This window comes from Lysinibacillus sp. KCTC 33748 (assembly GCF_002237755.1).
In the GTDB taxonomy this organism is placed as follows: Bacteria; Bacillota; Bacilli; order Bacillales_A; family Planococcaceae; genus Lysinibacillus.
In genome coordinates this window covers 57,672-141,155 of sequence record NZ_MWSJ01000009.1, presented here as the reverse complement: position 1 = coordinate 141,155, position 83,484 = coordinate 57,672, and the positions used below count along the sequence as shown (strand labels likewise).

Below are 83,484 nucleotides of genomic sequence, written 5' to 3'. Positions count from 1 at the left end.
AAGAGCTGCCCGACCTATTCTTCACCTCTACTATATAAAAAAATAGTAGTACGAACCAATGCCTTGGTCTGCACTACTAATCTTAGTATGTTTTTCTTATTGTACTACTGAAGTAGGTTGGTTAATCGTAGTAAAATTAATTGTAAGATTTAAATTTCGCTAAATTTGGAGGTTTTATGAAAAACAAGAATTTGATTTGTCGTACCTCAGGTGTATACTCTGATGAATTAACAAGAGGTAAATTATACAAAGTGATTGATATGAAACAGGATAAAGAAATGGTTCGTATTAAATGTGACAATGGACGACTAAGATGGTTTTCATTATTCCACTTTAATGTGAATAGTGAGGATCTCGTAGATTTAATAAGCTGGACGTTTGATGACGAAGTATCAAATGACCCTAATGAGACAAATTGGATAGAAGTAAGTTTGAAAATGAGTGACGGGAGTGAGAGATGGTGTATTCTTTATACTCCAGAACGGTTAAAAAACTGTTTACAACAATCAAACATTTATCCAAAAGGACTCCATATAAAGCATATGATAGTTGTCAAAAGTTATAATGTGGAGGATATACAGAGTGTTTTGGATTATCTTAATCAGGAAGACGAGTTGATTGGTGCAACATTACCACTTAATAGAAGTTCTTCTTGAACATAGAGCAGTCGCTGGAAAAGATATTGAAATAAGAAAAATATGTATGTGAAGGTGATATTAAGGACCAGATAAAAAGGCGGTTCCTAGGTGTGACTGTTGTACTAATTATTTTTGCTAGTGACAAGCTCCCACCTGAGATTATAGACCTTTTAATTCACTTGAATTTGACCCTCGTAAAGAGGGAGAGGTTTATGAATCCTACAAAATTTACGAGATGAAAAATCCAACTATATAATGACTAACAAAAATTGCAACATAAATTAAAGTAATATAAGGTTGATAATCAATATAAAATTCTTTATGTGTTAACCTAAATTTATGGGGAATTAAAACCCAACTAATATAGTCAATTATTATTGAAAGTGTTGTCCATTGGATAACGGTATAAAGCATAAATTCTTTTACATGATCCGTATCAATTCCTTTACTATATAACCAAAGGAAAATTGGAAATATTAAAACATTGTAAAGAACCTGATAGGGTCTAGACTTAACATAAACGGGTGATTTTAAAAAAGTTGTACCTGCCTGTTTCGCATATTTTGAACACCAAAAAATTTATTGGTGATTAACATATGTATAAAAACTACTAAAGTTGCGACTGAATAAGCAAGCAACATCCATAAAAAAGACATACCTAAATTATTAAACAAATAACTTCACCTAACTTTCATAATATAACAATTTATACCAATTCATTGCATTATCCTATAAAATCAAGTGAATGTAAATAAAATATTCCGAAAAATATATCTATAACTTCGATGGCTTAGCAGAGTGGTGCAAACTTTATTAAGTGTAAAACAAACAAAAGCTGAACTAATATCAAAAATTAGTTCAGCTTAAAAATTGCATATTATTATGTTGTACATTAAATATAGGATCCATAAAAATTAACTGCATTTCTTTAACTCTTGATCTTAATAATAACCAGTATCTTGAGTGTTTTTGTGCATAGGTTACAGTATTCCACTAAAAAGATAGAGAGCGGTTGCCCAAATAAAAATCGCTGAGCATTTATTGAAAATATTCATAAGCTTCCCAGAGCTATCAAGTCTTTTCAACGATGCTCCGGCAATGATAAGACCTAAAAACCATAACCAAGAAATCAAAACACAAGCTGCCGTGAACAATATTTGCTCTGTGCCGCTATATTTTAAAGCACTTGTACCAATAACACCTATTGTATCTAAAATGGCATGTGGATTTAAGAGCGAAACAGATAGTGCGAATAAAATTTGCTTTTTTATAGGTAGTGCTTCATTGTTATCGGCAGTTGCTGGATTCGAACGCCAAATTGTATAGCCCATATAAAGTAAAAAAAGTATACCAACAGTCATTAAGGCGATCCGTAACCATTCAAATTGCAATACGATTAATGATAAACCAAATACTGCAAGTAGGATTAGAAGTGTATCACAAATTGCGGCTGTTATACTGGCTGGTAAGGCCCGAACTAAACGAGGCTGTGTTGCACCTTGAGAAAAGACAAAGACATTTTGTACGCCTAAAGGCAAAATAAGTCCAAACGCTAAAATCATTCCATGAAGAAATGCTTCCAATAACATTCCCTCCTTTCACTAACTATTCTAGATGTGTTATAACTAAAAGAAAACGACCAATTGGATGGTTTTTTATCCACCCAATTTCGAGGGGTGATACGAATGAACTGGCAGCCAAATAGACGGGGTGAAATGACATTACAGCAACAAATTGTGACATGGGTTATTGAGCATATCGAACGGGGCGATTGGGTGGCAGGGACAAAGCTACCAACACAAAGACAGCTAGCGATACAGTTTGGGGTAAACCGGAGTACTGTTCAGCAGGCGTTAGAGGAATTAAAAGCAGCAGGAATATTGGAATCGAAAGTAGGCTCAGGTATATTTGTAGCTCATAATTCTTGGCATTCCTTAATTACACAATCACAGCCAAATTGGCAATCCTTTATTGACACAAGCTTACATAAGCCAAATTATCATACCATTCAATTAATCAATGAATACGAGCAGCGCGATGATGTCATTCGATTAGGTACTGGGGAGCTAGCACCAAGTTTATTACCGACAGCTGAAATTGAAGCGTCATTGAAAGAGCTCTCTTTGCAACCGAAAGCTTTAGGTTATTCATCACCACAAGGTAGCGATGAACTTCGAGAAGCGATTTGCGAATACGTGATAAAAAGGGGCATTCATGCAAACCCCAGAAATGTGTGCATTGTCTCCGGTGCACTACAGGCTTTACAGCTCATTGCAGTTGGACTACTAGAACAGGGGTCTATCGTATTTCAAGAACAAACATCTTATTTAAATTCAGTGCATCCATTCCAGTCTGTAGGTATGCAAATGTTGGCTATCCATCGAGATGAACAGCTTGTACAAACTTTAGCTCAACGAAAAAGAAAAAGGCAGGCTGTATTTTATGCTGTTCCTACATTAAACAATCCGACTGGAGGGGTGTGGACTACGCATGAAAAAAAGCAGCTTTATGAAGCATGTCAACAATCTCGAATTCCTATTATTGAGGATGACGTCTATCACGAATTGCTCTTTGAAGCGGCAACGCCCCCAATTAAATCTATGGATGATAACGGGCAAGTCCTTTACATTGGAAGTGTTTCGAAAACATTAAGCCCTGGACTTAGAATTGGTTGGTTAATTGGTCCAACAACTGTTATAGAGCGGTTAGCGGATATAAAAATGCAAACGGATTACGGTTCAAGCGCCATCTCGCAGGAAATTGTGCTGCATTGGCTACAGTCCGGAAAGTATGAAAAGCATATCGTCGACTTACGCCAAAAATTACAGCAAAGAGCAGATTATGTAGAGACTATTTTACAAGAAAAATTTTATGATATTGCAGAGTGGAATAAGCCAAAAGGTGGCTTTTATATTTGGCTAAAGTTTCATGAGCCCATTGTTGATAAAGAGTTGTTTACCAAGCTATTGCAGCGCGAAGTACTCATTAATCCCGGTTATATTTACGATCCGCAAGATGCTCAACATATTCGATTATCATATGCTTATGCGACAGAGGAAGAGTTGGAAAAAGGATTAAATATCCTATTTGAGATTACAAAAAAGTAGAAATGTATAAACTTAAAGAAATCACCCATTGTATACAGGATTACATACAATGGGTGATTTCTTTTAAGTATCGGTATGTTTGATTTGTTTCAGCAAATTATGTCGACGATATATAAAAATAAGAAAAATATATGTATTTAATGTAGAATTTACCATACTTGTGTACTAAAATAGTCTTGCAAGACTAAATATAAAATAAGGAGAAACGCTTTGAGGAATCTAACTAAAATTATTTTTTTACTTATTTTTTTTCTAGTGGCTACTGTCACATTCAATAGTCTGTCCACCGATGCGACTAATGAAAAAGTCTCTAAAATACATAGAGTATCAAATCCAGAATTTTGTAAGAACAAAAATTTCCCATATGAACTGTCTAACGGATTGACAATTGGAGTGAAAAAAACTTATGCGTTCCAGTAATCTTAAAAGGAAAGAATGAAGTATATTCTTTCGGTGGCCCATTTATGGAAGGAGAAATGCAGTTCACTGTCACTGGAAATAAAGATACATTTATGTATTATAAAGATTCTGGGCGTGGTGGTGACAGTCTTGAATTAGTGGGCGTTCGCCCAAATGGAGAAATTTTCTTAGAGAAAGAGATTGATAATGGTGTAGGTATCAACGCCGAATTCCTTTCGCCTAGTATTATTGAAATAGGTATTGAGAGGTATAATGAAGACTACGTAGCTATGGGCGATAGATTTACTGGCTTATTCGATACAAAATACTATCAACTTACTAAAGATGGAGAGATGATAGAGATAGATTATATCGATCAGGAATTTGCCAACCTAGCGAAGAAGGGGCAATTAAAATGGGTGCCAGGGAATATAGGCATGAACTATAAATCTTTAAAAGCCAATAATAAAGGTACGCTTGAGTATGGCGAAATTCCTTTCTATATGACACTTAAGGCATCATACGCTTTCCCTCCTAAAAATAAGCTTGAAGGAACGGAAGCAGTTAATGCTATAGGCAAAAATACAATGATAACGGGCTCGAAAAAAGAGCTAACTGAAAAACTACAGAAATATTTCGGTAAGCCTGTAGCAGAAAAGATAAATGGTAATAGCTATGTATATGCTTACAAAGCTGGTCAATATTATGTAGTAATAGATGGAGACGGCATTAACAAAGAAGCTTATCTTTATATCGGTACAAAGAATGGTATAAATATTTTATTTTGGCCTTTTGATGGAGGCATTAAATAATCTGCATTTCATAATAAATAATGTACTTTAAGAACACATCTTATTGTGTTCTTTTTTTATTTTCGAAAAACATTATTGAGGTGAACAATCAAATGTTGGAATATTTGCTGGCGTCTAAACATCCGCCGCGGCCGCTTCTCTTTACACAAAAGCCATTTGTTGGCCTAATGCTGGACGGGATTAAAATATATAGTCATAAGTTAATTCACATTAAAAGCGAAAATGAAGAATTAATGATTTTAAACAAAGAATTAATAATATTTATTTTTTTAATTAAAAAGTTTAATTTTAATCACTTGCATTTTTAATTCCTTGTTGTATAATCAAATCAACTAGAAGGAAGGGATTTCACTATGGCTTATCAAGTTATCACAAATTGTCCTGTTTGCAGTAAGACATTGAAAATTACTAAGTTGCAGTGCTCTCATTGTCACACAACGATTGAAAATGAGTTTGAATTATCTAAGTTGGCATCTTTATCAAAGGATCAGCTTCATTTTGTAGAAGTATTTTTAACTTGCAGAGGGAATATCAAAGAAGTGGAAAAGGAACTGGGGATTTCGTATCCAACGGTTCGAGGCAAGCTAACAGACATTATCTCATCTCTTGGATATGAGCAAAAGAAGAAAAATGAAGTAGACGAGAGAAAAGTTGTCACTATGCTGGAAAATGGCGAGATTACACCAGAAGAAGCTATTAAGCTTTTAAAAGAAGAATAGGGAGGAATTTATCATGAAAGAGGAAATTGCAAGAGTATTAACAATGGTTCAAGAAGGAAAGATTGATGCAGAACAAGGATCAGAACTGATTCAAGTATTAAAGGAAAAAGAAGAAACAAGTAATGATAAGCCGACTAAATATTTAGATAAAACTTTAAAAGTCCGTGTTGTATCAGCCGAAAATGATAACGTCATGGTTAATTTACCTATAAAACTTGTCAAGGTAGTATTACTGGCTGGACACAGTATCGCAGCGAGTGTTCCTCAAGCGGAAAAATACGTTAAAGATATTGATATAAACCTTATTATTGAAGCAATTGAAAACGAATTAGATGGCCAAATTGTTGATATTAAATCGGCAAACGGGGATACCGTTTCGGTCATCATTGAGTAGTGATTTGCTTATGATGCATGTAAAAGTGAAAACAAAAGGCTTTCGGCTTAATATCCCAATGCCATATGCTATGTTAAACATTGTTATTTCAATTTTGTCCTCGAAACTTTTGCAACGAAATTTAAACAAATGGACAAAAGAGCCTTTCGAAAGAAAAAAAATAGACTTTACTTTTCCAATAATAGATAAAAACACGCTAAAGCCGATCGTCAAGGAACTGAAAAATTATAAGGGAATCGTGATAGTGGATGTCAAAGCTAAGGACGGCACAGAGGTTAAAGTTAGACTATAATTGATGATTACTAGCATTTTTAAGAAAAAGCCTAATTTCTTGATTGAAAAAAACTATTATAGCTCAAGTACGTAACCCCGTTCTTTAATCTAGGACGGGGTTAAATATGTACTAGAATCGCAAAACCTTTTGATAAAAGAATAATTCTAGTAAAGAATCATACATATTTAAATAATGATTATTTATGAAGAGGTGAACCATTGGAGAACATACCAGAGGGCTATTCTTATGTTCCACAGCCTATTCGGAAAGATGGTGCAGGTGGGGTGGATAAAGGGCCGAGAGATGTTATGAGGGATTTGGAAAATCCTGATTTGCTTGTCCCTCCTAAAACAGACGCTGGGCTTGTACCAAATTTAAAATTCTCTTTTTCTGATACGCATATGGTTTTAAAGCATGGTGGTTGGTCTCGAGAAATTACTGTTCGTGATCTCCCAATTGCTACGACATTGGCAGGTGTTAATATGAGTCTGACACCTGGCGGGGTTCGTGAGTTGCATTGGCATCAACAGGCGGAATGGTCGTATATGCTTCTTGGTCATGCACGCATTACTGCGGTCGATCAAAATGGACGTAATTTTATTGCCGATGTAGGACCGGGGGACTTATGGTATTTCCCACCAGGTATTCCTCATTCCATACAGGGTCTTGAAGATGGCTGTGAATTTTTACTAGTATTTGACGATGGGCATTTCTCAGATCTTAGTACATTTTCAATTTCTGATTGGTTTGCTCATACGCCTAAAGATGTGCTGTCCTCTAATTTTGGTGTTCCAAAGAGCGCTTTTCAACATATCCCGAAAGAACAGGTCTATATTTATCAAGATAAAGTTCCAGGATCACTAGACACACAAAAAGTACAATCGCCATATGGTACAGTCCCTCAAACTTTCAAGCATCGTCTGCTTGCTCAAACGCCTATTAAAACTCCTGGAGGTAGTGTCAGAATTGTAGACTCCACTAATTTTCCTATTTCTAAAAATATCGCAGCAGCCCTTGTCGAGATTAAGCCCGGTGCAATGAGAGAGTTGCATTGGCACCCGAATAATGATGAATGGCAATATTATTTACAAGGAAAAGGGCGCATGACAGTGTTTGCAGCAAATGGTGTGGCTAGAACATTTGATTATCGTGCAGGTGATGTTGGATATGTGCCGTTTGCAAATGGTCACTATCTTGAGAATACCGGTACGGAGACGTTATGGTTCCTTGAAATGTTTAAAAGTGATAGATTTCAGGATGTTTCGTTAAATCAATGGATGGCTCTTACTCCATCTGAGCTAGTACAAAGTAATTTAAATATTGGTCCTGAACTTCTACATGTATTAAGGAAGGAAAAGTGGCCAGTCGTGAAATATCCTGGGTTTTCATATTATCCAAAGTAAGCATATAGAAAAGCAGGTGAGATTTTTTCTCACCTGCTTATTTTAATATTGATATTTATTTCTAGTAGTAAGCAGTATACCGATTGCTGGAACCGTACAAATAAGCATTGCTGCAAATGATAGTCCAGGAGAAATTTCGTATAAATATCCGCCTAAAAATGTAAGGATAGCTGTACTTAATCCCATTGCTAATGCAGAGTAGATGCCTTGTGCATTTGGAATTTGCTCCTTTGGCAATGTTTTTGTTAAATAGCTGATAAAAGCGTAATGCGCAAGAGCAAAAGATAATGCATGTAATGTTTGAGAAGCGATAAATACCCAAACATTCGGGAATAAGTAAATAAGTAACCAACGTAAAGATGAACCACTTGCTGCTAAAAGTAATAAAGAAGATGATCGCCATTTTTTAAATAGTGTATCAGCCTTCATAAAGTATAAGATTTCGCACATAACGGCGATGTTTATAATCATCCCCATGTAGAATGGGTCGACATGTAAATCCCCTAAATATATATAGCCGTAGCTGTAATAAGAAGCGTGTGCGCCTTGCAACAGAATAACGACTAATAAAACAATAGGGAAGCCTTTAATAGTCCATAATGTTTTCATCGACAACGATTTTGCACGTTGTTCTTTCGTCGGTACAATGAGTAGCTCTTGTGGTGTAGCCATTTGCTGCATCAACAGCATACCGATCAGGCCGACCACCATACTCCAAAAGATAATGTCATTGCCAAATGCACCTGTCAGCATGCTAATGATTAATACTGCAATGACAAAGCCAAGGGAACCATAGGAGCGGCTTTTACCATAGTGGACATTTCCATTCTGTACGAGTGTTGCCGCACTACTTTCAACGGCAGGAAGCAGTGCTGGATAGAAAACACTAAATATAAGGGTAACGATAAGAAGCGAGATAAAGCTCGTGCTTGGTATGTAAAGTAAAGTTGTGAGTAGGGCACCTATTGCTAGAATACTAGTGAGTCGTTTATTATTCACATATTTTGCAAGCATCGGGAAGAAAAATAAATTTGAGATTGCTCGTGCTAAAAGCCCACAGCCCATTACGACGCTAGCCTGTGAAACTGTAAGATGTTTGGCATCAACAAGCCAACCAGTCCAGTAAGGTAAGAAAATACCCCATGTAAAGAAAAATGCAAAGAAATTTTGAGAAAGCCATCGTTGATTGTTCATAAAATTACGTACCTCCATTAACTATGTTGAATAATAGCACGTTCATCGATACAATAATGTGAGATATCTCACATTTTTTCGAAGGAGAGAGTAAAAATGCATATACTGACAGCTGAGGAACGTTCATACTATCTCGATAAATATCCAATAGATGATTTTTTTTCTTTTGAAATTGATCCATTTTTAGAAATATGTAAGTTTGATAAGGGTGAATGGATTTTTCAAGAAGGGTCATTTCCAAATACGCTATACTACATGATCGAGGGAAAGGCGAAGCTATACATGACACACAAAAATGGCAAAGTCTCGCTTATCGATTACTTGAAGGCACCACTTTTTATGGGGGAAATTGAGTTACTTAATGAGGCAAGATATACGAAGGGGATTCAGACAGTAACCGAGACGATTTGTTTTTCGATTAAACAGTCCTGTAAAGAAAAATTACTCACGGATGTACTATTTTTACGTAAACTTTGTGTGTTTTTAGGGGAAAAGGCGTTCAAAATGACGTCAAAATATACACAAAATCAAGCATTTCCACTTGAAAATCGACTTGCTGCATTTATTCAATTTTCGTCAGATCAAGGAGTCTATAAAGAAAAGCATACTGAAATCTGTGAATATTTAGGGGTTTCCTATCGACATTTATTATATGTACTTGCACAATTTTGCGAAGAAAAAATTTTAGAGAAGAAAAAGAATGGCTATTACATTATTAATGAAGAGCGTCTTTCCGAATTGGCTCAGGAAATACAGTGAGGAGTGCTATTACTTATTGTATTCACTTTTTTTAACTAACCAGCGTGCTATCTCCTTCCCGCTATGGTAAAAGTAAGCCTCATTGACTCTTTGGTTTTGTAGGGAGATATCTAGGGTTTCTTCCGTAACGCCAAAAGGTATAACCCCTAAACATTGGTGTGTGAGGTGTGGGATCTTTTTGTGCTTTACCTCAGTTTCAATGTGAGCTTTAGCAGATTTTTGTGCATTTCGGAATGGACGAGTAAGTAATTCTCCTTGTTCCAATGTTGTGCTTGGCGAATAACAATTACCTTTCATTCAACATGCCCCCTTTGTCGTTAGTTTTATTGTACAAGACATGCGGTGGAAAAAGTCTTCATTTACAAGGCTTTAACTAAAACTTAAAGGTTAGTTAATCAATTATGCCTCGGCATAATTGCGTCCGGAATCGGCTTTGTGCTTGCACAAAGAACTCCTTTCCGATTTCCGTGACATCCGCCGGAGGCATTAACTTCTTTCAGCGGATGTTTGTATATCCGCTGAAAGAAGTTAAATATGTAACCGTATTCATGCCATTTACGAATAGAAATCATAGAAAACTTGTATGATTTTAAGAGAAAAACTCGTACTCAAACTATTGTGAATTTTCCTAACACAACGTATTATTGTAAGTAGAGTTAACGTGAAGGACTTCACATAGTCACGTAATCGTGAGGAGGAATTTTTAATGAGTGCAATTCGAGTAGGTATTGTAGGTTATGGAAATTTAGGACGTGGTGTAGAGTATGCTATTTCACAAAATCCAGATATGGAGTTAGTAGCGGTATTCACACGTCGCGATCCATCAACTGTAAACATTGCGAGTAATGCTAACGTATATTTAGTAGATGATGCTGAAAAATTCCAAAATGACATTGATGTAATGATTTTATGTGGTGGCTCAGCAACAGATTTACCTGAGCAAGGACCACACTTTGCACAATGGTTTAATACAATTGATAGCTTTGATACTCATGCGAAAATTCCTGAGTTTTTCGAGGCTGTAGACGCAGCGGCACAAGAGTCTGGTAAAGTATCCGTCATTTCAGTTGGCTGGGATCCAGGTTTATTCTCATTAAATCGTATACTAGGGGAGACAGTTCTACCAGTAGGCACAACTTATACATTCTGGGGAGACGGTTTAAGTCAAGGTCACTCAGATGCTGTGCGTCGTATTGAAGGTGTTAAAAATGCGGTACAATACACATTACCAATTCAAGAGGCAGTAGACCGTGTTCGTAACGGTGAAAATCCTGAGCTGACAACGCGTGAAAAGCATGCACGTGAATGTTGGGTAGTTCTTGAAGAAGGTGCAGATGGGGCGAAAGTTGAGCAAGAAATCGTGACGATGCCGAACTATTTTGATGAGTATGACACAATTGTAAACTTTATTTCTGAAGAGGAATTTAAAGCAAACCACACAGGCATGCCACACGGTGGATTCGTTATTCGTAGTGGAGAAAGCGGAGCTAACGAAAAACAAATTCTTGAATTCTCATTAAAACTTGAAAGTAATCCAAACTTCACATCTAGTGTTTTAGTAGCATTTGCTCGTGCAGCACATCGTCTAAACCAAGCTGGAGACAAAGGTGCTAAAACAGTATTCGATATCCCATTCGGTCTGTTATCACCAAAATCAGCTGCTGAATTACGTAAGGAACTTTTATAATTTTAACCTATTAAACTACCCGATTATCATTTAGTTGATAATCGGGTTTTTCGAATTTAGCAATTCATTTTGTTAAATCACTATATAGCTAAACTATAAATGAAAGCACCATCAAAAGCTGGGGATGACGAAATTAACGACTACACAAATGCTAACTTTCCGTAAAGGGAGCATATCGAAATAAAATCATTGGACTTTATTAATTGTATTTATTGTAAAATAAATACTTTTTGTGCTTATAATAAAATTAGGTTATTAAAATCTACTTAAGTAGTTTTACATTGTAACGTTGCTGCTTTGTAAAAAAGGATAGATTGGGGGAGTTTCAAATAGAAAAAGTGAATTTTTTTAATAGTGAACTATTTCATAAAAATGCTGAGAAATCATTTTTGATTCACGCAAATAAAATACAAGAATTGCTACCAGAGGCTGATATTCAACATGTTGGTAGTTCAGCAATTCCTAATAGCATTACTAAAGGTGATTTAGATATCCAAGTACGTGTTAATGCTGAACAATTTTCGAATGCCATAGAACTACTATCAAATTTATATGAAAGAAATGATGAAAGTGTTAAAACAGCTACATTTAGGGCATTTAAAGATGATACAACTAATCCTCCTTTAGGGGTTCAATTAACTGTAATTGATTCTGAGTTTGATTTCTTTTGGAAATTTAGAGACGTTTTATTGGCAAATAATGAATATCGCGATGCATATGATAAATTGAAGAAAGAGTACGAAGCTAAATCAATGGATGCCTATAGGGAAGCTAAAGATATCTTTTTCCAAAGATTAATGGAAACTCCTGAGTTTAAGAGATACGATAAATAATTTTGATTATTCATCGGATAGTAAGGAAACTTGAAAAAAGTTGGTAACGGTAAAATCAATTTGATAAACTTGAAGTACCAAGCGAAAACTCCACCCGTGGTTTGTCTCAGCAACAATTGCGATACGTGAGTTTTCGCTTTTATTTGATATATAAATGTAAAGATTTCATAAGATCAGCCCCGCGATATTATGATGAACTCATAAAAGATTTTAACTCTGAAGACTTGTAACCTTACATAACCAGTTGAATGGGGAGGTTATCACTAAATGACGACAGACATTATTATTCAATCAAAATGTATTTCACCGAGTCCGTCTAATCATTGTATTAGTAGAGCTACATTAATGAGAACATTAAATAAGAGTCTAGACCATAGTTGCACGCTTATTCATAGTGGTGCTGGGTATGGCAAAACAACAATCCTTACACAATTTCTACATGCACAATCAAGCAAATTTTCCTGGTATAGTGTGTCGGAGGAAGATGATAATATATTGCCGTTTTTAAGGCATTTATTTTTTAGTATCACACGAATTGTTCCGGGCTTCGGCCAAGAATTCGATGCTTGGAATCAATTATCCCGTTTTCCAAAAATTGAAGAACTTAATCGTTGGTTTAAGCTGTTTGTCAATAGTTTATGTGAAATCGAAGAAGCAATATTAATTGTCATCGATGACTACCATCTCGTTGACCATGAATTTCATATAAATTATGTGATGGAAAAAATAATTGAGTTTTCACCACCGAATGTTCACTTTATCATTGCCTCTAGAACGATGCCGAATTGGGATATTACGAGGAGATTAAAACTACAAAAGAAATTACTTGTAATTGCAGAAAAAGAATTAGCATTTTCCTCAGAGGAGATCGCTGTTTTTTTCGAGGATTATGCAGAGGTGCATTTAACAGAGGTTGAAATAGCGAAGGTTGTGGAAATTACAGAGGGCTGGGCAATTAGTATTTCTTTATTAGCCGAGCAATGGAACGATGAGACATTAGCTCATTGGCTAAATATTTCTACAAATGATCTTTTCACCTATTTATCGGAGGAAGTTTATCTTAAGATGTCTGCATTTGAGCAAGAGGTATTATTAAAGCTGGCGATTTTCCCCACTTTCTCAGAGGAGTTAATATCGCAATTTTATAGTACGGAAATTGCACAAGTGTTAAAACTGTTTGTCCAGCGACATTTATTTATTCAACCTATCACGAAGGATGGTTTGTATCGTTTTCATGCCTTGTTTAGTCGATTTTTAGAGGCAAAGTGGCCACAACAAAATGCTTCACAGTATATTACATTGCATAAACAAGCAGCATTGTATTATGTAATGCAAAACAATATTCAAGCCGTTCTTCATCACGCATTTAAAACGAATGATCAGGATTTTTGTGGAGAGCTATTACAAAATCATGCTGAAAGTCTAGTCCGTGCTGGGCAATTTGAGTGGTTATTAGAAAAGATAAACAGATTTACAGCTAATGAAAAGTCCGAATATTATAAATTGTATTATTTTGAAGGTGAGTGCCACCGCTATCGTGCTTACTATGAAAAAGCAAAGCAGTCGTATGAAAATTGTGCAAACATCGCAAAAAGTAAAAACGATTATCTGTTTATGACAAAAGCGCAGGCAGGTTTAGCACATATTTATCTCGATACAATTCAGCCAGCATTGGCAGAGCCACATTTAAAGAAGGCTTTAGAGTTAGCGAATCATACGCCGTTAAACAAAGAGGAACTTCTCGAATTACAACGTCAGTATGCAGAAAATCTTGTGAATCTAGGGAAGGCGAAAGGCGCACAAGTATTTACCGATGAGGTTGCTTTAACGGAGGACGTGCTACAAAGAGCAAATGTCGATGTTCGAATATTGTTAAGAACAGGACAGCTATTAGAAGCGAAGGAATTACTGACGAAGAGATTGGAATTACCACCACAGCTTGTCGCGACACATAGAGAGAGTGAGCTACTAGCATCATTTGTCTATGCGCTTTTAGGGCTGGGGAAGGATGCATGGTATGCCGCTCAACATGGAATTCGTAGGGGACTACGTGAAAAATCGATTTTTATAGAGGCTGTTGGCTATATTCGCAAAGCACATGCTTACCTATTAGTGGATTTTCCTGATTATCAAGGAGCCTGCCAAGCTTATGAGAAAGCTCTTACATTAATGAATACTATTAATATTTCTCGCGTAAAAGCCGAACCTTACATGGGACTAGCAATTGTCAAACATGCGCAAGGAGATATTATCTCAGCTAAAAAATATATAGCACTCGGCTTACAGGAAACAGAGCAAGTACAAGACGCGTGGATGACCGCTCTAATATTAATTGCTGAAGTGAAAATCATTCTTTCTCAACATGAATATGAACGAGCCGGACAATTATTAATGAAGGCACAGCGATTATTTCACAATTGTGGTGATCAAAATGGTGTAATGCATGTACTATTCTTTCAATCTGTCATTGCTTTCAAAGAAAATAAACCGCAACCATTCAATCATTATTTTCAGCAGTTTGCCCAGTTATGCATCGCAAATGGCTATGACTACTTTTTACAAAGAAAAACCATTCTCGGTCCAGCGAATGGGATGATCTTTTATGAGCTTTTACAATTTAGTAGAAAGTCCGAAGGGGAAAATGCCGCTATTTTAACGATGCGTAGCTATTTTCAGGTTGAGAACAATATCATCTATCCTGATGAGGAAATGCAGGTGAATTTTTTAGGAAGTTTAAATTTAACAAGAAATCATCGAAAGCTTGAGGATAAAGAATGGCAGCGCGATAAATCGAAGGAGCTTTTTGTCTATTTATATTGTCATCGCAATCGTTTTACGCCAAAGGAAGAGATTGCACAGGCGTTATGGCCAGAGCGAAATGTTGATTCACTCGATCGAGGTTTTAAAGTTGTTTTGAATACGTTATTAAAGGTTCTTGAGCCTAATAGAAATGCGCGTCAAGATAGCTTTTTCATTCAGCGTAAAAATAATATGTATCAATTGCAGCATACTCAATTTCTGCAAATTGATGTCGAGCGCTTTCTCTATTTTTATGAATTAGGGATGGAGGAGTTCGATCCACAATTGTCAAACGAATGGTTGTATCTAGCTGAAACAAGCTATACGGATACACTTTATGCTGAAAAAAAGCAGTTAGATTGGCTTATACAGGATCGAGAAAAACTTCAATCTTTGTATATTGAAGTACTGGAAAGGTTAGCACAAAATGCGACGAGGCAGCAAAACTATAAGCAAGCTATTTTTTATGCAGAAAGAATGATTCGTGAGGATGCATTATGGGAAGAAGGCTATCGCTTGTTAATGTATAGTTACTATCAATTACAAAACCGCTCCCTTGCATTAAAATGGTATGAAAAATGTGTGCAGCAATTAAAAAGGGAACTAAATACAACACCGATGGAATCGACGATGGTTGTTTATGATTTGATAATCGGCTAGTGTATATGATGTAATTGGTTATTTTTGGGGCATCTATGACATGGAGGTGATTTCCGTTTCGACTGGGCGCTTTGCTAGGGTGTCCGAGGAGTTTCCCAGTCGGAACGAAAATCAACTAGCTCCTACAAGGAAAAAACATAACAACTTTTGATGAGCATTTATATGCATTAATCAATAATTTTTATAATAATTGGAGGTACTACTATGTCATTTTGTAAGGTAAGTAAAGCGAATATTTACTATGAAGTGATTGGAACCGGAACACCAATCGTAATGCTTCATGGCTATTCGCCAGATCATAGATTAATGAAAGGCTGTATGGAGCCTGTTTTTGCCGAAAGGGAAGGCTGGAAACGAATTTATATTGACCTTCCAGGAATGGGCAAGACGACAGACTATGAAAAGATCAATGACTCAGATGAAATGCTAGAGGCCGTTGTAGAACTAATACACGCATTACTACCAAACGAACGGTATTTATTGGTAGGAGAATCTTATGGTGGATATTTAGTGAGAGGAATAATGAGGGAGTATCAAGACCAAATTTTAGGGGCTGCTTTTATTTGTCCGTTGATTATTCCTGATAAAGAAGGTCGAACAGTCCCAGAACAAAGTATTGTCTCGGCAGATAAAGAATTTTTATCGACAATAACGAAAGAGGAACTAGAGGATTTTAGTTCACATCTTGTTGTTTTAAATGAATACAATTGTCATCGCTATACAAATGAAGTGTTAGCAGGCCAAAGAAACGCAGATGTGGAATTTTTAGAAAAAATCCAAAAAGGCTATCGTTTTTCATTTCCTGTAGATGAAATTTCATTTGATAAACCGTGCTTATTTTTGTTGGGCAAACAGGATTCCATGGTTGGCTATAAGAACGCTTTTGCGATTTTAGATAAATTCCCAAGAGCAACTTTCACAATTTTAGATAAGGCTGGGCATAATTTGCAAATTGAACAAGCGGATTTGTTTAATAGCCTTATGTATGAATGGTTAGATAGGGTAGAGGTAATTAACGATTGAATAACATTTTGTGAGTAGGAGACAGAATGAAATCTTTAAAATCTATTGATTAATTCACTTACTCAATATTTTCAAAGGGTTCTTTCTGTCCATTTTTTCACTTCTTTTCCATATAGGTGAATTTCCCATCGAACGAATTATATTTGCGTAATGAATATAGAAGAAGCATTAGCATTAAAGTAATCGAATTTAGTAGAAGGGATAGTTGCAAATGGATATTAGGAAAATGCGATATTTCATAATGGTGGCAGAAGAATTGAATTTTAGTCGTGCGGCAGAACGTCTTAGGATGGCGCAACCTCCTTTAAGCCAAGAAATTCGTAAATTAGAAGAAGAATTGGGAGTTCAACTTTTTCATCGAACGAAAAGAATGGTTGAGCTTACGGATGCTGGGAAGATATTTTTAGAAGGATCTCAACAAACACTGCTTCAGTTAGAAAGAACTATAAAAGAAACACAACTCGCAGCTGAAGGGAAAATAGGGAGCTTAATTATTGGTTTTGTCGATTCCACAGAAATTGTTATAGAAGTTCTTAATAAATATCGAGAACGCTTTCCTAAAATCCATCTTATATTACGTGAAATGACAACAGAGCAGCAATTAAAAGCACTTTATGAGAAACAAATTCATATTGGATTTATTCGTTCTAAACAGAACAACGGAATACTCTCTTCTGAAGTTTGTTCAGAAGAATCTTTAAGATTGGTTTTACATCAAGATCATCCTTTCGCCTCATTGCCCGAAATACCACTCCGATTGTTGATGGATGAACCATTTATTTTGTTTCCACGTCATATGGGTCCAAGTTTTTATGATTTAATTATTAGCTACTTTTGGGATCATGGTGTAAGCTTAAATGTTGTTCAAGAAGCAATTCAAATGCAAACGATTGTTAATTTAGTGGCAACCGGAATGGGAGTTTCTGTCGTTCCATCGTCGGTGGAAAGTTATAAACATCCTGGGGTTATCTATAAAAAAATCCAAGAGACTACACCAAAGGTAAATTTGTATGTTGGTTGGAGAGAAGATGAAAAATCTGCAGTAGTAAATCATTTCTTAACAGTTGTAAGAGAGATGTATTCGATTTTGCAATTTAATCACCAAAAATAAAAGCCCATCCTAAAGGGGATGGGTAATAAAATATTATTAACCTGTTTTACTCGGATCGTACTCAACGAAACCTTCTAATACTTTGTCAATCTGATTCATAATTTCAATGTCTAGTTTGACACCAGAAGCGAGCGCGTTCTCTCTGACCTGTTCTGGGCTCGAGGCACCGATAATCGCTGAGGAAACGTTCTGGTTTTGTAGTACCCAAGCTACTGCAAGTTGAGCGAGGGTAAGATCAATCTCTTGTGCGATGGGTTTAAGCTTCTGAATAGCAGTGAGTACATTGTCGTTCATCCAACGTTGTGCAAGCTTATTAAAGAATGGTTTGCCAGCCGAAGAATTAGCACGCGACTGGGCTGGTACTGGTTTTTGGGGTAGATATTTTCCAGTGAGAACACCTTGTGCTAAAGGCGACCATACTACTTGCCCAAGTCCTTCACGTTGACAGGTTGGTATAATATCGCTTTCGATAACTCTCCACAACATTGAATACTGGGGTTGGCTTGCAATGAACGGAATATTCAATTCCCGTGCAAGTGCTGCACCACGGGTGATTTGTTCTGCTGTCCACTCACTTACACCGATATAAAGCACTTTACCTTGTCTTACAAGATCCGCGAAAGCTAACATCGTTTCTTCAAGAGGAGTAGTTGGATCAAATCTGTGTGCATAATAGACATCTATATAGTCAGTTTGTAATCGACGCAAAGATGCATTACAATTTTCTAGAATATGTTTTCGTGATAAACCTTTATCGTTTTGCCCATTCCCAGTCGGATGGGACACCTTTGTACATAGTTCAATGCTCTCCCGGCGTATACCTTGTAAAGACCTGCCGAGTACTTCTTCAGCTTTAGTTTCTGAATAAACATCAGCAGTATCGAATGTAGTTATACCGACATCTAGTGCTGCTTTAACACACTCTTTTGCAGTATCCTCATCTACTTTACCCCCATGATTTATCCAGTTTCCGTATGCTATCTTGCTTATTGTTAATCCGCTATTGCCAAGTTTACTAAACTCCATTCTAGTCCCTCCTTTTGAAAGTGCTATCTTCATTATAAAAACCAGATTTCAATATGGGTAATATATTATTACTTATGAATTAATATGAAATTTATATAATAAAACTGCTTTGCTGTTGTTGCAGAAAAAGTGGCACATCACACTTTTGAAGTTAGATATCGATATTTTTCAAAAGTTGGGTGATAAATTGATAAAGTTGGTCGATAAACAATCAAAAATTCTTGATAAACAATCAAAAATTCTCGATAAATCTCAAAATTGTTTCGATAAACCCCTCATCCCCGAAAAAACCACACTATCTTGTAACTAATTTGTAACTGGAGTTTTATATAGTGTTTACACAGCAACGAAAGCGCTTTCTTTTTAGTTCATTATGAAAGGGGATATGGGATGAAAAAGCATTGGTTATTTGTGCTTTTATTGATGTTGACGATGTTGATGGTGGCTTGTAATTCGGATGAGACGAAGGATAGTTCAACTGACGATAAGGCTGCAGAGGATGACACAAAAGGAACTACGGAGGAAGGGGGCACTATTAAAATCGGCGTGCTTGCGTCATTAACGGGTGCTCTTGAATCGTATGGGAAACAAACAAAGAATGGCTTTGATTTAGGAATTGAATATGCGACTGGCGGCACGATGGAGGTTAATGGTAAGAAAATAGAAATTGTTTATGAAGATACAGAAACAAAGCCTGAGGTTGCAGTTCAAAAAGCGACGAAGCTATTAGAAGATGACAAGGTTGATTTTTTAGTAGGTTCTTCTAGCTCAGGTGATACGCTTGCCGTTTTACCACTCGCGGAAGAGTACGAAAAGATTATGGTGGTGGAGCCAGCGGTAGCGGATAGTATTACGGGCTCAGAATTTAATAAATATATTTTCCGTACAGGCCGAAATTCCTCTCAGGATGCTTATGCTGCAGCGGCAGCGATTGCGGGAAAAGGTGTTAAGATTGCAACGTTTGCGCCGGATTATTCTTTTGGCTTGGATGGGGTTAAAGCCTTTAAGACGGCTGCGGAAAAGCTAGGTGCAGAAATTGTTTTAGAGGAATATGCGGATCCGGCAGCTACTGATTTTACGTCCAATTTGCAAAAAGTAATTGATGCAAAACCAGATTATTTATTTGTTGTATGGGCTGGTGCAAACTCGCCGTGGAATCAAATTGCCGATTTAAAAATTCAAGAAAAAGGCATTAAAATTTCTACGGGTGCACCAGATATTATTGCATTGAAATTTATGAATCCATTAATTGGTATGGAAGGGTTCTCTGTTTATTATCACACGTTACCACAAAATGATGTAAATAAATGGTTAGTTGAGGAACATAAAAAACGCTTCAATGACGTTCCAGATTTATTTACGCCAGGAGGCATGTCTGCAGCCATCTCGATTGTAGATGCTTTGAAAAAATCAGAGGGTGATACAGATGCGGAAAAACTGATTGGCATTATGGAAGGGATGTCATTTGAAACACCAAAGGGTACGATGACTTTCCGGAAAGAAGATCATCAAGCATTACAGTCGATGTATTCGATCCGTTTAGAAAAGCAGGATGGTGTAGATTATCCGGTACCAGTGCTAGTTCGTGAGCTTAGCCCTGAAGAAACAGCCCCTCCGGTTATGAATTAATGAAATTGGAGACAGAAAGCGTTATTATTCTGTCTCTCTTCACCCACTTTCATATGAGAATGGGTGAAGAGAGTTAGAAGTACTAGAAAGGAGAATACGATGGAACCCATTTTGCGAACAGAAAACTTAACCATTCGTTTTGGCGGACACATAGCTGTCGACCATGTGAATTTTAATATGCCGGAAAAGCATTTGAAGTCAATTATTGGACCAAATGGAGCTGGAAAAACAACCTTCTTTAATTTAATAAGTGGAGAGTTAAAGCCGACTGCCGGGGATGTCTATTTTAAGGGGCAATCACTTGCGCAAAAATCAGCAATTGAAAGAACACGCATGGGCCTAGGGCGATCTTTTCAAATTACGAATGTTTTCCCGAACCTGACAGTATTAGAAAATGTCCGTCTGGCTGTGCAATCCAAGGAGAAAGTTCGTTTCCAACTATTTCGCCATTATAAAAGCTATAAGGCGATTACTGAAAAAGCGGAAGAGCTATTAGCACTTGTTTTACTTGACAATAAAAGAGATGCCCTCACGACAATGCTATCTCATGGGGAAAAGAGAAAGCTTGAGATTGCGATGCTGTTAGCACTTGATACAGAAATTCTTTTACTAGATGAACCAACGGCAGGCATGTCTTTAGAGGAGGTGCCGACGATTTTAGAAGTGATTCGCATGATTAAAAATCAAGGTGATAAAACCATTCTCCTCATTGAGCACAAGATGGATATGATTCTAGATTTGTCGGATTCGATTATGGTGCTATTTAATGGCCAGCTTCTTGCAGATGGAACACCAGAGGACATTATGAAAAACGAAACCGTACAAAACGCATATTTAGGAGGTCTGTACGATGAACACGTTACTGAAATTAAATGATGTCCACACATATATCGGGCAATATCATATTTTGCAGGGGGTCAATTTTGAGGCAATGGAAGGGCAAGTAAGTGTACTGCTCGGTAGAAATGGAGCAGGCAAAACGACCACTTTAAAAACGATTATGGGGTTAACACCTGCCTCAAAGGGAGAGGTAGAATTTAACTCAATTTCTATTAAGAAAAGCCCGACTTATAAAGTAGCGAAGTTAGGAATAGGCTATGTTCCTGAAAACCAAGGAATCTTTGCAGATTTAACCGTAGAGGAAAATATGAAAGTAGCCATGCGTAAAGAAGATACAGCTACTTTAGAGCGGCAAAATTATGTACTGGAGCTGTTTCCAGACTTAAAGAAATTTTGGAAGAAGGCTGGTGGGCATCTTTCAGGTGGTCAAAAACAAATGCTGTCTATGGCACGGGCATTTATCAATGATAGTAAGTTGATATTGATTGATGAGCCTTCGAAAGGATTAGCGCCCATTGTAGTAGAGAAAGTAATGGAGGCCATTGTTGAAATGAAAAAGCAAACGTCCATCGTACTTGTCGAGCAAAACTTTATGATGGCGAGCCGAATTGGCGATACGTATACATTGATTGATGATGGTAGAACCGTTCACTCAGGGAAAATGCAAGATCTTATCCATCATGAAGAATTAAAACGAAAATATCTTGGAATCGGATAAGGGGGTGTACTTTATTGGAGCTACTTGTCAATTTAGTCATTAATGGCCTTGCAACTGGCATGTTAATCTTTTTGCTGGCGGCTGGTCTGACGTTAATTTTTGGATTAATGGACGTTTTGAACTTTGCACATGGGGGTTTATTTGTTTGGGGGGCTTATGCGGGGATCTTTACGTATATGTTCACAGAGAGCTTTCTTATTGGAATTGTAGGTGCCATCGTAACGGGAGCTTTATTAGGACTCATTACTGAAAAATTAATAATAACACCTGTGTACGGCAATCATATTCAGCAAATTTTAATTACATTAGGGCTAATGCTCGTGCTGCAGGAGATGATTAAAGTTGTTTTTGGTCCAAATGGTGTGGCCGTGAAAACGCCGAGTTACTTAGCAGGCAGCTGGGAAATTGGAGACGTAATTATTATTAAATATCGATTATTTATTATTGTTGTCGGTTTTATCATTTTCGGTATTTTCCAATACATGCTAAAAAAGACGAAGGTCGGCCTCGTCGTTCGAGCTGGTGTACAGGATAAAGAGATGGCACAGGCGCTTGGTATTCATATTAAGCGAGTGTTTTTATATGTGTTTATGGTTGGTGCAGCACTTGCAGCTCTTAGTGGTATGTTAATGGCTCCGTATTCAGGCGTCATCTATGCAGAAATGGGCATGGAGTATGCGATATTAGGTTTTATCGTTGTCGTAATCGGAGGAATGGGCAGTTTTTCAGGCTCGCTATTAGCAGCTATATTAGTAGGTTTAGCAGGCAGCTTTATGGCTTATTATGTGCCAGTGTTATCGCTTGCGGTCAATATGATTTTAATGGCTATTGTATTAATTTTCCGTCCACAAGGCTTATTTGCTATGAGAAAGGAGAGATCAACATGAAAATGAAGCTTCCATTGCAGCATCTATGTTTTTTCCTCATGTTAGCTATTTTAGTGCTTCTCCCTTTCGTCAATGACTCAAGGACGCTCATGATTTTATTAACGCAAATCTTTATTTTCGGTATTTTAGCGATGAGCTATGACATTCTCCTTGGCTATACAGGAATTGTGTCATTCGGGCATGCAATGTTTTTTGGTTTAGGTGCATACACAACCGCTGTCATGCTGAAACAGATGGAGCCAACACTCTCAACATTTTTCTTATCGATTGTAGTCGGCATGTTACTAGCAGGCTTCATTAGCTTTTTAGTAGGATTACTGACACTTCGATTAAAAAGTCATTTCTTTGCGATGCTGACATTAGCTTTTTCAGGACTATTTTTAGTTGTGGCAGAAAAATGGCGTTCTGTTACATACGGAAATGATGGCTTTACGTTTAGAGCACCTGAAATATTTAGAGATCGAATGACGTTTTATTTCTTCGTGCTCGCATGCTTAGTCGTTATTTTTATTGCGCTATATCGCTTTGTGAACTCGCCAACTGGTCGAATTTTAATTGCTGTTCGGGAAAATGAACAACGAACAAAATCACTAGGCTACAACACTTTGTACTATAAAGTGATTGCTTCAATTGTCGCAGGTACTGTTGCGAGCTTAGCAGGCTCCTTATATGCTATCTCCCTCCGTTTTGTCAATACGAGTGTGATGACAATGGACATAACGTTAGATGCATTATTAATGACGATTATTGGCGGTGTTGGCACATTAGTTGGACCATTATTAGGATCGGCTGTTATCGAATATGCACAGCATGCGCTTTCAGGGTTAGCTCGTGATTATCCAATATTTGAACGTTGGATTATCTTCTTTGGGATCCTTTATATTTTAGCAGTTATCTTTTTCCCAAAAGGAATTATTGGATCCTTGCGCATGATGTTTTGGAAATGGCGATTAAAGCGAAAAGGAATAAATCAATCATCGGTTACCCTGTCGCAGGAAAAGGAGCGATTTGAATGACTGTAGGCATTGTAAGTACAGGAATCTATATTCCGCAGACGAAAATGACGTCAAAAGAAATTGCGACGCTGTCCAATATACCAGAGGATGTTATTCGACAAAAATTGGGTATTTATGAAAAGCCTATTCCTGGTGAGCACGATCATACGGTTCAAATGGGAATATGGGCCGCGCAGGACGCTATACGCAAGGCTAATATCGACCCGAAGGACATTGATGTTGTGATGTATATGGGAGAGGAGCATAAAGAGTATCCTTTGTGGACTGCCTCGATAAAAATGCAGGAGGAGCTAGGGGCAGTAAATGCTTGGGCATTTGATGTGCAATTAAGATGTGGCACAACTATTATGGCACTAAAGTTAGCGAAAAGCTTAATGGCGTCGGATGATTCCATTCATACCGTACTCCTAGCTGGTGGCTATCGAAACGTTGATTTTATCGACTACAGCAATCCTCGTACACGCTTTATGTACAATTTAGCAGCTGGTGGAGGCGCAATTCTTTTACAGAAAAACTATGACAAAAATCAATTATTAGAGGCGGATATTATGACGGACGGCTCTTTCTCAGAGGATGTAGTCGTGCCTGTCGGTGGTACAAAAAAGCCTTTGACGCCTTCTGATTTAGAAAATAAATTGTATCAGCTCGAAGTGATTGACCCAATTGGAATGAAGGAACGTTTAGAGCAAAAATCTTTAAGCAATTTTTTGAAGGTAATTCGAACATCTTTAGCGAAAAGTGGATTCAATGAGGGCGATGTTGGTTATTTAGCGATGCTTCACATGAAAAGATCTGCTCATAATTATATTTTATGTGAACTCGGCTTAGAGCAAGAGCAATCCATATACTTGCAAGAGTATGGTCATATCGGACAGATTGATCAAATATTATCATTGCAGCTAGCGTTAGAAGAAGGCCGTATTCATGATGGCGACATCGTCACACTTGTTAGTGCTGGGATTGGCTACGTATGGGGAGCGATTACGATTCGATGGGGATAAGGGGGAAATGCAATGTTAAAAACTATTGAGCTATCAAATGGAGAAACGATTGCGTATCGCAAACGTCAAGGGGGAGAACGTGTTTTATTATTGATTCACGGTAATATGACATCATCCAAACATTGGGACGTTCTAATTGACGCGTTGGATGAAAAATATACAATTTATGCGCTGGATTTACGGGGCTTTGGTAGTTCATCTTATCATAAACCAATTTCCGCGATTAAAGATTTTAGTGATGATGTGAAGCTTTTTGTGGATGCGATTCAATTGCAGCAGTTTGACATGATTGGTTGGTCAACGGGCGGAGCTGTTTGTATGCAGTTTGTCGCACAGTATCCAGGCTATTGTCAGCAGCTTATTTTACTAGCCTCGGCATCTACGAGAGGCTATCCATTTTACACAGATTTAGGTACTGGTAATCAAGCTGCATTAAAAAGAGCTTTTACCTATGAGGAAGTACTCGTCGACACATCTAAAACAAAATTAGTACAAGGCTTCTATGATTCGAAAAATGTGCATGGCTTACAGTCGGTCTGGAACGCACTTATTTACACACATAAACAGCCTAGCCCAGAACACTATCAGACATATGTGGAGGATATGCTGACACAACGAAATTTAGCGGAAGTTTATCATGCCTTAAATGTCTTCAATATAAGTGCTGTTGATCATGATGTCGCAAAAGGCACACATGAAGTACTACAAATTACGATTCCAGTTTTAGTGTTAAGAGGGGATCGTGATTATGTAATAACAGAAGGAATGAATGATGAAATAATGCTCGATTTAGGTGAAAATGCACAATTCGTTAGTTTAAAAAACTGCGGTCATTCCCCATTAATAGATGATTTACCACAGCTGACATCTGAAATTGAAGCGTTTTTAGAAATAGGAGGAAAAAAGTATGCGTTTAAACAATAAAGTTGCCATAATTACGGGAGCCGCGAATGGAATTGGCTATGCTGCTGCTGAACGGTTTATTGAAGAGGGTGCATTCGTTGTCATTGCAGATTTTAATGAGGATGCAGGTGTTTCAGCTGCCAAACATTTAGGGGATCAAGCATTATTTGTGCAAGTAGACGTTGCAGATAGAGAGAGCGTCAAAAACTTAGTAGCAACAGTTATAGAGCAAACGGGCCGGGTCGATATTTTAGTGAACAACGCGGGTATTACACGTGATGCGATGCTAACAAAAATGACGGAAGATCAGTTTCATCAAGTGCTAGATGTGAATTTGACTGGAGTGTTCAATTGTACGCAAGAGGTCATTCCACATATGATTGCTGCCGGAGGGGGCAAAATTATTAATACATCCTCTGTTAGCGGTGTTTATGGCAATGTCGGTCAAACGAATTACGCTGCCACAAAGGCTGCTATTGTCGGCATGACGAAAACTTGGGCGAAGGAATTAGGGCGCAAGGGGATCAACGTTAATGCGGTGGCTCCTGGCTTTACAGAAACTGATATGGTGAAAAAAATGCCAGAAAATGTGCTAGCACAAATGCGTTCTGTCGTGCCATTGCAAAGATTAGGAACACCTAGAGATATTGCCAATGCCTATTTATTTTTAGCATCTGATGAGGCTTCCTATGTCCACGGTCACACACTTCATGTGGATGGAGCAATTATGATGTGATAAGGAGGCTTTCCAAATGTTTGTAGAGCAATCCTGGATTTTAAAACGTACATCGTTAACACCTAAACTTATCGCATTGGTAAACCTCGAAACACAGGAGCAGTGGACTTATCAGCAATTAACAGAGGAAATCACAAAATGGTGTCATTTTTTTGAGCGCCAAAACTTGCGGGCCGGAAGTCGTGTTGCCGTATTTGCGAAAAACCATATCCAGCTTTTTGCTGTCTTATTCGCCTGTGGATTAAGAGGCCTAATCTACGTACCATTGAATTGGCGATTGAGTGCAAAGGAATTACATGATATTTTGACGGATGCTACGCCTTCTTTACTACTTTACGATGAAGAAATGAATTGCCCAGTATCTTTAGAAAATATGCATTCTCTGCGTTTAGCGAGTGAAGCGGCTACTCTCAGCATTCGAGAGGTAGACCTGAATGACCCTTGGCTTATGATTTACACTGGGGGCACAACTGGCAAGGCAAAAGGTGTTGTCCTATCGTTTAATTCTGTGAATTGGAATGCAATTAATACAATTATTAGCTGGGGTTTAAATGATCGTGATTGTACGTTAAATTATATGCCGTTGTTTCATACAGGCGGTTTAAATGCCTTATGTATACCGCTTTTAATGGCTGGCGGTACAGTGGTGATTGGTGATAAATTTGAGGCAGAAAACGCTCTTCAGGCGATTAATCAGTATAAGACTACGATTTCACTTTTTGTGCCAACAATGTACCAAGCGATGATTGCAACGGACTACTTTAAGGAGAATTGCTTCCCGTCAATGAACGTATTTTTATCAGGAGGCGCACCATGTCCGTATCCAATCTATGATGCATTTATTAAAAAGGGGCTATTTTTTAAAGAGGGCTATGGCTTAACAGAAGCGGGGCCTAATAATTTTTATATTTCTCGAGAGGCAGCCTGTTTGAAAAAAGGGGCCGTCGGGAAGAGTATGCAATTCAATGAAGCAAAAATTATCAATAGTGCCGGAGAAAGCTGTGCGCCCAACGAAGTGGGAGAGCTATTCGTCAGAGGTAAGCATATGTTTCTTTTTTACTGGAATAATCAGCAGGAGACTGAAAAAATCATGCATGAAGGTTGGTTGAAAACTGGTGATTTAGCCATGATGGATGAGGATGGTGACTTTTATATTGTCGGTCGCAGTAAAGAGATGATAATTTCTGGCGGGGAAAATGTGTATCCACAAGAAGTCGAGCAATGTATTTTGCGCCATCAACTAGTGCAAGAGGTAGCGGTCATTGGAATAGCTGATGAGTATTGGGGAGAAATCGTAGTGGCCTTTATCGTTTGTCAGAATCAGGATGAAACTATATTAGAGGAAATCAAAGAAATTTGTAACAAGCATTTAGGTCGCTATAAAATCCCTAAAAAGATAATCGTCATTGATGAATTGCCAAAAACAAGTGTCGGAAAAATTGATAAAAAAGCATTACAAATGTATGCGAAGGCTGCGAAATAACGAAAAACGCTTGGAAATTCAGGCGTTTTTTTGCTTTTATTGTATCCTTAATTCTCAATTCGGAGTAGTCCCTTAAAGATTGGGATAAACGGATAGAAGAAGCGATTCAATTGGGCAAGATTGTTGAGAATCCACTGTGTAATTATGATAGAATATTGCGAGTGAAATCAGATTTTTAACGATTTTCAGTAACGAAGCGAGGGCAGTCCTACTATGGAAAACGTAACAAGTGTAGAAAAATTAGAATCAATAAAATCTTTACAATCGACAATCAGCAAACTCGAAAATGCCTTGTCTCAGATGACCGAGAAAGGTGCAAATACTACTTTAGTAAAGAAACGACTCAAAGCTGTTTGCATTGGATTAGCGATGCTAGAAAATGTTTGGAATCAAAGTCCCCATTATTATACCCAGGAAGATTTAGCCGTAGCGCGCAATGTTCTCGTTGGTTTATTACCATCAATTGAGAGTGTATATATGAAGTCAAAGGTTGGTAGTCCCCAAAGAACGCTTTTAGAAAGAAGGATTAAAGCGTTGGAACTAGCTGTTCAAGCGATTGATGCACTTTTAACAAACTAACAACTTTACTATTTTTAATATAAATGAGCTGTTAGTGAGCCGTGACTGTGAAAAAATAAGCCAATTTTCTTATAGATTGTTGCCATCCAAAAATTTTTTAACCAACAGATATGTATAATAATTTTAGAAACTTTCTTAATTTTGTGACGTTATAATGATAACCATGAAAAATTAAGGGGGGACAATATGCAAAAAATTAATTCCGCTATTTTAAGTTCAGTCATTATTTTAATAGGTATTATCATTTTGTTATTATGTGTGTTGGTTTTACCGAGGGTAGCGCAGGAAACCGTACTAATACACCCAGAAGTTGCATATCTAAGATATCCGATTTTATTTGGAATGTATGCGACAGCGCTGCCGTTTTTTTATGCAATTTACGAAACAGTGAAAATGATTCTAGTCATTGAGTGTAAATCTATCTTTTCAATTCGCATTGTTAAAGGGTTAAATCATATAAAATATTGTGCATTTGTCATTATTGTTTTGTATGTCTTAGGTATCTTTGTACTTGGTAATGCAAATGCGTTACCACCAGTAATAGCGGTAATGGGATTTGGTATACTTATCGTGACAATAATGGTGGCGGCAGGAGCAGCCTTTATAAAAAATATACTTATAAAAAATCAAATGAAATTATCTAATTAATCCACTCCGAGAACTTAATGTAGTGGTCATTTTCTTGCCCTTTAGTTTTTCAAATAGCTATTATAAAAAATGCACTAGAAACGAGGGTGTAGAATTATATCGTAAGTAAATATGATTCTTTAGTAAAATTTTATTTTCTTCTTCATTTAACGGGGCGTTTATTAAAGATCAAAGAGTTGCATATGCAGCTCTTTTTGCTTTATTGAACTAACTGTACAGATTCCAGGTATATGTACCAGAGTTTACTGCTAAAGGTTCTGACGGACCGACTAAAAATAGTAATAGACAGTTTAAGTCTTTCTGTAGGCGTAAATGATTTCCCTTACATTAAAGAAGGTACTTACCAGTGTAATGTGTTATTAGTAACAATCTTTGAGAAAATAGCCAAAAATAAAGAAGGCTTGCCATCTTTAATAATTCCATACAATAATTGACAATCCACTTTTAGTTAAGTAAACTAAACTTAACTAAAAGTAAATTGGGGCTGATAAATCTTGGACGATTATTTAATAATGATAGACCAAATCAATCAAAAGTTTGAGCAGTTCAAGTTGTTAGTTTTACAAGAATCCAAAGAGGTTGAGGAATTAGAGAACTTTCACTTAACTCCACAACAAGAAATTATTATGTTTTATATCATTCGCAATGAGCCTGTAATTGCGAATGATATTGCAAATCATTTTGGTATTTCAAAAAGTGCGGTTAGCCAAGTAATTTCAAAGCTCGAAGAAATGAAAATGATCTATCGTCAAGAGAATGCAATAAACCGTAGAGAGACCTTTATTTATCTTGGGGATAGAGGACAAGAGTTTTATCAACTTCTAAATAAAATTGACGCCATGCTTGTAGAAAAATATTATTCGAAAGTTAGCTTAACAGAGTTAAAAAATGTTCTTGATACATTAAATAAAATTGTCGGAACTAATGAAAACAAAGGGAGTTAAGATAATGGAGAAAAATTTGAAACAACTAACAAATCGTATACATTATTTACCGCATAATTCTGAAACTGATCGACCAATACTGTCTGCCATTTGTGGGGATCACCAAACCTTAATTGTTGATGCAGGAAATTCTGATAAACATACTAAGTTATTTCTTGATGAACTAAATCAAAGTCAAATTGCTAATTATCATTCTGTAGTATTAACGCATTGGCATTGGGATCATAGCTTTGGAACAAATCAGATGAATCTATTAACCATAGCACATGAAAACACAAAGATGCACCTTGAAAAAATGATGGAATATGATTGGTCAGATGAAGCTTTAGATAAACGTGTCGAAATAGGCCTAGAGAATCAGTTTTGTTCCGACATGATTAAAAAAGAATTTGGAGTAGACAGAAATATTACCATCAAATTACCTAATATTACTTTTAAAGATAATTATGAGATTGAATTAGGTGGTATTCGGTGTGTAGTCAAATATGTGGGTGGAGATCATTCCGATGACTCATCAATTATTTATGCAGAGGAAGAAAAGGTACTTTTCTTAGGGGACTGCTTGTATCCAAGTATTTACTCACAACAACCACAATATAAAATTGAAAATGTTAGACATCTCTTAGAAAACATTGAAATGTTTGATGCCGAAATTTATGTGCTTTCGCATGAGCCCCCATTATCTAAAGAGGATTTTATGGGGTATATAATGTTGTTGAAGTTAATTTGTGATTTAACAGAAAAACATCAAAGAAACCATTCGAATTTAGTTAACGAACTATCTACTCAACTAAATCGTAAATTAAGTCAGTTAGAAGAAGAAATAGTATATTGTTTTATTAACGGATTATCAGTTGATTAAAATAAAGTTGTAAGTGGTATGTAGTTCTATTTTTAGAACCGAAAAACGCTTGGAGATCCAGGCGTTTTTCAATTCTATAAATGAAATGTTTCCTTTATGCACATAGCAACTTCTTCAGCACTCAAGTTTGTGTTGTTGATCTTGAGATAATTTGGATATTTTAATTCGCCCTCTAAGGAATTTAGTCTGTATTTTTCCATCGAGCTTTTCAAATCTTTTTCGGACCATTCAATATCTCTCTTTGAAGGTTTATGCTCAAGTCGATTACCGCTTTTATTTCTTTCCAATCTTTCTACTACATCAGCTTCAAGCTCTACAAAATAAACAGTACCCCCTCTTGATTCAAAAAGCTTTGCAAGATCGTCGACATAATCCCAATCCTCCTGCATATCAAAAGCCCAGACATAAGTAAAAATTAAGCCATACAAATTACTTTTGGATACCTCTTCAAATATTTCCTGACGAAACAAATTAACCAATCTTTTTCCTTCTGTTGTACCATAACCAAAAAAATGACTAACCAAATCAATCGTCATATGGTTATGAAAAAGTTTCAAATCCGTTATTTTAGCTAATTCCTGTCCAACAGTCATTTTTCCTACTGCTTGAGGACCAAATATTAAAACAAGTTTCATAAACTCCCTCCCTTTTAAAAAATATATTAGCATAAATTTCAAATTACACCATAAAAACGAAGGATATTAGTTCACCAGCGAGAGATGGTGGTGACATTATGTTAAAGCATATGTTATGCGGATAAGTTTATCGGAGTGGAGACTGGCGACTCCTCGGACGCCCCCAGGAAGCTTTGCTCTGCGCGAAAGCGAAGCGTCAGCGGCAAAATGTTTTATCTGCGCGAAAGCGAAGCGTCAGCGGCAAAATGTTTTATCTGCGCGAAAGCGAAGCGTCAGCGGCAAAGTGGCAAAGTGCCCAGTCGGAACGGAAATTAACCACACGTTGTGAATTCATTGTATTTCCCTTAGCTACTGCACACCAACAACTCATTTATATTAATATTGTTAATTTATTGATAATGTATTGAAACTATTGATAGAATCATGTTTAATAAAAATGGTTCACATTTTATACATAATATTCCTAATTAATATGAGAAAGGAGAGACGAATTATTTGCGCGCTTTTAAAATTAGTACGAAATTTAATTTGCTTTTAGTGGGCGTTATTCTGTTTTTAAGCATTATGATTGGATTTGTATCCCATATACAAGTGAAGGAAATTATGCTTAATAATTTTGAGCAGAGTGTAACCCATATTTCAAAGGTCGGCTATGCGCTTCTAGAAGAACGATTTAAGGGCGATTGGGCTATAAAAGATGGGGAACTTTACAAAGGGGATTCAAAAATAGTTGATCAGGAAGCCTTTGTTGATGAGGTTGGCGAAAGCATCGATGGTGGTGTAACCATTTTCCAGGGCTCCAAAGGACTTATTACTAATCTAAAGCTAAATGGCGAACGTTTAGTTGGCAAAGATGCTGATCCAAAAGTCGTTGAAAATGTTATGACTAAAGGGGAAACCTTTATTGGTGAGGCAGATGTAGTAGGAACGAAATATTTAACACTCTATGCACCTATTAAAGATGCAAATGGAGACATCATTGGGATGTGGTTTGTCGGTGAAACAATCGATGAAGTGAATGCTATTATTTTTGCATTTATCGGCAAGCTTCTCATTGTATTGTTCATCGGAGCTGTCATTGCTATATTAGGTAGCTTCCTGTTTACGAGAGCATTTGTGAAGCCGCTTCGTGAAATGAATGCTCAACTTCGAGATATTGCGGATGGAGAGGGAGATTTAACAAAACAGCTACAAATTAATTCCAAGGATGAAGCAGGTGAGCTTGCACAATCGTTTAATAAAATGCTGACAAGCTTAAAGGTAGTTATGCAACAAATAGCACAATCCTCTAAACAAGTTGATGTATCGTCTGATGGCTTAACATCTAAATCACAGCAAACCGCTGACATGACGAGACAACTAACTTCAACACTACAAGATTTAGCCGATGGTTCAAGAACTACATTACATAGCACAAGTGATAGCTTAACGGCCATGCAGGAAATGGCGATTGGCATCCAACAAGTTGCTGAAACTGCTTCAACGGTTTCAGATGCTGCTGATTTAATGAGTGACGAGGCTGCTCAAGGAAATGATTCTTTGAATCGTGTATTGAATCAAATGACAATTATTAACAAATCATCCGACCATGTAGAGGCGCAGGTCCGAATTTTAGGTGATCAGTCGCAACAAATTGGCAATATCGTTGATGTGATTACAAGCATCGCTGATCAAACGAATTTGCTTGCCTTAAACGCAGCCATCGAAGCGGCTCGTGCCGGGGAGCAAGGAAAAGGATTTGCTGTCGTTGCAGATGAAGTTCGTAAATTGGCAGAACAATCAAAGAAATCTGCTGATCAAATAGCATCGCTTATTCATTCAATTCAAAGTGATACGACCAATGTTATTACGGCTATTTCTAGTAACTCGAAGGAAGCTGCCGCAGGTATGGATGTTGTCGATGATACAAAACTGGCCTTCCACAAGATCATGCAGTCGATTAAGGGAGTAAGTACACAGTTGCATGACATCTCCGCTGTAACGGAACAAATGTCTGCAAGTGTTGAAGAAGTTACTGCCTCAACAGAAGCAATGGCACGCATTGCAACCAAGGCAACTGAAAGTACGGAACACGTTACGATAACAGCAGAGGAGCAACTAGCCTTCATAGATAATATGGCTTCTTCAGCAAAAGAAATGGCACAGCAGGCAGACGAGCTTCAAAGCTTAATAAAGAAATTCCAATATTAAAGAGTTGATAAACGCTAATCCTAGCAATTTGAAGTACACAAATGGGAACAGTTTTTCTCAAATTTTATTAAAAGGATAGAAGAGCTTAAATAAATTGGCTCTATCTATCCTCTTTTTTATCACAGATGGCACTATATACTACAACAATTTGTTCGTTCATCAATCTAATATTGCGGTAATTCATATCAATTATTAAAAGTACATTCAAGCCTATTTCTTAAACGCCTATGTAAAAAAGATATAGCCTGTTTTCTAAAAGATTCTTGCTATTCAATTAACGATGAAGGATATATTAGTTGAAAAATTGTGAGTATTCAAAATTTAGTGGATGATATATGTTAAAATAGTTATTTAATACATAAATATTTCTATAGGAGTATGTATATGAAAATAGTAGAAAAGTATGGAAAAGTTATAATAGACAACTTTGAATTTTATGGTCAAATTGAAAAAGATAAATATTGTTCTAAATGCAAGTTTAATCTAGTATATTACGATGATTTTGATGCTTATTTTTGCCCTAAATGTAATAGTTGGACTGAATCAAAATGTAGTGATCCTAATTGCAAATATTGCCATAACCGACCAGAAAAACCTTTAACTTCTTTCAGCATTGATGAAAACTAAAACCATGAAAGGAGAGCTAGATAGTGGAAATAAGAATAGCCAAAATCGACGACTTATCGCAATTGTTGTATATATTAAATGAGGTTACATTAAATTTACAACAAAAACGAATACACCAATGGGAATACCCTTGGGATCATAATAAAATTATAAACCAATTAAAAAATAACTTTTTGTACGTTTTAATAGTAGAAGAAGAAATAATAGGAACGTTTTGTATATATGATATAGAAAATATAAATGAATTTTCCCTTGATGATAAAAGTAAGTATCTATCTCAAATTGCCATTTTACCCAAGTTCCAAGGAAAAAACATTGGTTCTGCAATAACAGAATTTGCTTGTTCTTTAGCAAAAGGATTAGATAAAACCTTGTATCTAGATTGTTGGGCTGGAAATGAAAAGTTAAAACAGTTTTATTCAAGAAATGGTTTAGAATATATGGGTGATTTTCCTGAAGAAGACTATTTCGTTAGTATCTTTAAATACAGCTAAACATATTTGCTTCAATTGGAAATCATACAAACACATGTATAGGAGTATGAATTAAAGTATTTTCCTTCACAATCTGGGGCTTATTAATAAAGAAATTCCAATAGTAAAGATGGTGAAAAACGCTTGGTTATCCAGGCGTTTTTTCAATTTTGAAAGGAGGATTATTTACTTTATAAGGAGGGGGAAATGACTGAAAACACATTGCAAAACAAAGCGATTAAAGAAGTTTGGGAGCTAATGCTAGTAGGTTTTCGAGTTTTATGTCCGGATGATCAATATATAATCGAAATACCTAAAACATCTTTGCCGTTAAATAAACGAATTAGCGAAATAAAACATGTCAAAAATCCTTTACAGCAAGTTGGGGCTTTTGTTGTGGAACATGAATTTGGTGAAGAAGATGGATACTGGGTTTGTGTTGAAGTGAAAGAGTTCGAAGATATTCCACATGATATGGTCACTCTAACAATCACACCTCAAAGATATGCAACTTTAACAATCTTAAAATAATGGATGCCTATACGAATCTACATTTGTAAATTGAAGAAAATAAATATGAAAGACTTAAAAATAAATGGCACTTAGAAATATTTCACAGCATGAAAAATAGTGGGAATTTAGATATAGAGCTATTAGATACGATTGAGTAAAGTCTGTTAATGAGAGTCTAAACGTCAAACATAATATTAAGGGGGAATTTCTGTTTATCGTTTTTGAAACTAAATTGTAGTGCTGATATTTATTTTTCTCACAAAGGTTCCCATAATACGAACATATCAGTAAAATAGAGTAGGTTAGGGGGACGGTATTTTGAAAGATCAACGTTTTAAAATTGCGCATCGAGAGGCGCTTATCGGTATTGGACTTGTTATCGTTAACTTTGCGATATGGTTCGGCTTTGCCTATGGACTAGGCTCTGGTGATCCAACAAGCTATACGTATGTTTTCGGTTTCCCTGCATGGTTTTTCTATAGCTGTATAGCAGGGACAGGTTTTATGATTATTTTAATCTGGCTCGTCATGAAACTCTTTTTCAAAGAGGTACCATTTGACGATGAGGAGGTGGATCAATAATGCACTGGCAAGTTATTGTTCCACTGCTATTATTTTTAGTCATCATCTTTGGTATTGGTATCTGGTCAAATAAGCATATACGCTCATCCAATTCATTTTTACAGGAATACTTCCTCGGTGGTCGTGAAATGGGAGGCTTCATCCTTGCGATGACAATGATTGCTACGTACGGTAGTGCAAGTAGCTTTATTGGTGGTCCAGGTGTTGCTTATACGAAAGGGCTTGGTTGGGTATTATTGGCGATGGCTCAGCTTCCGGCGGGTTATTTTGTTTTAATGATTTTAGGGAAGAAATTTGCTATTATCGCAAGACGTTATCAAGCGATCACGTTAATAGACTTTTTACGAGAGCGCTATAAAAGCCATGCCATAGTTATTTTATCAGCTATTAGTATCATCATCTTTTTATTTTCTGCCATGATGGCACAATGGGTAGGTGGTGCTCGATTAATTGAATCATTAACGGGCTTAAACTACACAACGGCACTGTTTATTTTTGCGATTTCCGTGTTAGTTTATGTGATCATTGGGGGCTTCCGTGCTGTTGCATTGACGGATACGGTGCAAGGCTCGATTATGGTGATCGGAACAGTTATTTTATTAATTGGGACAATTATCGCTGGCGGAGGAATTGATAATATTATGGCTTCGCTTGTCGCTGAGAATCCGAATCTCGTATCTCCATTTGGAGCTGAAGGTGAATTAACGCCATTATACGTTTCTACATTTTGGATTTTGATCGGTGTTGGAGTAGTGGGGCTTCCACAAATCGCTGTTCGTGCGATGAGCTATAAAGATTCAAGAAGTATGCATTTAGCCATTATCATTGGCACTATTGCCATTGGGACAATTATGTTTGGGATGCATCTAATTGGTGTTTTAGCACGACCAGTGATGCCAGGTATTGAGATTGGTGATAAAGTTATGCCACTGCTAACATTAAAGGTTTTACCGCCATTTTTAGCTGGTGTTGTCTTAGCAGCACCAATGGCAGCAACGATGTCTACAGTTAATGCGCTCCTAATGCTTGTTAGCTCAACAGTAGTGAAAGATATTTATTTAAATTATATAAAGCCAACTGCGAATGATACGGAAATTAAACGTGCAAGCTTTATTGTTACAGCAGTGATTGGTTTAGTCGTTATCGTTTTTGCACTAAATCCACCAGATCTATTAGTATGGCTTAATTTATTTGCTTTCGGCGGACTAGAGGCAGTCTTTATTTGGACAGTCGTTTTAGGACTATATTGGAAAAAGGCGAACAAATACGGTGCGATAGCGTCAATGATTTCAGGGATGACCTTATATATTATCATTGATCGTTTTTACCCTTCTGTCTTTGGCATGCATACTGTGACAATTCCAATCGTCGCTTCCTTATTCATTTTTGTTATTGTTAGCTTATTAACGAGTCATAAATTTAAAGACGAAAAGTTGTTTATCTGACTTATAAAACGCCGTAGAGATTGAATATCTACGGCGTTTTATATTGTATTCAAAGAGTGATAGATAAAACGTCGAGAGTCGTGGATAGAAACCTTGAAATGATGGATAGAACGTTCAAAGTCGTGGATAGAAACCTTGAAATGATGGATAGAATGTTTAAAGTCGTGGATAGAAACACTGAATTGTTGGATAGAACGTTCAAAGTCGTGGATAGAAACCTTGAAATGATGGATAGAATGTTTAAAGTCGTGGATAGAAACACTGAATTGTTGGATAGAACGTTCGAAGTCGTGGATAGAAACCTTGAAATGATGGATAGTACTGGAATCGACGGAAAGGGTCAATGGAACGACGGATAGTACCTTCGAAACGACGGAAAGAGTCTCCGAATCGACGGAAAGAACCCCTGATACAACGAAAAACCTCTCTCGAATTAAAAAATAGAACACCCAAAGTTCATAAACAAACAAAAACGCCGTAGAAATAGCGTATCTACGGCGTTTTTTTAATGAATTATGTAATCATAAGCATTTTTAGTGAGCAATGTAATCGTTACGATAATAAACAATACGCGAACAAAGCCGCTACCTTTTTTTATCGCCATACGGGAACCTACAAATGCACCGGCAATTTGAGCTACACCCATCAGTAAACCGTAGACATAATGAATTTGACCTAAGTAGGCGAACATTAAAAGGCCTGCAAAATTACTTGCTAAGTTTAAAAATTTGGCATTTCCTGCTGCCTTTAAAAAATCGAAGCCGATTAATAAAAAGCTAAAAATTAAAAATGAGCCGGTTCCTGGACCAAGGAATCCATCATAAAAACCAATGCAAAATAACAATAGCATGAATAAAACTAAGTGCGTAGACTTTAAATTTTTGACTGCAGCTACTGAACCCCAGTCTTTTTTGAAGATTGTATAGACTGCAACAGCTGCAAGCATTACTAGCATAAGTGGTTTTAGTAATTCGGGGTTTATTAAATGTACTGTCCATGCACCAAAGAGTGATCCAATAAAGGCTAGGGGAAAGTATTTGATAACCGAACGAATTTCTAGCTGACCGGAACGATAAAAGGAAATGGTTGATGTTAAAGACCCCATTGTACCAGCAAGCTTATTAGTTGCTACAGCTGCTGCTGGATTTAAACCGGCAAACATGAGGGCGGGTAATGCAATTAAGCCACCACCACCAACGACGGCATCCACAAAGGCGGCTAAAAATCCAAAAGATATTAATAATATGACTACATTTAAATCTACTTCAAATAGCATGTATACACCTCTTTAGATAGTTACTACTGAAATAGTAACTAAATTTCACGTGTCTGTAAAGACTAATTTTTTCGTTGGCTAATCTTCATAGCCTTCAACTATAATAGAGGAAATGGAGGGATTCGATGGAATTATTAATCGCCCAATTAAAAGAACTGGGATTCACAGAATATGAAGCAAAGGCCTATACGGCACTCGTACAAAATAGTCATGTTAGTGCCTATCAAGTAAGTAAGAACTCCGGTATCCCACGTGCAAGAATATATGACATACTTAATGTGCTTGTTGAAAAAGGGTTAGTACTGAAAGAAGAAACGGCAGATCAAACGACATACTCTTCCATTCCTGTTGCTGTGTTTTTACAACAAATTGAGCAACGCTGGCAATCGAATTTCACGTCGATTAGTGATCAATTAGAAAAATTAGAGGTAAAAGAGCAGGAAGCGGAGCATAAGGTTGTGACGCTAAAAGGAAAAGAGGCAATCGTCAATTATTGTCAGTCGTTATTACAAAAAGCGGAGAAAAAAGTACTATTATCAATGTGGGAAGATATGTATGAAAAATTGCGAGAAGATATACACGAGGTCGCTCAGCGTATTTCGGTTCATGGAATTACTTTGTATGTGGATGAAAATATTGCATCGATTGACCAGCACCGCATTACTCAATATACGAGGAATGCTTCCACGCCCCATTGGTTTATTCTGTCTATAGATGGTCAAGAGATGATTTATGGACACTCACCGTCCAATCAAGAAACGGCTTTTATAACAAATGACCCTGTGCATATTTATTTATTAGAGGATTATATTTGGCATGACGTGCTTGTCAATCGATTGTTAACGCGCGATGATGATATGGAGCTCGAGGAATGGATTACTAAAGAACGCAAAGCCTTTTTCGTAGAGTGAAGATAATAAAAGAATCTACAAGCACAGATGGCTTGTAGATTCTTATTTTTTGTAATATAAGATCTTTTATCTTAATAAAAAACTTTATCAACATTGTATTTAGCGCGGAATGTATTAACCGCGTATGTTTCGTAAATTTCACGTTCCATTGGATCATCTACTTCGTACACTTCAATTTTGAAAACTTCATCACGATGATTTTTCATCGGTGACACATTGTCTTCAAAATGCTTTTTAATACGTTGACGAATTTTACGTGCTTTACCGACAAATAATAGTTCATTCTGTTCATTGTAGAATAAGAAAATGCCGCCATTTTCACGAGTGATTTTATGGAAATCAATAAAACCGAAATACGGTGTGATTGGAACATCACCTGGTTTTAAATCTTGCTCTCGTTGGCGAATTACTAAATCTGGTTTTGGAAATTCAATTTTAATCAAACTATTCACGTTCCTCTCTGTTACTAAAGGTATATGTTAACATAATTACAGCTTGTTTACCATAAAATATATGGACTTAGCTTCAATATTAGTTTTAAACAAATTACATAATGACATGCATGGTTAATAACAAAATATTCTATGTATTGTTGATATTCTTAAATGTTCATGTTACAATTCTTTTTAATTAAATAATCTTATCAAGAGAAGGCTTGAAAAAACTTAGGAAAAGTCAGTAATACCAAGGGTTCAAGGCACTTGTTAAGATGTGGAGTAAAATACAGTTTGTTTGTTATCAATAGTACACTTCTTATTGTCTATTAATTTAGATAAAAAGGAGTGTATTTTTTTATGCTTTTAAAGTTTGCGTTTGATGATTTTATATCGGATAGACGATTTAATAACACAACTGAGTCAAATATCAGAAGTTATAAATACATGATTAAGCCTTTCATTGACTATTGCATTGAAGAAGGAGCAGTTAATGTTGAGGATGTGAGACGAAGTCATCTTAAAAAATATTTAATGATGGCACAGCAAAAAAACAGGAAACCAAATACAATCAACACAATTATTTTACGTGCTAAAGCTTTTTTAAATTATTGCGTTGAAGAGGGGTATGTTGATGAAAACATTGGGAAGAAGATAAAAACTCAAAAAGTAGATGTGAAGATTGATACTTTTACAGACCAACAAATTAACCAAATGTTAGCGTTCTATCGGACACAGAAAAAGAGGCATCAATCATATAGCAGTTACCGTAACTATTTGATTATTTTGGTACTTCTAGGGACAGGCATTCGTAGGAAGGAACTATTAATGTTGAAGTGGGATGATGTAGATTTTAAAAATCAAACGTTACAAGTACATGGTAAGAGTAGAAAATATGAAACGGTATTTTTAACAGATAAATTAACGAGAGAGCTACTAGCATTCAAGACATTTTCATCAAATTTCTTAAAAAATGAAAGTGAGTATTTGTTTGTTACTAATAAAAATGAACCATTCACAATTAATACGATTGACTACGTGTTTCGTGAATTAAAAGAGAAAATGAATTTTAAAGATGTGCGAGTTAGCCCACATACGTTTAGGCACACTTTTTGCAGGAATCTTGTCCAATCAAATGTAAACAGTTTTACGATAATGAAGTTAATGCGACATGAAAATATAACAACGACTCAACGTTATGTAAATTTATGGGGTAGTCACTTAAAACAGGAGAATGACAAGCACAATCCATTAAACAATTTCGAGTTTTAAGCAATAAAAAAGAGAGTCAGCTACGGCAAATAGCTAACTCCCAACTCATTTAGCCACACACAAATACAACTAAATATGAGCATTTATAGCCTTCATTTTACCTGAAAAAAAGATAAAATGCAAAGGTCTAGTTTCCTATTGTCTTTTTTAGATAATAGTAGCTCTTTGGTGGTTGCCCAATAACACCAATCGAAACTAAACTGGAAAGGTTATGAATTAGCCGCCGCAATAATTAAGTCTAGGATACCACTAGGAGCTTCCTTGTTGGCTTTGGTATCTGAATGGTGTTAGCGACCAATAACGGCTAGGAGTGGAAGGTCTGAATGGCTACGGTCATGCAGAATACATAGTACATTGTAATTGTTGTTGAGTTTCTCATAATAGTAGAATAAGCATTTACGATACAAGCAGAAGGCATGTAGACGGATTACAAAACGTTTCGGGGCAGAAGTAGAAACTATATGTATTGTTCGAAAGAACGCATTAACAGGGGCATACAATACGGATACCTCAAATGAAGGATTCATGAAAATGTAATGACTGTCTATGTTTTAGATTCTATTAATTTAGTTTCTGAAACGTAGGCAGTCATTTTTGCACCAAGCCATTTTCCTCAATTCTGGCTTCATGTTGGGGGATAGTATTCTTAATGTCTACTATAAATATTGGAATCTATGTATTGAATATTTTTTTTAAGATTATCACCAATATTTATCTTATATTTAATTTCGGTCATTTTTATATATGTTGTAAATATATTATTTAATTCATATAGACTGTTGGTTCCATTTTCCTTAAGGCTATCAAGGTTTGCTATTTCATTGTAAAACTTTTCGTCAGATATATTTAAAGTTTTGTCTGCACCTAAGTATTGTGCTACAGAGAGTAAGATCAGTACACCACTTATCAAGATTTGAAATGCATGTAATATAGCGAGCAGGATATTAGGGAAAACTCCATAGGAAATATTAAAAACTCCTAGTGTAGAACTCATAAGTAGAGTTTCAAAAAGTGTTGGTGCATCTTCTTTTTTGATTATACAATTATCAGAAATTGTACATGTTACAAAATCAGTAGTAAGTGATAATGATGTTATAACTTGAAAATAAACGAAATAAGCAATTGCAAAAATAAAAATCATTTCAATTAAACTATGGATTGCTAGAGATAAACGACCACTCTGTCTAATAAGAGAAGATGTAAAACCATTAATATATTCTTCATCTTTTCCTAGATAAAATTGTTTTGAATTGACCTGTACAACGTCATAATAAAATGCCACTACAATCTCCGTTCCTCTAGATAGTATTCGATAAATAATTATTGCTAGAATCCAATAGGTTGCTATATCAAAAATAAAATAAGTAACTACAAATAAAATGGTAGTAAGAATAATATTAAGCCAATTAGAGAATTCTATAAAAGCTTTTTTTTCGATTCTTATTAAGCTCCAATGATAACTTGATAGTCTATGTTCCCTATCTAAATATATATCTGTATCACTGGTATTAAATTCGATAGATTTTATGTCGTTAACAATAAGATTTTTACAGTATTGTGCCATAGCTAAATCAGGAGATATGAATATTTTTAAGATATCCCTTTTATTGAAATTATCGAATACAGTTTTGAAAATTGCTTCAGTAGATAATGATGTTTCATCACGTGATCTCAAAATCCTATAATAAGCTAAAAAATGCACTCCTAAACTCATTAAGAAAGTAAAGATAAAACCAACTAATAGATACGGTATAAAAGAAATATCACCTAAATTTTCATAAACATATTCAGAAGAAGCCAATTTTTTATAATCAAATTCGGAAGAAGCCAATTTAGAGTAGCTAGAATTGCTAAAACCGTCCTTGATGCGTAAGAAATTAAAAATAAATGCAAATATAGGAATAGCAACGATGAGGAAGTTCTTCCAAGTATTAATTTTAGTATCGCCTTCTAATAAAAAATGTCGCTGTAAATGTAAATAAGTGTATGGGAACTGAACTTTTTCTAAACCCAAACAATATGCCCCCTTCAACCAGAAAGTAGTAATATAAAATTTAGTACATTAAACAATTAGGAGATGTACGGATTGTATAATAACATAGTTTTTAAAGAGATAAAGTAAATATTAAAATAATATCTGAAAAACCCAATAAGTTCGAAGCAGGTTAATTGAAGAAGGAATTTTGAACTCGACCTTACAAGTGCAAGCAATCAGTCTATTTTATAAATAATATTGAATTTTTTACTAATGTAGTATAATTTTATATTATTGATGTATAGAAAGAGGTAGAACAACAAAATGGGATTTAAAGCCGAAGTGTTACGTGTTTTAATTGCATCGCCTTCTGATGTATCACAAGAAAGAGATGAAATTGAACAAGCTATTTTTAAATGGAACACAGTTTATTCAGAAAATATGCAAGTGGTATTACTTCCTGCAAGGTGGGAAAATGTAGCTCCTACTTATAGAGGAGAAGACCCACAACAAATATTAAATGAAAAGTTAGTAAGTAAGTGTGACCTTTTGATTGGTGTGTTTTGGAAAAAACTAGGGTCAGCAACTGCTAGTCATCCATCTGGTACTCTTGAAGAAATTGATTTATTTATCCAGCAAGAGAAGGAGATTATGCTTTATTTTGTTGATAAGCACATCACAATGGATGAAGACTTTTCTGAAATCCAGAGAGTACAAGCCTACAAAAAGGAATATCAAGCTAAAGGGCTATACTATAAATACGACATAACAAAAATTGTTGAACACTTATACACGAAAGTGACAGATTACAAAAGAAAATCTAGTGATGTCACTAATATTTCTCAAGAAAGCTCAGTTTCATTTGGTCCACTGTCTACAGGAGATATAAAAAATGAGGAGCTGTTATCTATAGAAAGTATGATACTTTCTGGTGTTTTAACAGACAGCGAATTATTGCTGATAAAATTTATAATGGATACAGAAGAACGTTATTTGGGTAGTAGGTTGAAATCGGAACATACTTTAGCTCAAATAAAGGAATGGCAAATAAAGGGATACGTAAAAGAAGTTTTGTCCGATAATTATGATAAGGCACTAATGAATTTAGTAGAAAGAGGTTTATTAGGAGTAGCTGAATATACAAGTGAGGGGAATCCAAAAACATACATGTTACCTCTATCAAAATTGGATCAGTTACGCATGTTATCAGATGATGTAAAAGGAATAATTACACAAGTAGAACTAGACTATGTTGAGCTTCCTTTTTAGTTAGACAATATTTTGAATAAGGATGCATTGTTTGCACCTTTTATATTTCTCTTTATGAAATTTGAAGTGAGATTTTGAGTAACGGAGTTTAAAGCATGCGAAAGAATGTACTTATGGTATCGAAGTGCTTTAGTAGAAGAAGATAGTAAACTAGAAGCAACAATTTATATGAATACATCTTTAAAAAAGGTTCGGATTTAATTATCCGAGCCTTTTTCTCTTACCAATATATCTGATATTTCACAATCCAATACCTCGCATAACTTATCTAATGTATCAGCAGAGTATCGTGTTGCTGTATTCGTAGCAATTCTTCTGAGCGTTTCGAACGATATCCCAGTTAATCTTTCCAACTCACGAATAGAGAGACCTTGTGAATCCAATATGTATTTTAAATTTGATTTAACAACCATTTATTAACACCTCCACAGGGAAGTATACCATACAACACAAAACGCATACAAAGTGTTGACTAATAAAATGAGTCTATGCTATTTTGATTATAGACTTATTTAATAAGTCATAATGTACATAGAGGTGAATAGAATGAAAGCGAACTTAAACAATCTAAATGAATTACAAAATGTGGTAGCATCTTATTTTATTAACAAATTGAAATTAACATTAGACGAAACATTGTTCATGTCAATACGTAACTTGGTTTCTGAGAAGGGCAACATATTCGTGAAGCACTCTAGACTAGGAGAAATAGTAAAACTACCACAAGACATTCAAATAGCTGTGGAGAACCTTGTGACGCTTAATAGTTTAGGGTTTATCGAAAAAAGAGTTTGCATATCAGATTTATTCGTAGATGCACAAGCATTATAGCAGTGATTCCTCTTGTGTCTATGCAAAAGGTTGCTCATAGGGACAGTATTAACAATCTTACTAATACAACACAAATGTAAAAGGTTACGTATACGGACAGTTATAAAATAACCTAAAACATAAAAAATAAAATATAAAAATAGTAATAATATAGTACTAGTAATTTAGGTAGTATTATAATTGTCCGTATACGTAACCTTTTAGAATTTTTAATGTGATACGCTAACATTTCGACAGAAGGGAAGGTAGACACAAAGCTGAAATTATAGACGATGGAAATGGTTGCATAGTGGAAGGTTAGTAGGAGAGGACTTTAAATATTAAAAAATGAACATAAAATGTCGAACGCTAAACACTTAACCCCTTGTATATCAAGCAATAGACTCACAAAATACGTCACTATATGGATAGGGAAAAGTTTAATAGAACTGAAACTCATAACACAATATGAAACGAAGCAGGATTACGTTACTTTTTCCTCTATCATATCTTTGGTGAGGAAGACCGTAAAACAGCGGTGTACATCATTGGATAGTGTTCCTAAGTTAATTTCACACTCATTATTCGCAAGGCTAGTTCTTCCTCCTCCTAGTCTTGCAACTTCTCTTTTATTTTTAACTTAATAAATTAATAAGAGCATTTAGATGAACTGAGGTTCTTTTTGGTGTGGTGTGTTTTAGGAGGAATCAATTCAATTAAGAAAAGGATAATGCGACTATGTTGACAGAAAGATACGCAGTACGTAACAAATATATGGCGAATGCTCTAGGGTTTATTACAAACCAAAAATACAGCGTTGAGAAAGATGTGAACAATCCCAATAAAACAGTGTTCGTATTCAAATGCACAGTAGAACTTATGAACGCAGTAACAGAATTAACTCAACTAAAGAAAAAGTATTCTAACTAACTCAAGGGGAACTCAATTATGACAGAAAACACTCAATTCAATTCAAGCAACTACGACCAATTGTTAGAACAACTTAAACACGCTGAACAAGAAAGCCCAGTATGCGTTTCTAATGAATATTTTGAGATGTTGCCAACTATTTATAAGACACATGAAAAAGAGATTAAGACTTGGAAGACTGTTTCTACAGCTTACTCTTATATCTACTTCATGACCTACTTGTATAGGTGGTGCAAATATTCACACTACGCTCCAAGCGTTAAAGATGTAAAAAGAATTCTAGGTTCAGCTAGTAATAAAACTGTTGATATTTTTATAAAGAAAAATGGCTTATTTGACCAGTATCACTTGACTGAGACTATCGGATTATTCGAATTGCCAGTAGCATTTGAAACTGATGAAGATACAGACTTACCATTATTTACGAATGTACTAGAGCTACATGCAGACCTAAAAGAACACGTACATATGTATTATCGTGAACCAATGGGATTGACAAATAGATACACTTCTAAAAAACCTGTATTAGCATTTCACAGTAATACACTAGAAGAAGATAATCAAGGAACATTCTATAAAGGCACAAACTTTACAAACATACCTTTTGAGGTGTTTGCTTTTTGTATGAATCATGCTTGTCTAGGTGATAAAGCATTCTATGTTTATTCATTCCTAAAAAGTCAATACGATTACTTTGAAGATAAAAACGAAGAGTATCGTGTTGGACATAGAACAGTAGCGAGCAAGTTGAATATACCACGTAGTTCGGTATATGGCATCATGCGTTCACTACATGATTACGGACTAATAAGAATGGAAAGAAATCAAGACTACTTTGTATTAGGCGATGACATAGCAGACCGTATAGCACCTACTATAACTATAGTAAGTGAAATCCAAGAGTTTGGTAAGGAAACTAAGAAAGAGTACGACTTGATGCCAACTAAATCAAAAGAAGATTATATTTTAGAAAAAAAACTAGAAGCCATTGGGGAGCTAAATGAGTATAGCCAATTAGTGGTTGAGGTAAAAGGTGTTAAAAATACTGCACTAGATGAAATACAACAAATGAAAATGAATGAAGTAGCAGAAACGCTAGTTAAATCAGCAACAGACCCACGGAAAAAACGTGCAGAAATCAATTTAGGTGAACTACCATTCTGATAATAAATTAGGAGAATACTGATTATAAAAGTAAAAGTATTGAGTAATAGAAGAAAACTAAGAGGTAAGGAATATAGGGGTAGTACGAAACGAACTTTCTGGAAGTGAACTAGAATTTTTGGTTCTTCTCAACAAACAATATTGCTTGCTGTAAAAGTAAACATAAAACCAACTATAAACTTATTTGGAAATATGCTCAGAAAACTATTTATCCAAATTTCTATATTCAATATAGCACACAGACTATTAAAAAACAACATATAAAATCAACTAAAAAAGGGGGAACAGCTACTATGAAAGCAAACTTAAACAAATCAACAGAAGGTGCATTCATCCAATCAGTAGAAGCGTCAATCATTTGGGAGCATATGAACAGAGGAGCTTCATTAACACCAAAGTATGACGGCTTCATTCCGTATTCATTAGAACTTATTAAGCTACGAGAACTGGGGATAAATGAATTTGCAAACCGTAAAAATGATAAAGTTGATATTCAAGAGTTAGATAGGCGGACAATGAAGACAATCCGTAAATTCCATACAGACGATATTATCAATGTTAAGTTTAAAAGCAAAGTAAGTAACGTTAAGACGGTCTTAAAGAAAGTTGAAGATTCTCAAGCTCGTACACTAGAGTCATTTACAAATGAACATGGTGAGAAACCAGACTTTGAAGAACGATTAGCAGTACTGAATGAAAAACTTGATACACGCAATGAAGAAATCGCTCAATTAATCGAAGCTAATAAAGATGCTTGGGAAACTACTTTATCACTACAAGAATTACGTAATGAATTATACGTCAATGGTTTTACATTAACTAACTACAAAGGTGAAAAAGTTAATTACGTTGTATATAAACGTTCTTCTGCTAAGTCTCGTATAGGCTCATGCTTATTCATTCGTGAAGATATAGCAAAAGAAATAACTAATTGGTCAAGAATGGGTATCAACTTTGAAAACGGTGAAGAAATTGACATAGCTTCATTGTCTGCTTATGAGTCACTAGTTACATCTTCACTTAAAGGCACAATCAAGATTAACCCTAAACACATTCTATTGATTGATGATGTTGATTCAGTATTTAACATGTCTGCAATTGAAATTGTTAAAGACGCTGTAGACGGTAGAGTCAAACTTAAATCTCAAGCAAATGAGAACGCAACAATCTCTAACAGTTTGTTTGATGGTTCTGGACTATTAGACTCTCAATATTTCAATGGTCAAGGAATGATGCTATTGCGTCAACACTTCTTTAAATCATGTGTGTTCAATACAAATGTAGTTGATTTCATGAGAGACCAATTCGGCTCAGAGTATGAGACTGCTACTATTAAAGATATGCTAGGTAACAAAGTTAAAGTTAAAGATATACATATGATTATCACACCTTCAAGCTTAAAAGTGTTTAAGTTCAGCAGATTCGTAGGCACTGATAAAGATATGTACAACCATTGGAAGAAAATAATTAAAGCAGAAAAGAATACCTTCGGTGTATGTAAGTCTGAATCCTCAACTAAGCTAGGAAATGATAAAAATGGAATGCCACTTCAACAAATGTCATATCAAATGGTTAATTCATTAGACTTAGATATTAAGGGGGTTCAAGAATTATCAAAATTCGAAGTTGACTATATTAACACAATCAAAAATGATGATGAAGCATTTGCACAACATCTATTAGATACTGCAACAATGACAAACAGCAATGAGATGTTAGCAAACTTATTCTATTATAACAATGATATTGCTAAGACTGAGCTATTTAATACATTCAAAAGAAAGACTATTAATAAATACGTAGCACATATGAAACAAGGTAAAATACGTATCACTGGTGACTACGCTGTACTAATTGGTAATCCGATAGAATTCTTATTCTCTGCAATAGGAAAGTTTGACGTAAACGACAAGAATACACACCACATGAACGGCAATCAAATTTATAATAAGAACTTTAAAAATGGTGAAGAAGTTGTATGCTTCCGTAATCCTCACACATCTGCTAATAACCTACTATATGCAATCAACACTAAAAAACCTCTTATTGACAAATACTTTAATTTCACAAAAAACATTGTCGCTGTAAATGCCATTGAATTTCCTGTTCAAGATATCTTGTCTGGTTGTGACTATGATTCAGATACAATGTTAATCACGAATAATAAAACAATTGTAGAAGTTGCTCGTAATAATGACGCTAAAGTTTGTTTGAATGGTGTTTCAGCTACTTCTAACCGCTATGTATTAGATAGCCTAAATCGTGCTAAAGTTGACAAAACAATCGCTTCGGAGCTTATCGGAATGGTTGTGAACGTAGGACAAACCGCTCAATCGGTTATGTATGATGCAAAGCTTAACGGTCATACAGCGTTATACAAAGAGATGAAAGAAGTCGTTGAAATCATATCAGTATTATCTACAATCGCTATTGATGGCGCTAAAAAAGCCTATGACATTGATGCGGAGAAAGAGCTTGTTCGACTATCTTTGCTAGTTAAATCTCGAATGAAACAAGATGATGAGGGTAAGAATCTTTTCCCTAGCTTCATGAACAACGGAAGGAATCACAAACGTAAATACACTAGCTATAAAACTGCAATGGATTATGTAGTTGACATCTATGACGTTCGTAATCGTGAAACAGCAGAAGAACTAACTACTAAAATCAGACGGGCTAAAGAACTAAAATCATCTGATGTAATTAATATGTTCGAATTAGTAATGCCTTTTGATATTGAAACAGGTGAGATTTTCCACGTTCGCAATGCTAACAATAAACAAGAAAATGAAATTATCTCATTGGTTGACACTTACACAGATAAAATGAAACACTATAGAACTTCTCTATTAAAAGCTAATTCAGAAGATAGGGGAATAATCGCTAAGAAAATTGTGCTTAGTGGGAACATAATTAAAAGCTCTATGAAGAAACGCACAATCAAAACTACTACGATTTTTTCTATTATGTATCATCTATTTGAATCAAATACTATTGAAGACAATCAAATTCAAATTATGAATGCTGTATATCAATCTGAGCCGAAAAAGTTTTTATCAGTTTTTGAGCAAAAATAGTAGAACATTGGCTTAATTGATTAGTCGGAAATGCTTAATATCTAAGGAGATAACGAACAATAATATGTCACTACAAGGATAGAGACATTCAGGTCTTTTCCTTTTTGGCATATTATATTCCTCCTATGTTCTTGTTTTTTGATTTGGACAGCACCTAGACACTGGGACTGTTCTTTTAAGCAACTAAGGAAGTAGTAACACCAAGAATAAAACATGAATGGAGATTATATGAAAACATATAAAGAAAGATGCCAGCTATTGATGGAAATGAGACTAAAGAAGATTAAAGCGAAGGACTTAGCAGAATTACTAGGTTGCTCGAAAAGTTGGATTAGTCAGTATTTCAATAACAAAGTAGACATACCGAAAGAATCAGAGGATAAAATTGTAGCGTATGTTGAATCAAAATAACTAACAAGGGAATTGGCAAGGAGATAATTTTATCGAAGCGACATACCAAATGTTTGAGTTGGTAATGGGTAATGACGATCTTGATGAAATTAGGTTGATTGTCTGTTATTTGAGAAGAGAATAACATGACTGATTATTTATACGTTAATGACATTTTCTCCATATTCACTTACAATTGTAGGTAGATAGGAAGTGTTATGTATGTCAAGTGAAAAAAAACCATTTAAAGAGTGGATTAAGGAAAATGAAAATAAATGGATTATTGGAGGAATAATTACTATATGTTTTGCCATATTAATCCCGATAGCAATTTTCTTTTTTTCAAAATCTAGTTTATCATTTGATTCGTTTGCTAAATTAGGAACTGTCGGAGATTTTTTAGGTGGTTCAACAGTTGGATTTTTATCGTTAGCCAGTATTTTGTTTTTAATCTCTACTATTGTAATGCAGAGAAAGGAACTAGGATTGCAACGAGAAGAACTGCAAATGACAAGAGAAGAACTAGCTAAAGCAAATGAACAATATAGAATAACTAATGATACAATGCTAAAACAACAATTTGAGACGACATTTTTTAATATGATTAATATGCATAATAATTTAGTAAAAGGTTTAACTTTATATGGTACGACTGTAAATGATAAAGATGTGTTTATAAATATTTATGAAGCTATCGAAAATTACTACAAAAAAGAATCTTTAATATCGTGTTTAAAAAAGATGCTATTTAGAGAACAAGATTCCTTAGCTGAACTAGGATCAGATTTTATTAATTTTTATAATAAAGTTAATTATGGTACCTCTGAAATAGATTCAGAGTATGATGTTCAAACTTTTGTGCGTCTTGCAAAAAAGCACCTCAATGGTTCAAGAAATGATGAAATTATGAGGGAAAAAGGAGATATGGCAGTTTTCTATGTTTTTAAATTTAATTATGAAGAATTAGAAAATTATTTGATCAGATTCAATAATGATAATTTTATTAATAGAATACAGAAGCAATTTCTTAATGATGAAGAATATAAAGTTAATGCTATCTATATAGTAGATTATAATTTCAAATTTCCTTTCCATCATTATTTTGAAAGTATTATATCTGTAATAGATTTTCTAGAAGGTAGTAATATAAATGGGGATGAAAAAGATAATTATTTTAGAATCTTTTTTTCGAATTTAACTACATATGAAAAAACAATAATTAATCTTTATACTAAATATAAAGTGGTCGAAGATTTCGAGGTTTATTTTAATAAGTACAATCGATATTTTGAGAAAGATAAAAAGTTTTACAATTCAACACTATACCCTGATTTATAAAGCGTTCTTAATTGAATGCTTTTTTATTTTAAAAACAAATAAAGGTGGATGGAATGTGGTAAGAGAACATACAGTAGAAGCTAAACGATTCTACAATAGTGCAAAGTGGAAGAGAGTACGAAAGAATTATATTGAAAGTCCAGAGATTGCAGGATTGTGTGAACATTGTTTAAAGCAGGGATTATATGAACGAGGATATATCTTAGACCATATTATCGAGATTAATATTGACAATATCAACGACACTAATATCACATTGAATCCTGATAACTTCCAGTTCCTTTGCTTGTCCCATCATAATCGTAAAACGTTTAGCAAGACAGATAAGAGTAGCACACAAGAAGGATATGGCTTTAACTTTAAAGGTGAGTATGTTCCTTTGAGTGAGATAGACTAAATAATAATAGTAGTAACTAAGTTGAATTAGTTTTAAGTTTTATATTGTTTAAAAGTTTGATGAAGGTAGGTGACTGTATGTATGGTTGCCTATCTTTTCTTTTGAATAAAATTAAGATTTAAAATTAGAAAGTAAAATGAATTGTTTATTAATGATTAATATAAATAATTTCAAATTAAAAATAGAATTATAAGAATAAAATTGGAGAATAAATTTGGGAAGAATAAATCCCCCCTTCAAAAAGTTTTTTAGAAGTTGTCTAGAGACCGATGAGAGTCTTCTTTGTGCAACACATGTCCATTTTTTAGACCCCCTCCCCATCATTTTAGACAAGAATAGTCGAATGCAAGCCATATCAAACGAAAGGAGACAGTAGCATTGGCAGTTAAGAAAAAAAAGACGAAAACAGAACGTATTACAGCAGAGAAGAATCGACTTAAGCGTATTTTAAAAGCGGCAGAAGTAGATGATAACAAACTAGAGGCAGTTGAAGGCTTAGTTGAACGTGCATCATTTCTCAAAATACAATGTGAAGAGTTTGAGCGTGACTTACTTGAAAATGGTTATGTAGAAATGTTTACACAAAATCCAGATGGCTCAGGAGCTTATGAGAGAGAGCGTCCAACAGCGAAGTTTTACGCTACAACTGTTAAAGATTACAAAACAACTATGAAACAGATTATTGAAGTATTAGGCACTAAAGCCAATGTTATTAAAGATGATGGCTTCGATGAATGGAATCGAGGAAACTAATCTATGGCTAAGAAAAAGAATGAACCTATCAAAATCAGGTATCCACTAAGTTACAATCCAGTAATAGAATACTATGAAAAGATTGAATCAGGCGAAATACTAGTAAGTGATAAGGTTAAAAAAGTATATAAAGAATTAGTACGTAAAATAAATGACCCTAAAAGTCGTTATGAATATGATGCAAAGAAAGCTAACAAAGCTATCGAGTTTGTAGAAAACTTCTGTAAACACTCAAAAGGTGAGTGGTCAGGTAAGCCAGTAATTCTTGAGTTATGGCAAAAAGCATTATTAGGCGCTACATTCGGAATGGTTGATAAAGAGACAGGCTACAGAATGATTAAAGAGCTTGTATTAATCATCCCACGTAAAGCAGGTAAATCTACTTTAGGTTCAGGAATAGCAAACTATCTATTGATTGCTGATAATGAAGGTGGTTCTGAGGTTTACGCAGTATCGACTAAGAAAGATGCCGCCAAAATCGTTTGGGGCGAATCTGTAAAGATGATTAAGAAGTCTCCTGTACTTTTAAGACGCTTAGAGTGTCGTATTAGTGAAGTTCGCTACCCAATGGGGGAAGGTGTTTATAAACCTCTATCCTCTGATTCTAACTCACTTGATGGTTTAAACGCTCATGGTTCATTCATGGATGAAATTCACGCTTGGAAGGATAAAAACCTTTACGATGTAATTGTTGATTCTATGTCTACACGTAAACAACCTTTAAACTTTATCATGACAACGGCAGGATATGTCCGTAATGGTATTTATGATTTAAAGTACGCTGAGTGTGAAGATATAATCAATGGTTATTCAGATGGTTCTTATACAGATGAATCCGTATTACCAATCATTTATGAATTAGATGGCTCAGAAGAGATTCACGATGAGGAAATGTGGTACAAAGCAAATCCAACATTAGGGACTGTTAAGAGTTTAGATTACATTAGAAAGCGCTACAACAAAGCAATCAACAATCCTGTTAATATGCCAAACTTATTGACTAAGGATTTCAATATCCGACACAGTGGAAATGTTGCATGGTTAACTTATGACCAAGTAAACAATGAAGCTACGTTTGATATTGAACAGCTTAAACCTAAATATGGAATTGGCGGTGTCGATATGTCTCGTACAACAGATTTAACGGCGGCTTGTTTCTTATTTATGATGCCTGACGATGATACGATTTATGTTGAACATATGTATTGGCTTCCAGAGGATGGGTTAGACGAGCGTATTAAAGAAGATAACATGCCTTATGATATGTTTGTACAACAAGGTCATATGCGATTATGTGAGGGTAATATTATCAACCCTACAGACGTTCTGGATTGGTTTAAAGAGGTTCAAGAAGAGTACAAGTGTCATATGTATTACATTGGATATGACCGTTACGAGTCTTCACAGTGGATTGTAGACATGGAACAAGAGTTTGGACGCTCAACAATGATTCCAATTGCTCAAGGAGCGCAAACGTTGAGCATTCCTATGTATAATCTAGGAGCTTTGCTAAAGAAGAAGAGGGTTAACTACAACAACAACCCTATCACTAAATGGTGCTTACATAATACACACGCTAAAGTCGATGACAACGATAATATTAAACCAATCAAAGGTGAAAACAAATCGAAACGTATTGACGGAACAGCGTCTTTGTTAGATGCATTCACAGTATTAGAGAATAATAGGAATGAATATTCAAATCGTATTAGATAACTTAGAAAGTAGGTGAGAATTTGAATTTACTTGGCTTCGGTAAAAGTAAACAAAGTGACATAACGACAAAAAGTCAGAAGGTTAAAATGCTAACTTCTGATGAAAACGACTCTTATTTTAATTGGGACGGTAATATCTATGAAAATGATATCATTCGCTCAGTAATCAGAGCGAAAGCAAAAGCAGTAGCAAAAACTACAGCAGAACATGTTCGTAAATCAGGAGATAGCACAGCAATCAATCCAGATTTCTACATGAAGATGCTTCTAAAACGTCCTAACCCTATCATGGGAATGCAACAGCTATTAGAAAAGACTGTCACACAATTAGAACTAAATAATAACGCTTATATCTTTATCAATCGTGATGATAACGGCTATCCTATTGGATTGTATCCTATCGTTGCTACTAATGTACAAGTCTTAGCAAGTAGTAACGATACGTTTCTACGATTCACAATCAAAAAGAACGGTCAGATTGCTACTTTTAATTATAAGGATGTTATTCATTTGCGTCAAGATTTTAACGACAGCGATATGTTCGGTTCATCTAATGTTGAGGCATTAGCTTCATTAATGCAAGTTGTAAACTCAGTCGATAAAGGAATCATCAAAGCAATCAAAAATTCAAATGTAGTTCAATGGTTGCTAAAGTATCAAGCAAACTTAACAGAAGATGACGTAAAGAAACAAACGAAACGTTTTACAGATTCATTCCTAGATATTGATAGTGAATACGGTGGGGCAGCAGGTATTGACAATAAAGTGGATGCAGAACGAGTAGAGCCTAAATCATATATGCCTGATAAAGAACTCCAAAAGGAAAATGCAAAGCGTATCTATAATTACTTTGGTACTAATGAGAAGATTGTCAGCGCTTCTTTTGATGAAAATGAATGGAATGCTTTCTATGAATCTTCAATTGAGCCTATCTTAATTCAACTATCAGAAGAATTCACTTATAAGCTATTTACACGCAAAGAAATAAGCTATGGAAACGAGATTCGATTCATTTCTAAGAATCTAATGTTTGCAAGTATGACTAGTAAAATCGCATTAGGTGCATTAGCAGATAGAGCTATTCTAAATCCTAATGAGATTCGAGACATTTTAGGCTATGCTCCACACGACAATGGAGATGAGTTCCTACTTCGGAAAGACACAGGAAAAACTACAGATAGAATAAGTTAAAACTCAGAAAGGGGTGAGAATTAATTTTGAAGACGATTAATATTAACGGAATAATTATTTTAAATGACAAAAAAGAAGCCTATGATTTTTATGAAATTGAGTCAACATGTCCTAATGATGTATTAAAACATCTAAACGGAGAAGATGTAAAGGTAATCATAAACAGTCAAGGTGGTTCGATTTTTGCGGGCGCTGAGATTTACACAGCTCTTAGAACATATCAAGGCAAGGTTACTATTGAGATTCACTCATTTGCAGGTTCTAGCGCCTCTATTGTTGCTATGGCAGGTGATGAAGTATATATGTCTCCTATTGCTCAAATGATGATTCACAATGTATCAGTTACTAAAAGTGGAGACTCTCGAGACATGGAGCAAGCAATTGACATCCTTAAAAGTTCAACAGATGCATTAGCAAACGCCTATGTCCTTAAGACAGGTATTAACAAAGAAGAAATTCTAGCAATGATGGACAAAGAAACATGGTTAAACGCAGAGAGAGCTGTTGAATTAGGATTCGCTGATTCTATTATGTTCCAGAAGAGCGCACACAAGCAAAATGCAGTCAACCCTATGTCACTGGTAGCTTCATATAATGCGGAAATGTTACCTCAACAAGCTATTAACAAATTTAATGACATGAAGAACGAAAAGAAATTCAATACGGAAAAAGTCAAACATATGACTCAAATAAATTTACTTAAACTAAAGGAGATTCACTAACAGATGAAAAAAGAAACGTATTTAGAACAACGCAATGCATTAGTAACAGAGGCAGAGGATTTAATTAACAAAGGTAACTTCGAAGACTCTACAGTTAAACAAAATGAAATCAAAGCATTAGATACAAAGTTTGAGAGTGTTACTCGTGAACTTGCAAACTTAAATTCTTTAAAGAACAAGGAACAGTAGAACTAGAGAATAAATCTGTCTCAGCGTCAGGATTATCAAATGTACAAACAATTGAGCAGAACGGAGAACTACAAAACATGAGTAAACAAGAATTACTAGTAAATGCTTTTGCTAAATCAGTAATGGGAACAAAAATGTCAGTAGTAGAGTTGTCTAATGTCACTTATGCAGAAGACAACGGTGTTGTCATCCCTGAGACTACAATGAACGAAATCATCGGTCTTATCGGTGAGCAATATCCATTCTTCGGTGATGCTAAGAAACTTAACATTCGTGGGATCATTCATTTACCAAAACACAAGGCTATCAAATCTGGTGATGCTAAAGGTTACAAAGAGAAAGCAAACACAGTAGGAGAAGAAAATGAAATGGCTCATGTAACTCTTAAAGGAATCGAAGTTTCTAAACTTATCGAAGTATCATTCAAAATCGAAGCAATGTCTATTCCTGCATTCATGGAATACCTTAAAGGCGAATTAGTTGACCGTATTGGTGCTTTCGTTGGTCAATCTGTATTTATCGGCGATGCTTCTACAGATGAAGAATTAGAAGGTGTTGTAAAAGTATTAGAAACAGCAGGTCAAGCAGTTAGATATCAGGCAAGCGGAGATATTTCTTATGAAACATTAACAGGGGCAATGGCTAGACTTGCTTCGCAGTTCCAACAAGGTGCAAGTTTCTATGCTAATAACGCAACAATTTGGAATAAGCTTGCGAACGTTCTAGACAAAAAGGGACGTCCCATCTTTATTTCAGATGAAACAGCTGGAGGCGTAGGACGTGTATTTAGTTTACCTGTAAAAACTGATGGCGGTTGTCCAGATGGTGTTATTGTTATCGGTAAACCATCTGTTGGTTACGCTGTAAACACACAAAAGACTATCTCTGTAGAAACAGACAAAAATCTTAAAGCTCGTACAACTGAGTTCTTAGGACACACTATCCTAGATGGTAAAGTTACACGAGAAGATGCATTTGTTGCTATCGTTCCAGAGGCTTAATAATAAAACAAAAAGGAGATGCAATAATTGAAACATTTAGTAACTAAATTCTTCAAAGACAAGGTGACTGGGAACATGATGATTCCTAGTCATTATTTTGTTTGTGAAGATTATGAGCGTATTCAATATTTAGCTTCTCTAGGTTTAATTATTCCTCATTCTAATATAGAGCAATTGAATAAAAAAACTAAAGAAGAAGCAGAAGAAGAAACAAAAGAAGAAGTAAAAAAAACTTCTCAACGTAATACACGAGCTAAGAAAACGAGTGATGCTTAATGCTTGAAAAAGTTAAATTCGCATTACGAATTCAAAATACAATGTTCGATGGTGAAGTTCAAGACATCATTGATGCATGTTTATTGGATTTAGAACTATCTGGTGTAAACATAACAAGTAAAACAGAAGACGATAGGCTAATTACTCGCTCAATTGTTTTATATGCTAAATCTGAATTTGGTTTAGCTAACACAGATAGCGAGAAGTACAAACTATCATATGAAGCACTCAAAAGACATCTGACATTAAGTGAGGAATACACAAAATGATGTATAACGAAGTTATCAAACTAGTTGGCTACACAATTGAAAAAGATGAAATGTTGCAAGAAATCAAGACTGAATATAAACGTGAATTATTCTGTGAAAGAAAAAGTGTAGGACGATATGAGTTTTTTATCGCAGGACAGCAAGGAACAAAACCTGAATATGTATTCGTGGTTCGTTTAGCTGATTATGAAAATGAAGATACATTAATCTACAAAGGTAATAAATATTCAATCTATCGCTCCTATGATAAAGGTGAATTCATTGAATTATATACACAGCGTAAAGTAGGTAAGATTGTATGACGAGTATAGATAACTTTGCTAAAGAACTTGTAAAAGAGTTACAGAGATTTTCAAACTATGTAGCAGAAGAAGTGGAAGCAAGTGCTAAGAAAGTATCTAAGCAAGCTGTACAACAACTTAAAGCTAGTTCTCCAACAGGAGACTATGCAGGCAGTGGTAGTTATGCTAAAGGTTGGCGAGTTAAAAAGGTGGGCAACAACTATACAATTCACAACGCTACAAATTATCAACTTACGCATTTATTAGAGAATGGTCACGTAAATAGAGACGGCTTAAGAACCCCTGCACACCCTCATATTGAAAAGATTGAGAAGCAAGCAATAAGAGACTTTGAAAGGGAATTAAATAGCCTATGATTACGCTTAAAGAATTACCTAAGCTATTACAACAAGTTGGTGTTCCAGTAGCCTACAGTCATTTCATCCACAATGAAAATTCTCCTGCTCCTCAACCCCCATTTATGGTTTATCTCGAAGAAACTTCAGGTAATTTCGGTGCTGATAATAGAGTTTGGAAAAAGGTTTTAACTTATCGTATTGAAGTTTACACAGATAAAAAGGATTTAAAACTTGAACAAAAGATAGAAGATTTATTAGATGCTAATAGCGTCTTTTATGATACAGATGAACTGTTTATTACGGCTCAAGACTTGTATCAAAAATTCTATACAATACAAATATTAAAATGAAACGGAGTTTATTTAATCTATGGGTAAAAATACAGTAGTATTCGGTTTAACAAACGTTCACTACGCTACTTACGAACGTGAAACAAATGGTTCTTACAAATATAATACACCAGTGCGAGTTGAAGGTGCGGTTTCATTAGCACTTAACCCAGTTGGTGACGAAGGAAAATTCTATGCTGATAACGGTGTCCACTTCTCTCGTTTTGCTAACAACGGCTACGAAGGTGCATTAAATATTGCAATGATTACAGACAAGCTACGTACAGAAGTATTAGGTGAGAAAATGGTAAACGGTGGTTTCTTAGAAACTTCTGACGCTCGCCCTAAAGATGTAGCTCTAATGTTTGAAGTAGACGGTGACGAACAAGCAACACGCTTTGTATATTACAACTGTTCTATCGCTCGTCCTTCTCAAACAGCTAACACAGTTGCAGAATCGATCGAAATCGAAGGTCAAGAGCTATCATTTACAGCAAAACCACGACTTAACGACAAAGCTATTCGTTGGAACACAGGTGAAGCTACACCAGAAGAAATGTACAATGACTTCTTCAAGGCAGTTGTAGAGCCAGTAGACGTACCAGTGCAACCTTAATAGACAACAGAAAGAGGAATAAATCCCGATGGCAGAAAAAGTTATTACAATTAATGATAAAGAAGTAGTGTTCAAGATTACAGGACAAACACCTTTAATGTATCGTTCAATGTTCGCAGGTGCAGATTTCTTAAAGGATTTCATGAACTTAGAAAAGTCTCAATCAGCAGGCATAGCGTTCGAGTCAATCGAGTTCTATCAAATGGTTTACTGTTTAGCAAAGAAAGGCAATCCAGAAATCCCAGATATGGACGCTTGGTTGGATTCATTCGATGAAGGTTTTCCAATCATGGATATCTTCCCTGAAATCTTGCCACTAATTCAAGCAAACTTCTCAGTTGCTCCTAAAAAAAAGCCAACACGAAGCAAGAAGTAAATGAAGACCCTTCTACAGCTATCTATCTATTAATGGCTAAAGAATCTAAGTTGTCTTTTGGTGAAATGGATTTAATGTCTATAGGTATGGTATTAGAACATATAGAGTTGTATTTTGAAATGAAACATCCAAAAGATGATAATGGTAAAGGTACAGTAAGAAAAGCAACTCAAGCAGATATAAACGCATTGAAAATATAAAACTACTGGGGAATTGCCAATATTGGTAGTTCCCTTTTTTTATTACATAGAAGATTCATTTGTGATTTTCTATGATTCAAATTATAGAAAGGAGCAAATATATTTAATGGCAGGTAAAGGAATCAAGGGTATTACTTTTGATATTGGTGGTGACACTAGGGGACTAGATAAAGCTCTACAGAATGTCGAGAAAGAAGCTGTAAAGACCCAGAAAGAATTAAAAGAAGTTGAGAAAGCCTCCAAAATTGACCCTTCTTCTACCGAACTATACGCACAGAAACAGCAACTACTACAAAAGCAAGTGTCCAATACAGCAGATAAATTAGATGTATTGAAAAAGGCTCAATCACAAGTAGAAGAACAATTTAAGAATGGCAAGATTGGCGAAGAACAATACAGAGCATTTCAACGTGAATTAGTTATGACCGAACAAGGATTAAAATCCTATCAAGGTCAAATAGATAAGACTCGTGCAGAACATCATGCATTAGCTGAATCAACAAAGAATATGAAGACGTTCTTTGAAGCTACTGGAACTTCTGTAAATACTTTCTCAGACGTTTTAGGAACTAAGTTGACAAATGCTATTAAAGAAGGTAAGGCAAGCTCACAGCAACTAGAACAAGCCTTAGAGAAGATGGGTAAAACTGCTTTAGGTTCTAGTGCTGACTTTGAGAAGATGAAACATGCTCTTGCTAATGTTGACCAGAAAGGGCTTAAACAAGTCCAAAAGGAATTAGCACAAGTTTCTAAAGAAGCTAAAGAAGCAGGAGATGAAGTAAACGGATTCGGTAATAAATTATCAGCAGTTGCAGGCGGATTGGTTGCAGGTGGTGGATTAGCGGCTATAATCGGTGAAGCATTAGACGTGTCTTCTCTTAATACTGACATAGAACTTTCTATGGGTATTAAAGGTGGAGATGTTGAAGTTGTACGTAGCTCAATCAATAGTGTAGTTGCCGCAATAGGTGACGAAGAAGCCGCATACGAAGGTGTTAGACGACAATTCACACTTAATAAGAATGCATCTGTTGAAACCAATCAGGAGATTATCAAAGGTGCTTCTATGATTTCTAGAGCGTACAAAGAAGTTGACTTTAAGGAGCTAATTCAGGAATCACATGAAATTGGTAAAGAGCTTGGTATTACTCAACAAGAAGCATTGGGTTTAACTAATCAACTACTATCAGTTGGATTCCCCTCAGAGCAATTAGATATTATCTCTGAGTACGGCTCACAACTTAAAATGGCAGGATTCTCAGCAGAAGAAGTTCAAGCTATTATGGCGGCAGGTGTAGAAACAGGAACATGGAACATTGATATCCTCATGGATGGATTGAAGGAAGGTCGTATTGTTGCGGCTGAATTTGGTCAAGGTGTAGACAAAGCCATGAAGGAATCTCTTGAGGGTACTAATATTTCAGCAGAAGCATTAGAGAAGTGGGGTCAAGCAGTAGCCAAAGGTGGAGACGATGGGGCGAAAGCATTGGTCGAAATGAATGCCGCCTTAATGGGGATAGAAGACGAAACTAAACGCAATGAAATTGGTGTTAAACTCTACGGCACACTTTGGGAAGAGCAAGGCAAGAAGATTTCAGACTCATTACAAAACATGGGCAAACACATGAAAACTACTGGTGAAATGACTGGTAAGTTGAAGGACGACACATCAACGCTTGAAGCAGACCCTGCTTATAGATTAGCAGAAGCTATGAATGATGTAAAAGAGTCTATGGCTCCTGTGTTGGCAGATATCGCAGAAGTAGTAGCCTCTATTGCTGACTGGGTAGCAGAGAATCCTAAATTGGCAGGAACATTAGTTGCAGTTGTTGTGGCAGTCGGTACATTGCTTGGTGCATTTGCGGCTTTCATGCCTGCTATTGGCTCATTAGTTGGGATGTTAGGTGGAGCAAGTGCTACAGCAGGTATATTAGGAACTACATTCACAGTATTAACGGGACCCATTGGTTTAACAATAGCCGCCATTGCCGCAGTAGGTATTGGCTTATTTGCATTGAATAAGCATATGCAACAATCATCATTTGAAGTAGAAGATTGGTCTAATAATGTAAGTGAAGGTACTGCAAAAGCAGTTGGTGCTTATATGGACTTAGATAAGAAAGCAACAGATGCATTCCTACAGTTAAAATGGTCTGGTGAAACTATCACTGGTGAAATGGCTACTAGTTTGATTGAAACTAATAATCAAATGACAGAAGCAATCTTAACTAATATGAGAGAGAAACATAAAACTCAATTAGAAGAACAGACTACTTACTTCGAAGAGTCTAAAGCTCTTTCAGCAACTCGTGAAGCTGAAATATTAGAAGCAACTAAGCAGAAGCAAATAGAAGAACAAACAGCTATTACAGAAGGTCAAGCTAAGATTAATCAAATCTATCAAACTGCATCTAACGAAAAGCGTGGTATTAATCAACAAGAAGCCGCAGAGATAGAAAAGATTCAATTAGGCATGAAAGAAAAGGCTGTACAATATTTGTCTGAGTCAGAGCGTGACCAGAAGGTTATCTTAGAAACTCTCAAACGTGATTCATCACAAATTACTGCACAACAAGCCGCAGACGTAGTTAAGAACTCTAATAAGCAGAAGGATGAAACTATCAAAGACGCAGAAGAGACTTATAAGAAACGTGTTGCCGCTATTACTAAAATGCGAGACGAAGACAAGTCTATTTCAGCACAAGAAGCAGACGCATTAATCAAAGAAGCTGAACGCTCTAAGACAAATACTATTAAGAATGCTAATGAAATGCACCAAAAGGTTGTTTCAGAAGCTAAAGGTCAAGCAAAAGAACACGTAAATGAAGTTAATTGGGAAACAGGAGAAGTTAAAACAAAATGGGAGAAATTCAAAGGTGATATAGGCAAAGTATGGTCTGATATGGGTACGAATTTCAAGAAATCTTTATCCGATATGTGGACAGGAGCTAAGAAGCTTTGGGGTGATATTGAAGGGGTATTTAGTAAATCTCTTGATAAAATCACAGGATTCTTTAAAGGTCTGAAATTTGAGTTTCCTAAACCTAAGATGCCTCCAATGCCTCACTTTAAAATGTCTGGTTCATTCTCATTAAATCCTCCTTCTGTGCCTAAGATTGGTATTGACTGGTATGCAAAAGGCGGTTTAATGACTAAGCCTACAGCATTCGGTATGAACGGCAACAATTTAATGGTTGGTGGTGAAGTTCCGAACGTATCAGAAGCAATTCTACCATTAACACCAAAAGTATTAGCAGGTATCGGCAAGGGTATTGCAGAGCAGATGGGTGGAGGTCAACAGGTAATGTACGTACAGCCTGCACCGGTTTACATGGATGGTGAGAAGGTCGGAGAAATTACATTCGACACAATAAATCAGAGACAATACAAACAAACGAATATATTAGCTTCAACGAAAGGGGTTAACTTATGATAATCCAATTATTAAACGGTAAGAAATTGGATATCGCAGACTACAATTTACAACGTTTATTTCATCGTATCCCTTCTATTTCACTATCTCATTCGATTGAAATGGTGGATGGGAGAGACGGTGGAATCTTTACAGAGAGTCAATTCACTGACAGAGTGATCTCAGTGCAATTGCTATATGAATCAACAGATATCTATGACTTCTATTTACTAAGAGATGAAATCAATGCATTGTTTACACGTAAAGAATCATTCTATATTACTTTTAAGAATGAACCGTATAAACGATATCTAGTTAAATTAAATCAAGGTTTTATGTTAGAGCCTAATCAGCATATGGAAGCATTCGAGTTAGAATTTACTTGTGTAAATATCTTCGGTGAATCCACAGCAACAACTAAACAAATGGTGAAAGAATGGGATAGAAACCAGTGGGCTTGGAATGGTCATATAACATGGGATGATGATATTTCATACTCATTTACAGAGAGTAACTTCACAGTGTTGAATCAAGGTACAGCTCACATTGACCCTAGACAAAGCGAAATTAAGGTTACTGTACAAGGAGATTTCCCAAACGGTCTGACGATTACAAATAATACAACTGGTGATGTATACAAATACACAAAAGTATTAAGTAGCGCAGATACATTAATACTAGACGGAATAAGAACTCTTAAGAATGGCACAAGTGCGTTCAGAGACACAAATAAGAAACTAATCACACTTACACAAGGTAAAAATAGCTTCACAGTAGATGGTGGAACAGTTTCGAATATAGAGTTTGATTTCAGATTCTTGTACCTATAGAAAGGAGAGCGAAATGACAATTATATTAAATAACACTGGTAATCCAATTACTAGAGAAGAACGAATCAAGATTAACGAGAACTGGGATAGAATCATAGGCGGTCTTACAGACTTACAATTCCAGATTAACGTATTAGCAGGCGGTAAAGAGGTAAATGAAATCTTAGAGGCTATTCGTATTGCTACAGAGAATGCTATCAAAGCTACAGAAAATGCAGAAGAAGTAACGGCACTAGCTAACGAAGCAATTGCTAAATCTGAAACTGCTACACAAAATGCTAAAGACGCTACTATGGATGCTCTTAAGGCTAAAGCAGAAGCTGATAAAGCAACAGCAGAAGCAATAGTTAAGATTCAAGAAGTAGCTGTTTTAATCAGTGAGACTAAACAAATCAATTCAACTTCTTTAGCTACAATCAAAGAAATGCAAACTCTTATTACAACTGGTAATACTTTATTCTTAGATTTAACAAACCTTCAAACTCAGCTTAATTCTGAAATTGCAAACTCACAAGTAGCTACAGCTAATGCTAAAGACGCTTATGAGAAAATTAAAGGCTGGGATACTGCTACAGAATGGAAATCTACTGTAACTTATTCTCGTAATAACGTAGTAACTCGTAACGGTAATACGTTCCAATCCAAAGTAAATAATAATACAAACAAACCACCAACAACAACAGATGAAAACTGGATTCTATTAGCTCAACGTGGTGTAGATGGTAAAGGTGCTGTAGGTTCTGTAAATGGTGTACAACCAGATGAAAACGGAAACGTAGAAATTGATACAGGACTATTAAACGCTTATACGAAAGATGATACAGACGGTCTTATTGCTCAAGCAGAGAACAAGTTTACATCTCAAGGCTATACATCTAATGACTTAGTATCTGTAACAGAAGTAGAGTTTAAAGATTCTACTATCTCAGGATTCAAACAAGTTCAAACAATTGACGGTAGTTTCTTACCAGATTCTACAGACTACTTAGGTCAAGTTATTGTAGATATTGATGGTGCAGTTGTAACTAAACACTATCAATTAGTAGATGTAATCTTAGGTGTAACTTTCACACGAGTCATTCGTACAGATGGTGCTAATGTAATTTCTGATAGCGAATGGGTTAAAGGTGGAGGTTCTGGTTCAGGCGGTAAGTTTGTAACTTTACCACTTAAGCTTAAGACTACTGTAAAGAATCAGAAGAATTGGACTATTCCTAATGATTCTCTAGACCTTACTACAGATAGCGTACTAGTATACTTCAACACTGTGTATTTACGTCCAGAAAAATATTCAATCATTGGTTCAGCAGGTACAGGATATAAACTAAGCTTTGATTCACCAGAATCAGAAATTGCAGATAATAACATTGATATTGTTATTTTCAAGAATGTACCAGACCTTAACGGTTTAATTAGTGGTACAGCTTTAGTTGATGGTTCAGTTGGTATGAATAAACTATCTGACGAAGTTAAAACAGCTATCGAGGAAGCAAGTAAAACTAAAGACGCTTGGCAGTTAGGCAAATACAACAATGCATATGTAACTAACTTAGGTAATCGTTCAGTATCTAAAACTCTATGCATCGATGGCATTGGTGGAGGTTGGAACGGTACAGACAACGTTGAAACTCTAAATATCACTATTCCATTTGATGCTCAATTCTCAGGTATTGTTAAGGCAACTTATACATCATTCTGGGGTCATTCTGAATCTCATGGTGGTGCTACTGTAGCTTATCGTGTAGCTAACTATTCAGATAGAGGTGGAGTTAAACAAGCAGATTATATCATTGAAACTATCACAGATTCATTTGCTAAGACTTATGATATCAAGAAACCTATATTCTTAAGCAATGATTTAGTATTACCAATTATGAAAGCACCATTAGGTTCTATGCCATTTATGATTAAGCTAGAAGTAGATGGATATATTGGGGAGAACAAACTATTGTTTGATTCTGTAAATGCTTCTACTTGTGAAGCACAAGATACAGGAAGTCCAACAGGTGGCGGTTATCCTTGGGTAGCTCAAACATCCTCATTCTTAAATAGTACTGGTGGTACTATGACTGGTGATTTAGTTGTTGATAAGAACAATGCATCTATAAGTTTAAAAGGAAGTCGTTCTGATGGTTCTGTAAATGATTTCATCATAAAAAATAAAGCGAACGATACTAACAATTCATCTGGTGTAGATATGCTAGTAAATGGAAATCTTGCAATGGCATTTTACAGTGATAAGAATATTCAATTCAAAGGTCATGACAACGTTTGGACTAGTTTACAAGATTTAAAGCAATCTGTCGTTGATGGGAAAAAGAAAGTAGCATCCGCTATCACGACAAAAGGTGTACCAACAGCTTCGGATGCTACGTTTGATGTTATGGCAAACAATATTAATGCAATAAGTACTGGTAAGAAATACGCAAGTGGTTCGGTAAACTCATCCACTTCACCTAAAGCATTCACACATGCTAATGGTGGTAGCACTTCATCTCAGTATTATGTGTCAATAGACTTACCGTTCAAACCTTCAATCATTAGAGTTAATAGATGGGATAGTAATGGATATGCATGGGATTCATATTATTCATATGGCAGTGATGGAGCATTTGGTATGCACTTAGTAAAATGCGGTCAATATAGAGGCGGTATGGAGAGTGCTTCAACATATAACTACCAAGCTGATATCTTGGAGAATACTACTACTAGATTCAGGGTTAATCTACCTGTTCTCTATAGTGGCAGTCAATATTTTGAAGCTTATTCATTATAATTAGAAAGGAAATGATTTTTTATGTATACACGAGGAAATAGAGTGTTTTTCGATTCATTCTCAGGCAATATACTATGGCAAACAGGGGAAATGCAAACTTCTTCTCCATTCCCACATGAAGATATTTTAGGTCGTATTGATTATGTAGATTTAGAATATGGAACTATGAAATACAATGAACAATATTTAGAGAGTATTGACCGTAAGACACGTAAGCCAGTATTCAAACCAATTCAACGTGAATTAACACCACAAGAACTATTAGAACAAAAGTTAAAAGAAATTGAAGAATTAAAGAAACAATTAGAAGGGAATGGTAAGTAATGACAGGTAATGTTTCATATGAAAACTTGTCAGATTCTTTAAAACAGAAGCTTACAGAATCAAATGTTGATATAGTAAATGATTTAATAACAGGTGGAGCAGATAAGGCGCTTTCTGCTGAAATGGGTAAAGTATTAAATGATAAAAATCCAGAGTATGGTGTAGAGCGTATCAATGCAAACCATGCAATTAGACGTTTTCCAGTGTTTAATGATTGGGCTAATAATACAAATAGAGAATTATTACGATTTCAATTTCCAGACACTATGATGGTTGGTAGAATAACAGTTAGATACTCATCTAAAATCTATGTAACAAACAATGGTGGTACGGCTGAAATACAATATGATGTTGCTAGACGTAATGTTGGACAAACTGGAGTTAATGCAACATCCAACTTAATAGATATAACTAAAGACTTTGCAAATATGTTTTATGTGATTAACGGTTTAAGTTCTCCCAATACAGATTTTAAGCCTTATTTCACACTAGTAAAAAGGTCTGAGAAAACACCCCTATATATTGAGGTTGAATATTTAACTAACTATCCACATAATGCAGGAGACATTTTAGAACAAATGGAATTATTGTTAGTAAGTACTGATAATGCACCTGCTAACCCTGCCTCCCATCCATTTCAAATAGGTGCTTTAGAAAAAGCTAAGGATGCTATCACACGCTCAATCGGTGGAGGTACTTATTACATTAATCCCACAACAGGCGATGACTTTACAGGTGAAGTTGGTAATACAGCTAAGAAGTTCAAGACTATACAAGCAGCATTAGATAAAATACCAAAATTTTTAGATGGTAATTATATGATTATATTAGACAAAGGTACTTATAATGAATATGTTCGTATAGATGGGTTTGTAGGAAGTAGTGAAATAGAAATTAGAGGTGCAAGTACTAAGGCTGAATCTGTAGGTTATAAACTCATGGGTGTGCATATGCGTGGGTGTGTTGTTAAAATAACATTATATGGAATTAATTTTTATGGTGGTAACAATCTACCTATAAGTGCAAAAAGATGTTCTCATGTTCAATGTTCTGCAAGTATTATGCCAGATAGTTCAATCTATTCAGGTGTAGTAGCAGAAGCTTCTTTTGTAAACATTTCAAGTTGCACTATAGCAAATAAAGTAAATGCTATAGAAGCTTCTGACATGTCTACTGTTTATGTTGGGTATTGTGATGGTTCAGGCAATAATACTGTATTTAAAGCTTCATGGGGTGCAACTATAGTGAAAAATAGTGTATCTATCACAGGCTCGCAGAATGAAAATATATTAAATGGTGGTTTAGTTAGATAATAAATAAGGAAGGAGAATTAGATGATATACGTAACAAACGGCAATGAATCAGAACCTTTGGTATATCTATCTAGTTTCGAAATGAAGCAAGAGATTAAGGGAGATTTTAGTATCTCCTTTAATTCTGTTAATGATGAAAAGAATGTTGGTCATTCTATATTAACAGAAGAGTCTATAGTTACAGTAGATGACTATGACTATAGAGTTAAGCAGATGAAAGAAACTAGGACAGGTAAACAAGTGACAGCTCTATCAACTTACTTTGATTTGATAGATACTAGACGTAATGATATATATGGCGGTACTCGCACATTCAATGAGTTCCTAAATTACCTATTTAAAGATACAGGTTGGAGAACTTCAACTGACTTCAATGAATCACGCTTTATTGAAAACTTTGGAGAGAATAATATAGTAGCCTTAACGAATGCTTTATGTCAGGTATTCGAATGTGAGTTTGAAATTAGAAAGAACAATCTAATCCATTTCTCTAAGAAGATAGGTGGAGACTATGATGCTCAATATAGATACGGACATAATGTACAAGCATTATCTAAGAATGTTGATACAACTAAGCTTAAGACTTATATAGAAGGTTACGGACATATTGATGAACAAAACGGAGGTCAAGTATTTGTTTCTTATCTATCACCTAATGCCGATAAGTTTGGTAAACGTGAAGCTGACCCAGTACATGACGACAGATACACTAGTCCAAATGAATTACTAGACCACTTGAAATCAGTACTAACAGATGAACCAGAAATGACATTCGAAATGGACTCAATAGAATTGTTAGATAAAGAGTTAGGTGAACGTGTGTGGCTTATCTATGAGCCTCTAGACATTGAACTACAAACACGTATACTTTCTCAGTCTAAGGGGTTCGTAAATGGTCAGTTGAGAACGGTTAAAGTAACACTAGGTAACAGCTTACCTAAAACAACTACTGATATCTTAATCTCACAAAAAGTAGAAATAGACGAGAATAAGAAGATTACACGCTCTAAATTTGAACAAACTAATGACCGAATTAGCATGGCTGTAGAAACTATTGGTGAATCTATTGCCGAACTTGAGCTGACGGATAAGGAAATCAGAGCAGAAGTAAAAGACAACAAGGATAGTATCAGTAAGTTAACCGTTAAAGCAGAAGGAATCGAAGCTAATGTTTCTGATAATAAAAAGAATATCGCAAACCTCACAATACGAGCAGACAGAGTTGAATCTAATGTATCTGGTCTAGATAGTAGAATGGGGCAAGCAGAATCAAGTATTGTTCAAACTAATAACAGAATCACTCTTGAAACAAGAGGAGATAATTTAATCAGTAATATTAACGTAGCCCCAGGGAATGTATCTATTAATGCGGATAAGATTGATTTAAATGGTGCAGTTATTGCTAACGGTACTATTACAGGTCGTTCCAGTATTAGTATTGCTACAGACGCAACAGTAGGCAATAATTTATATCTAGGGCAAAGTGGTGGTGAAAAGTCGGTATGGTTCGGGAGTGGTGCTACTATTAGCTACAATGGTAGTTACATGAATCTATCTTCACCTAATGTCAGATTAGATGGCAACTATAATGAAATAAATGGTTATAACACTATATACGGCACATTAAATGTTCCTTCTACTACAAATATTGTCGGTGTAGTAAGAGCAGAGTCGTCTGGTATTGGATTATCTTATTCAAAGGGCAATTTATATGTAAAAGTAAACGGCTCAACAGTGGGGCGAGTAGAATTGACCTAAAGGATGGAGAAAATAAAAATGAAATACTTATTACAATTAAACAATCAAATGAGCTTCGGTGATTTAGTTGTAAACAAGCACATTGTTATTGGTATTTTTCCAATAAAAGAAGAACAAACAAATAAATAAAGGACTGACCCGATGTGCTTATATGTGTATCGGTTTTTTTAATGGTGAAAAAATGGGAGTATTAGAATTTATTATAGCAGTCTTAACAATCATTTCAGTTGTTGTGGGCGGTCTGGTTGCTATATGGAAGATTATGAACGGTGTCGATAGCACTATGTTAAATCTAAACAACAGCGTCGATAGACTAAACGAGCATCTGGAAGAGGTTAAGCTTGACCAAAAAGAAATACGAGAAAAAGTATTTGAACACACTGTTGAGATTGAGAAGCATGATATACGACTAAAAACAATTGAAGAAAAAGTTAAATAAATGGATAAAAGGAGGTGCTGTAGTGAAAAGAAGGATAGTAGAACAGTTAGCAAAGCTATTAGAAATACGCAATATTATCGCCTTAAGTGTGTCTATGCTATTTGTAGTCTTATCTCTAAGTGGCGTATTGCAAGTAGATTTCATTCAGTCAATTATCATGGCTGTAGTTATTTTCTTTTTTGCTAAAGGGAGTTCCTATGATGAAACTAGGAAGTATCCAGAAGATGAAAAAAGTTATAGACAATGATTTACGACAAAAGGAATCGAAATAACTTGATTAACCTTAATTGACATGAAAATTGAAATAACATCTTTATGCATTAGTATAGTAATGGTAAGATGGTATCATTATACAGAAAAGGATGTTGGTTAATTATGAAGAAAATATTAACGGGGATTTTCGTATTAGGTTTATCACTATTTACAATCTCTTCTGCAAAGGCGGATGTACTAATACCAGATAGAAATGGTGTATTTGAAAAGTATAATGAACATATCAGTGAGTATGGCGATATTTATAGATACGTTGTTTATGAAACAACATACGACAAGGAGTACTCTGAAAAATATCAGAAGGATCACGACATTTTAAGTACAATTTATGCATTTGAGAGCAAGGTGTATCGTGATGGTAAGGAGGTAGACTCATTCTATCTCTATTTGAATCCACTAGCTATGAAGCATGCAGGTCATCCAGATAAACCAATTGACGGTGATACTTATTTACTTGTTAGTGATAATAAGAAGCATAAGCTTACAAAAGTAATCAATCCTAACCCAAGTGAAGAAATCAAAGAAGAGCCTAAGAAGAAATTCAAACCAAAACCAAAACCGAAGAAATAATTTAATTGAGACTACCTCTTCGGGGGTAGTCTTTTTTATGTTTTTATTAGCTAATTGAATAGTTCTAATCTTCGCTATCAAATAAGCCATCGAAGACAGTTCCCAAGATTGCAATGGTTTTCTTTCTTTCTTCGGGTGTCATTTTATTTACTGCTCTTTGAATTGTAAGTATATCTGTGTCAGTGTTATTTTCACTTACAATGCTATAGAAATTTCTTTTTACGTCTGTGCGACCTAGTAGGTAGTCAACAGACACATTGAAATAATCTGCTACTTTTTCTAAATTAGCCCCGTTAGGAATTTTCTTTTTCCATCCATATAGAGAATTTCTACCAAAATCAAGCTTTTCTTCTAATTCAACTACAGAGATTTTTTGTTCTTCACATAATTTTTTTAATCTGTCAAACATAGTCATATCAATCATCCTCGAGGGCTTATGAACAAGTGAGTTAGCTTTTGAACTAAAAAATGTTTGACTTTTAGTTTTAAGATTAATATACTATGTTCATAAGCAAAGTTATTAACCAAAAAGACAATAGAAAAGACAACCTATAAAACACGTTATTTCGTTGGGGAACGGGTAAAGTGTAGATTTCACAGGCTTTTTAAAGTCTTATTTAGTTATGTCTTCATTCTATATCAAAGGCTAAAAATAGTCAACGAATTAGTTATTTGGCTAATTTCTTTGCTTAAAAAAGTTTGAGGCAAATAACATACCTGAAACAAAAGTAGAGAGGTTAAATAATATGATAAACGTAGCACTAGCAATGAGAACAAAAAATACAAAATTCGAGCAAGCTGAGAATATCGTTTTTATGGATACTAACAATATCATTCACACTTATAGAATAAACCATAAAGAATATGATAAGGGTTGGTTATTATTAGATATCTTATTTGACAATCTTGAAGCGTTTAAGAAAATAGAATGGTCATTCGAAAATGTAGCAAGTGTTTACTTTGAAAGCTATGATAATGAATTGTTTGGTCTTGAGCGTCTTCAATCGTTTGATGTGGTAGAAATAGTAGAGCTGTAAATTGCCTCAAAGGAGCAGTCTTTTTTATTTGAAATTCTATACACTTCTTTTTATCAGAAGTATGAGTTATAATAAAAATTACATAGATTTTATAAGAAGTGGAATAAACTAAAAAACAAATATATTACTCCCAAACATAATGACATGCATGGTTAATAACAAAATATTCTATGTATTGTTGATATTCTTAAATGTTCATGTTACAATTCTTTTTAATTAAATAATCTTATCAAGAGAAGTTGAGGGATTTGGCCCGATGACGCTTCAGCAACCTCTAACAAAAGTTAGAAAGGTGCTAATTCCAGCGAAGGATTTGTCCTTTGAGAGATAAGAGTGAACGTGGAAAACATCCTTCTCATTCTATCTCAAATGGAATGAGGGGGATTTTTTAATTTCATCGAAAAAAAGACTTTACGCAAGGCCTGTGTATGGAGACTAAGGCCAATAATGGGTTTAACAGAGAGAACTATAAGAGAGGGGAATGCAAGATGCCAATTAATATTCCAAAAAACTTACCAGCTGGAGAACATTTACGTGAGGAAAAAATCTTCATAATGGAAGAGGATAGAGCGAAAACTCAACAAATTCGTCCGTTAAATATCTTAATCTTTAATTTAATGCCAGAAAAAGAAAAAACAGAGCTGCAATTACTACGTTTATTAGGGAATACCCCGTTACAAGTGAATATTACATTTTTGAATACTGCTACTCATGAATCGAAAAATGTTAGTAAATCACATTTACAATTATTTTATACGACGTTCGATCAAATTCGTCATCGTCGCTATGATGGCATGATTATTACGGGTGCACCAGTAGAAAAAATGCCGTTTGAAGAAGTGAACTACTGGCAGGAAATTTCAGAAATTATGGAATGGTCCAAAACGAACGTAACATCGGTTCTACATATATGTTGGGGTGCACAGGCAGCGTTATACCATCATTACGGTATTGGCAAAATTGGGCTTTCTGCTAAATGCTCAGGTGTATATTCTCATGTCATTACGGATTTAACAGTGGATTTAGTACGCGGCTTTAGTGATTTGTTTACGGCACCACATTCGCGTTATACGTCTGTATCGACTGATGAAGTACGCAACCACCCTGATTTACGATTGCTCTCTTATTCAGAAGATGCTGGTGTTTTTATTGTGCAATCTAAAGACAATAAAAATATTATGATTACTGGTCACCTTGAATATGATGCGACAACTTTAGCGGATGAATATAGTCGCGATGTTGCGAAAGGATTAGATATTGATGTGCCCTTGAATTACTTCCCTAATGATGATCCAGCAAATGAACCGATTAATACGTGGCGTGCCCATACACATTTGTTATTCTCGAACTGGTTGAACTACTATGTTTATCAAGAAACACCATACGAATGGGATTTTGTTGATCAAATTGAATATCATATTTAATGCCATAGAAAAATGATGACCTTGATATTTTTGGGTCATCATTTTTTACTTTTCTCATTTCCGTTCCGGCTGGTCACTTTGTAGCTGCCGCTTTGCTTTCGCACAGAGCCTCCTGGGGGGCGTCCGATGAGCCGCTTCACTTTTGGTAATGAACCACACTGCTGTTAATTGTCTGGCGATTTTTTATTCTTATCACTGTTTGGTGTATTTCCGGTATCACTATCATTTTGTGTAGAATTGCCGGTATCGTTTTCAATTTTACTTTGAGTAGTATTTTCGGCAGTACTATTACTTGCATTTTGAGCAGAATTGTCATTGTTGCTACTACTTGTACTTTGAGAAGGATTACCACCATTGCCGTTACAATCGCTTTGAGTAGAATTATTGCTATTACTTGCATTTTGAGCAGAATTGTCATTATTGCTACTACTTGTACTTTGAGAAGGATTACCACCATTGCCGTTACAATCGCTTTGAGTAGAATTATTGTTATTACTTGCACTTTGGGCAGAACTATCATTATTGCTACTATCAGCACTTTGAGAAGCATTACCGCCACTGTCACTACTTGTACTTTGAGAAGGATTACCACCATTGCCGTTACAATCGCTTTGAGTAGAATTATTGCTATTACTTGTATTTTGAGCAGAATTGTCATTATTGCTACTACCCGCACTTTGAGAAGCGTTACCACCACTGTCACTACTTGTACTTTGAGAAGCATTCCCACCATTACCGTTACAATCACTTTGAGTAGAAGTATTGTTATTACTTGCACTTTGGGCAGAACTATCGTTATTACTACAACTAGCACTTTGAGAAGCATTCCCGCCATTGCTACTACTATTACTTTGTGTAGTATTTCCATTTTGATTTTGCGTACCGCTATTACATTGCGTATTATTTCCTTGATTACCATTGATTTTACGAATCTTAGCGACAAGTAATAATAGTAATGGCAATAAGATCATTAAAATGAATGCGAATATAGGCCATATATCTCTATTGTAAATATCTGAATGAATAATATTTGGATGAACAATTTGTGAAAGTCCAAGGATAATCATGCCGAGTGGAAAAATGAGTGGTCGATGATTTTTAATTTTACATAAGTGTGCGATCCCGATAACCGAAGCATAAAAATACATAAAAGTTCTAATAAAAATAGTGATAATCCACATGGCTGCCATAATTACTTCCATACGTTGTAAAAAGTTCCCGATTGAAATTCTTTGGGCTAATGCATAGCTAGGGAATGTCCGTGAAGCAGTATTTGCCGGGCCAAGGACAAGGATCGATAGTGTGATGATCGTAATTAAGACAATTCCTCCCAAAATTGTGCCAATGTAAAACCCTTTTTGCGCAGATTTCTGGACGTTAACTGCGGAAGGGAAAATCATTAATAATACGACAATTGGGAATGAAAAAAGACTTATAAATCGAATGATACTAAAGAATAATGATTTTTTTGGTGCTTCCATTATTGGCTGTATATTTTCAATCTGGATGGAGGGTGCAATAAAAAGGACAAAGAAAATAAAAATTAAAGTAAATATTGCAAATAGTATCTCTGCAGAACGGGCAAAAACTTCAATTCCTAAAAATGCAGCATAAATGATTATAATACTGAACAGAAATGCAAACGCCATCGTAGGTGTTTCAGGCATTATTTCCGTTTTCATGAAAATTCCAATGAAATATAATAATTCACCGGCAGAAAGTAAAGATATAAGTATAAAGCCGATTGCAGTGAATTTTCCGAAAAAACGACCTAATATTTTTTCATTAGCTTCTACAAATGTAAGGGTGGGTGTTTTATTTCCTAAAGCAACGAAAAGCTTTAATATGGGCAAACTTATAACGACACCAATAATCGCTGCAATCCATGCATCTTGCTTTGCTTCACTGGCAACACTTGCAGGGATAATTAAAATAGCTGTACCAATTGAAAAAAGAAGGGTAATGATCATAAATTGTCTTGAACTAATGATTTCTTTTTCCATCATGAACTACCCCTTTTTTCTTAACATAATATTGCCTTATTACTTAGTTAGTGAGACGATGTAATCTTTAATAGGTGAAAAAATATAAGTAATCAAATCTAGTGGGCTCGGTATTTTGACCTTTAATAAGATCGCAATATTTAATGCGGCACCAAGCAATAAAAAAATCGAAAAAATAACGATCGTTTTCGTTTCTTTATTTTTTTTTAATGTTGGAATAAAGGCAAAGGCTATAGCAGCAGAAATAATTAGTATGAATATTGCCATCATCATAGTTTATTTTCCCTCCGACTTATTCACTAATGAGTTTTCCATCGTCCCTAAGCCTTGCGTGTTGACATGTACTTCGACTTTAACTGGTAGCTCTTGAAATATGGTTAGCCAATCTTTTTTTATTTTTTTCCACTCTTTCGGATTTGTGCGATGCAGTACTTCACCAAATCCAAAAATATCGACCCGATAACTTTGCTGAACTGTACTGATTGTTTTTTCGATTCGTTTTTTAATAAGTTCTGCCGTTTTTTTATTGACGTATTGAAGCGATTTTTCTTTTGTAAGGTCTATATCACATTCAACTTCTCCGACATTTTGGTTAACATCTATAGCAACATTGATTTTGGGTGATCCATTTTTAAATTTACCTTTTATTTTTGTCTTTGAGTGTGTAATTTCAGTTGATAGAGTACCTCCCTTAGGGCAAGCAAGAGTTTCAATTGTACTTTCTATTTTGTCCTTTAAAAAACCTAGGCTTCTACTCTCATCTTCCGTTAAAAGCCCAATATATTTATCTTCTTTAAAAACTGCTAAGCCCGCGTACTTCAAGACCGCAGATGACTTTGATTTTTTAACATTCGTTTGCTCCATTCCCACACTTTTATCTCCATGAATTTCAATGGCAGACATGACTACGCTTGTTTCTTTGGTATTTAAAGTATTGATTAATTCATCTATTTTAATGGATTGGGTTGTACCCCATGTTTTCTCCGACGTTCTAAGAGAATTTAGCATTTTAATAGCTGGTACTTTTTCGATAGGTGTTAATACATTTAAAACTTCTTCGGCAGTCGCGTCATGAGCAACGATGACATCGAAATCATTTCGGAATTCATGATCTCTTGAAATTAAATCTAACGGCTTGCCAATCCCTTCTCTAGCTAATTCATCGCCGAGCACAACTATTTGAAGATGAGAAAAATAAAGTTTTCGAGCTGTTAATGTTGTCATTTTTCTTATGGCCTCAAAAACTGTTGCACCTTTTGAATGATAGGTAATAACCGGTGATCGTCCTGAAGTAGGCTGTTTGGAAGAGATTTCACCAGGAATTACAACTTGAACAGTTATGTCAAATTCATTATCTACTTTATCTATTCCTAATGCCGCGACAATTGCTAATTCATTGAGTTCGCGTTTACTCCAGCAACCACTCAAAAGTATAGAAAGAATCATTAGTAAACATAGTGCCTTACATTTTGACATAGTATATTCCTCGTTTACACATTCTTTTAATTCCTTTTTTTCGTATTAAAATATTTATGACCTCGGACAGTGTTTTTGTTACTAATTAAGCGTGGTCGAGTCAATAAAGCTCTACGCGGGAACAACACAAGTGCATCTTTTTGATCCTTTAAAATTAATGGGCCGAATGGACTTAAATATGGGACACCGAAAGTTCGTATGCTGCATAAATGTAGTAGGATGATCATCAGGCCAAACATCAAACCATATAATCCAACGATTGCTGATACAATCATTAATGGGAAACGAAGAGCACGAACTGTATTGGATAAGCCATAGGCAGGGAACAAGAAGCTACAAATGGCTGTTAAGGCTACAATAATGACCATTACGGCTGATACAACTCCTGCTTCTACAGCAGCTTGACCGATTACTAATGTTCCAACAATGGACACGGCTGGTCCAATGGTTCTTGGCATTCGAAGACCTGCTTCTCTTAATACCTCAAAGGCAATCTCCATAATGAGTGCCTCCACAACGGCAGGGAAGGGGACTCCTTCTCGTTGAGACGCAATACTGATCAGCATAGGAGTCGGTAGCATTTCTTGATGGAAGGTGGTGATTGCTACGTAAAGTGATGGTGCCACCAAGGCAAGGGCAATTCCAAAAAATCTCAAAATGCGTACAAGTGAACTGATCATCCAATGCTGATAATAATCTTCAGCAGATTGTAAAAAGGATGTAAATAATGCTGGCACAACGAGGACAAACGGTGAACCGTCCACTAAAATAGCAATTTTACCGTCTAATAGCTCACCAGCAATAACATCAGGCCGTTCAGAATTATAAATTGTAGGGAATATAGTGAATTTGTTATCTTGAATAAAATCTTCGATGTAGCCGCCTTCTAAGATACCATCAATATTAATACGATCTAATCGGGCAAGAACCTCTGCTACTATTTTCTCATTGGCAATGTCATTTATATACATAACTGCAACTTCCGTTTTTGTTACTTCACCGACAATCCGGGTCTTGATCCAAAGGTTTGGACTTTTAATTTTCCGACGGATCAGGGCCGTGTTCGTACGTAATGTTTCTGTAAATGATTCCCTAGGACCTCTAATAACCGACTCTGTGGCTGGTTCCATAACGGCTCTATCTTTTGCACCTTGTGTACTTGTCACGATACCAGTTGAAGATTCATCTAATAAGATGACCGTATCACCGTTAAAAATAGAATTGTACAGTGCTGAAAAATGGAAAATATCATTCACATCTCCGGCTGTTAAACAAGAATCTTTCAAATATCGAATAATCTTTTCTATTTCTGTATCTTGATGATCTTCAATATCAAGCATTAGTTTATCAATCACAGCATTAGAAATACTTATTTTATCGGATAAGCCATCTATATAAATGATTGCTAACGTATATTTTTCAGCTTTTCCAATTGTTATTTCTCGTATGACAAGGTCATTACTATTCCCCAGTGTGTTTTTTATCAACTTTAAATTTTGAGAAAGAGAACTATATAGTTGGTCGTTGTTTTGGGAGGTATCAGCAATTTTAGAAATAGACATGTTCTTTCCTCCTCAAGTTTTTACATAAATATAGAATGTACAACTTTGAGAGAAGATAAACTAAGGTTGGAAGTGATTTCATAGAAAAAAGCAGTGTTCCTTTCGTATAAAGAAAGGAAACACTGCTTTATTTTGTATACGTATATTTTAGTTCATCATTAGTAGCATCCACATCTACATTTAAATTGTGGTCATTGAAGAACCATAAATCTTTTTCATCAATATAGTAGGTCACATTGTCAATAACCGTCTTTACACCAATTTCGATTGGTTCTTCACGTGTCATTCCAAGAGAAAACCCTTCGTGAAAAGGACTGGAACCACCATATCTAGCATAAAAACGAATAGTATCTCCGGATTCTACTTCCATTTCTTGTTTAAACCATTGTAGGGCTTTATCTGTTAGTGTGATATTCATTAGAATGCTCCTCTCTTCGTTACAGCCATTTTACCTTTGGTTCAGTACCATTTTTAATGCGGGCAATATTTGCTCGGTGACGATACATGATAAAGGTAAATAAACAAGCTACTAAAATACCTAACGCAAAATCACCTGTAACAAAATAATAAACGATTGAATAAATAAGTGCTACTAAAGCGGCAATCATCGAAGTTAAGCTTACAATCTTCGTTATTTTTAATGTTACAACAAAAGCGATGAATAGTAAGATAAATAGAGGCCATGAATAACCTAAGAGTACACCTGCTGATGTTGCCACTGCTTTCCCACCGCGGAAACCTGCAAAGATAGGGAACATATGACCAACAACGGCTACTAGTCCAAGAATTAGCGAGTGAATGGAGACGTCAGAGAAGACAGGAAGAGCTACAAGTAATACGGCTGCTGTACCTTTTAAGACATCCATAATTGTTACGACTATTCCCGCTTTTTTTCCTAAAATACGAAATGTGTTTGTCGCACCTAAATTTCCACTTCCGTGTTCACGAATATCCGTTTTATAAAAAATTTTGCCTACCCATAATCCCGAAGGTATAGAGCCGATTAGATAAGCACATAAAATAATAAGTCCATTTAGCATAGCTGGACTCCTTTCATTCATTGATTATTACTTGGTACTAATAATATGTAATAAATATTCTACACTTTTTCTCTACAATCTACAATGACATGAAGGAGATTTCTTCGTGTATCTTGAATTCATTATAAAAGATAACTATTTTTCAAGGATTTTAATATGTATTTGATTATATGTTAGGCTTTTTGACATGATTCATGTTGGCAGCATGAAAGCCCTTTCTAAAAATATAGGTAAAAAGGCAATTTTGTCAATCATCCATTCCTTTGGTAGAATAGAAGTCTATCTTTAATTTCTAGAGTAAGTTAGTATGAATTTTCAAATAGACAAAAGGAAGCTATGAAGTACTGTATTGTATATTTTTCAGTGGATTTTCAAATGCTTCTGTATGGAAGACCAAAACCTATACCGATCGGCATCGATTTGAATGAGAGAAATGACCAGAAGTTAGCCATATGTTGTTTTATTTATGGAACTAATGTTTATGATCCTGCGTCTAGGGAATAGGATAGTTAGGAATACATAATAATGCATATATTGCAACTTTTTCTTCCGGTAACATGCTCAAAACGACAAAGCTGTGAGGAAATTTTAAAATTTTATTGGGTCTGTCACTAGCTATTGACAGGAAATGCTATTATTATTAGGAAGAGAACATAAATAGAACATGCGTTTTGTTTTTTGGAGGGGAATTTTTTGGCGAATAAACAGTCACCAAGCGTCTATAATGATGACGCCATTCAAGTATTAGAAGGATTAGAAGCGGTACGAAAACGACCCGGCATGTATATCGGTTCTACAGATGGCCGTGGACTTCATCACCTTGTATATGAAATCGTAGATAATGCGGTGGATGAAGCACTGGCTGGCTTTGGTTCTCATATCATTGTCCATATTCATAAAGATCAAAGTATCAGCGTTCGAGACTTCGGCCGTGGAATGCCAACAGGTATGCATAAGATGGGGAAACCCACTCCCGAAATTATCTTTACTGTCTTACATGCTGGTGGTAAATTCGGGCAAGGTGGCTATAAAACAAGTGGTGGCTTACATGGTGTAGGTTCTTCTGTTGTAAATGCTTTATCCACTTTTTTAGAAGTAACGATTCATCGTGACGGTAAAAAGTATCGTCAACGCTTTGAAAACGGTGGCCATCCTGTTACAACATTAGAACAAATAGGACAAACAAAACAGACAGGAACACATGTACATTTTCTACCAGATGACACAATTTTCTCTGTAACAAAATTCAATTATGATACGCTTGCAGAACGTTTAAGAGAGTCCGCATTTTTATTAAAAGGCTTGAAAATTGAGCTAATTGATGAACGCGAGGAAGGCAAAGGTGATGTTTTCTTTTATGAGAACGGCATTGAAGCTTTCGTTGCTTATTTGAATGAGGAGAAGGATGTCCTGCATCCTGTTAAGTATGTGGAAGGGATTCAAGACGATATTGAAGTAGAATTCGCCTTCCAATTCAATGATGGTTACTCAGAAACAATCCTTTCATTTGTTAATAATGTTCGTACTCGTGATGGTGGTACACATGAAACAGGTGCCAAGTCTGCGTTAACACGTGTTTTCAATGAATATGCGCGAAAAATTGGCCTATTAAAAGATAAAGATAAAAATCTTGAAGGGACAGACATTCGTGAGGGCTTAGCTGCGATTGTTTCTGTTCGTATACCAGAGCATTTACTACAATTCGAAGGTCAAACGAAAGGTAAGCTCGGAACTAGTGAGGCACGTTCAGCGGTAGATAGTGTTGTTTCGGAGCAAATTTTATATGTGCTTGAAGAAAACGCTGAATTGTCTGCATCTCTTGTGCGTAAAGCTATTCGTGCGCAGCAAGTACGTGAAGCCGCTCGTAAAGCACGGGAAGATGCACGAAACGGCAAGAAAAGCAAAAAAGGCAGTACGATTCTTTCCGGAAAATTAACACCTGCACAATCACGAAATGCGGCGAAAAACGAGCTGTATTTAGTCGAAGGGGACTCTGCAGGAGGATCTGCAAAACAAGGGCGAGATCGTACGTTCCAAGCGATTTTACCATTGCGTGGTAAAGTTATTAATACTGAAAAAGCAAAGCTTCAGGATATTATGAAAAATGAAGAGATTTCAACGATTATCCATGCTATTGGTGCTGGCGTCGGAACAGATTTCTCGGTCGAGGATGCAGCG

The 83,484-nt window shown here is 35.5% G+C and carries 85 protein-coding genes and 1 riboswitch (1 of these 86 cut by a window edge); of the genes, 69 read left to right on the top strand and 16 right to left on the bottom strand.

Annotated features, from left to right (window positions below):
- Positions 1-176 precede the first annotated feature (176 nt).
- Positions 177-656: a hypothetical protein gene (locus B1B04_RS13460; protein ID WP_079561960.1), complete on the top strand. Its 480-nt coding sequence runs from the start codon at positions 177-179 to the stop codon at positions 654-656.
- A 962-nt stretch (positions 657-1,618) separates the two neighbouring features.
- Here the strand turns inward: B1B04_RS13460 and B1B04_RS13450 are convergent.
- Positions 1,619-2,221, bottom strand: a complete 603-nt coding sequence (locus tag B1B04_RS13450) for a LysE/ArgO family amino acid transporter (protein WP_079561959.1) — start codon at positions 2,219-2,221, stop codon at positions 1,619-1,621.
- Between the two features lie 102 nt (positions 2,222-2,323).
- Between B1B04_RS13450 and B1B04_RS13445 the strand changes: the two genes are divergently transcribed.
- The 6 genes from B1B04_RS13445 (at position 2,324) to B1B04_RS13410 (ending at position 7,746) form a co-directional block, all read left to right on the top strand.
- Positions 2,324-3,745 (top strand): aminotransferase-like domain-containing protein, encoded by a 1,422-nt coding sequence (locus B1B04_RS13445; protein ID WP_079561958.1) that lies wholly within the window; start codon positions 2,324-2,326, stop codon positions 3,743-3,745.
- Between the two features lie 464 nt (positions 3,746-4,209).
- The gene (locus tag B1B04_RS13435; protein WP_079561956.1) at positions 4,210-4,956 is read left to right on the top strand and encodes a hypothetical protein; all 747 of its coding nucleotides are present in this window, start codon (positions 4,210-4,212) and stop codon (positions 4,954-4,956) included.
- Between the two features lie 353 nt (positions 4,957-5,309).
- Entirely contained in the window at positions 5,310-5,675 is a 366-nt protein-coding gene (locus B1B04_RS13425; protein WP_079561954.1) for a DUF2089 domain-containing protein, read from the top strand.
- Between the two features lie 13 nt (positions 5,676-5,688).
- A complete protein-coding gene (locus B1B04_RS13420) occupies positions 5,689-6,069 on the top strand; it encodes an SHOCT-like domain-containing protein (protein WP_079561953.1) in 381 nt (126 codons plus the stop codon).
- Positions 6,070-6,079: 10 nt separating this feature from the next.
- Positions 6,080-6,361 (top strand): hypothetical protein, encoded by a 282-nt coding sequence (locus tag B1B04_RS26200; protein ID WP_079561952.1) that lies wholly within the window; start codon positions 6,080-6,082, stop codon positions 6,359-6,361.
- A gap of 200 nt (positions 6,362-6,561) precedes the next feature.
- Entirely contained in the window at positions 6,562-7,746 is a 1,185-nt protein-coding gene (locus B1B04_RS13410; protein ID WP_079561951.1) for an oxalate decarboxylase family bicupin, read from the top strand.
- 42 nt (positions 7,747-7,788) lie between these two features.
- Here B1B04_RS13410 and B1B04_RS13405 read toward each other — a convergent pair whose 3' ends face one another.
- Complete coding sequence (locus tag B1B04_RS13405) at positions 7,789-8,940, bottom strand: MFS transporter (RefSeq protein ID WP_079561950.1); 1,152 nt, start codon at positions 8,938-8,940, stop codon at positions 7,789-7,791.
- A 96-nt stretch (positions 8,941-9,036) separates the two neighbouring features.
- On the opposite strand from B1B04_RS13405, the gene yeiL reads away from it, so the two are divergent.
- Positions 9,037-9,699, top strand: coding sequence for a transcriptional regulator YeiL (gene yeiL, locus B1B04_RS13400; RefSeq protein WP_079561949.1), 663 nt, complete (start codon positions 9,037-9,039; stop codon positions 9,697-9,699).
- Between the two features lie 9 nt (positions 9,700-9,708).
- Here the strand turns inward: yeiL and B1B04_RS13395 are convergent, their stop codons facing one another.
- Positions 9,709-9,996 (bottom strand): hypothetical protein, encoded by a 288-nt coding sequence (locus B1B04_RS13395; RefSeq protein WP_079561948.1) that lies wholly within the window; start codon positions 9,994-9,996, stop codon positions 9,709-9,711.
- Between the two features lie 409 nt (positions 9,997-10,405).
- Between B1B04_RS13395 and B1B04_RS13390 the strand changes: the two genes are divergently transcribed.
- From B1B04_RS13390 to B1B04_RS13370, 5 genes are all read left to right on the top strand, one after another.
- Complete coding sequence (locus B1B04_RS13390; protein WP_079561947.1) at positions 10,406-11,386, top strand: diaminopimelate dehydrogenase; 981 nt, start codon at positions 10,406-10,408, stop codon at positions 11,384-11,386.
- A 314-nt stretch (positions 11,387-11,700) separates the two neighbouring features.
- A complete protein-coding gene (locus tag B1B04_RS13385) occupies positions 11,701-12,219 on the top strand; it encodes a GrpB family protein (protein ID WP_240518297.1) in 519 nt (172 codons plus the stop codon).
- A gap of 267 nt (positions 12,220-12,486) precedes the next feature.
- Positions 12,487-15,678 carry an AfsR/SARP family transcriptional regulator gene (locus tag B1B04_RS13380; protein WP_079561946.1) on the top strand — a complete coding sequence of 1,064 codons (3,192 nt, stop codon included), beginning with the start codon at positions 12,487-12,489 and terminating at the stop codon, positions 15,676-15,678.
- 204 nt (positions 15,679-15,882) lie between these two features.
- Positions 15,883-16,701, top strand: coding sequence for an alpha/beta fold hydrolase (locus B1B04_RS13375; RefSeq protein ID WP_079561945.1), 819 nt, complete (start codon positions 15,883-15,885; stop codon positions 16,699-16,701).
- A gap of 211 nt (positions 16,702-16,912) precedes the next feature.
- Positions 16,913-17,812: a LysR substrate-binding domain-containing protein gene (locus B1B04_RS13370; RefSeq protein ID WP_079561944.1), complete on the top strand. Its 900-nt coding sequence runs from the start codon at positions 16,913-16,915 to the stop codon at positions 17,810-17,812.
- A 36-nt stretch (positions 17,813-17,848) separates the two neighbouring features.
- Here the strand turns inward: B1B04_RS13370 and B1B04_RS13365 are convergent, their stop codons facing one another.
- A complete protein-coding gene (locus B1B04_RS13365; RefSeq protein WP_079561943.1) occupies positions 17,849-18,838 on the bottom strand; it encodes an aldo/keto reductase family protein in 990 nt (329 codons plus the stop codon).
- A 390-nt stretch (positions 18,839-19,228) separates the two neighbouring features.
- On the opposite strand from B1B04_RS13365, the gene B1B04_RS13360 reads away from it, so the two are divergent.
- The 13 genes from B1B04_RS13360 (at position 19,229) to B1B04_RS13300 (ending at position 31,084) form a co-directional block, all read left to right on the top strand.
- Positions 19,229-20,467, top strand: a complete 1,239-nt coding sequence (locus tag B1B04_RS13360; protein ID WP_079561942.1) for a substrate-binding domain-containing protein — start codon at positions 19,229-19,231, stop codon at positions 20,465-20,467.
- Positions 20,468-20,566: 99 nt separating this feature from the next.
- Positions 20,567-21,343 carry an ABC transporter ATP-binding protein gene (locus B1B04_RS13355; protein WP_079561941.1) on the top strand — a complete coding sequence of 259 codons (777 nt, stop codon included), beginning with the start codon at positions 20,567-20,569 and terminating at the stop codon, positions 21,341-21,343.
- Entirely contained in the window at positions 21,318-22,025 is a 708-nt protein-coding gene (locus tag B1B04_RS13350; RefSeq protein WP_079561940.1) for an ABC transporter ATP-binding protein, read from the top strand. The genes B1B04_RS13355 and B1B04_RS13350 overlap by 26 nt, the downstream gene beginning before the upstream one ends.
- Before the next feature lie 14 nt (positions 22,026-22,039).
- Complete coding sequence (locus B1B04_RS13345; protein ID WP_079561939.1) at positions 22,040-22,912, top strand: branched-chain amino acid ABC transporter permease; 873 nt, start codon at positions 22,040-22,042, stop codon at positions 22,910-22,912.
- Positions 22,909-23,928, top strand: a complete 1,020-nt coding sequence (locus tag B1B04_RS13340; protein ID WP_079561938.1) for a branched-chain amino acid ABC transporter permease — start codon at positions 22,909-22,911, stop codon at positions 23,926-23,928. Before B1B04_RS13345 ends, B1B04_RS13340 begins: the two co-directional genes overlap by 4 nt.
- On the top strand, positions 23,925-24,929 hold the full coding sequence (locus B1B04_RS13335) for a 3-oxoacyl-ACP synthase (RefSeq protein WP_079561937.1): 1,005 nt from the start codon (positions 23,925-23,927) through the stop codon (positions 24,927-24,929). The genes B1B04_RS13340 and B1B04_RS13335 overlap by 4 nt, the downstream gene beginning before the upstream one ends.
- Positions 24,930-24,941: 12 nt before the next feature.
- Positions 24,942-25,853, top strand: coding sequence for an intracellular short-chain-length polyhydroxyalkanoate depolymerase (gene phaZ, locus B1B04_RS13330; protein WP_079561936.1), 912 nt, complete (start codon positions 24,942-24,944; stop codon positions 25,851-25,853).
- Positions 25,837-26,568 (top strand): 3-oxoacyl-ACP reductase FabG, encoded by a 732-nt coding sequence (fabG, locus tag B1B04_RS13325; protein WP_079561935.1) that lies wholly within the window; start codon positions 25,837-25,839, stop codon positions 26,566-26,568. Before phaZ ends, fabG begins: the two co-directional genes overlap by 17 nt.
- 16 nt (positions 26,569-26,584) lie before the next feature.
- Positions 26,585-28,051 carry a class I adenylate-forming enzyme family protein gene (locus B1B04_RS13320; protein WP_079561934.1) on the top strand — a complete coding sequence of 489 codons (1,467 nt, stop codon included), beginning with the start codon at positions 26,585-26,587 and terminating at the stop codon, positions 28,049-28,051.
- 213 nt (positions 28,052-28,264) lie between these two features.
- Positions 28,265-28,630, top strand: coding sequence for a hypothetical protein (locus B1B04_RS13315; RefSeq protein WP_079561933.1), 366 nt, complete (start codon positions 28,265-28,267; stop codon positions 28,628-28,630).
- A 186-nt stretch (positions 28,631-28,816) separates the two neighbouring features.
- Positions 28,817-29,278 carry a DUF2975 domain-containing protein gene (locus B1B04_RS13310; protein ID WP_079561932.1) on the top strand — a complete coding sequence of 154 codons (462 nt, stop codon included), beginning with the start codon at positions 28,817-28,819 and terminating at the stop codon, positions 29,276-29,278.
- 494 nt (positions 29,279-29,772) lie between these two features.
- Complete coding sequence (locus tag B1B04_RS13305; RefSeq protein WP_079561931.1) at positions 29,773-30,222, top strand: MarR family winged helix-turn-helix transcriptional regulator; 450 nt, start codon at positions 29,773-29,775, stop codon at positions 30,220-30,222.
- 4 nt (positions 30,223-30,226) lie between these two features.
- Positions 30,227-31,084 carry an MBL fold metallo-hydrolase gene (locus B1B04_RS13300; RefSeq protein ID WP_170938980.1) on the top strand — a complete coding sequence of 286 codons (858 nt, stop codon included), beginning with the start codon at positions 30,227-30,229 and terminating at the stop codon, positions 31,082-31,084.
- Between the two features lie 74 nt (positions 31,085-31,158).
- On the opposite strand, the gene B1B04_RS13295 is transcribed toward B1B04_RS13300, so the two are convergent.
- A complete protein-coding gene (locus tag B1B04_RS13295; protein ID WP_079561929.1) occupies positions 31,159-31,719 on the bottom strand; it encodes an AAA family ATPase in 561 nt (186 codons plus the stop codon).
- A 495-nt stretch (positions 31,720-32,214) separates the two neighbouring features.
- Between B1B04_RS13295 and B1B04_RS13290 the strand changes: the two genes are divergently transcribed.
- The 7 genes from B1B04_RS13290 (at position 32,215) to B1B04_RS13260 (ending at position 37,908) form a co-directional block, all read left to right on the top strand.
- Entirely contained in the window at positions 32,215-33,909 is a 1,695-nt protein-coding gene (locus B1B04_RS13290; RefSeq protein ID WP_079561928.1) for a methyl-accepting chemotaxis protein, read from the top strand.
- 384 nt (positions 33,910-34,293) lie between these two features.
- The gene (locus B1B04_RS13285; RefSeq protein ID WP_079561927.1) at positions 34,294-34,536 is read left to right on the top strand and encodes a hypothetical protein; all 243 of its coding nucleotides are present in this window, start codon (positions 34,294-34,296) and stop codon (positions 34,534-34,536) included.
- Positions 34,537-34,559: 23 nt separating this feature from the next.
- A complete protein-coding gene (locus B1B04_RS13280) occupies positions 34,560-35,030 on the top strand; it encodes a GNAT family N-acetyltransferase (RefSeq protein WP_170938979.1) in 471 nt (156 codons plus the stop codon).
- A gap of 186 nt (positions 35,031-35,216) precedes the next feature.
- A complete protein-coding gene (locus B1B04_RS13275; RefSeq protein ID WP_240518296.1) occupies positions 35,217-35,540 on the top strand; it encodes a GyrI-like domain-containing protein in 324 nt (107 codons plus the stop codon).
- A gap of 300 nt (positions 35,541-35,840) precedes the next feature.
- Complete coding sequence (locus B1B04_RS13270) at positions 35,841-36,104, top strand: YhdT family protein (protein ID WP_079561925.1); 264 nt, start codon at positions 35,841-35,843, stop codon at positions 36,102-36,104.
- The gene (gene panF, locus B1B04_RS13265) at positions 36,104-37,549 is read left to right on the top strand and encodes a sodium/pantothenate symporter (protein WP_079561924.1); all 1,446 of its coding nucleotides are present in this window, start codon (positions 36,104-36,106) and stop codon (positions 37,547-37,549) included. Before B1B04_RS13270 ends, panF begins: the two co-directional genes overlap by 1 nt.
- A gap of 98 nt (positions 37,550-37,647) precedes the next feature.
- Positions 37,648-37,908, top strand: coding sequence for a hypothetical protein (locus B1B04_RS13260; RefSeq protein ID WP_139376975.1), 261 nt, complete (start codon positions 37,648-37,650; stop codon positions 37,906-37,908).
- A 146-nt stretch (positions 37,909-38,054) separates the two neighbouring features.
- Here the strand turns inward: B1B04_RS13260 and B1B04_RS13255 are convergent, their stop codons facing one another.
- A complete protein-coding gene (locus tag B1B04_RS13255; RefSeq protein WP_079561922.1) occupies positions 38,055-38,825 on the bottom strand; it encodes a TSUP family transporter in 771 nt (256 codons plus the stop codon).
- Between the two features lie 125 nt (positions 38,826-38,950).
- On the opposite strand from B1B04_RS13255, the gene B1B04_RS13250 reads away from it, so the two are divergent.
- Positions 38,951-39,736: a TrmB family transcriptional regulator gene (locus tag B1B04_RS13250; RefSeq protein WP_079561921.1), complete on the top strand. Its 786-nt coding sequence runs from the start codon at positions 38,951-38,953 to the stop codon at positions 39,734-39,736.
- A 71-nt stretch (positions 39,737-39,807) separates the two neighbouring features.
- On the opposite strand, the gene B1B04_RS13245 is transcribed toward B1B04_RS13250, so the two are convergent.
- Complete coding sequence (locus B1B04_RS13245) at positions 39,808-40,179, bottom strand: nucleotide excision repair endonuclease (protein WP_079561920.1); 372 nt, start codon at positions 40,177-40,179, stop codon at positions 39,808-39,810.
- A 351-nt stretch (positions 40,180-40,530) separates the two neighbouring features.
- Here B1B04_RS13245 and B1B04_RS13240 point away from each other — a divergent pair, with 351 nt between their 5' ends.
- Positions 40,531-41,442: a tyrosine-type recombinase/integrase gene (locus B1B04_RS13240; protein ID WP_079561919.1), complete on the top strand. Its 912-nt coding sequence runs from the start codon at positions 40,531-40,533 to the stop codon at positions 41,440-41,442.
- Positions 41,443-42,088: 646 nt separating this feature from the next.
- On the opposite strand, the gene B1B04_RS13235 is transcribed toward B1B04_RS13240, so the two are convergent.
- On the bottom strand, positions 42,089-43,456 hold the full coding sequence (locus tag B1B04_RS13235; RefSeq protein WP_079561918.1) for a hypothetical protein: 1,368 nt from the start codon (positions 43,454-43,456) through the stop codon (positions 42,089-42,091).
- A gap of 285 nt (positions 43,457-43,741) precedes the next feature.
- Here B1B04_RS13235 and B1B04_RS13230 point away from each other — a divergent pair, with 285 nt between their 5' ends.
- On the top strand, positions 43,742-44,686 hold the full coding sequence (locus tag B1B04_RS13230; protein WP_079561917.1) for a hypothetical protein: 945 nt from the start codon (positions 43,742-43,744) through the stop codon (positions 44,684-44,686).
- A gap of 197 nt (positions 44,687-44,883) precedes the next feature.
- Here B1B04_RS13230 and B1B04_RS13225 read toward each other — a convergent pair whose 3' ends face one another.
- A complete protein-coding gene (locus B1B04_RS13225; RefSeq protein ID WP_079561916.1) occupies positions 44,884-45,099 on the bottom strand; it encodes a helix-turn-helix domain-containing protein in 216 nt (71 codons plus the stop codon).
- A 133-nt stretch (positions 45,100-45,232) separates the two neighbouring features.
- On the opposite strand from B1B04_RS13225, the gene B1B04_RS13220 reads away from it, so the two are divergent.
- The 30 genes from B1B04_RS13220 to B1B04_RS13080 all read left to right on the top strand — a co-directional run bounded on the left by B1B04_RS13220 (position 45,233) and on the right by B1B04_RS13080 (position 72,764).
- Positions 45,233-45,517, top strand: coding sequence for a hypothetical protein (locus B1B04_RS13220; protein WP_079561915.1), 285 nt, complete (start codon positions 45,233-45,235; stop codon positions 45,515-45,517).
- Positions 45,518-46,234: 717 nt separating this feature from the next.
- Positions 46,235-46,426 carry a hypothetical protein gene (locus tag B1B04_RS13215; RefSeq protein WP_079561914.1) on the top strand — a complete coding sequence of 64 codons (192 nt, stop codon included), beginning with the start codon at positions 46,235-46,237 and terminating at the stop codon, positions 46,424-46,426.
- Between the two features lie 18 nt (positions 46,427-46,444).
- Positions 46,445-47,590 carry a helix-turn-helix domain-containing protein gene (locus tag B1B04_RS13210; RefSeq protein ID WP_079561913.1) on the top strand — a complete coding sequence of 382 codons (1,146 nt, stop codon included), beginning with the start codon at positions 46,445-46,447 and terminating at the stop codon, positions 47,588-47,590.
- A 293-nt stretch (positions 47,591-47,883) separates the two neighbouring features.
- Positions 47,884-50,667 carry a hypothetical protein gene (locus B1B04_RS13205; RefSeq protein WP_079561912.1) on the top strand — a complete coding sequence of 928 codons (2,784 nt, stop codon included), beginning with the start codon at positions 47,884-47,886 and terminating at the stop codon, positions 50,665-50,667.
- Between the two features lie 228 nt (positions 50,668-50,895).
- Complete coding sequence (locus B1B04_RS13200; protein WP_079561911.1) at positions 50,896-51,078, top strand: helix-turn-helix domain-containing protein; 183 nt, start codon at positions 50,896-50,898, stop codon at positions 51,076-51,078.
- 201 nt (positions 51,079-51,279) lie between these two features.
- Positions 51,280-52,395, top strand: a complete 1,116-nt coding sequence (locus B1B04_RS13195) for a putative phage abortive infection protein (protein WP_079561910.1) — start codon at positions 51,280-51,282, stop codon at positions 52,393-52,395.
- 55 nt (positions 52,396-52,450) lie between these two features.
- Positions 52,451-52,792 (top strand): HNH endonuclease, encoded by a 342-nt coding sequence (locus B1B04_RS13190; protein WP_079561909.1) that lies wholly within the window; start codon positions 52,451-52,453, stop codon positions 52,790-52,792.
- Positions 52,793-53,170: 378 nt separating this feature from the next.
- Positions 53,171-53,545, top strand: coding sequence for a hypothetical protein (locus tag B1B04_RS13185; protein ID WP_079561908.1), 375 nt, complete (start codon positions 53,171-53,173; stop codon positions 53,543-53,545).
- A 3-nt stretch (positions 53,546-53,548) separates the two neighbouring features.
- Positions 53,549-55,261, top strand: a complete 1,713-nt coding sequence (locus B1B04_RS13180) for a terminase large subunit (protein WP_240518295.1) — start codon at positions 53,549-53,551, stop codon at positions 55,259-55,261.
- Positions 55,262-55,281: 20 nt separating this feature from the next.
- The gene (locus B1B04_RS13175) at positions 55,282-56,451 is read left to right on the top strand and encodes a phage portal protein (RefSeq protein WP_079561907.1); all 1,170 of its coding nucleotides are present in this window, start codon (positions 55,282-55,284) and stop codon (positions 56,449-56,451) included.
- Positions 56,452-56,477: 26 nt separating this feature from the next.
- Positions 56,478-57,173 carry a head maturation protease, ClpP-related gene (locus B1B04_RS13170; protein ID WP_170938978.1) on the top strand — a complete coding sequence of 232 codons (696 nt, stop codon included), beginning with the start codon at positions 56,478-56,480 and terminating at the stop codon, positions 57,171-57,173.
- Positions 57,174-57,176: 3 nt separating this feature from the next.
- Positions 57,177-57,362 (top strand): hypothetical protein, encoded by a 186-nt coding sequence (locus B1B04_RS13165; protein WP_079561905.1) that lies wholly within the window; start codon positions 57,177-57,179, stop codon positions 57,360-57,362.
- Positions 57,363-57,412: 50 nt separating this feature from the next.
- The gene (locus B1B04_RS13160) at positions 57,413-58,363 is read left to right on the top strand and encodes a phage major capsid protein (RefSeq protein ID WP_276207759.1); all 951 of its coding nucleotides are present in this window, start codon (positions 57,413-57,415) and stop codon (positions 58,361-58,363) included.
- A gap of 27 nt (positions 58,364-58,390) precedes the next feature.
- Positions 58,391-58,639, top strand: coding sequence for a hypothetical protein (locus B1B04_RS13155; RefSeq protein WP_079561903.1), 249 nt, complete (start codon positions 58,391-58,393; stop codon positions 58,637-58,639).
- Positions 58,639-58,908 carry a phage head-tail connector protein gene (locus tag B1B04_RS13150; protein ID WP_079561902.1) on the top strand — a complete coding sequence of 90 codons (270 nt, stop codon included), beginning with the start codon at positions 58,639-58,641 and terminating at the stop codon, positions 58,906-58,908. Before B1B04_RS13155 ends, B1B04_RS13150 begins: the two co-directional genes overlap by 1 nt.
- A complete protein-coding gene (locus B1B04_RS13145) occupies positions 58,905-59,210 on the top strand; it encodes a phage head closure protein (RefSeq protein WP_079561901.1) in 306 nt (101 codons plus the stop codon). The genes B1B04_RS13150 and B1B04_RS13145 overlap by 4 nt, the downstream gene beginning before the upstream one ends.
- Positions 59,207-59,566 carry an HK97 gp10 family phage protein gene (locus B1B04_RS13140; protein WP_094075103.1) on the top strand — a complete coding sequence of 120 codons (360 nt, stop codon included), beginning with the start codon at positions 59,207-59,209 and terminating at the stop codon, positions 59,564-59,566. The genes B1B04_RS13145 and B1B04_RS13140 overlap by 4 nt, the downstream gene beginning before the upstream one ends.
- Complete coding sequence (locus B1B04_RS13135) at positions 59,563-59,898, top strand: hypothetical protein (RefSeq protein ID WP_240518294.1); 336 nt, start codon at positions 59,563-59,565, stop codon at positions 59,896-59,898. The genes B1B04_RS13140 and B1B04_RS13135 overlap by 4 nt, the downstream gene beginning before the upstream one ends.
- Before the next feature lie 19 nt (positions 59,899-59,917).
- Entirely contained in the window at positions 59,918-60,493 is a 576-nt protein-coding gene (locus B1B04_RS13130; RefSeq protein ID WP_079561900.1) for a major tail protein, read from the top strand.
- A 28-nt stretch (positions 60,494-60,521) separates the two neighbouring features.
- The gene (locus B1B04_RS13125; protein WP_079561899.1) at positions 60,522-60,869 is read left to right on the top strand and encodes a hypothetical protein; all 348 of its coding nucleotides are present in this window, start codon (positions 60,522-60,524) and stop codon (positions 60,867-60,869) included.
- A 74-nt stretch (positions 60,870-60,943) separates the two neighbouring features.
- Positions 60,944-61,069 carry a hypothetical protein gene (locus B1B04_RS26460; protein WP_276207758.1) on the top strand — a complete coding sequence of 42 codons (126 nt, stop codon included), beginning with the start codon at positions 60,944-60,946 and terminating at the stop codon, positions 61,067-61,069.
- A gap of 106 nt (positions 61,070-61,175) precedes the next feature.
- Positions 61,176-64,502 carry a phage tail tape measure protein gene (locus B1B04_RS13120; protein WP_079561898.1) on the top strand — a complete coding sequence of 1,109 codons (3,327 nt, stop codon included), beginning with the start codon at positions 61,176-61,178 and terminating at the stop codon, positions 64,500-64,502.
- Positions 64,499-65,311 (top strand): distal tail protein Dit, encoded by an 813-nt coding sequence (locus tag B1B04_RS13115; protein WP_079561897.1) that lies wholly within the window; start codon positions 64,499-64,501, stop codon positions 65,309-65,311. Before B1B04_RS13120 ends, B1B04_RS13115 begins: the two co-directional genes overlap by 4 nt.
- 13 nt (positions 65,312-65,324) lie before the next feature.
- Positions 65,325-68,087, top strand: a complete 2,763-nt coding sequence (locus B1B04_RS13110) for a flotillin family protein (RefSeq protein ID WP_079561896.1) — start codon at positions 65,325-65,327, stop codon at positions 68,085-68,087.
- Positions 68,088-68,129: 42 nt separating this feature from the next.
- The gene (locus B1B04_RS13105) at positions 68,130-68,411 is read left to right on the top strand and encodes a hypothetical protein (protein ID WP_139376974.1); all 282 of its coding nucleotides are present in this window, start codon (positions 68,130-68,132) and stop codon (positions 68,409-68,411) included.
- Positions 68,411-69,724 carry a hypothetical protein gene (locus B1B04_RS13100; protein ID WP_079561894.1) on the top strand — a complete coding sequence of 438 codons (1,314 nt, stop codon included), beginning with the start codon at positions 68,411-68,413 and terminating at the stop codon, positions 69,722-69,724. The genes B1B04_RS13105 and B1B04_RS13100 overlap by 1 nt, the downstream gene beginning before the upstream one ends.
- A 21-nt stretch (positions 69,725-69,745) precedes the next feature.
- Positions 69,746-71,482 carry a phage tail spike protein gene (locus B1B04_RS13095; protein WP_079561893.1) on the top strand — a complete coding sequence of 579 codons (1,737 nt, stop codon included), beginning with the start codon at positions 69,746-69,748 and terminating at the stop codon, positions 71,480-71,482.
- 181 nt (positions 71,483-71,663) lie between these two features.
- Positions 71,664-71,921, top strand: a complete 258-nt coding sequence (locus B1B04_RS13090; protein WP_079561892.1) for a hypothetical protein — start codon at positions 71,664-71,666, stop codon at positions 71,919-71,921.
- A gap of 22 nt (positions 71,922-71,943) precedes the next feature.
- On the top strand, positions 71,944-72,168 hold the full coding sequence (locus tag B1B04_RS13085) for a hypothetical protein (protein WP_079561891.1): 225 nt from the start codon (positions 71,944-71,946) through the stop codon (positions 72,166-72,168).
- Positions 72,169-72,296: 128 nt separating this feature from the next.
- Positions 72,297-72,764 carry a hypothetical protein gene (locus tag B1B04_RS13080; RefSeq protein ID WP_079561890.1) on the top strand — a complete coding sequence of 156 codons (468 nt, stop codon included), beginning with the start codon at positions 72,297-72,299 and terminating at the stop codon, positions 72,762-72,764.
- Positions 72,765-72,828: 64 nt separating this feature from the next.
- On the opposite strand, the gene B1B04_RS13075 is transcribed toward B1B04_RS13080, so the two are convergent.
- A complete protein-coding gene (locus B1B04_RS13075) occupies positions 72,829-73,179 on the bottom strand; it encodes a helix-turn-helix domain-containing protein (protein ID WP_079561889.1) in 351 nt (116 codons plus the stop codon).
- Positions 73,180-73,510: 331 nt separating this feature from the next.
- Between B1B04_RS13075 and B1B04_RS13070 the strand changes: the two genes are divergently transcribed.
- Complete coding sequence (locus B1B04_RS13070; protein WP_079561888.1) at positions 73,511-73,801, top strand: hypothetical protein; 291 nt, start codon at positions 73,511-73,513, stop codon at positions 73,799-73,801.
- 223 nt (positions 73,802-74,024) lie between these two features.
- Positions 74,025-74,135, top strand: a riboswitch (SAM riboswitch).
- Between the two features lie 154 nt (positions 74,136-74,289).
- Positions 74,290-75,225 carry a homoserine O-acetyltransferase MetA gene (gene metA, locus B1B04_RS13065; protein WP_079561887.1) on the top strand — a complete coding sequence of 312 codons (936 nt, stop codon included), beginning with the start codon at positions 74,290-74,292 and terminating at the stop codon, positions 75,223-75,225.
- 164 nt (positions 75,226-75,389) lie between these two features.
- Here metA and B1B04_RS13060 read toward each other — a convergent pair whose 3' ends face one another.
- The 6 genes from B1B04_RS13060 to plsY all read right to left on the bottom strand — a co-directional run bounded on the left by B1B04_RS13060 (position 75,390) and on the right by plsY (position 81,306).
- The gene (locus B1B04_RS13060) at positions 75,390-77,228 is read right to left on the bottom strand and encodes an endospore germination permease (RefSeq protein ID WP_079561886.1); all 1,839 of its coding nucleotides are present in this window, start codon (positions 77,226-77,228) and stop codon (positions 75,390-75,392) included.
- Positions 77,229-77,267: 39 nt separating this feature from the next.
- Complete coding sequence (locus tag B1B04_RS13055) at positions 77,268-77,501, bottom strand: hypothetical protein (protein ID WP_079561885.1); 234 nt, start codon at positions 77,499-77,501, stop codon at positions 77,268-77,270.
- A 3-nt stretch (positions 77,502-77,504) separates the two neighbouring features.
- Positions 77,505-78,704, bottom strand: a complete 1,200-nt coding sequence (locus tag B1B04_RS13050; RefSeq protein WP_079561884.1) for a Ger(x)C family spore germination protein — start codon at positions 78,702-78,704, stop codon at positions 77,505-77,507.
- A 26-nt stretch (positions 78,705-78,730) separates the two neighbouring features.
- Positions 78,731-80,266 (bottom strand): spore germination protein, encoded by a 1,536-nt coding sequence (locus B1B04_RS13045; RefSeq protein ID WP_079561883.1) that lies wholly within the window; start codon positions 80,264-80,266, stop codon positions 78,731-78,733.
- A 127-nt stretch (positions 80,267-80,393) separates the two neighbouring features.
- Positions 80,394-80,684, bottom strand: a complete 291-nt coding sequence (locus B1B04_RS13040; protein ID WP_079561882.1) for a HesB/YadR/YfhF family protein — start codon at positions 80,682-80,684, stop codon at positions 80,394-80,396.
- 19 nt (positions 80,685-80,703) lie between these two features.
- A complete protein-coding gene (gene plsY, locus B1B04_RS13035) occupies positions 80,704-81,306 on the bottom strand; it encodes a glycerol-3-phosphate 1-O-acyltransferase PlsY (protein ID WP_079561881.1) in 603 nt (200 codons plus the stop codon).
- A gap of 693 nt (positions 81,307-81,999) precedes the next feature.
- Between plsY and parE the strand changes: the two genes are divergently transcribed.
- Positions 82,000-83,484, top strand: the 5' portion of a protein-coding gene (gene parE / locus B1B04_RS13030; RefSeq protein WP_079561880.1) for a DNA topoisomerase IV subunit B. It continues 492 nt past the right edge of the window; 1,485 of the gene's 1,977 nt are visible here — the first part of the coding sequence; the start codon lies at positions 82,000-82,002; its stop codon lies beyond the right edge, outside the window.

Bases quoted from the DNA above. Each gene is read 5' to 3' on its own strand.
- B1B04_RS13110 (WP_079561896.1), top strand. From the start codon at position 65,325: ATGACAATTATATTAAATAACACTGGTAATCCAATTACTAGAGAAGAA.
- B1B04_RS13060 (WP_079561886.1), bottom strand. From the start codon at position 77,228: ATGGAAAAAGAAATCATTAGTTCAAGACAATTTATGATCATTACCCTT.
- panF (WP_079561924.1), top strand. From the start codon at position 36,104: ATGCACTGGCAAGTTATTGTTCCACTGCTATTATTTTTAGTCATCATC.
- B1B04_RS13050 (WP_079561884.1), bottom strand. From the start codon at position 78,704: ATGTCAAAATGTAAGGCACTATGTTTACTAATGATTCTTTCTATACTT.
- B1B04_RS13090 (WP_079561892.1), top strand. From the start codon at position 71,664: ATGGGAGTATTAGAATTTATTATAGCAGTCTTAACAATCATTTCAGTT.
- B1B04_RS13040 (WP_079561882.1), bottom strand. From the start codon at position 80,684: ATGAATATCACACTAACAGATAAAGCCCTACAATGGTTTAAACAAGAA.
- B1B04_RS13355 (WP_079561941.1), top strand. From the start codon at position 20,567: ATGGAACCCATTTTGCGAACAGAAAACTTAACCATTCGTTTTGGCGGA.
- B1B04_RS13300 (WP_170938980.1), top strand. From the start codon at position 30,227: ATGGAGAAAAATTTGAAACAACTAACAAATCGTATACATTATTTACCG.
- B1B04_RS13075 (WP_079561889.1), bottom strand. From the start codon at position 73,179: ATGACTATGTTTGACAGATTAAAAAAATTATGTGAAGAACAAAAAATC.
- B1B04_RS13295 (WP_079561929.1), bottom strand. From the start codon at position 31,719: ATGAAACTTGTTTTAATATTTGGTCCTCAAGCAGTAGGAAAAATGACT.
- B1B04_RS13225 (WP_079561916.1), bottom strand. From the start codon at position 45,099: ATGGTTGTTAAATCAAATTTAAAATACATATTGGATTCACAAGGTCTC.
- B1B04_RS13285 (WP_079561927.1), top strand. From the start codon at position 34,294: ATGAAAATAGTAGAAAAGTATGGAAAAGTTATAATAGACAACTTTGAA.
- B1B04_RS13140 (WP_094075103.1), top strand. From the start codon at position 59,207: ATGACGAGTATAGATAACTTTGCTAAAGAACTTGTAAAAGAGTTACAG.
- B1B04_RS26460 (WP_276207758.1), top strand. From the start codon at position 60,944: ATGTCTATAGGTATGGTATTAGAACATATAGAGTTGTATTTTGAAATG.
- B1B04_RS13340 (WP_079561938.1), top strand. From the start codon at position 22,909: ATGAAAATGAAGCTTCCATTGCAGCATCTATGTTTTTTCCTCATGTTA.
- B1B04_RS13100 (WP_079561894.1), top strand. From the start codon at position 68,411: ATGACAGGTAATGTTTCATATGAAAACTTGTCAGATTCTTTAAAACAG.
- metA (WP_079561887.1), top strand. From the start codon at position 74,290: ATGCCAATTAATATTCCAAAAAACTTACCAGCTGGAGAACATTTACGT.
- B1B04_RS13120 (WP_079561898.1), top strand. From the start codon at position 61,176: ATGGCAGGTAAAGGAATCAAGGGTATTACTTTTGATATTGGTGGTGAC.
- B1B04_RS13125 (WP_079561899.1), top strand. From the start codon at position 60,522: ATGGCAGAAAAAGTTATTACAATTAATGATAAAGAAGTAGTGTTCAAG.
- phaZ (WP_079561936.1), top strand. From the start codon at position 24,942: ATGTTAAAAACTATTGAGCTATCAAATGGAGAAACGATTGCGTATCGC.
- B1B04_RS13255 (WP_079561922.1), bottom strand. From the start codon at position 38,825: ATGCTATTTGAAGTAGATTTAAATGTAGTCATATTATTAATATCTTTT.
- B1B04_RS13365 (WP_079561943.1), bottom strand. From the start codon at position 18,838: ATGGAGTTTAGTAAACTTGGCAATAGCGGATTAACAATAAGCAAGATA.
- B1B04_RS13460 (WP_079561960.1), top strand. From the start codon at position 177: ATGAAAAACAAGAATTTGATTTGTCGTACCTCAGGTGTATACTCTGAT.
- B1B04_RS13095 (WP_079561893.1), top strand. From the start codon at position 69,746: ATGATATACGTAACAAACGGCAATGAATCAGAACCTTTGGTATATCTA.
- B1B04_RS13115 (WP_079561897.1), top strand. From the start codon at position 64,499: ATGATAATCCAATTATTAAACGGTAAGAAATTGGATATCGCAGACTAC.
- B1B04_RS13370 (WP_079561944.1), top strand. From the start codon at position 16,913: ATGGATATTAGGAAAATGCGATATTTCATAATGGTGGCAGAAGAATTG.
- B1B04_RS13320 (WP_079561934.1), top strand. From the start codon at position 26,585: ATGTTTGTAGAGCAATCCTGGATTTTAAAACGTACATCGTTAACACCT.
- B1B04_RS13145 (WP_079561901.1), top strand. From the start codon at position 58,905: ATGATGTATAACGAAGTTATCAAACTAGTTGGCTACACAATTGAAAAA.
- B1B04_RS13055 (WP_079561885.1), bottom strand. From the start codon at position 77,501: ATGATGATGGCAATATTCATACTAATTATTTCTGCTGCTATAGCCTTT.
- B1B04_RS13150 (WP_079561902.1), top strand. From the start codon at position 58,639: ATGCTTGAAAAAGTTAAATTCGCATTACGAATTCAAAATACAATGTTC.
- B1B04_RS13045 (WP_079561883.1), bottom strand. From the start codon at position 80,266: ATGTCTATTTCTAAAATTGCTGATACCTCCCAAAACAACGACCAACTA.
- B1B04_RS13260 (WP_139376975.1), top strand. From the start codon at position 37,648: ATGATGGATAGAACGTTCAAAGTCGTGGATAGAAACCTTGAAATGATG.
- B1B04_RS13165 (WP_079561905.1), top strand. From the start codon at position 57,177: ATGAAAAAAGAAACGTATTTAGAACAACGCAATGCATTAGTAACAGAG.
- B1B04_RS13130 (WP_079561900.1), top strand. From the start codon at position 59,918: ATGGGTAAAAATACAGTAGTATTCGGTTTAACAAACGTTCACTACGCT.
- B1B04_RS13310 (WP_079561932.1), top strand. From the start codon at position 28,817: ATGCAAAAAATTAATTCCGCTATTTTAAGTTCAGTCATTATTTTAATA.
- yeiL (WP_079561949.1), top strand. From the start codon at position 9,037: ATGCATATACTGACAGCTGAGGAACGTTCATACTATCTCGATAAATAT.
- B1B04_RS13315 (WP_079561933.1), top strand. From the start codon at position 28,265: ATGGAAAACGTAACAAGTGTAGAAAAATTAGAATCAATAAAATCTTTA.
- B1B04_RS13335 (WP_079561937.1), top strand. From the start codon at position 23,925: ATGACTGTAGGCATTGTAAGTACAGGAATCTATATTCCGCAGACGAAA.
- B1B04_RS13380 (WP_079561946.1), top strand. From the start codon at position 12,487: ATGACGACAGACATTATTATTCAATCAAAATGTATTTCACCGAGTCCG.
- B1B04_RS13205 (WP_079561912.1), top strand. From the start codon at position 47,884: ATGAAAGCAAACTTAAACAAATCAACAGAAGGTGCATTCATCCAATCA.
- B1B04_RS13195 (WP_079561910.1), top strand. From the start codon at position 51,280: ATGTCAAGTGAAAAAAAACCATTTAAAGAGTGGATTAAGGAAAATGAA.
- B1B04_RS13435 (WP_079561956.1), top strand. From the start codon at position 4,210: ATGGAAGGAGAAATGCAGTTCACTGTCACTGGAAATAAAGATACATTT.
- B1B04_RS13405 (WP_079561950.1), bottom strand. From the start codon at position 8,940: ATGAACAATCAACGATGGCTTTCTCAAAATTTCTTTGCATTTTTCTTT.
- B1B04_RS13180 (WP_240518295.1), top strand. From the start codon at position 53,549: ATGGCTAAGAAAAAGAATGAACCTATCAAAATCAGGTATCCACTAAGT.
- B1B04_RS13070 (WP_079561888.1), top strand. From the start codon at position 73,511: ATGATAAACGTAGCACTAGCAATGAGAACAAAAAATACAAAATTCGAG.
- B1B04_RS13420 (WP_079561953.1), top strand. From the start codon at position 5,689: ATGAAAGAGGAAATTGCAAGAGTATTAACAATGGTTCAAGAAGGAAAG.
- B1B04_RS13445 (WP_079561958.1), top strand. From the start codon at position 2,324: ATGAACTGGCAGCCAAATAGACGGGGTGAAATGACATTACAGCAACAA.
- B1B04_RS13080 (WP_079561890.1), top strand. From the start codon at position 72,297: ATGAAGAAAATATTAACGGGGATTTTCGTATTAGGTTTATCACTATTT.
- fabG (WP_079561935.1), top strand. From the start codon at position 25,837: ATGCGTTTAAACAATAAAGTTGCCATAATTACGGGAGCCGCGAATGGA.
- B1B04_RS13250 (WP_079561921.1), top strand. From the start codon at position 38,951: ATGGAATTATTAATCGCCCAATTAAAAGAACTGGGATTCACAGAATAT.
- B1B04_RS13230 (WP_079561917.1), top strand. From the start codon at position 43,742: ATGGGATTTAAAGCCGAAGTGTTACGTGTTTTAATTGCATCGCCTTCT.
- B1B04_RS13220 (WP_079561915.1), top strand. From the start codon at position 45,233: ATGAAAGCGAACTTAAACAATCTAAATGAATTACAAAATGTGGTAGCA.
- B1B04_RS13360 (WP_079561942.1), top strand. From the start codon at position 19,229: ATGAAAAAGCATTGGTTATTTGTGCTTTTATTGATGTTGACGATGTTG.
- plsY (WP_079561881.1), bottom strand. From the start codon at position 81,306: ATGCTAAATGGACTTATTATTTTATGTGCTTATCTAATCGGCTCTATA.
- B1B04_RS13215 (WP_079561914.1), top strand. From the start codon at position 46,235: ATGTTGACAGAAAGATACGCAGTACGTAACAAATATATGGCGAATGCT.
- B1B04_RS13240 (WP_079561919.1), top strand. From the start codon at position 40,531: ATGCTTTTAAAGTTTGCGTTTGATGATTTTATATCGGATAGACGATTT.
- B1B04_RS13375 (WP_079561945.1), top strand. From the start codon at position 15,883: ATGTCATTTTGTAAGGTAAGTAAAGCGAATATTTACTATGAAGTGATT.
- B1B04_RS13200 (WP_079561911.1), top strand. From the start codon at position 50,896: ATGAAAACATATAAAGAAAGATGCCAGCTATTGATGGAAATGAGACTA.
- B1B04_RS13390 (WP_079561947.1), top strand. From the start codon at position 10,406: ATGAGTGCAATTCGAGTAGGTATTGTAGGTTATGGAAATTTAGGACGT.
- B1B04_RS13275 (WP_240518296.1), top strand. From the start codon at position 35,217: ATGACTGAAAACACATTGCAAAACAAAGCGATTAAAGAAGTTTGGGAG.
- B1B04_RS13135 (WP_240518294.1), top strand. From the start codon at position 59,563: ATGATTACGCTTAAAGAATTACCTAAGCTATTACAACAAGTTGGTGTT.
- B1B04_RS13350 (WP_079561940.1), top strand. From the start codon at position 21,318: ATGAACACGTTACTGAAATTAAATGATGTCCACACATATATCGGGCAA.
- B1B04_RS13395 (WP_079561948.1), bottom strand. From the start codon at position 9,996: ATGAAAGGTAATTGTTATTCGCCAAGCACAACATTGGAACAAGGAGAA.
- B1B04_RS13425 (WP_079561954.1), top strand. From the start codon at position 5,310: ATGGCTTATCAAGTTATCACAAATTGTCCTGTTTGCAGTAAGACATTG.
- B1B04_RS13210 (WP_079561913.1), top strand. From the start codon at position 46,445: ATGACAGAAAACACTCAATTCAATTCAAGCAACTACGACCAATTGTTA.
- B1B04_RS26200 (WP_079561952.1), top strand. From the start codon at position 6,080: ATGATGCATGTAAAAGTGAAAACAAAAGGCTTTCGGCTTAATATCCCA.